At 70.0% G+C, this 112851-nt stretch carries 99 protein-coding genes and 10 pseudogenes; 64 read left to right on the top strand and 45 right to left on the bottom strand.

Annotated elements, in window-relative coordinates:
• Positions 1-158: 158 nt before the first annotated feature.
• Positions 159-333, top strand: a pseudogene (locus tag ABZ919_RS13485) (TetR/AcrR family transcriptional regulator); the annotation flags it as partial.
• 253 nt (positions 334-586) lie between these two features.
• Here the strand turns inward: ABZ919_RS13485 and ABZ919_RS13480 are convergent.
• The 3 genes from ABZ919_RS13480 to tsaA all read right to left on the bottom strand — a co-directional run bounded on the left by ABZ919_RS13480 (position 587) and on the right by tsaA (position 3443).
• Complete coding sequence (locus tag ABZ919_RS13480; protein ID WP_361246669.1) at positions 587-1102, bottom strand: MarR family winged helix-turn-helix transcriptional regulator; 516 nt, start codon at positions 1100-1102, stop codon at positions 587-589.
• A gap of 357 nt (positions 1103-1459) precedes the next feature.
• Positions 1460-2920, bottom strand: a complete 1461-nt coding sequence (locus ABZ919_RS13475) for an MFS transporter (protein WP_361246666.1) — start codon at positions 2918-2920, stop codon at positions 1460-1462.
• A 115-nt stretch (positions 2921-3035) separates the two neighbouring features.
• Complete coding sequence (gene tsaA, locus ABZ919_RS13470) at positions 3036-3443, bottom strand: tRNA (N6-threonylcarbamoyladenosine(37)-N6)-methyltransferase TrmO (RefSeq protein ID WP_361246664.1); 408 nt, start codon at positions 3441-3443, stop codon at positions 3036-3038.
• 656 nt (positions 3444-4099) lie between these two features.
• Here tsaA and ABZ919_RS13465 point away from each other — a divergent pair.
• Positions 4100-6217, top strand: coding sequence for a SpoIIE family protein phosphatase (locus ABZ919_RS13465; protein WP_361246661.1), 2118 nt, complete (start codon positions 4100-4102; stop codon positions 6215-6217).
• A gap of 147 nt (positions 6218-6364) precedes the next feature.
• Here the strand turns inward: ABZ919_RS13465 and ABZ919_RS13460 are convergent, their stop codons facing one another.
• Positions 6365-6517 carry a hypothetical protein gene (locus tag ABZ919_RS13460; protein WP_361246658.1) on the bottom strand — a complete coding sequence of 51 codons (153 nt, stop codon included), beginning with the start codon at positions 6515-6517 and terminating at the stop codon, positions 6365-6367.
• Positions 6518-6552: 35 nt separating this feature from the next.
• Between ABZ919_RS13460 and ABZ919_RS13455 the strand changes: the two are divergent.
• Positions 6553-6978 (top strand): annotated as a pseudogene (locus tag ABZ919_RS13455) (helix-turn-helix domain-containing protein); the annotation flags it as partial.
• A 65-nt stretch (positions 6979-7043) separates the two neighbouring features.
• Here ABZ919_RS13455 and ABZ919_RS13450 read toward each other — a convergent pair.
• Positions 7044-7508 carry an SRPBCC family protein gene (locus ABZ919_RS13450; RefSeq protein ID WP_361246656.1) on the bottom strand — a complete coding sequence of 155 codons (465 nt, stop codon included), beginning with the start codon at positions 7506-7508 and terminating at the stop codon, positions 7044-7046.
• A 46-nt stretch (positions 7509-7554) separates the two neighbouring features.
• On the opposite strand from ABZ919_RS13450, the gene ABZ919_RS13445 reads away from it, so the two are divergent.
• The gene (locus tag ABZ919_RS13445) at positions 7555-8163 is read left to right on the top strand and encodes a TetR/AcrR family transcriptional regulator (RefSeq protein ID WP_361246654.1); all 609 of its coding nucleotides are present in this window, start codon (positions 7555-7557) and stop codon (positions 8161-8163) included.
• 182 nt (positions 8164-8345) lie between these two features.
• Here ABZ919_RS13445 and ABZ919_RS13440 read toward each other — a convergent pair whose 3' ends face one another.
• A complete protein-coding gene (locus ABZ919_RS13440) occupies positions 8346-9179 on the bottom strand; it encodes an alpha/beta fold hydrolase (protein WP_361246651.1) in 834 nt (277 codons plus the stop codon).
• A gap of 64 nt (positions 9180-9243) precedes the next feature.
• Positions 9244-9948, bottom strand: a complete 705-nt coding sequence (locus tag ABZ919_RS13435) for a GNAT family N-acetyltransferase (RefSeq protein ID WP_361247104.1) — start codon at positions 9946-9948, stop codon at positions 9244-9246.
• A gap of 312 nt (positions 9949-10260) precedes the next feature.
• Here ABZ919_RS13435 and ABZ919_RS13430 point away from each other — a divergent pair, with 312 nt between their 5' ends.
• The 8 genes from ABZ919_RS13430 to ABZ919_RS13395 all read left to right on the top strand — a co-directional run bounded on the left by ABZ919_RS13430 (position 10261) and on the right by ABZ919_RS13395 (position 16555).
• Positions 10261-10671 carry a VOC family protein gene (locus tag ABZ919_RS13430; RefSeq protein ID WP_361246648.1) on the top strand — a complete coding sequence of 137 codons (411 nt, stop codon included), beginning with the start codon at positions 10261-10263 and terminating at the stop codon, positions 10669-10671.
• A gap of 244 nt (positions 10672-10915) precedes the next feature.
• Positions 10916-11482 (top strand): DUF2243 domain-containing protein, encoded by a 567-nt coding sequence (locus ABZ919_RS13425; protein ID WP_361246645.1) that lies wholly within the window; start codon positions 10916-10918, stop codon positions 11480-11482.
• Complete coding sequence (locus tag ABZ919_RS13420; RefSeq protein WP_361246641.1) at positions 11482-12297, top strand: cytochrome c oxidase assembly protein; 816 nt, start codon at positions 11482-11484, stop codon at positions 12295-12297. The genes ABZ919_RS13425 and ABZ919_RS13420 overlap by 1 nt, the downstream gene beginning before the upstream one ends.
• A 92-nt stretch (positions 12298-12389) precedes the next feature.
• Complete coding sequence (locus tag ABZ919_RS13415; RefSeq protein WP_361246639.1) at positions 12390-12902, top strand: hypothetical protein; 513 nt, start codon at positions 12390-12392, stop codon at positions 12900-12902.
• Positions 12899-13102 (top strand): hypothetical protein, encoded by a 204-nt coding sequence (locus ABZ919_RS13410; RefSeq protein WP_361246636.1) that lies wholly within the window; start codon positions 12899-12901, stop codon positions 13100-13102. The genes ABZ919_RS13415 and ABZ919_RS13410 overlap by 4 nt, the downstream gene beginning before the upstream one ends.
• Before the next feature lie 339 nt (positions 13103-13441).
• Entirely contained in the window at positions 13442-14173 is a 732-nt protein-coding gene (locus ABZ919_RS13405) for a hypothetical protein (RefSeq protein WP_361246633.1), read from the top strand.
• An 820-nt stretch (positions 14174-14993) separates the two neighbouring features.
• Positions 14994-15401: a YciI family protein gene (locus ABZ919_RS13400; RefSeq protein WP_361246630.1), complete on the top strand. Its 408-nt coding sequence runs from the start codon at positions 14994-14996 to the stop codon at positions 15399-15401.
• An 8-nt stretch (positions 15402-15409) separates the two neighbouring features.
• The gene (locus tag ABZ919_RS13395; RefSeq protein ID WP_361247101.1) at positions 15410-16555 is read left to right on the top strand and encodes a DUF6596 domain-containing protein; all 1146 of its coding nucleotides are present in this window, start codon (positions 15410-15412) and stop codon (positions 16553-16555) included.
• A 263-nt stretch (positions 16556-16818) separates the two neighbouring features.
• Here the strand turns inward: ABZ919_RS13395 and ABZ919_RS13390 are convergent, their stop codons facing one another.
• On the bottom strand, positions 16819-17766 hold the full coding sequence (locus ABZ919_RS13390; RefSeq protein WP_361246627.1) for a DUF2218 domain-containing protein: 948 nt from the start codon (positions 17764-17766) through the stop codon (positions 16819-16821).
• A gap of 129 nt (positions 17767-17895) precedes the next feature.
• On the opposite strand from ABZ919_RS13390, the gene ABZ919_RS13385 reads away from it, so the two are divergent.
• A complete protein-coding gene (locus ABZ919_RS13385) occupies positions 17896-18483 on the top strand; it encodes a winged helix-turn-helix domain-containing protein (protein ID WP_361246625.1) in 588 nt (195 codons plus the stop codon).
• 215 nt (positions 18484-18698) lie between these two features.
• On the opposite strand, the gene ABZ919_RS13380 is transcribed toward ABZ919_RS13385, so the two are convergent.
• A complete protein-coding gene (locus ABZ919_RS13380; RefSeq protein WP_361246622.1) occupies positions 18699-20345 on the bottom strand; it encodes an FAD-binding oxidoreductase in 1647 nt (548 codons plus the stop codon).
• Between the two features lie 58 nt (positions 20346-20403).
• Between ABZ919_RS13380 and ABZ919_RS13375 the strand changes: the two genes are divergently transcribed.
• Together ABZ919_RS13375 and ABZ919_RS13370 are read left to right on the top strand one after the other, a co-directional pair.
• Positions 20404-21180, top strand: coding sequence for a TetR/AcrR family transcriptional regulator (locus ABZ919_RS13375; protein ID WP_361246619.1), 777 nt, complete (start codon positions 20404-20406; stop codon positions 21178-21180).
• Entirely contained in the window at positions 21177-22049 is an 873-nt protein-coding gene (locus ABZ919_RS13370; RefSeq protein ID WP_361246616.1) for an alpha/beta hydrolase, read from the top strand. Before ABZ919_RS13375 ends, ABZ919_RS13370 begins: the two co-directional genes overlap by 4 nt.
• 193 nt (positions 22050-22242) lie before the next feature.
• Here the strand turns inward: ABZ919_RS13370 and ABZ919_RS13365 are convergent, their stop codons facing one another.
• Complete coding sequence (locus ABZ919_RS13365) at positions 22243-24012, bottom strand: MOSC and FAD-binding oxidoreductase domain-containing protein (RefSeq protein ID WP_361246613.1); 1770 nt, start codon at positions 24010-24012, stop codon at positions 22243-22245.
• Positions 24013-24429: 417 nt separating this feature from the next.
• Here ABZ919_RS13365 and ABZ919_RS13360 point away from each other — a divergent pair, with 417 nt between their 5' ends.
• The 3 genes from ABZ919_RS13360 to ABZ919_RS13350 all read left to right on the top strand — a co-directional run bounded on the left by ABZ919_RS13360 (position 24430) and on the right by ABZ919_RS13350 (position 27135).
• A complete protein-coding gene (locus tag ABZ919_RS13360) occupies positions 24430-25299 on the top strand; it encodes an alpha/beta hydrolase (RefSeq protein WP_361246610.1) in 870 nt (289 codons plus the stop codon).
• 281 nt (positions 25300-25580) lie between these two features.
• Positions 25581-26438, top strand: coding sequence for a DUF427 domain-containing protein (locus tag ABZ919_RS13355; RefSeq protein ID WP_361246607.1), 858 nt, complete (start codon positions 25581-25583; stop codon positions 26436-26438).
• Between the two features lie 490 nt (positions 26439-26928).
• Positions 26929-27135 (top strand): hypothetical protein, encoded by a 207-nt coding sequence (locus ABZ919_RS13350; protein ID WP_361246605.1) that lies wholly within the window; start codon positions 26929-26931, stop codon positions 27133-27135.
• A 22-nt stretch (positions 27136-27157) separates the two neighbouring features.
• On the opposite strand, the gene ABZ919_RS13345 is transcribed toward ABZ919_RS13350, so the two are convergent.
• The gene (locus ABZ919_RS13345; RefSeq protein ID WP_361247098.1) at positions 27158-28096 is read right to left on the bottom strand and encodes a L,D-transpeptidase; all 939 of its coding nucleotides are present in this window, start codon (positions 28094-28096) and stop codon (positions 27158-27160) included.
• A gap of 325 nt (positions 28097-28421) precedes the next feature.
• Between ABZ919_RS13345 and ABZ919_RS13340 the strand changes: the two genes are divergently transcribed.
• The 3 genes from ABZ919_RS13340 (at position 28422) to ABZ919_RS13330 (ending at position 31787) form a co-directional block, all read left to right on the top strand.
• On the top strand, positions 28422-28850 hold the full coding sequence (locus tag ABZ919_RS13340; protein WP_361246603.1) for a hypothetical protein: 429 nt from the start codon (positions 28422-28424) through the stop codon (positions 28848-28850).
• Positions 28851-29014: 164 nt separating this feature from the next.
• Complete coding sequence (locus tag ABZ919_RS13335; RefSeq protein WP_361246600.1) at positions 29015-31222, top strand: helix-turn-helix domain-containing protein; 2208 nt, start codon at positions 29015-29017, stop codon at positions 31220-31222.
• Between the two features lie 7 nt (positions 31223-31229).
• Positions 31230-31787 carry an XRE family transcriptional regulator gene (locus ABZ919_RS13330; protein WP_361246597.1) on the top strand — a complete coding sequence of 186 codons (558 nt, stop codon included), beginning with the start codon at positions 31230-31232 and terminating at the stop codon, positions 31785-31787.
• Between the two features lie 192 nt (positions 31788-31979).
• On the opposite strand, the gene ABZ919_RS13325 is transcribed toward ABZ919_RS13330, so the two are convergent.
• On the bottom strand, positions 31980-33470 hold the full coding sequence (locus ABZ919_RS13325) for an alpha/beta hydrolase (protein ID WP_361246594.1): 1491 nt from the start codon (positions 33468-33470) through the stop codon (positions 31980-31982).
• Positions 33471-33702: 232 nt separating this feature from the next.
• On the opposite strand from ABZ919_RS13325, the gene ABZ919_RS13320 reads away from it, so the two are divergent.
• From ABZ919_RS13320 to ABZ919_RS13305, 4 genes are all read left to right on the top strand, one after another.
• Positions 33703-37053 carry a CHAT domain-containing protein gene (locus tag ABZ919_RS13320; protein ID WP_361246591.1) on the top strand — a complete coding sequence of 1117 codons (3351 nt, stop codon included), beginning with the start codon at positions 33703-33705 and terminating at the stop codon, positions 37051-37053.
• A gap of 10 nt (positions 37054-37063) precedes the next feature.
• Positions 37064-37573 (top strand): hypothetical protein, encoded by a 510-nt coding sequence (locus tag ABZ919_RS13315; RefSeq protein WP_361246588.1) that lies wholly within the window; start codon positions 37064-37066, stop codon positions 37571-37573.
• Positions 37570-38457 carry a hypothetical protein gene (locus tag ABZ919_RS13310; RefSeq protein ID WP_361246586.1) on the top strand — a complete coding sequence of 296 codons (888 nt, stop codon included), beginning with the start codon at positions 37570-37572 and terminating at the stop codon, positions 38455-38457. The genes ABZ919_RS13315 and ABZ919_RS13310 overlap by 4 nt, the downstream gene beginning before the upstream one ends.
• A gap of 340 nt (positions 38458-38797) precedes the next feature.
• Positions 38798-39280: a hypothetical protein gene (locus ABZ919_RS13305; RefSeq protein ID WP_361246583.1), complete on the top strand. Its 483-nt coding sequence runs from the start codon at positions 38798-38800 to the stop codon at positions 39278-39280.
• Positions 39281-39580: 300 nt separating this feature from the next.
• Here the strand turns inward: ABZ919_RS13305 and ABZ919_RS13300 are convergent, their stop codons facing one another.
• Complete coding sequence (locus tag ABZ919_RS13300; RefSeq protein WP_361246580.1) at positions 39581-40042, bottom strand: hypothetical protein; 462 nt, start codon at positions 40040-40042, stop codon at positions 39581-39583.
• A gap of 418 nt (positions 40043-40460) precedes the next feature.
• On the opposite strand from ABZ919_RS13300, the gene ABZ919_RS13295 reads away from it, so the two are divergent.
• On the top strand, positions 40461-41111 hold the full coding sequence (locus tag ABZ919_RS13295) for a glyoxalase (protein ID WP_361246577.1): 651 nt from the start codon (positions 40461-40463) through the stop codon (positions 41109-41111).
• A gap of 700 nt (positions 41112-41811) precedes the next feature.
• Here the strand turns inward: ABZ919_RS13295 and ABZ919_RS13290 are convergent.
• The 3 genes and pseudogenes from ABZ919_RS13290 to ABZ919_RS13280 form a co-directional block, all read right to left on the bottom strand.
• Positions 41812-42033, bottom strand: a pseudogene (locus tag ABZ919_RS13290) (hypothetical protein); the annotation flags it as partial.
• A 188-nt stretch (positions 42034-42221) separates the two neighbouring features.
• On the bottom strand, positions 42222-43121 hold the full coding sequence (locus ABZ919_RS13285) for a VCBS repeat-containing protein (RefSeq protein WP_361246575.1): 900 nt from the start codon (positions 43119-43121) through the stop codon (positions 42222-42224).
• A gap of 444 nt (positions 43122-43565) precedes the next feature.
• Entirely contained in the window at positions 43566-44777 is a 1212-nt protein-coding gene (locus ABZ919_RS13280) for an MFS transporter (protein WP_361246573.1), read from the bottom strand.
• Between the two features lie 100 nt (positions 44778-44877).
• On the opposite strand from ABZ919_RS13280, the gene ABZ919_RS13275 reads away from it, so the two are divergent.
• Entirely contained in the window at positions 44878-45963 is a 1086-nt protein-coding gene (locus ABZ919_RS13275) for a helix-turn-helix domain-containing protein (protein ID WP_361246571.1), read from the top strand.
• Between the two features lie 219 nt (positions 45964-46182).
• Entirely contained in the window at positions 46183-46857 is a 675-nt protein-coding gene (locus tag ABZ919_RS13270; protein WP_361247095.1) for an Ig-like domain-containing protein, read from the top strand.
• A 462-nt stretch (positions 46858-47319) separates the two neighbouring features.
• On the opposite strand, the gene ABZ919_RS13265 is transcribed toward ABZ919_RS13270, so the two are convergent.
• Positions 47320-47760 carry an MscL family protein gene (locus tag ABZ919_RS13265; protein WP_361246568.1) on the bottom strand — a complete coding sequence of 147 codons (441 nt, stop codon included), beginning with the start codon at positions 47758-47760 and terminating at the stop codon, positions 47320-47322.
• A 1033-nt stretch (positions 47761-48793) separates the two neighbouring features.
• On the opposite strand from ABZ919_RS13265, the gene ABZ919_RS13260 reads away from it, so the two are divergent.
• On the top strand, positions 48794-49201 hold the full coding sequence (locus ABZ919_RS13260) for a DUF4304 domain-containing protein (protein ID WP_361247127.1): 408 nt from the start codon (positions 48794-48796) through the stop codon (positions 49199-49201).
• Between the two features lie 475 nt (positions 49202-49676).
• On the opposite strand, the gene ABZ919_RS13255 is transcribed toward ABZ919_RS13260, so the two are convergent.
• On the bottom strand, positions 49677-50180 hold the full coding sequence (locus tag ABZ919_RS13255) for a hypothetical protein (protein ID WP_361246565.1): 504 nt from the start codon (positions 50178-50180) through the stop codon (positions 49677-49679).
• Positions 50181-50509: 329 nt separating this feature from the next.
• Between ABZ919_RS13255 and ABZ919_RS13250 the strand changes: the two genes are divergently transcribed.
• On the top strand, positions 50510-51160 hold the full coding sequence (locus ABZ919_RS13250; protein ID WP_361246562.1) for an HAD-IA family hydrolase: 651 nt from the start codon (positions 50510-50512) through the stop codon (positions 51158-51160).
• Here ABZ919_RS13250 and ABZ919_RS13245 read toward each other — a convergent pair.
• From ABZ919_RS13245 to ABZ919_RS13235, 3 genes are all read right to left on the bottom strand, one after another.
• On the bottom strand, positions 51125-51598 hold the full coding sequence (locus ABZ919_RS13245; RefSeq protein ID WP_361246559.1) for a GNAT family N-acetyltransferase: 474 nt from the start codon (positions 51596-51598) through the stop codon (positions 51125-51127). The two genes, ABZ919_RS13250 and ABZ919_RS13245, sit on opposite strands and share 36 nt — an antisense overlap.
• Before the next feature lie 527 nt (positions 51599-52125).
• Positions 52126-53187 carry a 1-acyl-sn-glycerol-3-phosphate acyltransferase gene (locus ABZ919_RS13240; RefSeq protein ID WP_361246557.1) on the bottom strand — a complete coding sequence of 354 codons (1062 nt, stop codon included), beginning with the start codon at positions 53185-53187 and terminating at the stop codon, positions 52126-52128.
• Complete coding sequence (locus ABZ919_RS13235) at positions 53184-54059, bottom strand: patatin-like phospholipase family protein (protein ID WP_361246555.1); 876 nt, start codon at positions 54057-54059, stop codon at positions 53184-53186. The genes ABZ919_RS13240 and ABZ919_RS13235 overlap by 4 nt, the downstream gene beginning before the upstream one ends.
• A gap of 497 nt (positions 54060-54556) precedes the next feature.
• Here ABZ919_RS13235 and ABZ919_RS13230 point away from each other — a divergent pair, with 497 nt between their 5' ends.
• Positions 54557-54913 (top strand): STAS domain-containing protein, encoded by a 357-nt coding sequence (locus tag ABZ919_RS13230; protein ID WP_361246552.1) that lies wholly within the window; start codon positions 54557-54559, stop codon positions 54911-54913.
• A 773-nt stretch (positions 54914-55686) separates the two neighbouring features.
• On the opposite strand, the gene ABZ919_RS13225 is transcribed toward ABZ919_RS13230, so the two are convergent.
• Complete coding sequence (locus tag ABZ919_RS13225) at positions 55687-56442, bottom strand: NmrA family NAD(P)-binding protein (RefSeq protein WP_361247093.1); 756 nt, start codon at positions 56440-56442, stop codon at positions 55687-55689.
• Positions 56373-56585, bottom strand: coding sequence for an NmrA family NAD(P)-binding protein (locus tag ABZ919_RS13220; protein ID WP_361247090.1), 213 nt, complete (start codon positions 56583-56585; stop codon positions 56373-56375). Before ABZ919_RS13220 ends, ABZ919_RS13225 begins: the two co-directional genes overlap by 70 nt.
• 424 nt (positions 56586-57009) lie before the next feature.
• On the opposite strand from ABZ919_RS13220, the gene ABZ919_RS13215 reads away from it, so the two are divergent.
• The 4 genes from ABZ919_RS13215 (at position 57010) to ABZ919_RS13200 (ending at position 60363) form a co-directional block, all read left to right on the top strand.
• Positions 57010-57516 carry an SRPBCC family protein gene (locus ABZ919_RS13215; protein WP_361246549.1) on the top strand — a complete coding sequence of 169 codons (507 nt, stop codon included), beginning with the start codon at positions 57010-57012 and terminating at the stop codon, positions 57514-57516.
• Positions 57516-58574: an LLM class flavin-dependent oxidoreductase gene (locus tag ABZ919_RS13210; protein ID WP_361247087.1), complete on the top strand. Its 1059-nt coding sequence runs from the start codon at positions 57516-57518 to the stop codon at positions 58572-58574. Before ABZ919_RS13215 ends, ABZ919_RS13210 begins: the two co-directional genes overlap by 1 nt.
• Positions 58571-59077: a helix-turn-helix domain-containing protein gene (locus ABZ919_RS13205; RefSeq protein WP_361246546.1), complete on the top strand. Its 507-nt coding sequence runs from the start codon at positions 58571-58573 to the stop codon at positions 59075-59077. The genes ABZ919_RS13210 and ABZ919_RS13205 overlap by 4 nt, the downstream gene beginning before the upstream one ends.
• A gap of 416 nt (positions 59078-59493) precedes the next feature.
• A complete protein-coding gene (locus ABZ919_RS13200) occupies positions 59494-60363 on the top strand; it encodes a hypothetical protein (RefSeq protein WP_361246543.1) in 870 nt (289 codons plus the stop codon).
• A gap of 135 nt (positions 60364-60498) precedes the next feature.
• On the opposite strand, the gene ABZ919_RS13195 is transcribed toward ABZ919_RS13200, so the two are convergent.
• A complete protein-coding gene (locus ABZ919_RS13195; protein ID WP_361247085.1) occupies positions 60499-62667 on the bottom strand; it encodes an RICIN domain-containing protein in 2169 nt (722 codons plus the stop codon).
• A gap of 275 nt (positions 62668-62942) precedes the next feature.
• On the opposite strand from ABZ919_RS13195, the gene ABZ919_RS13190 reads away from it, so the two are divergent.
• Positions 62943-63080, top strand: coding sequence for a hypothetical protein (locus ABZ919_RS13190; protein WP_361246541.1), 138 nt, complete (start codon positions 62943-62945; stop codon positions 63078-63080).
• A gap of 285 nt (positions 63081-63365) precedes the next feature.
• Here ABZ919_RS13190 and ABZ919_RS13185 read toward each other — a convergent pair whose 3' ends face one another.
• Positions 63366-64328 (bottom strand): phosphotransferase, encoded by a 963-nt coding sequence (locus tag ABZ919_RS13185; RefSeq protein WP_361246538.1) that lies wholly within the window; start codon positions 64326-64328, stop codon positions 63366-63368.
• 438 nt (positions 64329-64766) lie between these two features.
• On the opposite strand from ABZ919_RS13185, the gene ABZ919_RS13180 reads away from it, so the two are divergent.
• The gene (locus ABZ919_RS13180; protein WP_361246535.1) at positions 64767-65330 is read left to right on the top strand and encodes a VOC family protein; all 564 of its coding nucleotides are present in this window, start codon (positions 64767-64769) and stop codon (positions 65328-65330) included.
• Positions 65331-65339: 9 nt separating this feature from the next.
• Complete coding sequence (locus ABZ919_RS13175; RefSeq protein ID WP_361246532.1) at positions 65340-66326, top strand: nitronate monooxygenase; 987 nt, start codon at positions 65340-65342, stop codon at positions 66324-66326.
• 161 nt (positions 66327-66487) lie between these two features.
• Here the strand turns inward: ABZ919_RS13175 and ABZ919_RS13170 are convergent, their stop codons facing one another.
• On the bottom strand, positions 66488-67105 hold the full coding sequence (locus ABZ919_RS13170) for a TetR/AcrR family transcriptional regulator (RefSeq protein ID WP_361246529.1): 618 nt from the start codon (positions 67103-67105) through the stop codon (positions 66488-66490).
• A 426-nt stretch (positions 67106-67531) separates the two neighbouring features.
• Here ABZ919_RS13170 and ABZ919_RS13165 point away from each other — a divergent pair, with 426 nt between their 5' ends.
• Positions 67532-68968: an aldehyde dehydrogenase gene (locus ABZ919_RS13165; RefSeq protein WP_361246527.1), complete on the top strand. Its 1437-nt coding sequence runs from the start codon at positions 67532-67534 to the stop codon at positions 68966-68968.
• Positions 68969-69041: 73 nt separating this feature from the next.
• Positions 69042-70643, top strand: coding sequence for a GMC family oxidoreductase N-terminal domain-containing protein (locus tag ABZ919_RS13160; protein WP_361246524.1), 1602 nt, complete (start codon positions 69042-69044; stop codon positions 70641-70643).
• Between the two features lie 170 nt (positions 70644-70813).
• On the opposite strand, the gene ABZ919_RS13155 is transcribed toward ABZ919_RS13160, so the two are convergent.
• Positions 70814-71755 carry an AraC family transcriptional regulator gene (locus tag ABZ919_RS13155; RefSeq protein WP_361246521.1) on the bottom strand — a complete coding sequence of 314 codons (942 nt, stop codon included), beginning with the start codon at positions 71753-71755 and terminating at the stop codon, positions 70814-70816.
• A 110-nt stretch (positions 71756-71865) separates the two neighbouring features.
• On the opposite strand from ABZ919_RS13155, the gene ABZ919_RS13150 reads away from it, so the two are divergent.
• Together ABZ919_RS13150 and ABZ919_RS13145 are read left to right on the top strand one after the other, a co-directional pair.
• Positions 71866-72711, top strand: a complete 846-nt coding sequence (locus ABZ919_RS13150; RefSeq protein ID WP_361246518.1) for an NmrA family NAD(P)-binding protein — start codon at positions 71866-71868, stop codon at positions 72709-72711.
• 51 nt (positions 72712-72762) lie between these two features.
• Complete coding sequence (locus ABZ919_RS13145) at positions 72763-73185, top strand: VOC family protein (protein ID WP_361246515.1); 423 nt, start codon at positions 72763-72765, stop codon at positions 73183-73185.
• 53 nt (positions 73186-73238) lie between these two features.
• Here the strand turns inward: ABZ919_RS13145 and ABZ919_RS13140 are convergent, their stop codons facing one another.
• Positions 73239-73628, bottom strand: a complete 390-nt coding sequence (locus tag ABZ919_RS13140) for a hypothetical protein (RefSeq protein ID WP_361247124.1) — start codon at positions 73626-73628, stop codon at positions 73239-73241.
• A 305-nt stretch (positions 73629-73933) separates the two neighbouring features.
• Positions 73934-74880, bottom strand: a pseudogene (locus ABZ919_RS13135) (LysR family transcriptional regulator).
• 81 nt (positions 74881-74961) lie between these two features.
• Here ABZ919_RS13135 and ABZ919_RS13130 point away from each other — a divergent pair.
• Positions 74962-75927 (top strand): DMT family transporter, encoded by a 966-nt coding sequence (locus ABZ919_RS13130; RefSeq protein ID WP_361246512.1) that lies wholly within the window; start codon positions 74962-74964, stop codon positions 75925-75927.
• A complete protein-coding gene (locus tag ABZ919_RS13125; protein WP_361246509.1) occupies positions 75854-76351 on the top strand; it encodes a YbaK/EbsC family protein in 498 nt (165 codons plus the stop codon). Before ABZ919_RS13130 ends, ABZ919_RS13125 begins: the two co-directional genes overlap by 74 nt.
• 2 nt (positions 76352-76353) lie before the next feature.
• On the opposite strand, the gene ABZ919_RS13120 is transcribed toward ABZ919_RS13125, so the two are convergent.
• Together ABZ919_RS13120 and ABZ919_RS13115 are read right to left on the bottom strand one after the other, a co-directional pair.
• Positions 76354-76845, bottom strand: coding sequence for a hypothetical protein (locus ABZ919_RS13120; protein WP_361246507.1), 492 nt, complete (start codon positions 76843-76845; stop codon positions 76354-76356).
• Between the two features lie 410 nt (positions 76846-77255).
• On the bottom strand, positions 77256-77660 hold the full coding sequence (locus ABZ919_RS13115) for a helix-turn-helix domain-containing protein (protein ID WP_361246504.1): 405 nt from the start codon (positions 77658-77660) through the stop codon (positions 77256-77258).
• 194 nt (positions 77661-77854) lie between these two features.
• On the opposite strand from ABZ919_RS13115, the gene ABZ919_RS13110 reads away from it, so the two are divergent.
• Complete coding sequence (locus tag ABZ919_RS13110) at positions 77855-78682, top strand: alpha/beta fold hydrolase (RefSeq protein ID WP_361247082.1); 828 nt, start codon at positions 77855-77857, stop codon at positions 78680-78682.
• A gap of 389 nt (positions 78683-79071) precedes the next feature.
• On the opposite strand, the gene ABZ919_RS13105 is transcribed toward ABZ919_RS13110, so the two are convergent.
• Positions 79072-79566: a cupin domain-containing protein gene (locus ABZ919_RS13105; RefSeq protein WP_361246501.1), complete on the bottom strand. Its 495-nt coding sequence runs from the start codon at positions 79564-79566 to the stop codon at positions 79072-79074.
• Positions 79567-79662: 96 nt separating this feature from the next.
• Here ABZ919_RS13105 and ABZ919_RS13100 point away from each other — a divergent pair, with 96 nt between their 5' ends.
• Together ABZ919_RS13100 and ABZ919_RS13095 are read left to right on the top strand one after the other, a co-directional pair.
• Positions 79663-80499 carry a LysR substrate-binding domain-containing protein gene (locus ABZ919_RS13100; RefSeq protein ID WP_361247080.1) on the top strand — a complete coding sequence of 279 codons (837 nt, stop codon included), beginning with the start codon at positions 79663-79665 and terminating at the stop codon, positions 80497-80499.
• 172 nt (positions 80500-80671) lie between these two features.
• Positions 80672-81010: a DUF6000 family protein gene (locus ABZ919_RS13095; protein WP_361246499.1), complete on the top strand. Its 339-nt coding sequence runs from the start codon at positions 80672-80674 to the stop codon at positions 81008-81010.
• 249 nt (positions 81011-81259) lie between these two features.
• Here ABZ919_RS13095 and ABZ919_RS13090 read toward each other — a convergent pair whose 3' ends face one another.
• Positions 81260-81829, bottom strand: coding sequence for a TetR/AcrR family transcriptional regulator (locus tag ABZ919_RS13090; protein WP_361246496.1), 570 nt, complete (start codon positions 81827-81829; stop codon positions 81260-81262).
• 280 nt (positions 81830-82109) lie between these two features.
• Between ABZ919_RS13090 and ABZ919_RS13085 the strand changes: the two genes are divergently transcribed.
• From ABZ919_RS13085 to ABZ919_RS13070, 4 genes are read left to right on the top strand one after another with little or no spacing between them, the layout of a single operon-like run.
• Complete coding sequence (locus ABZ919_RS13085) at positions 82110-82691, top strand: 2Fe-2S iron-sulfur cluster-binding protein (protein WP_361246493.1); 582 nt, start codon at positions 82110-82112, stop codon at positions 82689-82691.
• Complete coding sequence (locus ABZ919_RS13080; RefSeq protein WP_361246491.1) at positions 82688-83680, top strand: xanthine dehydrogenase family protein subunit M; 993 nt, start codon at positions 82688-82690, stop codon at positions 83678-83680. Before ABZ919_RS13085 ends, ABZ919_RS13080 begins: the two co-directional genes overlap by 4 nt.
• Complete coding sequence (locus ABZ919_RS13075) at positions 83677-85815, top strand: xanthine dehydrogenase family protein molybdopterin-binding subunit (RefSeq protein WP_361246488.1); 2139 nt, start codon at positions 83677-83679, stop codon at positions 85813-85815. The genes ABZ919_RS13080 and ABZ919_RS13075 overlap by 4 nt, the downstream gene beginning before the upstream one ends.
• Positions 85808-86947, top strand: a complete 1140-nt coding sequence (locus ABZ919_RS13070; protein WP_361246485.1) for an XdhC/CoxI family protein — start codon at positions 85808-85810, stop codon at positions 86945-86947. Before ABZ919_RS13075 ends, ABZ919_RS13070 begins: the two co-directional genes overlap by 8 nt.
• Before the next feature lie 781 nt (positions 86948-87728).
• Here the strand turns inward: ABZ919_RS13070 and ABZ919_RS13065 are convergent.
• Positions 87729-88418, bottom strand: a complete 690-nt coding sequence (locus tag ABZ919_RS13065; RefSeq protein ID WP_361246483.1) for an HAD family hydrolase — start codon at positions 88416-88418, stop codon at positions 87729-87731.
• Between the two features lie 349 nt (positions 88419-88767).
• On the opposite strand from ABZ919_RS13065, the gene ABZ919_RS13060 reads away from it, so the two are divergent.
• A complete protein-coding gene (locus ABZ919_RS13060) occupies positions 88768-89013 on the top strand; it encodes a hypothetical protein (protein ID WP_361246481.1) in 246 nt (81 codons plus the stop codon).
• Positions 89014-89320: 307 nt separating this feature from the next.
• Here the strand turns inward: ABZ919_RS13060 and ABZ919_RS13055 are convergent, their stop codons facing one another.
• The 4 genes from ABZ919_RS13055 to ABZ919_RS13040 form a co-directional block, all read right to left on the bottom strand.
• On the bottom strand, positions 89321-89737 hold the full coding sequence (locus ABZ919_RS13055; protein ID WP_361246478.1) for a hypothetical protein: 417 nt from the start codon (positions 89735-89737) through the stop codon (positions 89321-89323).
• A gap of 137 nt (positions 89738-89874) precedes the next feature.
• Entirely contained in the window at positions 89875-90036 is a 162-nt protein-coding gene (locus ABZ919_RS13050; RefSeq protein ID WP_361246476.1) for a peptidoglycan-binding domain-containing protein, read from the bottom strand.
• A gap of 352 nt (positions 90037-90388) precedes the next feature.
• Positions 90389-90769, bottom strand: a complete 381-nt coding sequence (locus ABZ919_RS13045; protein ID WP_361246474.1) for a hypothetical protein — start codon at positions 90767-90769, stop codon at positions 90389-90391.
• Between the two features lie 611 nt (positions 90770-91380).
• The gene (locus ABZ919_RS13040) at positions 91381-95163 is read right to left on the bottom strand and encodes a helix-turn-helix domain-containing protein (RefSeq protein ID WP_361246471.1); all 3783 of its coding nucleotides are present in this window, start codon (positions 95161-95163) and stop codon (positions 91381-91383) included.
• Positions 95164-95624: 461 nt separating this feature from the next.
• Between ABZ919_RS13040 and ABZ919_RS13035 the strand changes: the two genes are divergently transcribed.
• From ABZ919_RS13035 to ABZ919_RS13000, 8 genes and pseudogenes are all read left to right on the top strand, one after another.
• Entirely contained in the window at positions 95625-96767 is a 1143-nt protein-coding gene (locus ABZ919_RS13035; protein WP_361246468.1) for a GH25 family lysozyme, read from the top strand.
• 97 nt (positions 96768-96864) lie between these two features.
• Positions 96865-97371: a hypothetical protein gene (locus ABZ919_RS13030; RefSeq protein ID WP_361247077.1), complete on the top strand. Its 507-nt coding sequence runs from the start codon at positions 96865-96867 to the stop codon at positions 97369-97371.
• Positions 97372-97405: 34 nt separating this feature from the next.
• Positions 97406-97810: a DUF2690 domain-containing protein gene (locus tag ABZ919_RS13025; protein WP_361246466.1), complete on the top strand. Its 405-nt coding sequence runs from the start codon at positions 97406-97408 to the stop codon at positions 97808-97810.
• A gap of 431 nt (positions 97811-98241) precedes the next feature.
• Positions 98242-98361, top strand: a pseudogene (locus tag ABZ919_RS13020) (IS701 family transposase); the annotation flags it as partial.
• 552 nt (positions 98362-98913) lie between these two features.
• Positions 98914-99125, top strand: a pseudogene (locus ABZ919_RS13015) (hypothetical protein); the annotation flags it as partial.
• 150 nt (positions 99126-99275) lie between these two features.
• Positions 99276-99568 (top strand): annotated as a pseudogene (locus ABZ919_RS13010) (transposase); the annotation flags it as partial.
• A 235-nt stretch (positions 99569-99803) separates the two neighbouring features.
• Complete coding sequence (locus ABZ919_RS13005) at positions 99804-100238, top strand: hypothetical protein (protein WP_361246463.1); 435 nt, start codon at positions 99804-99806, stop codon at positions 100236-100238.
• A 9-nt stretch (positions 100239-100247) separates the two neighbouring features.
• Positions 100248-101108, top strand: coding sequence for an alpha/beta hydrolase (locus ABZ919_RS13000; protein ID WP_361246460.1), 861 nt, complete (start codon positions 100248-100250; stop codon positions 101106-101108).
• Positions 101109-101117: 9 nt separating this feature from the next.
• Here the strand turns inward: ABZ919_RS13000 and ABZ919_RS12995 are convergent.
• The 3 pseudogenes from ABZ919_RS12995 to ABZ919_RS12985 all read right to left on the bottom strand — a co-directional run.
• Positions 101118-101786: pseudogene (locus tag ABZ919_RS12995) on the bottom strand (transposase); the annotation flags it as partial.
• Between the two features lie 65 nt (positions 101787-101851).
• Positions 101852-102109 (bottom strand): annotated as a pseudogene (locus ABZ919_RS12990) (transposase); the annotation flags it as partial.
• Positions 102110-102200: 91 nt separating this feature from the next.
• A pseudogene (locus tag ABZ919_RS12985) lies at positions 102201-102566 on the bottom strand (IS5 family transposase); the annotation flags it as partial.
• A 449-nt stretch (positions 102567-103015) separates the two neighbouring features.
• On the opposite strand from ABZ919_RS12985, the gene ABZ919_RS12980 reads away from it, so the two are divergent.
• Complete coding sequence (locus ABZ919_RS12980; protein ID WP_361246458.1) at positions 103016-104167, top strand: hypothetical protein; 1152 nt, start codon at positions 103016-103018, stop codon at positions 104165-104167.
• 494 nt (positions 104168-104661) lie between these two features.
• On the opposite strand, the gene ABZ919_RS12975 is transcribed toward ABZ919_RS12980, so the two are convergent.
• On the bottom strand, positions 104662-105624 hold the full coding sequence (locus ABZ919_RS12975; protein ID WP_361246456.1) for a hypothetical protein: 963 nt from the start codon (positions 105622-105624) through the stop codon (positions 104662-104664).
• A 408-nt stretch (positions 105625-106032) separates the two neighbouring features.
• On the opposite strand from ABZ919_RS12975, the gene ABZ919_RS12970 reads away from it, so the two are divergent.
• Positions 106033-106524 carry a hypothetical protein gene (locus tag ABZ919_RS12970; RefSeq protein ID WP_361246453.1) on the top strand — a complete coding sequence of 164 codons (492 nt, stop codon included), beginning with the start codon at positions 106033-106035 and terminating at the stop codon, positions 106522-106524.
• Positions 106525-107122: 598 nt separating this feature from the next.
• Here ABZ919_RS12970 and ABZ919_RS12965 read toward each other — a convergent pair.
• Both ABZ919_RS12965 and ABZ919_RS12960 read right to left on the bottom strand, forming a co-directional pair.
• A complete protein-coding gene (locus tag ABZ919_RS12965) occupies positions 107123-107500 on the bottom strand; it encodes a toxin Doc (RefSeq protein ID WP_361246450.1) in 378 nt (125 codons plus the stop codon).
• Positions 107500-107739: a hypothetical protein gene (locus ABZ919_RS12960; RefSeq protein WP_361246447.1), complete on the bottom strand. Its 240-nt coding sequence runs from the start codon at positions 107737-107739 to the stop codon at positions 107500-107502. The genes ABZ919_RS12965 and ABZ919_RS12960 overlap by 1 nt, the downstream gene beginning before the upstream one ends.
• Positions 107740-108354: 615 nt before the next feature.
• Between ABZ919_RS12960 and ABZ919_RS12955 the strand changes: the two genes are divergently transcribed.
• The gene (locus tag ABZ919_RS12955) at positions 108355-108816 is read left to right on the top strand and encodes a hypothetical protein (protein ID WP_361246444.1); all 462 of its coding nucleotides are present in this window, start codon (positions 108355-108357) and stop codon (positions 108814-108816) included.
• A gap of 730 nt (positions 108817-109546) precedes the next feature.
• Positions 109547-110032 (top strand): hypothetical protein, encoded by a 486-nt coding sequence (locus ABZ919_RS12950; RefSeq protein ID WP_361246441.1) that lies wholly within the window; start codon positions 109547-109549, stop codon positions 110030-110032.
• A 1205-nt stretch (positions 110033-111237) separates the two neighbouring features.
• Here the strand turns inward: ABZ919_RS12950 and ABZ919_RS12945 are convergent.
• Positions 111238-112386, bottom strand: a complete 1149-nt coding sequence (locus ABZ919_RS12945; RefSeq protein WP_361246438.1) for an aromatic acid exporter family protein — start codon at positions 112384-112386, stop codon at positions 111238-111240.
• Between the last annotated feature and the right edge of the window lie 465 nt (positions 112387-112851).

Genomic DNA, 112851 nt, shown 5'->3' with positions numbered 1-112851 from the left:
TGGTCGACCGCATAAGGGGTGGTCGTACACCATGAGCCGGCAGGACGGCCCGTACCGCCCGGTCCCCGTCGTACGGCTCCGGGTCGCGCGGTGGGCGCTACGAGCGGGCGCGGGCACCTGGCCTGAGCGCGCGTACTCGGCCGGGACGGGCCGTCAACGCCGAGCCCGAGGGGCAGCTGGCGGCGGGTACCGATCCCGCCGCGGTGGGCCGACTTGCCGGCGCTCCTCGCGTACGGCGTGAACCTCCGCTCCCGGGCGGGCGCCGACGCCGGGGCACTGGGCAGGACGGTGGCCGCCGCCCTGCAGTCGATCGGGCGGCCTACGGCAGCCTGAGGACTACTTGGCGGGAGGGCCCGGACCGAGACGCCCGGATCGGTACGGCCGGGCCGGTAGGGGTGTGCTCTGGCGGGCCGTCTCCTCAAGTGCCGTACGGCCGTCCGCTCGACCGACGCAGGACCGCCTCCTCGACCGTCGTACGAGGAAAGCGACTTGCCGGGGTGCATCCGCTTCGAGCCCCGCGGCAGCGCTGCCCGCGCGCCGGTCCTGCAGGCGCCCGGGGTGTGCCGCTTCGATGCCCTGGCCCGGCTCAGTGCCCCTCGGCGTTGTCGTCGGCGGGTTCACCGAGATGTTCGGCCAGCTGGAACAGCGCGGGCAACGCGTTCGTGATGGCCGTTCGGGCACCCTCGTCCAGGGCGGCGAGCGCTGCGTCGATGCGGCGCTCGTGGGCCGTGGTCCAGGCCGCGAGTTTCTCACGGCCGGCGTCGGTCAGGGTGACGACACTGGCGCGCCGGTCGGCGGAGTCGACGTCGCGTGCGACCAGCCCGCTGTTGATCATCTGGCCGATCAGCCCGCTCACCGTGCTCGGGGCGAGACGCCGACGCGCGGCCAGATCGCTGACTCGCGCGGGCGAGTGCTCGCCCAGCACCTGAAGCAGCTCCACCTGCGCCATGGGCAGGGTCTCCCACGGATAGTCGGTGCGGATCGAGGAGCGCAGCGCGCGGCGCAGCCGGGTCACGGCTTCGGTGAGCAGCCTGGCGTCCGGCTCGTCGCCGACGAGACCGGAAGACGACGAGGAGGCCTCGGTGCTGGGCTGCGCAGACATGGAGCAAGGGTAGCCGGGCCACCCCGGATACGTGCCGGCCGTCCGGAGCTCGGACGCCTCGTCCACCCCGCCGGCGCTCCCGGCGCGTTCGGTCGCCGACATGGTGCCAGGTGGCCCTTCCCGGTGGGGTGTCCGCCGGGGCGCTCGTCCATCCGATCGCCGGCGGCCACCCCCGCAGCGGTGACGCTGCCGCGGATCCGCCGGGCGGCGACGAGAGGAACGCCTCGACGTCGATCACGGACGACGTGTCCGGCAGGGCGCGGGGGTGAGGGAACCCTCCTGACGCTGCGCAGAGCCGCCATCGGTCAGCGCCCTGCGGCACCGGCCCAGTCCGCCTCGCGACGCTCCACGGCCTGATCACGAGGCCGCGTGGGTCGTCCCCGGATCCGTGCGCGGGGTCAGCCATGCCGCCCCGACGGCGACCGCCGAGGCTGCCAGCAGGACGGCGGCGGCCCAGCGGCTGCCGGTCGGCAGCCCGGCGCTGCCCGCAAGGTGCAGGGCGAGGGTCACCAGAGCGACGCCGAGCGCGGTGCCCTGCCCTCGCGTCATGTTCACCAGACCACCTCCCGTACCGGAGGAGCGCGCGGGTATCGAGCCCATGATCATGGCGTTGTTGGCCGGGGTGAACATGCCCAACCCCAGCCCGGTCAGTGCCAGGACCGGCAGCAGCGCGCCGATCGTCAGCGGGGCGACCAGCAGCCCGGCCACGGCCAGGGTGAAGACGCCGGCCCCGGCCAGGCATCGCGTACGGTCCGGCAGGCCGCGGGGGAGCAGCCGGTCGCCGCCGGTGGCCGCCAGCGCGAATCCGGCCGGGAGAGCCGTGAGGACGAGACCCGCGGTCAGGTCCGAAGAGCCCCGTGCGGTGAGGACGACCGGCACCAGTACCAGCGGCCCGAACAGCACCAGATAGCCGCTCAGCGCTCCCACCAGGCCGAACGCCACAGCCCGGACCCGCAGCAAGGTCAGGTCGAGCAGGGGCGCAGTCGTACGGCGCTGTCGACGGACGAATCCCCAGCCCGCCGAGGCCGCCACCACGAACAGCACCGCCACGGCCCAGTCGGGCACCGGCAGCCCGGAGGCCGCGGAAACACCCAGCAGGGCGGTCGTGGTCGCCGAGGCCAGCAAGAAGAGGCCGGGCCAGTCGAAGCGTGCGACCCGTGTCCGTGCCCGGGTGCGGGGCAGCAGATAGTGGCCGCCGACCAGCGCGAGCACGCCGACGGGAACGTTCACCCAGAACACCCACCGCCAGCCCAGCGTGGAGACCAGGGCTCCGCCCACCGTGGGGCCCAGGGCCAGTCCGAGCGCCTGGGCCGCGGCCTGCACACCGAGCGCGCTGCGCATCCTCCGGCGAGGTGCACTGGTGGTCACCAGGGCCACACTGTTGGCCTGCATCATGGCCGCCCCGGCGGCCTGCAGCACACGGAACGCGACGAGCGCCGTCAGCGAGGGCGCGAAGCCGCAGGCGGCGGAGGCGAGGGTGAAGACGGCGAACCCGTACAGGTACAGCAGTTTGCGGCCGTGCGCATCGGCCAGCCGGCCGGCCGGCACCAGCAGGGCCACCAGGGTCAGCAGATAGGCCAGCGACACCCACTCCACCGCCGCCAGGGAGGCGTGGAATTCGGTGCGCAGGCTGCCGTACGTCAGCGTCACGATGCTGGCGTCGAGCTGCCCCATGAACGCGCCGAAGCACACCGCGCCCACGGCCAGCCACCAGCCGTTCGGCAGCGACCGGATCCCCTCGGGGCGGGGGCGTTCGGCGGTGAGTACGGCAGGCCAGCGCCTCGGGGGCGGGGATGAGGTGGTGGTGTCGGTGGCCATGCCCCCAGTTTATATCGGCCACCGAAATATTTTGCCATCGTCCTATCTCGGCTCCCCTCGCAGCGCCCGCCGCACCGCGGGGACACCTGACGGCGGACCGCCCGAGGGGGAGCCGTCAGCGGTCTGGAAGCAGTACAGGCTTGATGTCCAGGATCGGTGTTGCGTCGAGGGCCTCGAGGTTGCGGACGTGGACACGCGTTCCGGAGACGCTGAGGATGTGCACCGTGTGCAGGCCGATCGGGTTGGGGCGGTCGGGTGCGCGGGTGGCGAAGACGCCGGTGAGCGGTCGGTCGGTGTCCCCCCGCGGGTGGACCGCGAGTGTGTCCCGGTCGGCGCGGTCGAGCCAGGTGAGCAGCAGAGCGTCGGTGCCCGGCTCCAGGCCCTGCAGGGCGGGGGCGTACCGGTCGTCGAGGACGAGCCACGCGTCGGGGGCTCCCTCGTCGGGTTGCCGCGGTGCCGCCGCCTGATCCGTCAACGGCGATTCGACGCGCCCGATCGGGCGCAGTGTGTATGCGGTCGGCACTCCTCGGTCCTTCCTTGACAGAGGTTCCTGAGTCGGTGCGTCAGTACGTGGTGCGTCAGTACGTGGTGTGTGGGTACGGGGTGCGTGAGTACGTGGTGCGTGGGTACGTGGGTACGGGGTGGGTCAGTAAGCTACGACGCCGTGCTGATGCACGAGGGGCGGTTGTGCGACTCCGGTCCCGCACCGAGAAGCGCCGTGCGGTGGGGACCCGGCCGATCCCCACGGGCACCTCGGACGACGTGGATCCGGTGATCACGCGGTGCTGACCGGGTCCCGCCTGCTGGTGGCACCCACGAACGCCGGTACGCATGGCCGGCCGGCTCATCGCCGCCTGGCTCGCCGACCGGAAGACCGACCCCGTCAACCGCCCTGAAATCCCGCTGCAGTTGACTGGGTGGGCGGCTCGCTGTGTGCTGCGCGTCCGTGGCCCACGGCAGGGCACTCATCGATTCCTTCCTACCATTGCGTCGTGCAAAGAGGTCAAGAGGGAACCTGCACACGATGGGCGTCGGAGGGTGTGCCGACCGTCGCCCGGGGGCGTAGCGTCCCTGTAGGAGTGGATGGACTCGGGCCGTCTCGGACGTGCCGCGCGGCCCGGACGCAGCCCCTCCCCGTGACTTCCCGGGAGTCGCAGCTTGCCAGGCTGGAGGCGCCTCGTGACCAGTGCCGGTGCTGGGGCAGCGGACGCGGAGGCGCTGGATGCCGCGCTCGCGGACACCGTGCGTCGCACCGGCGCGTCCATCGGCGCGCTGTACCTGCTCACCCCCGATGAGCAGCAGCTCTTCCTGGACGTGCTGTACGGCGCGCCGGCCGACTTCGCGGCGCCGTGGGTGAGGGTTCCGGTGGCAGGCCCTGCGCCGGTGGCCGACGCGGTGCGTGAGGACCGCGTGGTCTGGGTGGCCCGCCAGGAGGAGATGGCCCGCCGCTATCCGCGTACGGCGATGGCGCTGCCCTACCCGCTCGCTCTCGCCGCGGCACCGGTCACCGGCGTTCGCCCATGGGGGGCCGTCCTCCTGATGTGGCCGGCCACCCGCCCGCCGTACATGACCCAGCGGGAGCGCGGGCACATCATGTCCAGTTGCGGGCGTCTGGCCAGGCTGATCGAGGAAGCCGTCGGACGCGGGCGGTCTCCCGCCCCGCACGACCTCCCGCGGACGCTCCCCGCGGGAGCGGGCCCCCGGGCCGCCGGTCCCGCACTGGCCGCGGCCGACTTCGTCGAGCGTCTGCCGGGCGGCGGCTGCGCGCTGGACCTCGAGGGACACTTCACCTACCTGAGCGCGGGTGCCTGCGAGTTGCTGGGCCGCGACGCCGACCAACTCCTCGGCACGCTGCCGTGGCAGTCCCTGCGCTGGCTCGACGACCCAATGTACGAGGACCGTTACCGCGCCGCGGTCATCAGCCGGGAGCCCGTCGTCTTCACGGCGTGCCGGCCACCGGACCGCTGGCTGGACTTCCACCTGTATCCGGACTCGAGCGGCATCAGCGTCCGCATCGTGCCCAGTGGGACGCGGCCCCCCACCTCCCCGGCGGTCCCGCGCACGGCACGCACCGTCGCACCGACCCGGGCCGGCCGGCTCTACCAGCTGATGCACCTCGCCGCCGCGCTGACCGAGGTGGTCGGTGTGCAGGACGTGATCAACCTCGTTGCCGACCAGATCGTGCCCGCCTTCAACGCCCAGGGACTGGTCCTGTCCGCCGCCGACGCCGGGCGGCTGCGGGTGACCGGGTACTGCGGCTACGACCCCCACACCATCGAACGCCTCGACGGGCTGCCGCTCGACACCGCCTTCACGCCGGCCGGGCAAGCCCTCAGCAGCGGCATCCCCGCGTTCTTCTCCCATCCCGAGGAGATGCGACGGATCTACCCGGAGGCTTCGCTGGTCAGCGGCAAACAGGCCTGGGCCTTCCTGCCGCTGATCGTCTCCAGCAGGCCCGTCGGCTGCTGCATCCTCTCCTACGACCAGCCCCACGAGTTCACGGCCGAGGACCGTGCCGTCCTCACCTCGCTCGCCGGCCTCATCGCCCAGGCCCTGGACCGCGCCCGCCTCTACGACACCAAGCACGATCTGGCCCACCACCTCCAGCAGGCGCTGCTCCCGCGGGCCCTTCCCACCGTCCCCGGCCTGCGGATCGCCGCCCGCTATCTGCCCGCCACCCGCGGCATGGACATCGGAGGAGACTTCTACGACCTCATCCCGCTCGGGGACACCGCCGTGGCGGCCGTCATCGGCGACGTCCAAGGTCATGACGCGGCCGCTGCCGCCCTCATGGGACAGGTCCGCACCGCCGTCCACGCCCACTCGACCCTCGGCACCCCGGACCGGGTGCTCTCCGCCACGAACCGGCTCCTCACCGATCTCGGCCACGACCTGTTCACCAGCTGCCTCTACGCCCGACTCGACTTCGCCGCCCGCAGGCTCACCCTGGCCAGCGCCGGCCACCCGCCACCGGTGGTCCGCCTGCCCGGACGCGACACGCGACCGCTGGCCGTGCCTCCGGGACCTCTGCTCGGAATCGACGCCGACGCCGTCTTCCCGGTGACCGAGGTGTCGCTCGTCCCCGGACTGACGCTCGCCTGCTACACCGACGGCCTCATCGAGACACCGGGAGTCGACCTCGACGAGTCCATCGCTGCCCTAGTCCGTCATCTCGCCGAGGCCGACGACCGGGACCTGAACGCCCTGATCGACACCCTCGTCGGGGCGATGGGCACCAACCGGCAGCGCACCGACGACATCGCCCTGCTCGTCCTGCAGCACCTGGGGCGGCCGTGATTCCGTGTCGGCCGGCAGGCGGCAGGGCACGACGGGAGTCCGGTGCGGTCACCGGAGCGGCACCGGCGCGGCCGCGCGGACGTTCACATGCGTCTGCCCGGCGTGGCCCACGACGGTCACCGTCGGCACCGCGGGAGCGGGCCGGCTTCAGGCGCTGGGTCCGGAGTCGCCGGTCAGGCCCCGCACCGCGGAATGAGCGAGCAGGGCCGCACGGTCGGCCACCTCGTGGCCGATCGTCTCCCCGGTGACCAGGAGCCGGTAATGGAGGGGGGCCGCGACCAGGCCGACCAGTTCCCGCACGTCGACGCCCCCGGGCGCCTCCCCACGCTCGACCCTTCGCGATCGCGGAGGCGGCCCTCGGCCGACGGCACCAGGCGGGCCGAGCGGTCGACCCGGAAGTCGCCTTCGCCTGGCGGCAGATGGTCGCCGGCCTCGGAGGAGTCCGGGTCGAGCGGCTGGCGGCCGAGGTCGGATGGAGCCGTCAGCGCCTGTGGTCGCGGTTCCGGTCGCAGGTCGGCCTCACCCCCAAGCGCGCGGCTCAACTGGTCCGTTTCGACCACGCGGCCCACCGTCTCGCCGCCGGGCACAGGGCCGCACACGTGGCGGCGGAGATGGGCTACGTCGACCAGTCCCACCTGCATCGGGATGTCAGGGCGTTCGCCGGTGTGACGCCCACGGCCGTCGCGATCGCACCATGGCTCGCCGTCGACGACGTGGCGTGGGCCGTCCCCGCCTACCTGCAGGGCCCGGCACGGCGTTGAACACCCGGCCGGGGACGGCCGGATGGTGCGTGCGCACACCGCGTAACCGGCGGCACGCTTCGCCGTCAGGAGCCGGCAGCATGCACGTGGCGGCCCAGTTCGGTGGCCAGGCGTCGCATGACCGTGAGATTGGCACGCCGCATCACGAGCCGTACGAGGGGGCCCAGCAGCCGGTCGGGGAGAGGCGCCCGAAGCCAGGCGTACGTGAACGAGACGCGGCTCCCGCCCGCCGCCAGTGGCTCGATGGTGTAGGTGCCGCGGGCGAGACGCCGGCCGGCGGCACTGACGTTGCGTTCGACGAGGCGTCGCGGCGCGTCGGCCTCCACGACCTCGATGGTGACGTCGGTCCTGGTGCCGGCCAGCACGGCGGTGACCGTCGCGCGCGATCCGACGCCGCGGCCGGGGCCGCTGTGGCGCCAGTCGGTCAGGTAGTGGTCGGTGAATCGCTCGTGGTGAGCCATGACATCGAGGAAGTCGTAGACCTGCTCGGGCGTCTGGGGTACGTCGGTCGACACGGTGACAGACTTCATGTACCGCACGGTACATGCCTCATGTACCAATCGGTACACTCGCGTCGTGGGAAAGACAGGCGATGCGCATTCCAAGGGCAGGGCCGGGCACGGCGCGGACGGCGACCGGCGTGCCCAGCTGGTGGACGCGGCCGTCGACCATGTCGCCGCGCACGGCATCGCGGATCTCAGCCTGCGCCGCCTCGGCGCGGCGATCGGTGTCAGTCACCGCATGCTGATCCACTACTTCGGCTCCAAGGAACAGCTGCTCGTCGAGATCGTCCGCACCTCGGAGCGGCGTCAGCGCGATCTGCTGGCCCGGCTCCGCCTGGAGCCCGGTCTCTCGCCCGCCGGTCTGGCCCGGCTGTTGTGGCAGCAGCTGACGGATCCTCGGCTGGCCGGTCAGGAGCGGCTCTTCTTCGAGGTCTGCGGGCAGGCGCTGCGGGGCCGTCCCGAGGCCGTCCCGGTGCTCGAAGGGCTCGTGACGGACTGGCTGGAACCACTCGTGGCCGCAGAGACGGCCGCGGGGGCGGACCCCGCGGCGGCCCGGAACCGCGCCAGACTGGGGCTGGCGACGGTCCGCGGTCTGCTGCTCGACCTGCTCGCCACCGGTGACCGCGCCGGCGTCGACGCGGCGATGGAGGAGTTCCTCCGGCTGTACTACGGCTCCGGGTGACGCGCCCGGTGGCGGGCAGGGTGGCGGGCCGCGGTCAGGCCTCGCACCCGGTACCACGTCCCGCCGGCGGACCGGCCCTGGCCGGGGCGTCGGGTCACCGGCCCGCGACGGTGGCCCGCCGGGCCGCTGCGACCGGCCGTGGCGACGGGAAGGCGGGCGCCGCAGCGGTCGGTGCCGCTGCGTCAGGCGTCGTTACGGCTCGTCCCTCGGCGGGTCACCTGGGTCGTGAGGAAGTCGAGCAGCGCGGCGTTGAAGCGCTCCGGCTGCTCGGCGCCGGGCAGATGCCCCGCCTTCTCGATCACCACCATGGTCGCCTGCGGGACGAGACGGCGGATCGCCTCGGCGTCCGGGACAGGCGTGTAGACGTCGTCCGCGCCGACGACGATCAGTACCGGTTCCCGGACGGCGCCCAACGTGTCCCGGTAGTCGGGGCGTTCGGCCCGTCCACGCAACGCCGCCGCGGCGCCACGAGGGTCGGTGGCGCGCATCATGCCCAGCACTCGTCCCGCGACATCCGGCATGGCGGCGACGTTGTACGCGGCGAGCATCTTGTCGATCACTTCCCCCGCGTAGCCGTCCATCCCCTCCGCGAGGAGTCTGTCGGCCAGGCGATTGCGGAACTCCTTGCCCTCTTCCGTCTCGGCAGGGACCGAGGTGTCGGACAGGACGAGGGCCCGCACCCGCTGCGGGTGACGGCGCCGGAACTCCATGGCGATCTGACCGCCCATGGAGACGCCGCCGGCCACCACGCGCTCGATGCCCAGGTGGTCGAGGAGCGAGGCCAGGTCGTCGGCGAAGTCGGAGAGGAGGACTTTCCCCGGGGTGACGCTGCTGTCGCCGTATCCGCGCAGATCGGGTGTGACGACCCGGTATCCCGCTTCGGCCAGTGCCGTGGCCTGGGGGGCCCACAGGGTGCGGTTGAAGGGGTGCCCGTGGATCAGGAGGACCGGCAGCCCGGCCGAGGGCCCGAGGTCGTCGTAGTGGATGGTGGCGCCGCGCAGCGCAACGGCGTTCATGCCGGTCACCCTAACCGCAGGGTTTCCGGTGCCGGTGCCGGTGCCGGTGCCGGTGCCGGTGCCGTCACGGAGTGCGGAACCCGCGAAAGGTCACACGCGTCCGGCTCTCGAAGCCGAGCCGGTGGTACAGCGCGATGGCACCGGTGTTGGCCTCGGCCGCATGCAGGAAGGGACGTTCGCCCCGGGAGAGGACGCGTGAGACGAGCGCGCCTATCAGACGGGCGGCGTGCCCTCGCCCGCGTGCCTCGGGTGCCGTGCAGACGGCGCTGATCTCGGTCCAGCCCGGAGGCCGGAGCCGTTCGCCCGCCATCGCCACCAGCCTGCCGTTGTCCCGGATGCCCAGGTAGGTGCCCAGTTCGTGGGTGCGCGGCAAGAACGGCCCCGGTCGGGTCCGCTCGACGAGCTCGAGCATCTCGGGCACATCGGCCGCACCCAGTTCGACCATGTCCGCGTCGACCGCGGTACGAGCCCGATCGGGTCGGCCGCTGCCGGTCCAGATCATCTGCCGGCCCTCGAGGACGAACACCGGCTCCCAGTCCGACGGCGGCGTCGCCCGGCAGCTGAACATGTCCGCGAACTCGCCCGGGCCGAGGAGCCGCGCGAGGTCGGCCCAGTCCGCCGAGTCCGCATCGGCGGACACCGCGCAGAAGGTCGCGACTCCCGGCAGGTAGGTGACAGCCCGGCCGGCGCGGCGGGCGAGATGCGCGTGGTGTCCTCGCAGTGACGCGCCCACCGGGTCGTCGAGCGCGACGGCATGCCCCTCCGCCATGCTGGGCCCTTTCAGATCGTGCGGGTGGCCGACCGGGCGACTGACCGCGATGCCGATGGCTGGCTCCCTGATCATCGCATCCCCACCGGGCGCCGTGACCGGGCGGCCCATGACCCGCCGACCGCCATCGGTCCGTACAGCGACGGGGCCGGGACGTCCTCGGACACCGTGGCGGGCAGGCGGTGGACCCGCGCCGGAACGGCGGAGGCGAGGTGGCCGATCACGCCGCAGCAGCGTCAGCCCGCTGCGCAGGAGGCGGGCGGCTACGGTAGCCGGAGCCGACCGTCCGACCCCGCCGGAGGAGTACGCGTCATGGAGATCTCGGCACAGCAGAAGATCACCACGTTCCTGATGTTCGAGGGCACCGCCGAGGAGGCGATGACCTTCTACGTCTCCCTCTTCGACGACGCCGAGGTCATCAGCGTCAGCCGATACGGTGCCGACGGTCCCGGCGCGGAGGGCAGCGTCCAGCACGCGTCCTTCTCGCTCGCCGGCCAGCGGTTCATGTGCATCGACAGCCCGGCGAAGCACGACTTCACCTTCACACCGGCGGTCTCCCTCTTTGTGCAGTGCGAGAGCGAGCCCGAGATCGACCGCCTCTACGCGGCCCTGGGCGAGCAGGGCACCCAGCTCATGCCGCTGGGCAACTACGGCTTCAGCCCCAAGTTCGCCTGGATCAACGACCGGTTCGGCGTCTCCTGGCAACTCAACCTGCCCGCGTGAGCCGGCGCGGCCTGCCGGCGCAGTGACGTGATCCGCCGGGACCCAGCACCCCACCGCCATCCGTCGGAACCCAGCACCCCACACCCATCCGTCGGAACCCAGCACCCACCGCCGCGAGGGGCCGACGAATGGCTTGTCCTGGCTGTCCGGTGGAAGCTGTCCGGAATTCGGTGATTGAGGCGAGCTGCGCGGGAAACGGTTCCGCAAGGTCAGGTACGCGCGGTCGACGGACGGGAGAACAGGGATGGCCAGCACGGCGGGTCCGGCCCGGGCGCTGACGGCGGCGCCCAGCAGCCTGCAGTTACCCGGGATCGTCCTCGGCGTGGGCCTGGGCGGATTCGTCGACGGCATCCTGCTGCACCAGCTCCTGCAGTGGCACCACATGCTGACCAGCACCAACCACGATCACATCGGGGTGAAGTACTACAACCCCCACACGGTCTCCGGACTCGAGATGAACACCCTCTGGGACGGCATCTTCCACGCCGTGTGCTGGATCGCCGTCCTGCTGGGCCTGGCCGTCCTGTATTCCCGCGTCACACACAACCGGCGGGCGGTGTGGACCTCGCGGGTCCTGTGGGGCTGGATCCTGGCCGGCTGGGGCCTGTTCAACCTGGTCGAGGGCCTCCTGGACCATCAGATCCTCGGCATCCACCACGTCCACGGCGGCCCCTACCAGGCCTGGTGGGACGCCGGCTTCCTCGTGCTGGGCGGCCTGTTCCTGATCGGCGGCTACCTGATCCAGCGCAGCGGGCGGCCCTACGACCCCGAGGCACCCCGCGGCGCCGAGCAGGCCCAGGACCGCGCCTGATGGGTGGCATGCACCACCACGGTGAAGGCGGTACGAGCCGGCCGGAGACGGCACTGACCCTGCTGGTTCTGCTCGCGGTGGCCGGTGGCTACCTCCTCGCCGCCCACCGGGCCCGGCGCCGCAACCCGGCCCAGGGCTGGAACCCCTGGCGTTCCGCATCGTTCCTCACCGGGCTGGCCCTGCTCGCCCTGGCGCTCGTGCCGCCGCTGGCACCCGCCGCCCACACGGACTTCCGCGGGCACATGGCCCAGCACATGCTCATCGGCATGTACGCGCCACTGGCCCTCGTCATGGCCGCGCCCGTGACCCTCCTGCTGCGCACCCTGCCGCCCGCCCGGGCCCGCCGGGTGACGGCAGTGCTGCACAGCCTGCCGGCCCGGGCACTGGCACATCCCGCGGTCGCGCTCACCCTGAGCACCGCGACCCTGGCGGCGCTGTACTTCACGCCGCTGTACAACACCGCCATGGCCCACCCCGCAGGCCACTGGCTCCTGCACGCCCACTTCCTGGCATCCGGGTGTCTGTTCGCCCATGTCATCGCGGGACCCGATCCCGCGCCCACCCGGCCCGGCGTGCGGACCCGCCTGTTCTGTCTGGGCATCGCGATCGCCGCGCACGCACTGATCGCCCAGGCCATGTACGGCGGCTTCTTCGTCGACATCCACGCGCCGATCGACCAGGTCCAGCAAGGCGCGGAGATCATGTACTACGGCGGGGACATCGCCGAACTCCTGCTGGCCGGCGCACTGGTGAGCACATGGCGACCCGAACGCCGCACTCCTCGGCCGGCCGGGCGAGCACCGGTGCCCTACTAGGGTTCGGGCGAGGTCGGCCCCCCCCGCTAGGGTCATCCCGAGCAGGGGCCTCTTCACCCTGAACGTGTGAAACAGGAGCCATTGTGGCCGACATGCCGATAGTCACCACGTTCGTCAGCACGCCGGCGATGGTGCTTCGCTCGTACCGGGCGTGTGCCCGCAGGGGGTACGTCCAGCGGGTGGTGATCACCGTCGGGCTGGTGGTCGTGGGCGGTGGTACGTGCGCCGCCGGGATTGCCGGGGTTCACGGCGCGCTGCTGACCGGCGTCCTGCTGATGCTCTGGGGAGCGGGATCCTTCCTGCTGCGCGAGCGTTCCGTCCGACACCAGCTCGCGCCCTACCTGGTGGGGGAGCGGCAGGTCACCGTCACGATGACGGACCTGGAGTACCGCGCTCAGGGCCCGGACCGGTCAACGTCCCGGACCTGGACCACGTTCCGGGACGTCTCGCGGGTCGGTGACTTCTGGGTGCTGCGTGTGTCACCGAAGATGGCCATGGGCCTGCCGGTCACGGCGCTGAACGAACAGCAGACGGCTGCCTTCCTCACGTTGCTGCGGCAGAAGGGGCTCGACCGCACCCTGTCGGCCCGGAAGGCGGCTCGATGAGGACTGGCCTGCGCATGCGCCCCGGCTCCGTCCCCTTCGTGACCGTCCTGCCGTGGACCGTGGCGCTGTTCGTGTTCCTCCGGCTGGTCATGGGCTACATCTGGCCGGTGAGTGCCGGCGTACCGCTCCTTTACACGGTCTACGCCTGGGTGACGACGGTGCGATCCGCCCGTAGACGGGCCGCCGCCGAGCGTCCCTGACGACGTCGTCGTAGCGGCGGACGTTCCTGGTGAATGCCGCCGGGCTGATTCTCGCCGCACGGCCGAGCAGGCCGGTCGGCCGTCGAGGAGCGGCGCGGCGCCAAGGAAATTCGCGCGACACGAGGCGATCGCTCCTGAACGCTGCGGGCTTGGCCCGGTGCCTGGACAGGAGGGACCACGGCCTACTGGGATCCGCGGCTGTGGCCGCCAGTGCGGCGAGCCCGTCCACGGTGACCCGGAGAGACTCGAAGTGGGCACCCAGGGCTGCCGGGTGGAAAAGGGAGTGCGGGCGTTCGAGCCGGTGAGATACGTTCCTGCCTGTTCGAAGGGGGAGCCGAAGTGGCGAAACTGAACCAGATCATCGCTGTCGAGAAGGGTGTCAAGAGCAAGTCGCTCCAGGACATCACCGGGGCGCACCACAAGGTGCAGAAGCCGGCGCTGCTGGCCGGCATCTCGCGCACGTACCAGCCGAAGGACGAGGAGGGCGAGCAGTTGCCGCCCGAGTCCACGCGCGTACAGGTGCAGGCCGAGGACGTGCTGCGGGAGATGTCCGCCTCGCTCACCCGGCTCTTCGACGTGACCGCCACCAAGGACTGGGCGAACTGCGCGGCCCGCGCGGACGTCACGGTCGACGGCCGGACCATCCTCACCGACGTCCCGGTCAGCTATCTGCTCTTCCTGGAGAAGCAGCTCACCGACCTGCACACGTTCGTCAGGAAGCTCCCCACCCTCGACGCCGCCGAGTCCTGGTCCCACGACCCTTCCACGGACTGGTGGAAGACGGACCCGGTCCGCACGATCCGCACGAAGAAGGTCCCGCGCAACCACGTCAAGGCGGAGGCGACCGACAAGCACCCGGCTCAGGTCGAGGTGTACTACGAGGACGTGCCCATCGGGTACTGGACGACCGTGAAGTTCTCCGGAGCGCTGCCGGCGCGACGGGTGAACGAGCTGGTGGACCGGGTCGAGAGGCTCCAGCAGGCGGTGAAGTTCGCCCGCGAGGAGGCCAACGGCACCGAGGTCACCGACCAGCGGGTCGGCGACGCGGTGTTCGGCTACCTGCTCGGCTGACACCGGCCACGGGTAGCATCCACGATCGCCCCCGCGTGCGAGCGCGGGGGTGCGCAACAGGCGCGGGCCGGACTGAGGACCGGTGCGCGCGATGAGCGCAAGCTGACACTGAAGTTCAGCCTGACGACACGGTGACAGTGAAGGTTCGAGTCCTTCCCCCGGCACAGAACCACCAACGGGCCGGGGTAGCCCAACATGGCAGAGGCAGCCGCGATCAATCTCAGACTCTCGCTCCAGTCTCAGCATCGCCGCCGATCGCCGGATCGACCGAGGCCGGACGAACGCCGTCGGATGCGAGTTCGACTCTCGCCTGCACCTCTTTCACGGTGCGGTAGTTCAAAGGAAGAACACGACGGCATGATGACTGATCCGTCCTCTTAAACGCCGCCGGCGTGCGCAATTGGGTGGCATCCCCAGGGGCCCGGGAGCTGGATACGACTCCCGGGCTCCGCCACGTTCCGGCGGAACCGGACGGGCCCTGACGAACCGGCCGTTCGCCTCTGGCGAGGGTGCGGGGCGCTCACGCACGATCCGGTCCCCCCCCAGGCTCCATACTTTGCGATCAAAGTGTGTGGATCTCATATGGCCGCTGTGGTGTCGTCCCCGGGCGAGCTGCCGACAGGTCCGCTGCTGCCTGCTGCCTGCTGCCTGCTGCCTGCTGCCTGCTGCCTGCTGCCTGCTGCCTTCGGCCGACCGCGCCGGACTCCTCCACGGAAGCGGGGAATTTTTCTCGGACGGGGATGTCGAGAACCCGTGATCGGCTCCGTCCCCGGGGTGAACGCGACCACAATGGGTCGCACCAGCCCCGAGGAGAACCCCGATGGCGAAGTACTTGCTGCTCAAGCACTACCGCGGCGCCCCGGCCGCGGTGAACGACGTGCCGATGGCCCAGTGGACGCCGGAGGAGATCTCGGCGCACGTGAAGTACATGCAGGACTTCGCGGCCCGGCTCGAGGGGACCGGCGAGTTCGTCGACGGCCAGGCGCTCGCCCCCGAGGGGGCGTGGGTCCGCTACGACGGTGAGGGGCGGCCGCCGGTCACCGACGGACCGTTCGCCGAGACCAAGGACCTGATCGCCGGCTGGATGGTGATCGACGTCGACACCTACGAGCGCGCCGTCGAACTGGCCGGGGAGCTGTCGGCCGCCCCTGGGGCGGGCGGGAAGCCGATCCACGAGTGGCTCGAGGTGCGCCCGTTCCTGGCCGCGCCGCCCACCATCACGGAGTGACCTCTTCGATGAACGAGGCCATGCTCAGGAGCCTCACACCGAGCGTGCTCGCCATCCTCGTCCGCCGCGGAGCCGACTTCGCGGCGGCCGAGGACGCCGTCCAGGACGCCCTGGTGGAGGCGGTCCGCGTGTGGCCGGCCGACCCACCGCGGGATGCGAAGGGCTGGCTGGTCACCGTGGCCTGGCGGCGATTCCTCGACGCCCGGCGGGCGGACGCCGCCCGCCGCCGGCGCGAGGACGTCCTCACCGAGGAGCCGGAGCCCGGGCCCGCCCCGGCCGCGGACGACACGCTCCAGCTCTACTTCCTGTGCGCCCACCCGTCGCTGACACCGTCGTCCGCAGTCGCGCTGACGCTGCGCGCCGTCGGCGGGCTGACCACCCGCCAGATCGCGCAGGCCTACCTGGTGCCCGAGGCGACCATGGCACAGCGCATCAGCCGGGCCAAGCGCACCGTGTCCGGCGTGCGGTTCGACCAGCCCGGTGACGTCGCCACCGTGCTGCGTGTCCTCTATCTCGTTTTTAATGAGGGCTATTCCGGCGACATCGACCTCGCCGCCGAGGCCATCCGGCTCACCAGACAGCTCGCCGCCACGATCGACCACCCCGAGGTGGCGGGACTGCTCGCCCTCATGCTGCTCCACCACGCACGGCGCGCCGCCCGGACCGCGCCCGACGGCAGTCTGGTGCCACTCGCCGAGCAGGACCGCACCCGGTGGGACACCGAGTCGATCGCCGAAGGCGTCGAGCTCCTGCAGGCGGCCCTCGCTCGCGACCGGCTGGGCGAGTTCCAGGCCCAGGCCGCCATCGCCGCCCTCCACGCCGACGCGCGCACCGCCGAGGAGACCGACTGGGTGCAGATCGTCGAGTGGTACGACGAGCTCACGCGCCTGACCGACAACCCGGTCGTCCGCCTCAACCGGGCGGTCGCCGTGGGCGAGGCCGACGGACCGCGCGCCGGCCTGGCGGCGCTCGCGCCGCTGGACGCCTCACTGCCCCGCCACGCGGCGGTGGCCGCGTATCTGCACGAGCGCGACGGCGACGTGGCGACCGCGGCACGGCTGTACGCCGAGGCGGCCCGAAGGGCACCGAACCTCGCCGAGCGCGACCACCTGACGCGCCAGGCCGCCCGGCTCAACGCCCGCCGGTGCCGCTGACGGGTCCGCCACGCGGCTTCGGACGTGGGGGCGTGCACAGGGGGTGTGCACATGGGGTGTGCAAAGACCCGCCCGCTGACGTGCCGGGTCCCGCAGCCACCGTGGGAAGAAGCCGCAACCCCCGCTCCGTGCAGAGACGTTCAGGGCCCGGTCGGACGGGCCGGCAGCAGCGCCACACTGAAGAACGCAGCGTCCGCCGGGAGAGCGCGCCGGGAGGGCGATCCCCGTGAGATCAGCCCCGCCAGGCTCGCCGGGCCGCCGCGTCAGCGGCGGCGGGCGATGGTGATTCCGTCGCGTACCGGCAGCATCACCGAGTCCACCCGCTCGTCGGTCGTGATCAGGTCGTTCAGGCGCCGCATCGCCAGGTGGTGGTCCTCCTGGTACGCGGGATCGAGGACGCGGCCGCCGAGGAAGACGTTGTCCAGCACCACCAGCCCACCAGGACGCAGTCGGCGTACGATCTCCTCGTAGTACGCCGGGTAGTTGTCCTTGTCGGCGTCGATGAACGCGATGTCGATGGCCGGCTCGGTGCCGAGCGTGCTCAGTGTCTCCAGCGCGGGGGCGAGGCGCAGGTCGATCCGGTCGGCGACGCCCGCGCGCTCCCAGTACGGCTTGCCGATCGCGGCCCAGTCCTCGCTGACGTCGCACGCGAGCAACCGGCCGCCGTCGGCCAGACCCCGGGCGATGCACAGGGCCGAGTAGCCGGTGAAAACGCCGATCTCGACCGCGAAGCGGGCGCCGACCAGCCGGGTCAGCATCGTGAGCAGGGCCCCCTCGTCGGCGGAGACCTGCATGTGCGCGGCGTCGGCCGCGGCGTCGCGGGTCGCGACGGCCAGCTCGCCGAGGACGTCGTCGGCCGGCGTGTGGTGGTCGAGCAGATACGCGGCGACGACGGGGTCGGTGGGTTCCAGCCGGCCGCCGTCGATCGGCGCGGACCACTCGACGGTGAGTTCCTCCTGGGTGGCGAAACGCAGCAGGTGACGGGTGATCACGTCCTGGACCCGGGCCAGCGACTCGGCGTCGGCCGCGGTGGCGGTCAGTTCCAGCCGGTCCGGCGAGGGCGTGAGGCTGCAGGTTCCGGCGGCAACCGTGATCGTGCCGCGGCCGTCGGGAGTGAGGGCCGCAGCCGCCTTGTGGCCCATGTGCGAGACGAGCTGCCTGAGGTAGCGGGCCGGGCGGGCGGTGGCGACACGGGCCGTGGTGATGGGCATACGACTCCTTGGCTTTTCGGTCGAATGGCGAGTCAAGTGGCGAGAATTCTCGCCACTTCCCCGAGGGGGATTCTGAGGTCGCCGCGATCGAGTTGTCAAAAGTGTTTAGGTTCATGGACACTTTCGGGCATGGCAGAAGAACGGCCGCCCGGGCCCTCGCGCGGCGGCGACCAGGACGAGCCACCGCGCGACGAGCAGGACCACCTCGTGCTGCGCTCGCCCGAGCAGTTCAAGGCCCTCGGGCACCCCGTGCGGCACCGCATGGTCAACGTGTTGCGCCAGCGCCCGGCCACGCTGCGCCAGCTCGCCCACGCGCTGGGCATGAGCAAGGGCACCATCGGCTACCACGTGCGCGTGCTGCGCGAGGCGGGCCTGGTCCGGTTGACCGAGACCCGCCAGGTACGAGGCGGCACCGAGCAGTACTTCGCGCTGGTCAGCCAGGGCTTCAAGGTGCACCGGGACGCGGAGGTCGGCCCGGAGTTCCTGATCAACGCCGCACTCGGCGAGATGCTGCCGACACGGCCCGGCCAGCCCTCGCACACCGTGCTGCGCCACCTCTGGCTCACCGACGCGCAGGCGCACGCGCTGGAGGCCCAGTTGCGTGCGATGGCCACCGAGGAACACCCGACGGACCCCGCGCACGGCGAGCCGTACGGGCTGCTGGTCAGCCTCTTCCGTGCCGATGTGCCCAGCCTGCCGCCGGACGACGCCCCTTGACCGCCTGGGCTTCGGCCGGCCACGCGGTCGTATCGCCGGTGAGCGTCGGGCGCGGCCTCGACGATCCGCCGCGTCGGACGACCGCCCCCCGCCCCCGCCGCCGCGCTAGGCGATCAGCCGCCTGACGGTGCCGTCGGACCTGCGCTCCGGTGTCGCAGCCTCAGGATCGATGGAGGTGCCGGGCGTCGACCGGCGGTTCTGGCGGGCCGGCCGCGTCAGCCGGTCATCGCCGGATCGGTCGACGCTCGCGGGGCCGGATCGATGAGCACGCCCGGGTTCAGGATCCCGGCCGGGTCGAGCGCCTGCTTCGCGGCGCGCAGCGCCAGCGCGAAGGGTTCCGGACGCTGGCGGTCGTAGCCGGGCCGGTGGTCGCGACCGACCGCGTGGTGATGGGTGACGGTCGCGCCGAGATCGTGCAGGAGGTCCATCGCCGCGGACTTGATCTCGTCCCACATGGCCACCTCCGCACCGCGGCGGCCCGGCGCGATGACGGTGTAGTAGGGAGCGGGCCCGTCCGGGTAGACGTGGGTGAAGCGGCAGTTGACCGTACCGGCCGCGCCCGTCACCTCTCGCACGACGTCGGCGAGCCGTCCGCGGACGGTCTCGTACAGCTCAGGCGCGCGGTCCCAGGTGCAGGCCGTCTCGAACGTCTCCGTCACGACGCTCATGCGGGCGAGTGCATCCCGGAGGTAGGGCATGCGCAGGAACGCCGAGCGCCATGTCCACGCGGCGCCGTCCCCGCCGCCGGAATCCGTGGGCGCGACCGTTCCGCCGTGGTCACGGGCCAGCGTGAGGAGCTCGGCCAGGCGTCCGTCTACCGGCACGTGCGCCGATTCCACGCCGAGGACGAGCACGCTCTCACCGCCCTGCGCGACCCCTGCCAGAGCGGCCTCCCCGGGGTCGAGGAGCCGGCAGTTGGCCGGGTGCAGCCCCGACTGGGCCAGAGCGCGCACGGCCTCCATCGCGGCATGGACGTCGTTGAAGAGCACCGTCGCGGACGCCTTGTACCGGGGGCGCTCCTGCAGTCGCATCCAGGCCTCGGTGATGACACCGAGAGTCCCCTCGGAGCCCAGGAAGAGCCGGTCGGGGGAGGGGCCCGCGCCCGAACCGGGCAGCCGCAGCGACTCGTTGACCCCGACCGGCGTCACCACGCGCAGCGACTGGACGAGATCGTCGATGTGGGTGAACAGCGTGGCGTAGTGGCCCCCGGCCCGGGTCGCGAGCCAGCCGCCCAGCGTGGAGAACTCGAAGCTCTGCGGGAAATGGCGCAGGGTCAGCCCGTGCGGGCGCAGTCCCGCTTCCAGACGGGGGCCCAGCGCACCGGCCTGGATGCGCGCGGCCCGGCTGACCCGGTCGATCTCCAGCACCCGGTCCAGGGCGGAGAGATCCAGGGACACCACGCCGCGGCGCGGGTGCGCGCGGTACTCGACCCCACCGACGACCGAACTGCCCGCACCGTACGGCACGACGGCCACGTCGGCCTCCGCCGCCCAGTCCAGGACGTCGACCACGTGCTGCTCGGTCCGGGGGCGGACGACCTGGTCCGGGGCTGCGGCGAAATCCCCCGCGAGAGCCCGGAGCACGTCCCGGTACGCCTTGCCGTAGGTGTGCGAAGCCCGGTCCTGCGGAGCGGCCGACATCAGTGGGGCGAGCGCGGAGGGCGGCCGCAGGCGGGAGGGGGGCAGTGCGAGCGCGGTGACGTCGGGGACGGGCAACGGGGTGTCCGCCGCTCCGGGGATCAGTTTGCCCAGTGCGGTGCATTCGGCGTCGGACAGTGCCTGGTCCGCGGCGCCCCAGCCCCACCAGGAACGGACCGGAGGGGCGCTGGAGGGGGACGGGTCTGAAATGGTGCTGTCGGTCACGGCATTGACCTTCCAGTAATTTACCATTTGGTAAGTTACTGGAAGGTATAGTCCGCCCATGACGACTGCAAGAGCCTCGGCCATGCCGGATGCGCCCGGCGATGGAACACGAGGAGGGCGCGGTGGGAGGCGCATCGCCGGCACCAAAGGCGTGCCGAGAGCCCGCCGGGAGCAACAGATCCTCGCCGCGGCCCTGGAGGAGTTCGGCACGCGCGGCCACGCGGCCGCCTCGATGGCCGACATAGCCCGGCGAGTGGGCGTCACCAAACCGATGCTGTACACCTACTTCGGCTCCAAGGACGGCCTGCACGCGGCCTGCGTCGACGACATCGGCTCCCGCCTGCTCGCGGCGATCGACCGGGCCATGGCGGCGCGCCCACCGGAGGGCGAGCTTGCGCACACGGTCCTCGCCGCCCTCTTCAGGACGCTGGAGGATCGGCGGCACGCCTGGTTCGTGCTGTACGACCGGACCCTGCAGCCCGGCTCCGGACCCTGGCACGCCGCCCACCGTCACCGTGAGGCGATCGACGGACTCGCGGCCTCGGGCACGGCCGCGCTGCTACGGGAACAGGGCAATCACGACGCCCTGGACGCGGACGCGCTCAAACATGTGTGGACGGGCACCGTCAGCGCACTGATCGGCTGGTGGATCTCCCATCCCCAGCTGTCCGCACAGGACATGACCGCCCGCTGCGCCCGCCTCCTGGATGCCATCAGTCTGATAGCGAGGCCGAAACCCTCCGTCGGGCACGCACCGGCCGACGCACCGGTGCGTGCCTCGGCGGCGACCGGGACCCCCACCCCCTTGCCCGCCCCCTGCCCGGAGACCCCATGACACGCCGTGTCCTGCCGCCCGTGTCCCGATGGACGGCCGGCGGAAGCCACCTCACCGTCCGCGGCCGCGCACTGTTCGTCCGCCAGGACGGTCCCCCCGACGGCCGTCCCGTCACGTTGATCCACGGGTTCCCCAGCTCGTCCCACGACTGGGCGGCCGTCGTGCCCGCTCTCGCCGCGGCAGGCAACCGCGTCACCACCCTGGACCTGCTCGGTTTCGGCGCGAGCGAGAAACCGCGCGACCACCGCTACTCCGTCCTGGAACAGGCGTCGCTGATCGAGGAGGTGTGGTCCGTTCTCGGCGTGGACCACACTGCCTTGGTGGCCCACGACTACGGCGTCAGCGTCGCCCAGGAGCTGCTGGCGCGCGACCCGTCCCGCATCACCCGCATGGCGTGGCTCAACGGCGGCCTCTACCCCGACCTGCACCGGCCGGTGCGCATCCAGCGACTCCTCCACGGGCCCTTCGGCCCGGTCCTCGCCCGGCTCACCACACAACGGCGATTCATGTCCTCGCTGCGCCGGGTGCTGGGCAGGAACGTCGCTGCGGAGGATCTCCGGGACCTCTGGTGGTCCCTCAAGGACCGGGACGGTCACCGCCTCGCCCCCCGCCTGCTGCGGTACATCGACGAGCGCCGCGAGCACGCCGAGCGCTGGGTCGGCGCCCTGGAGACCTACCGGGGACCTGCCCTCTTCCTCTGGGGGCCGGCGGACCCCATCAGCGGTGCCCACGTCCTCGAGCGGATCCGCAGACGCCTGCCCGGGGCCACGGTGGTGGCACTCGACGGCCCGCCACCGGTCGGCCATTACCCCCAGATCGAACACCCCACGGCCGTCGCCCAGGCTCTCACCGCCTTCCTGGATGGCTAGGGCGTAGCTGTTCCCCCCGGCTGACGCACCCACCCGTCGCCGGTGCGAGCCGCCAAGCCGCCCACAGCGCCGCCCGGATCGCCGCAGGCGAGGCCGGCGCGTCCTGTGCGGCGAACCACCGGCCCGCTGCGCCGACCTCCGACCGTCACCGCGACCGACCCGTTCCGAAGCTTCTCGGTCCTCGCTCAGAGCACTAGAGATCGAGGACGACCTCGGAGACGGGTTCGCTGCAGCAGACGAGGACGGTGCCCGCCTCCGTGGGGTCCAGGGGCGGGGTGGTGTAGGTGACGTCGCCTGCGACGAGGTGCGTGAGGCAGGTGTGGCAGACGCCGGTCCGGCAGGACCACCGGGTGGGGACGTCGCAGGCTTCGGCGAGGCCGAGGAGCGAGGCGTGGGCCGGCGACCACGGGGTGGTGATGCCGCTGCGGGCGAAGGTGACGAGCGGACCGGTGCCCGGCCGGCCGGGTGGTTGGTGCGGCCGGACCGCGACCGTGGTCGTGATGCCGGGGTTCACGGCGGGCAGAGCACTGAACTGTTCGGTGTGGATCCGCTCGGGACGCAGGCCGCGATCGCGCAGGAACGCGCTGAAGTCGTCCATGAAGGCAGGCGGACCGCAGAGATAGGCGTCGGCGTCGGCGGGGATGCCGATGGTGGCCAGTGACGCGGCGGTCGGGCGGCCGTAGGTGATGTGGCGCTGGTCGCGCCCGGCAGCGAGGTCGTCGGGCGCCGTGTAGTAGATGTGCTCGTGGGCGTGGGGGAGTTGAGCGAGGAGGGCGTGGGCCTCGTCGGCGAAGACGTGGTGGGCGCGGTCGTGGGCCGTGTGGATCCACCAGACGGGGCGTGGGTCCCCGGTGGCGGCGAGCTGGTGGAGCATGGAGAGCATGGGGGTGGCGCCGATCCCCGCCGAGGCCAGGACGACCGGGTCCGCGCCGTCCTCGAGTACGAAGGCCCCGCGGGGACTTGCGACGTCCACGAGGTCACCGGGACGGAGACGGGTGTGGAGGTAGTGGCTCACCCGGCCGCGGGGCTCGTGCTTGACGCTGATGCGGTAGGCGGCGGCTGTGGGTGCCGAGGACAGTGAGTAACTGCGCACCACGGGCGCGGATTCACCGACGTCCAGGCGGATGGACAGGTACTGGCCGGGGCGGGCCTGTGGCCGCGGCGTGCCGTCGGTGGTGTCGAGGTAGATCGAGGAGACGGTGGGGGTCTCGCGGACGATGCGGGCGATGCGCATGCTTTTGAAACCCGACCATCCAGGTTCCTGCCTGGGCTGCCGGGCGCCGGCGCGTTCGCCCGGCCACCCCGGTTCCTGTGCGGGCTGCCGGGCGCCGGCGAGTTCGCGGAAGGACTGCTGCCATCCGGGGCTCAGTGCGGGGATGTCGAGTGCTCTGCGCAGCTTCTCGGGGTCGCGGTCGGGGAGGTAGAGCAGGGCGTCGGTGTCGGCGACGCTGAGGTGCCCGGGGCCCTTGCGGGTCAGGGTGATCTGATCACCGGCCTGGACGCTTCCCTCGGTGATCACGCGCACATAGAAGCCGGGGCGGTGATGGGCGACCAGGAGCGAGGCCATGGTGGGTTCGCCCAGGCGCATGCCGACGCGGTAGCAGGTGACGCGGGGCTGGGTGACCTCGAATTCGGCGTCGCCGATGCGGAAACGGTCCCCGATGCACACTTCGCTGTCCGGCAGACCGTCGACGGTGAAGTTCTCCCCGAACATCCCGAAGGTCAGGTCGTCGCGACCGAGCTGCTTCTGCCAGTACTGGTAGGACTGCAGCTGGTAGACGAGAACGGCACGCATCTCACCACCGTGCCCGGCCAGGTCGCCTTGGCCGTCTCCGTCGATGTTCAGCCGCCGCACCATCCGGGGACCGGACACGGGGGACTTCCACGCTCCGGTCCGGACCGTCCTTCCCTTCCAGGGGACGTCCTTGGGCATCCCCACATTGACGGACAGCAGCGTCGCCATTGCGGTTCTCCTGGGGTGGCCGGGATCAGTCCCTCATGGCGCTGTGAAGGGCATGCTGAGCCCGATCCTATGCTCGGCGCGTGCCGCCCGCTATTCATCGATCATGGGCCTGTCGAGGCACCGGCCCGGACTTCCCGCATGCTCGAGCGTCCGAGTGCGGTTCGCGGCGGGCTGCGCTGGCCACCGGCCCGCCAAGGGCGGAGCTGGAGCCAGACCGCCGGCCCGCCAAGGGCGGAGCTGGAGCCAGACCGCCGGCCCGGTCTCGCGTTCGCACCCGGTGCAGGGCCGCCCGCGAATGCCCCGTCGGGCAGCGGCCGCCCCTCCCTTCATCTAACCGGTAAAAGTGACTTGACAGGTTAGAGGGGGCGTGTTCGACTGGTCTTGTAACCGAAAACTGTCCAAACAGGGGTTAGAGAGATGGTTCTCGCAGTCCACCACCGCACCGCGACCGTCAACGGCCTCGAGGTCTTCTACCGGGAGGCCGGAGACCCGAAGGCACCCGTCCTGCTCCTCCTGCACGGCTTTCCGACCAGCTCGCACATGTTCCGCCACCTGATCCCGGCCCTCGCCGACCGGTATCACGTCATCGCCCCCGACCACATCGGGTTCGGGCAGTCGGCGATGCCCACCCTGCAGGAGTTCCCGTACACCTTCGGCGCCCTCACCGAGGTCACCTCCGGCCTGCTCCAGCACCTGGGCGTCGGCCGGTTCGCGATGTACGTGCAGGACTACGGCGCCCCCATCGGCTGGCGGCTCGCGCTCCAGGCCCCGGACCGCATCACGGCGATCATCACCCAGAACGGCAACGCCTACGAGGAGGGCTTCGTCAGGCCCTTCTGGGACGGAGCGTTCGCCTACGCCGAGGCGCCGGGACCGGACACCGAAGCACCCATGCGCGCCGCCCTGACCCTGGAGACCACCCGCTGGCAGTACGTGAACGGGGTGGCCGACCCGAGTCTGGTCAGCCCCGACAACTGGGTCCACGACCAGGCGCTGCTGGACCGTCCCGGAAACGACGAGATCCAGCTCAAACTCTTCCGTGACTACCCCACCAACGTGGAGCTCTACCCGCAGGTCCACCAGTACTTCCGCGACTCCCAGGTCCCCCTCCTGGCGGTCTGGGGCGCCCACGACGAGATCTTCGGGCCCGCAGGCGCCGAGGCGTTCGGCAAGGACCTGCCCGACGCCGAGATCCACCTGCTGGAGTCCGGTCACTTCGCCCTGGAGAGCCACCTCCAGCCCATCGCCGAGCACATCCGCGACTTCCTCGCCCGGGTCCTCACCTGACGCACGCCCGGTGCGGAGGCGACTGGCCGGCAAGGGACCCGTCGTGCCGGATCTCGTCCAGCGGGCTCTCCGCATCACCCCCGGACGGTACGCACCGCCCGCGCCGTCGCGAAGCAGGCACACTCCCGGCACGCTTGCGGACGCAGCGACGACACCGAGCCCGCCGGTCGGCCTTCTCCCAGTCCTCCAGCCCGCTCTGCCCGATGCCGACCATCACCTGCCCCCGCCCGTCGCGGCGCGGATCCTTCCGTCCCGCGCTCCGAGCCCGGAAGGAAGACACCATGGGACTGTCCTGGCAGCAAGGCCCCCTCTCCGCAGGAGCGATCGGACGCTTCCTCACCCCGCAAGCCCTGCCCGAGCGCCTGCTGTTCGCCGAGCGGCCGCGCCGCCGCATGCGCGTGAAGTTCAACGGCACATGGATCGCCGACAGCGAGAACGTCGTCCTGCTGCACGAGCCGGGCCGCTACCCGGTCGCGTACTTCCCCCGCGAGGACGTCGACGCACACGCCCTCGTCGCCGGTGGCAGGACCACCCACCACAAGGACCTGGGAGACACCACCTGGTACACCGTCAAGAACGGCGAGCGCACCACCGAACGCGCCGCCTGGGAGTTCACCGCACTGCCCCGGCACGCCGCCGAACTCCAGGGCCGCATCGCCTTCGCATGGCGCGCCATGGACGCCTTCTACGAGGAGGACGAACGCATCCTGGGCCACGCTGCCGACCCGTACCACCGCATCGACATCCGCAACACCACCCGGACCCTGGAAGTCCGGCTCGGTGACGGCGTGATCGCCTGCTCCGAACGCCCCGTCGTGCTCTACGAATCCGGCTTCGCCCCGCGCTGGTACGTTCCGCGCACCGACATCGACGAGACCCGGCTGCACCCCGTCGAAGGACAGACCTTCTGCCCCTACAAGGGCCTGTGCGACTACTACGACATCGACGGCGCCCACCGCGCCGCCTGGTCCTACCGCAGCGCCTACGCCGAGGTCGGGCGGATCGACGGCATGGTGTCCTTCGAGCCCGACCAGGTCGAGGTCCTCCTCGACGGCAAGCGCCTCGAACTCGAACCCGGACAGAAAGTCATTGCCCACGGCGTGGACCGCGGCCTGGACGTTGACGAGGTGACGAAATGATCTCTGACGTGATGTGATCGCCGGCACTCGTCAAGCCAGGACACCGTACTTTCCGCGCCCCGGGAACCTGGAAAACATGTGACGCGCGGCTCCCGATCGTCGACGATCCACGCGTGGCCACCCTCAACGGCGACAGGACTGAACGCGGCCCGTCCCCTCGGTCCTCTCCGACGCCGGCCGGACGTCCTGTCGGCGCGATCCCGGCACCGTCACTGGTGGCTCGGCATCGTCAGCGTCCAGGTGGGTTCGGCACCGGCCACACACCTGTTCAGCACAGTGGCCAGCTTCGGGGCAGTCGCGCTGCGACTGTTCTTCGCGGCGGCGGTGCTGATGCTGGTGCGGCGGCGCCCCTGCGCATGAATCGTCGCACGTGGACAGTGGTCCGTCCTCGACCTCGCCGGTCTCCTGTGCGCCCTCGCCGCAGGAACGTGCTGGGGCCTGTACAGCCCGGCCGGCGCGGCGCTGGGCCGCCACACCACGGCAGGAACGCGTGTTCGGCATCCTCATGAGCCTCGAGCCGGCGATGGCGGCCCTCGTCGGCCTCATCGTCCTCCCGGAGTCGCTGCACTGGTCACAGTGGATCGCGGTGCTGTGCGTGGCCGCCGCATCGGCGGGCAGCATACGCGGCACCCGCCCGGACGCCCGACCGCAAGCCGAGAACCACGGTGGCGGCGCGGTCGACACCATCGCGTGCTGACCGGCGCCGCCACCGCCGCGCATCACAGCGTGGCCGTCGTCCCCTGCCCGGACGCGCTGCCCGCGAGCCACTCGTCCCATCCCAGGTTGAAGTCGGCGTACCCGTTGTCCGCCGAGGCCTTGGCACGGGGCGAGCCGGTGATGGTGACGGGGTCGCCCTGCTTGACCTGGCCGTAGAACCACTTGGCGTCCGACAGGGACAGGTGCACGCAACCGTGCGAGCCGCGGGCGCTGCCGCTGCCCGGGTTGGGGTCACCGGTCGAGTAGTGCACGTAGGTGCCGGACTGGGTCAGGTGGATGTCCCAAGGCAGCGTCAGATCGTAGTAGTTGGGGCTGCCCTTGTCGCAGCTGATGCCGACGCTGCAGGAGGTCATGTGGACCTTCTCCTCCTTGTCGATGACGGCCATCGTGCCGTTCCACGTCGGGTACTGAGCGCTGCCCGCATTGATCGACAGTGTGCGCACCAGCGTGCCGTTCCGGGTCACCTTCATGGTGTGGCCGGTCACCGAGACATCCGCGCGCACGTCGTCGCCGATCGTGAAGGTGTGCGTGTAGTTGCGCACGCCGTAGCGCCCGTTGCCGTTGCTGACGCCCTCCATGTCGGCGTCGATCTTCACCTTCGTACCGGAGGGCCAGTACGTCTTCGGCCGCCAGTCGGCGCGCTTGTCGCCGAACCAGTGCCAGGCGCCGACCACCGGCTGCGAAGCGCTCACCTTCATGTGCTTCTCCACCGTGGCCCGTGCCTTTGCCGCCACGGGGTTGGTGAAGACCACCGAGATCGGCATGGCCACGCCGACCGTGGCTCCCGCCTGCGGGGTGATCGTGTCCAGCAGCATCGGCGGGCCCGCGGGCTTCGTCGGTGACGGAGAGGCGCTCGCACCCGGCTTGCCCGGCGCCTTTGCGTCGTCCCCGCTCGCCTTGTCACTGCTGCCCCCGCCGCAGGCGCTCACGCCCACCAGCATGGCACCCGTGACCAGTGCGATTCCTATGCCGCCCTTGCGCCGTCCCACGACCTGCCCCGCTCTCTCGCTCTCCGGCCCTGACGGGCCCGACTTCCTGTCAGACAGCCGGGAAGGGGGCCACAGTTGCACGCGTCGTGTAAAGCGTGTCCCAAAAGTTCTTGCCCGCTGGCGGGCCGGGGCCCCCGACCGTCACCGGCTCCTTCCATGGAAGATCACGTATGATCCAGGATGAAAATCGATCAACTGTTGCAGTCACCCGCCTAGTTGGATATTCCTCCACGCCTGAGACCAAGGGTGATCGCGCAGGGGGGAAGGAAGAGAATCGATGAAGTCGACCACTGTCCGACGACGCCTTGTCGGGAGCGCAGCCACGGCCCTGATGGTCGGTGCGGGTGTCCTCGCAACTGCCCCGTCGGCCGCTGCGAAGGCCAACGTCCTGACCATCGACAAGGTGTCGTTCCACGAGCCGACCGTACAGGTGGACGTCACCTACTCCTGTGACCCGGGGATGGACCACGAGCTCGTGGCCAACGCCGGCACGCTCGACACCGGCTCGCACCGCGAAGGGATCGCCGCCGGCACGATCAAGAAGGACAAGCTCGTCTGTGACTACGACAACCACACCGCCCAGGTGAACATGCGCACCGCCCCGGGCTCGCACTTCGTCAAGGGAGACAAGGTCAAGGTCACCGTCTTCTACTTCGACAACGACGGGTTCAGCTACGCCCGCGAATCGACCGTCACGGTCCTGTGAGCGGGCCGGCGCCCGGATAGTGCGGCGTCTGCCTCCACGGCACCGGCACCCCGGACGGGGTCCCGGTGCCGTGGAGGGCACCCTCGTCTCCGTACGCGATATGTACGGTGAATGCACGGGGTCGGTGCGCTCTCTGGAGTAGGCTGCAGCTCAGGAGGTGTGCCATGTCCGAGCTGTTCGACGCGGTCGACGCCCTGGTCGCGTCCCGCGCCGCACTGCCGTCGCCGCAGGAGCGCAAGCGGCTGCGGAAGGCCCACGGCCTGACGGTCGATGAGGTGGCCGCCGCGCTGAAGGTCCGCCGTGCCACGGTCAGCGGGTGGGAGGCCGGCAAGACCGAACCCCGCCCTCCGGAGCGCGACGCGTACGCGCGGCTGCTGAACAGACTCGCCGATCTCTACCCGGCCGCGCCCGTCGAGACACCGACGGCCCCGGAACCCTGTACCGGCACGCCTTCCCCGGCTCCGGAGACCGAGGCCCTCTCCACACGCACGGTCCTGGCGGACGACACTCCGCAGAGCCCCCCCGCCGTGACCACCGCGCCGACAGTCACAGCACGCCCGGCGCGCGCCGTCGGGACGTCGTCGACGCCGGGGCGCCCGGCCGTGGAGCGGGCGGTGCCGGCCGTCACCCCGGGCGGGAGCAAGGAACCACGCTTCGAGAACGGGCCGCTCGCGGTGGTCGACGTCGAGGACGGCCAGGTGCTGGCGTACTGCACCGGCGGTCTGGTCCTGGACGTGCCGGCCAAGAGCCTCCCGGCCCTGGTCGACTGGACGCTGGGCGAGGCGGAGCTCGGCCAGCCGAGGCTGTCCGGACCGGGCAAGGACGCCGACCCGTTGCTCGTGCTGACCGAGGCCGCGCTCGAGCGCTACGGCCTGCCCGTCACGCTCACGGACGAGGAGAGGCTCGCCGGCCGGATTCCGGAAGGCCACAAGGTCGTCAAGCAGCTGCTCCGCGCGGACTGGCAGCTCACGAAGCGCGGGTTCGGACCCTGGGCGCGCATCTACCGACCGGCGCAGGGCTCCGAGCGCACCTGCGTGCAGTTGTGCATCCCGTCCTGGAACGCGCTCGACACTCGTCACTGGGGCGAGGCCGGGCAGCTCCCGCCGGCGGAGCTCGCCCGGATCCTCGGTGTCTACGCGGCCCGGGTGATGACGCCGCGCGGCTCGACGGCAGTGACCGGCCTGGAGCTGATGACCGCGCTGCACCCGCCGACCCGCGCCTCCGAACCCGACGCCGACGGACGCCGGCACTCCGAGCACAACCCCGGGAGCCTGGGCAGGGATCCGGTCGACTGTGCGCCGTGCGAAGCACCGGACGGGCATCCGCTGGTGGCGGACCTGCCCCGCTTCCACGTCCGCGGCCCGGGCGAGAAGCTGTTCGAGGAGGCGTACGACTGGGCGCGGCCGCTCACCGACGACGAGTGTCTGCGCCGCAACCTGGTCGGTATCGACGTCAATATGGCTTTCGCCGCCGGAGCGAACGGGCTGAACGTCGGTCTCGGCAAGCCCACACACCTCAAGCAGCCGGTGTTCGACCCGAAACTGCCCGGCTCATGGCTGGTCGACCTCTCCCATGTCGACCTGTCCCGTGTGAAGGTCGGCAAGGAGTGGGTGGGCCTGGACGGCGGCCTGCTGCCCAGCCCGTTCACGCCCAAGGGGGAACGCCCGCAGGGACCGGCCTGGTACGCGACGCCGACCGTCGCCTACGCGGTCGAGCTCGGCTACGACGTCCGTCCGATCGAGGCGTACGTCCGGTACGAGAACGGCCGCTATCTGGACGCCTGGTACAACCGGCTCCGTGACGCCTACCTGGCCACGATGGCTGATCTCGGTGTGTCTGCGGACCTGCCGCCGGCCGACTTCCTCAAGGCGATGGACGGCTACCGGCAGCGTGACCCCCAGCTGGCCATCGTGGTGTCCGCGATCAAGGCGACGGTCAAGGGCGGCCTGGGCAAGCTGCGCGAGCGGCCCCGCGGTGAGGGCTGGCGGCCCGGCCGGCCGTGGCGGGCCCTGGCCCGGCCCACTTGGCGGCCGGACATCCGCGCCGCCGTCATTTCCCGCACACGGATCAACCTCCACCGGAAGATCGTCAAGCATGCTGCTTTCACCGGGCAGTACCCCGTGGCGATCCTCTCCGACTGTGTCGTCTACGCGGTCGACGGCGGCACACCGCTCGACTTCCTGCCCTACCGGGACGGAAAGCCGCTGCCGGGCGGATTCAAACTCGGCGTCAACCCGGGCCTGGTGAAATGGGAAGGCACCCAGAGCGTCCTGTGGGGCGAGGGCGTCCGCGAGCAGTTCGACGCCCCGGAACTGAATCTCGCCCGGTACATCAGGGACGGCACCGTCACCGATGCCGACAGCGGGGAGTAGGCAGGCTATGAGCGCGTTCGGGGACGGCTTGGACCAGGCGGTGCAGAAGGCTTTCACCCGCCCGGCCCCGAGGTCGGCCGGTGCGCAGATGCGGTACCTGGTCAAGCAGCTCAAGGGAACGAGGGCGGTCGCCGAACTGCTGGGGATGTCCCAGCGTCAGGTGGAGCGTTACGTGGCCGGCAAGGCCAAGCGGCCTCGTGCGGAACTCGCCGCCCGCCTGGAGCGGGAGGTGAAGGCCCGCTGGCAGCCGCAGGTCCGGGCCAGGGCCCGCCACAAGGCGGCGACGACGGGAGGCATCGTCATCGACACCAGGGCCCGGATCGGCTACACCGCGCCGGCCGGTTCGACCGATGACGCACGGATCCGGCACCTGACCGTCGCGCTGCCGCCGCAGTACGCCGCCCGGCTCTTCGACGCCCGGCAGGCCGGCGCCGCTGACCAGCAGCTGCAGCAGATCGCTGCCGAGGCGCTCAGGGACGTGTACTTCCAGGACAGCGGCCGCCGCGCCGGCTCCCTCGAGGAAGTGCGCTTCACGGACATCGAGCACGTCGAGTTCGACCTGTGAACGCCCTTCGGCAGTCCCCGCACCGCCGGCGGTGGTCATCGCAGAGACGGTGACGGATGGCCGAGGGCGTACAGCGAGGGGATCAGAAGCCCGTCGCCCAGACCTGCGCGCGACGCTGGGGCCGCGCGCCGGGCCGAGTGAACAGCCCGGCGCCGCGGAGCAGTCGTGGTGGCGCCGCTCACGGTGCCGGTGTCACGGTGCCGGTGTCGCGGGGCAGGTGGCGTCGTCGGCGGGGAGTCGTCCGGTGAGCAGGTAGTGGCTGCCGTGCTGGTCCATGCAGGTGTTGCCGTCGAACAGGTACTGGCCGTGGTTGCCGCCGCCCGCGACGACGAGGCGGGAACCGGCGAGTACCTGGCGCATGCGCCGTGCGCCCTCGACCGGGGTCGCCGGGTCGTCCTTGGCCTGGAGCAGCAGGATCGGCGGGACCTTCGCCGAGCCGATCTTCACGGGCCGAGCGGTCGGCGCTTTCCAGAACGCGCAGGGCGCGCTGTACCAGGTGTTCAGCCAGGCGAACAGCGGGGCTTCGGGGGCTGCCGCGGCGGTGTCCCGGTGCCACGTCGTCCAGGTGCGGGGCCAGGCGTCGTCCACGCAGTTGTAGGCGAGCTGGGCCGGTTCGACGCCGCCGAGGGCGAGCTGGTCGGTCGCGCCGAGCAGTGTGCTCGCGTCCCCGCGCCGGTAGTCGGAGACGGCCCGGGCCAGGTTGCCCCAGTCCAGGTCGGTGTACAGGGCGGAGGCGAGCAGATCGTCGATCTCGGCGCTGCCCGCCTTGCCCCCGGCGGGGTGGACCTCCAGCTTCGCACGGACGGCGTTCCACGCGGCCGACACCTTGGCCGCACTGGTGCCCAGGTGGTAGGTCCCGTTCTTCTTGGCTGCCCAGGCGAAGAACTGGCCGGCCCGGTGCTGGAGCGCCGGATCCTGCTCGTACTGCGCGGCGTAGCTGGTCACGTTCGGATCGACGACGCTGTCGAGGATCATGCGGCCGGTGTGCGAAGGGAACAGTGTCGCGTAGGTGGCGCCGAGTCTCGTGCCGTACGAATAGCCGAGGTAGTCCAGCTTGTCGCGGCGGAAAGCGGTGCGGATCCGGTCCATGTCGCGGGCCGCGTTCTCGGTGGTGATGTAAGGCAGCAGGTCCTTGGAGTGCGCGCTGCACTGATCGGCTACCTTGCCGGCCACGGTCAGCCGCGCCCGCTCCTGTGCAGCCGTCGCCGGTGTGTACGGCACGGCCGGATGCTTGAGCAGCTTGGTGGTGTCCCCGCAGGAGACCGGGGTGCTGGCGCCGACGCCGCGCGGGTCGAAGCTGACGACGTTGTACTGTGCGGCGACATCCTGGGGCAGCGAGCTCCACACCAACTTGGCCGTGCCGATGCCCGGTTCACCCGGACCGCCCGGATTGACCACGAGGGTGCGGGGGGCGTTCAGGTCGCCGGCCATCGACAGGGTGAGCTTGATCTTCCGTCCGTTCGCCCTTGCGTAGTCGAGGGGCACCTGGAGAGTGGAGCAGTAGGTACCGCGAGGCGCGTCGGAGTGCGCCGGGCAGGTGGACCAGTGGAGGGCCGCGGGCCCGGTGGCCGTGACGGCGGCCGGCGCCGCGTCGGCCGCCTGAGGCCCGGCGACGGCGACAAGAGCACAAGCGGCGGCCAAGGCCGCACCGCGCCGGACGAGGGGTGAGGTCGCGTGGGACAAGTGCTCCTGCTTTCAGGTCGGTTGCAGTGCTGCCGGAAAGCAAGATGAGCAGAAGGGCCCGAAGGTTGGCTTCGAGGCGGCAGCGTCTGCCGCTGTGGCCCCGCTCGCTCCCGCGGACTTCGCCCGCCTACGGGTGGAGGGGACGTCCGGCCTCCTACCGCACCGGTCGTGCCACCGCTGGGAAACCATGATTTTTCCAGATTCAGGGTAGGAGCCGTTCCACACTGGGCGGGTGGTCAGCACAGGCCTGCTCAAGGCAACCGTGAAACAGCGGATCGAACGCTTCTTGGCGGGTGGGAACCCCGATGACCTGCTCACGCAGCGGGCAGCCAAAGAAGCCCGTGTGCTCAGGCGCTCGGCCATGGGGTTCCGGCGGGGGCGTGCCGTAGTACTGGATGCCGGGGCGGCCGATCTGGCGGCATTGCTGTACTGGCTGCGAGGCAACGTGCCGTCCAACCCCTCGGCCCAGGCCGACAGGGCCGTGGCCGAGAAACTGCTCCGGCTCATGAATCCTGGCATGAGGCACCCGCTGCCCGCGCCCATGACCGCCGCGGGCATGCACGACCGGTTGCTCAGACCCGCGGTTCTGGCGTTGGAGCTGCAACTGCGCTACACGAGGCAGGGCGACCCCCACGACCTGGAGCGGTCGATCGCGCTGAGTCGTGAAGGACTCGCGCGCGAGGGAGGCGCGGGTTTCGTCGACAACGGGACCGCCCTGTGCGGTGCCCTGCTGCTGCGGTACGAGGCCGCCGGCGACGAGAAGGATCTTGCGGAGGCCGTCGGACTGGGCCGGACCCTCCTCGACCACGTGCGACCGGACGCTAGGAATCGGGCCACGATCGAGTCGTTCCTCTCGCGCCTGCTGCTGGCACGGCGCCGGCGCACGGGGACCGAACAGGACCTGGAGGAGGCCCTGATCCTCGCTCGTGCGGCTGCCCGGGACGCCCCGGACGGCACTGCCTTTCGCGCTCTCATGCTGGGCAACCTCGCCGGTGTGCTCCGGGACCGGTTCGGCATGACCGGCGCCCGAGCGGACCTCGACGAGGCCGCCGACATCATGACCACGGTGATCAAAGAACTCCCCGAGGGGAGCCCGCAGTTCGCGGAGCAGTCGGGCAACTTCGGGGTCCTGCACCGAGTGCGCTACGAACACGGCGGGGACCCCGCTGATCTGGACACCGCGCTGCAAAGCGGCCGTACCGCCGTAGGGCTGGTCTCCGAGGACAACCCCTCCGGCCCTCTCCTGCGCAGCAATCTGTGTCTCGCCCTGGCCCACAAGTACGACTCTTCGGGGCAGCGCGTCCACTTGGACGAGGCCACCCACATCGCCGCGGAGGCCGTCGCCACGGCGTCCGCGCACGATCCCGAGCGCGGGTTGCACCTTCACGTCCTGGGCCGTCTGATGCGCAACCAGTATGAACACTCGGGTGATCCCGCCGACCTGGAACAGGCGATCTTCATGGGGCGCCGCGCCGTGGAGTCGGTGCCCGCGGCCCACCCCTCCCGCAGCTTGTATCTGACGAGCTTGAGCCTGTCCCTAGGCGCTCGGTACGACTGCGAGAAGGAGCCCCGGGACCTCCATGAGGCCGCGGAACTGGCATTGGCGGCCGTGCGGAGCACGCCCGAAGAACATTCGGACCGGCCGGGTCTGTGCTTCCGGGCCGCCCTGAACCTGAGTTCGCGGGGCAAGGAGACCGGGTCCGCGGAAGACCTCGACCTGGCTGTCGGCCTTGCCGAATCCGCCGTGAGCGCCTGCCCGCCGGACCACCGCGTCTTCCTCACCTGCCTCACCCTTGTGGGCCACACCCTGCTCGACCGCTACGAAACCACCGGCGCTCCGGCCGACTTGGAGGAGGCGACCGGGATCGCGCGCCGGGCCGTGGCGCAAACCCCGCCCGAGGAGCCGGCCGCGCGGACGAAACGGCTCTTCCTGCTCGGCTGTGCGCTGGCCATCCGCCACAACTCGGGGGAGGGCGATCCGAAGGCCGCTCAGGAAGCCATGGGGGTGTTCGACGCCGCGCGGACACCCGCCGCCGACCCGGCCCTGCGGGTCGACGCGGCCCTGGCCGCCGGGCGGATCGCCCTGTCGCTCGGCCGGCTGGACCGCGCCGCACGGGACTACGCCGATGCCGTCTCCCTGATGCCCGCCGAGGTCGGACGCCACCTCAGCCGCCGGGTGCAGGAGCGCCGCCTCATTACGTGGTCGAACATCCCCACGGGGGCAGCAGCCCTGGCCGCGCGGACGGGAAACGCGGACGAGGCCGTGGAACTTCTCGAGGCCGGTCGGGGCTTCCTGCTGGGACGAGACATGGAGCTGCGGACCGGGCTGGACACGGTACGAGGGCGGGCACCGCATCTGGCGGCACGGCTGGAAGCAGCGGCGGCGACGCTCCGTGCGGCCGACGACGAGCCACTGCTCAAAGGCGGTGGCCAGGTGCGCCGCAGACATCCCCGCGAGCAGGCCGCACAGGAGTGGGAGACCGCACTCGCCGAGGTCAGAGCCGTGCCGGGGCTTGCCGACTTCCTCAACCCCCGGCGCATCGACCGGCTGCGCACGGTGGCTGCATCAGGGCCCGTGGTGATGGTGAACGTCAGTCTCCACGGGTGTCACGCCCTCATCGTGCGAGAAGAAGGCGTGCGGACCGTCCCGCTTGCGCTGACCGCGCAGGAGGTGGGCGAGCGCGCCACCGACCTGGTCAGGAGAATGCTGGTGACACCCCGAGAGCTGGATGCGCCGGTCGGTGAGACGCTGCGCTGGCTGTGGCAGACCGTGGCGCGTCCGGTCCTGGCGGAGCTGGGACTGCTCGTCCCCCCGTCCACACCCCTGCCCAGGCTGTGGTGGTGCCCCACAGGATCCCTTGCCTTCCTGCCGTTGCACGCGGCCGAGGACCCGATGGAGGGCAGCCTGCTGGATCGTGTGGTCCCGTCCTACACGCCGACCCTCGGCGCGTTGGCGCGCGCCACCGAGGCCGTCGGCGAACCCGCGGCCCCCGGGCCTCCCCCGCTACGGGCCCTGATCGTGGCACCTGCCGAGGACAACCTGCCCCATGCCGTTTCCGAGGTCGACGCCGTCAGGTCGACCTTTCCTGAAGCCACCGTCCTCACCGGCGCCAGTGCCACACGGCAAGCGGCCCTCGATGCGCTGTCGCAGGCGGCTGTCGTGCACTTCGCCTGTCACGGGGTCTTCGACCCGCTCGCCCCCTCCACCTCGGGACTGCGCCTGAGGGACGAGACCATGACCGTCCTCGACCTGAGCCGGCTGCATCTGCGGAGGGCCGAGCTGGCGTATCTCTCGGCATGCTCCACCGCCATCGGCGGTGTCAAGCTCATGGACGAGTCGATCCATCTGACCTCGGCTCTCCAGCTGGCGGGCTTCAGGCAGGTCATCGGCACCCTCTGGGCCGTCCCCGACATCATGGCGGATCAGGTCGCCGCGGACGTCTACGCCCATTTCACGCCCGCCGACAAAACCACGAGCCGGGTCGACGGCGCCGTAGCACTGCACCATGCGGTGCGTGCGGTCCGGGAGAGCCATCCGGACCAGCCGTCGCTGTGGGCGCCGTACGTACACATCGGACCGTGAGGGGAAGGAAATGACAGGCACGATCGACGAGCTGGTGCGGGGAGCCGTCCGCACGGTGCGGCGCGACGCCGGCCGGACGGAGGCCGCGTCCGGGCCGAATCCCGGGCCCGAGCCGACCGTCGAAGTGGACGCCAGGGGTGAACCGTACCGGGTCAGTACGCCGGACGGCGTCTTCCCCGCCGTGGTGATTCCACCCGGCACCAGCCTGCGGGCCCTGGCCGCCACCGGCCCACTCGTCCGCATGGTGACGCGCACGGTGCCCGGAGTCGTGGTCGCCGGGGCGGGCCGTCCGATCGGATTCGTGCCGCGCAGGGCACTGGTCCACGCCCTCCTCGATCACAGCACGCTGCGCGGGGAAGCGGGACCCGATCCGCTCCTGCACGGAATAGCCCAAGCGGTCAGCGGCGCCGTCCGCATCCGGTGCCTGACCTGCGGCAGCGTCAACGCGTACGACTACTGCCTGCCGGGCGAGCAGAAGGCCTGCGTGAACGGTCACCCCCTCGACCCGGATCTGGAATGAGCGTGACAGGACTGCTGCAGACAGCGGGCGGACTCCTCGAGCGCCGGCTGCTGACCACCGCTTGGCTTCCGGTCGTCGTCTTCGGCGCGTTGACCGGCGCGCTCACCGCCTGCGGTGTCGGCTGGTCCCGCAGCCGGCACGCGTGGCAGGACCTGCCCGGGGACCTGCGGATACTGACGGCGCTGACGGCCGTCGCGGTCACCGCCTTGCTCGCCCAACTCCTCGCGGCCGTCAGACCTGGACTCATCCGCCTGTACGAGGGCTACTGGGGCTGCCTGCCGTACGGGAACCGCATCGCCGACCGCCTACGGCGCAGACACGAGGATCCGGTGGCGCGGGCCGAACGGCCATGGTCCCTCCCCACCCCGGACCGGCTGATGCCCACACGGTTCGGCAACGTCATCCGCGCCGCCGAACAACAGGCCCAGCGCTACGGCATGGACGCACCCACGGCGTGGCCGCGCCTCTACGTTGCGCTGCCCGAGACGTTCACCCACCACTTCGCCGCGGCCTGCGCCACGCTCGACCTGATGGTCACCATCAGCGTCCTGGGTGCCGTGTTCGCCGTGTGCGGCGGGGTCCTGGCCGGCGCGATGCTCTCCTGGCAGGCCGCCCTGCTGTGCGCCGCGGGTGGGGCGCTCACGTGCTGGCTCGGCTTCCGCGCCGCCCTGCGGGCCGCGTTCGCCTACGGAGAGTTGGTCCGGGCGGCCTTCGACGTGCACCGCTGGCTGCTCCTGGACGCCATGGGCCTGCGCCGGCCCACCAGTTACGCCGCCGAACTTCAGCAGTGGCACCAACTGCACCAGCTCTGGCAGCGTGGCCGCCCCGACGCCGGCTGCGCGCACCGCCTCGGCTATCCCACGACGCCACCGGACGCCTCATGAGCTGTCCGCGACGATCTCGCTGACTTCGTCCCGCGGGCACGCACGACGTCTCGGGCATTGTCAGTGCCGGTTGCCATGATGGGTGCAGCGCTCCCGGCCTCAGCCGGCACCGTGGCCCGGCGCGCGCCGGGCCGGCCGGTGCCGGCGGACGTCGGATGCGGGGGAAAGGTCGGCGGCATGGGAATGTCCAGCTGGTGGGCGGTGGGAGCGTTGAGCGACGGGGAGGTTGCGGAGGTCGCCTCGGTTGCCCTGCCTGTGATCAAGGAAATGGGGGAGCGCCCCGTCGGCACGGGACGCCTGGTCGCGCTGGGAGAGGGACGCCGCCCGTGGTGGCGGTGCGGTGCCGGTCTGGCGGCCTGACGGCTACAACACCGATGAGGCATTGCATGTGTACGACATGGTCAACGCATCGCCCTTCGACGCCTTCGACGATGCGTGCGCGTTGCACGTCATGGAGGTGTGGGAGCGATTCGACGAGGCCGTCGACCCGTACATCACCGCCGTACGCAAGGACAATCCGGTGGCGGCCCTGTTCCATGGCCTGGGCCCACAGCGAGCCCGTGTGCTGCCGGGTTGGGCGGGCGACGCGGTGCTGACCGCGGCCGAGGTGCGCGATCGCCTTGAGGCCGTCGAGTCCGTACTCGCCTTGTCCGGCGCGGAGCGGGAGCAGGTGCTGAGCGCATCGTCGACTGGCCGGGGGACAAGGATTCCGCCGATGTCCTCGACCACCCGCTGCGGGTCTGGAGACAGGCCGCTGGAGCAGGCCTGGAGCTGCTGTCCTCGCGCATCTGGTTCTGACCGGGGTCTCCTGTCGGCCCTTTGACTGCTGATGCCCCTGCCTTCCCTTGGACCCCCGAGGGGCCCAGCGGCCCGGCGTCCGTGGGAGTCGGCGCGGCAAGCTGTGCCGGCGCGGGCGCGCTGCCCGGCCGCCACCGTTCCGGCCGCGGTCGGGGGCGCCGGCGCCGACGGCCACGAGATGGTCATGCACCGCCCCGCCGCCGCCGACCCGGGCGCCCGCGCGGCCATGTGAGGCGCCGCGATGCGCTGCTCTTGGCCCTCCAGCAGAGTTTGGCCATGAGCTGAGGGCAGCGCTCACCGCCTGACGTCGTGGCTCGCCGCCGCCTCACGACGTGGTGCCGGGGCGTGCTGTGTGGTCGGGGTGTCCGCTGGTTCTACGGGCTTCTTTCAGCTCTGCTTCGTACAGGTGTTCCTTGCCGTCGGCGAGCTCCTGCCGAGCCTGTTTTTCGGTGGCTTTGAACGGTTCGTAGTAGGTCTCGTTGTAGGACTCGATGAGCTGGAAGGTCCAGTGTCCGGGGATGACGTTGCGGCCCAGGATCTCGCGTTGGACTCGGTCGGCCCACTGCGGGTGGCCGGCCTCGCGCAGGAGTCCGACAGCGCGGTCCAGCTCGAAATCGGCACCGCCGGTCAGCTGGTGAAAGGCGTACAGGTGTCCCCGGGCGCGCTCGGTCGTCTCCAGCGCTTTGGACAGCGCGCCGAGGGCCTGGACGGTGGTGTCGGACACGCCGTGTGGACGGCGGTGAGCTTGATCGGGGCCGTCGTGGGTTCCGTCGTGGTGATCTCTCATGCAGGAATGAGTGTCCCGCGAGCCACTGCTCGCACCGCCCTCATTCGAGCGATGTCGGCCCATGTGCATGTGTCTTCGGCCGCGGACGCCGTCCGAGTCATTCCGCTGTTCCGGTCATCGTTCCAAGGAGATTCCTCATGCCGAACGTGTTCGCCCGCTACCGCCCTGCTCACGGAGAGTGGAAGACCGGGCGGTCCAGGGACTCGCCTGCACGAAGCCGGCCAAGTCCGTGCACGACGCCGGCTGGTCCACGTTCGTCGCGACGCTGGGATGATAGGCCGCCGAGCATGGCCGCAGTCGTCCCGGCTCACCTGCGCCGGCCTAGCCGTAAGCGCTCCCGGGGGGCGTCCCGGCATCGTCCGGAACCGGTCAGTTTTCGAGAAGCGCCGGCCAACCGGTCCCCCCTACCGTCGAAGGCATGAACTCCATCGATGCCGTCATCCTGGAGGTGGCCGACCTCGCGGCTGCCACCCGCTTCTACTCCACCGTCCTCGGGCCCGACTCGCCGCACCTGCGCCTGCGTGCATCCGGGGAACCTACGACCGGCTTCCGCGGATTCACACTGTCGCTGGTGGTGTCCCAGCCGGGTAATGCCGATGCCCTCATCGACGCGGCCGTCGAAGCCGGTGCCACCTGCCTCAAGGCCGCCTCGAAGTCGCTGTGGGGCTACGGCGGCGTCGTCCAGGCCCCGGACGGCACGATGGTGAAAGTCGCGACGTCGGCGAAGAAGGACACCGGCCCGGTCACCCGGGGCTTCGACGAGTTCGTGCTCCTGCTGGGCGTCGAGGACGTAAAGGCCAGCAAGCAGTTCTACGCCGATCGGGGCCTGAGCGTGGGCAAGAGCTTCGGCGGCAAGTACGTCGAGTTCGCCACGGACCCGGGCCACGTCAAGCTCGCCCTTTACAAGCGCCGCGCTCTTGCCAAGGACGTGGGCGTATCGGCCGAGGGGACCGGATCGCACCGGCTCGTGCTCTGCGGCGGTGCCGGCCCGTGCAGCGATCTGGACGGGTTCGTCTGGGAAGCCAGTGCCAGTGCCAGTGCCAGTGCCCCGCTGACCGGTACGGCCTGAGCGGGGCCACCACTCCTGTCCGGGCTACAGTGCCGGGACGAGCGTCGCCGACGCCCAACTCGGTACACGACTCAGTGGTCGTCGGGGAGCCCACACTGCCGGCACACTGGCTGCGGCGTTCTGCTGCTCTGCCCGCTGCGGGGCCAGACGCACGTTCTGGAGGCTGGTGTTCGGGCCGGGTGCCACGTGGCCGGTCGTCCAGGGCGGCTGTGGTGGCGGTGCCGGGTGCGGGCAAGCCGGATCGGGGCCTGATAGCGCGGCGAAGGCGACGGCCGCATGTGGGGCGCACGGAAACCGGCGGGTCAGGACTGCCGTCCTTCCCGGGTCGGCGCGATACCGTCATTGATCGCTGAGCCTGCGGCGCCCGTGTCCGGCATGGGCATGAACGATGCCCCTAGGGTGCGGGAACTGCCGTGCCGCTGAGCCCGGTGGTGCCGGTTTCACGACGACCCCGCCGACCGGGCCGGCTGCTGTGCCGCCCGCGCCGCCCGGTCAGGAAGGTCACGCCGTGCGGAGCGCGAGAGTCATCTCGGGCAGCGGGTCGGCCCTGCGGGCCACTTCGAGCAGGGCGCGCAGGGTGCGCTCGGCCGGACCCAGCACCGCGGCCGTCACCGGGCGACGATGCTGACCGGTCGGATCCCTCGGCCGGCCGCAACTCGATCAGCTCCCCCTCCCGCAGCTCCCGGGTCACCGCCGGCTCCGGCAACAGCGAACGTCGTACCCGTGCCCGGTCGGCCGCAGCAGCGCCGACAAGCAGCCCTGGATCACCGCCAGTTGGGCCCCGGCCAGCAGATCCCGGCCGAAGCGGTCCACCAGCATCTCCGAGGTACACCCGGGCTCCCGCCACCAGGAAGTCGTGCCGCAGCATCTCCTCGGGTGTCACGACCTCCTTGTGGGCCAGCGGATGACTCGGCGCCGCCACCAGCACGGTCCGATCGTGCCCGACGACCGCGTGGCAGACCGAGCGCCCGGAGGACGTTGTCGTACCGGAAGACAGCGTCCAACTCGCCTGTGCTGAACGCTTGTTCCAGCGTCCGACCGGCACACCCCCCGGGGCCACAGAAACGCTCGCGGATCCCCGGGGGGCCGGCGTCGGGCCCTGTGGGCGCGTCAGAAGAGGTCGCGGTACTGGTTGAAGCCGGTGCCGATCTCGACTCGGGACTTGAAGGGCGTGGCCGCCTTGCCCGTCCCCTTGTACAGCCACAGCTTGCCCTTGCGGTCGCGGGCCAGCAGGTCGCTGTGGCCGTCGCCATCTACGTCACCCGTGGCCACAAGCTTGCTGAACTGGTTCCAGCCAGGAGCCACCTTCACGCGGGACGCGAACGGCTTCCGCCCGTCGCCCGTGCCCTTGTACAGCCAGAGAATGCCCTGCTCGTCGCGGGCGAGGATGTCCGGCTTGCCGTCGCCGGTCAGGTCGCCCTGGCCGGTGATCTGGGTGAACCGGTTCCAGCCGGGGCCGATTTCGACGCGCGGTGCCAGCGTTCCGTCCGCCCTGGTCTGGAAACGCCAGAGGACGCCTTGCCTGTCGCGGGCCAGCAGGTCGGGGTGCTTGGCGCCGCCGAGAGTGCCGGGGGACAAGGCGACGTTGTACTGACCCCAGCCGGTGGCCACCTTCTTGAGGCGCCCGTTGCGCCAGAGATTCACCGTGCCGTCGTCCATGACGTGGTAAGCACCGTCCTGGTAGCCGGTCAGATCGGGGTCGATCGACACCCCGTACCTGAAGTGCGGCCAGACGTAGGCGCCCGACCGGTCGTCGAAGCCACCCTTCCCATCGGGCAGGTAGGCGTACATCTGGCCCGACGGCAGGATCCCGGAGAGGAAGAAGAGGGGCGCGGCGGGGGTGGGCTTGTGCTGCCCGGCAGCGGCGCTCCGGGCGACGTTCTTCGCCGGACCGGTCGCCGCAGGGGCGTCGGCCAGAGCGGTGCCGGTGGTGGTGCCGACCAGGGCGACGGCGATCGCCGGGGTGACGAGATGCGACAAGGCGCGTGCCCGCCGGGAAGACTGCGTCATGTATGACTCCATGAGATGTGCGGAATGAGGCGGTGCCCTCGGCATGGGTGGGGGAGCGCCCGCATCATTGTCCGGATCTTTGCATGTCTGTCCCAGTGGTTTTGTGGTGGGGTGCGGAATGCGCAATTCCGCCCAGATGGCATCGCGGAAGGGCCGTCGTCACCTCTTATGTGGCGGCTCTTTTCCTGTGACAGAAAGGGCATCAGTAGTGGTTCCGTCTTCAGCGAGTGCAATATTCTTGAGGATTCTTGAGGCGTCTCCAGCAGATCAGGGCGCAGGCCAGGGCGACGAGGCATCGTGCAGGTCGAGGCGTCTTGCCCCACCGAACCCACCGAACCTCAGCTCACGCGGCAGCAGTGGCCGGATGATGTCGTTGCAGAGCACATACAAGACGCCCTGCAGACGCAGCCGCTCATCCCTTACGACGCCGCAGTACCCGAGGAATCAGCTGTCGCCCGCGTCTTCCTTCTCGGCGACAACGGCGCCGGCGGAGAGGAGCGTCGTAGCGGTGAGACTGCCCCAGAGGGCTGCCGAGCCGTGGGGTGCGAGAGCGGTGATGGCCGCGGGGGAGACGGCGAGGCCGAAGCCCGTGGAGAGCTGGAAACGGGCGAGGGCCCGTCCCAGGGCATGGGCCGGCGTGAGGACGGTGACGAGCGCCGTGGCGCTGCCGGCATAGATGATCTCGCCGATCGTGCAGACCACGGACACGATGGCGACGGCCGGGGCACCCGGGCCGGGTCCCAGTGAGGTGGCCGCGAGGAAGCCGAGGTAGGACGCGGTGAGTACCACGCCGGCGAGAGCCAGCGCGGTCCGCCGGGAGAAGCGGGACATCAGGACGGTGACCGGGATCTGCAGGGTGACCACCAGCACTGTGTTGGCCACGAAGATGGCTGCCGGCCACACCGGTGAGGCGTGCAACTGTGTGACGAGGACCAGGGGCAGCGCGATTTCGGGAACGTTGAGGCAGAAGACGTAGACCACGTTGGCGGCCAGCAGCGCGCGCATCCGGGGTGCGGGGCCGTCCTCCTTGTCCTTGTCCTTGGCCGGTGCAGTGGCCGGACGCGCGCGGAGGTGGACCGACCATGCCAGGGCCGCTGCAGTGAGGTAGGCGAGCCCCGTGACGGCTGCCAGCGCCTGCAGTGCGGGGGTGCCGCCCGCAAGGCACGCGGTGGCGAGGAGCGCGCCGGCGCCCAGGCCGGCATTGCGCAGGGCGCGGCCTCCCGCGAGAGCGGCGTCGCGTTCCCGGCCGTGGGCGACCGTGGCCACGAGAGCCGCGTGGGCGGCCGGCCAGGCCTGGTTGCCGAGGCCGAGGAAGAGCGCTGCCGTCGCGAACGGCCAGACGTGCCCCGCAGGGGTGGCCAGCAGCAGCGCCACGCCCAGCACACGTACGAGCATCGACGCTGCCACGACCGTGCTGCGGGCGCCCCGGTCCAGCCACCAGCCCACCGCCGGCATGCACACCAGACCCGCGACGACGCCGACCGTCATGGCGGTGCCGGTGGCCGGCGCGGACAGCCTCAGCACGGTCACCCCGTAGAGCAGGAGAAAGGGCCGCAGCAGGCCGGTGCCGAGCGCGTCCACGGCCAGGGCGACGGCATAGCGGGGGCCTCCGGAGGCACGGACGAGGGCACGGGACTGGATCTTGGTGGTGGTCATGGCGTCAAACGGTGCGTTCGACGGGCTGGCGGGGCACGTCGGTTGACGGTTTCCGTCAACCGACGTCGTCGCCGGCCGTCCAGGCCGTGATGATGAGGGGATGACGCTGAGAATCGACATCAGCGGCCTGCCGTCCGAGCGAGTGCGGTTCGCTGCCTCCCCGCTTGCCGAGCTGACCGCGATGCTGCACGTGCTGGCCGAACCCGGGCATCATCCGCAGCTCGCCGCCTGGGCCGGGGACGTCTGGGCCGGGCTGCGGCCGGAGCTGGCGGAGCGGCTCAGGGAGGCGGAGTTCCTCTGGCGTTCCTCACAGGCCGACTTCCTGATCCCCGCCCGGCCTCGGCCCACCCTCGCCGAGGAGTTGGACGACGTCGACCGGATCGACGACGAAACCTATGTGACCGCCGCGCTGGTCACCACGTGCGGCAGCAACCGGGTTCACTTCGCCGCGCGGTCGCCGCTCACCGATGCGACCGCGCGTGAGCGGGCCCTGGACGTGGCCCAGGCCCGTGGCGCGCTGCAAGAGGCCTTCGCGGAACGGCTGCTCGCGGACCCGGCCGCTGTGCGGGCGCGGGTGCGCGAGACCCTCGAACAGTGCGCCGACGCCTTCTTCGACGCCGCCTGGGCGGGCGTCGCCGTGCAACTCGCCACCGACCTGCGTCTGAAGAACGACCTGCTGAAACGCCAGGGCATCGCGTCGGCACTCGCCTCGGTCTCCGACGCGGTCACGCTGGCACCCGACGGCGACTGCATCATCGTGGACAAGCTGCAGGACAAGGCGACCACGGCACGTGACACCGGAGTCACCTTCATCCCCAGCGTCTTCGGGCGCCCCCATCTGGTGGCGGTGCACACACTTGGTTGGCAGCCGGTGGTGCAGTACCCCGTGGCCGAACCGACCCCATCGGAGCCGGTATCACTCGAAACGGTCACCCTACGGCTGGAGGCACTCTCGCACCCGTTACGGCTGCGGCTGCTGCGCACCCTGGCTCGCGGCCCCCACACCACCGGTGAGCTGGCCCGCTTCTGGGAACTCTCGCCTCCGGAGGTTTCCCGTCACCTCGCTGTCCTGCGCCGTGCGGGTTTGCTCACGGCCCGGCGGCAGGGTCGTTACGTCCGGCACACCCTCAACCTGTCGGAGATGACAGCGCTGGGCACCGACCTGCTGGCGGCCGTACTGCGCTGAGCAGGTACGGTCCACCGCCTTCGCCCGTGCGAGCCGTCAGATCTCCTGTTGCCGGCCGAACCGACCCACCGTCACCAGGTCCTGACCCGCCATTGGGTACCCGAGACTGCGGTGATCCGGTCTTCCCCACTCCTCCCGGAAAAGTCTTCGATCCGATGCAACCCGGCGTCGAGGCCGTGCGTATACGAGGCGACACCGCACCTCACACGGGGGAATCTCATGCATTTGGACCGTTCGGCCGGTCTGACCGCCGGCCGTCTCGGCGCCGCTGTCACGGCTTGTATCGCTCTGCTCTCGGCCGCCGGCTGCTCGACCGATGGCGGTACCCGCCTTCGTACGGCCGCGGACGCACCGGATGCCCGGGCCTCCGCGGCGGCGCTGGGGAAGGCCACGGGCGGCAACGATGACGCCGCGGGTAAGGCGTCCCGTGCGCGTCCGGCTCCGTCCATGCCGGAGCCCGCCGTGCTCGCCCAGGCGACGGGGCACATATCCGACGGGCAGACGGTCGGTGGGGGCATGCCGATATCGGTGACCTTTCCCCGGCCGGTTCCCGTCGCCGAGCGCAGGGCCGTGGAGAGCTGGCTGCGCGTACAGACCTCGTCCGGCACGGCCGGTGCCTGGAGCTGGGTGAAGGACCGCGACCTCCTGGACGGGCAACGCGTCGATTTCCGCCCGAGCACCACCTATTGGCAGCCAGGCACCAAGATCACTCTCCGTCTCGGCTCGCACGGCGTGCGGCACTTCACCCTTGCGCGCGGGACATCGTTGATCTGGTGTGGGTCGATCTGGTGTGTCGTTGTGCGATGCCCGAGGGGTCACGGTTGCGCCGCTGCTGCTGCCCGATCGGACACCGAAGCGGGGCGGCCGGCGGCGGGATCAGCCTCGGGTGAGTGAGGTGATCGAGGTGATCAAAATGATCGAGGTGATCGAGCTGATCGCGTGGATGTACCGCACCGGCTCACCGTGGAGCGACGTGACCGAGCAGTACGGGGCACGGAAGGGCGTCCACACCCGGCTGCCGAACGGGGCCATCGACGGTCCCGGGCCGGAGGTGTTCTCTGCCCGGTTGGCCCGGGCCGACGCCGACGCTGACGGCGATTCGGGCCTGGGTGGTGTCGGGGGACTGCAGCGTCGTCCGCGCCCGCCAGCGCGCCACCGGGGGCAGCGCAGGGAGGGCCGGCGCTCCAAGCCCGTAGGAGGGCCAGCGGCACCGCGTGGTGCCAGTGGTTGGGCCGCTTGGGGGTATTGGCCTCGTCGCAGGTGCCGGCTGGCCGGGGGGCCGTTTCTGGCAGCGGACCGCGGTCTTCGATGCCCGCAGGGTGAGGGCTTGACGGGCGCCGCACCGGGCCGTGCGTCCTATGGGTGTGCCGTGCCGGCCGCAGGCTGCTCCGTCCCGCAGTACCGGCACTTGCGGGCGGCGGCGGGAATGTCTTCGGAGAGGCAGGCGGGGCACGTCTTCACGGCACCCGCCTCCTTGAAGGCGGCCACACCGCGCCGGGCCTGGAACTTCTTGTACGGCACGACGATCAGGAAGTAGACGACGGCCATGAAGATGACGAAGTAGATGACCGCCGAGATGAACGACCCGATGTCGAGGAAGGTCGCCTTGTTCCCGGGCCGCCCGAGCTGCCACCCGAGCCCGTAGGTCCGGCCCCCTTGCGCCCGCGCGATGATCGGGTTGATCACATTGTCCGTGAACGCCTTGATGAGGGTGCTGAACGCCAGCGCGACGATCAGCCCGACCGCTACGACGACGATGTCGCCCCGCATCAGGAAGTTCTTGAATCCCCTGAACATCTTGTCCCTCCGCGTTGGCGCCGGCTCCACTGATTGATCGACAGAACGCTAACGACCAGGCGTAGTGGGGCGAGGATGCGACGCGCGGGAGTCGCGGCATCGAAGCCCGCACAGTCGGCGAGACGACCCGTGAGGTCCTCGGCGTGGTTGCCTGAGCGCCGGCCGCGTGGCGTCGGCGAGGAGGTGGCCGCCACCGTCGTCGGTGTGCACCTGCCGGACGTGCACCCGGCATGCACTGGCATGCCCAGCCTTCGCCGCCGTCCACCGCAGGCGGCTGCACAGGGGGCCCCGCCCGGTCAGCCGCCGTCGGGCGGTTCCTGGCTCCGCCGGGACCGTACGACCGGCCGAAGCTCGCCGCCGTGGACCGTGCCGAGTTCCTCACCACGGCATGAAGGAGGTCGGGCCGTGCGGGATGGAGTCCGGGGCGGGACAAGCATCCGGCCCTCGATGTCGATGAGGACCTGGGGCCCGGGGGAATCGACCAGAGTGTGTCGTGTCCGAGTAGCCTCGCCAGATCATCGACGGTGCCGCAACGCCCGCTCGGCGTGCGGCTACCCTCCTCATCGACATCCTCCCGGCAGGGGAGCCGGAGCAGCCGGACAAGGCGCGGGAGGACGGCGTCCAGGCCCAAGTCGTCGTGGCAGTGGACCGACAGGAATTCCTCCGCTTGGTCGCAGGCCAAAGGCCGGGCACTGTCTCCATCAGCTGAGGATGACGAGTGCGTTGCCGCCCATGTACCGCTGTCCTGGGAAGAATGAGGCCGTGTCCTTGACCAGCCGCCGGGCAGTGGCTTTCTCCGCCGGGGTCGCGGGCACCCGGGCGGCGGCCCATTCGTCGACTGTGGGCCGGGCGCTGTCGCTGCGGGGTCGGCGGGGGAGGGAGCGATCGCACGCTGCGGGGTCGGCGGCGCGAGCGGCATGGCGGAGGAAGATGGGAAAGTTACGCGCCTCGGGGCTGTCGGTGCGTGGCGCTACCCTGCGGCAGCAACGGGGAGCTGCTCTGCTGCCGGTGCACAGAGGCGGAAGAGAGGCCCGTGGGACTTCTGGACTTGCTGGTCAGGGAGCATGTGGCCCCGGTGATGAGAGGGGCTGGCTTCAAGCGGTCTGGCCGCACCTTCCGCTTGATCGCGGACAGTGGTGACCAAGCTGTTCTCGGGTTCGCACGTCAATACGTCGACCCGGGCGCCGCTGTGTTCGAGGTGGGGTACCGCATCGTGCCAGCTCCGTACTGGGAGTGGATCAACCGGCAGCACTGGAGCAGCGGCCAGGTGGGGTCTCCCTCCGCCTTCGCGCTGGCAGCTGTGGCCGGCGACGTTGTTCCGCCACCACGGGCTGCACATCTGCCCGCCGGCGAGGGGCGGCTCCGTGCACGCTGGGCTGTACGCGAGGACAACCGACAGGTCTGCGGTGAGGCGCTGGCAGATGCGCTGCACACCAAATAGATCCCGCAGATGGTTCATCTCCTCGATCGAACCAATCTCCTGCAAGAGTTTCGCCGGCCGGCCATGCCGGTGGTGCGACTCCTGCCGCTGACCAGGCTGGAGATCTTGCTGCGCGTCGATGACGCACCAAGTCACGAGATCGAAGCGATGCTGGCAGACGTGCAGCCAGCCGGGTCCGGGGACGATTTCGCTGCGTGGGTGCGTCGCAGAATGGCGAAACGCGACTTGGCCACGTAAGGCTTTCAGGCTCGCCAACGTGGGCGCTCTGAAGACGCCAGCGTCCTTCTACTGCCGCCGCAGCCGTGCGGGATACGGGCCGTATCTGCCGATCGGCAGATACGGCCCGACGAACGTCCACTCCCCGTCCGTCAGTTGCGTCCGTGGCACGCAAGGCGATTTACCGGAGCAGAACACTCCAGAGCGGCGGAACCCGCGGATTCATCACAACTCAAAACCGCGCCCTGGCCGTTTACGGCTACCACACCGACGCGACCGGTGACTCCACATCGCCGTAATAAGCGTAGTGGCCGTTGATGGTGGCCCAGAAGCCCACCCGCACGACATATGCGCCGCTCCCGGGGTTGTAGTTCTGGCCGTTGTCGCTGATCCAGATGGCGTCGTTGGTGCCCGGCCCGTACCAGCCCATGCAGCCGTAGTCGTGCGCATAGGACCAGCCACCGAAGCCGTTTGACTTCCACAACTGCGCGCAGGGGAAGACGGCCGGGTGGTCGGGACCGCTGCCTGGATCGAGCGTGACGGCGATGCGGGCGTAGAAGCCACTGCCGTTGTTGCCCCACTGGTCTTCGATGCAGGAGTCCAGATGGATACCGTGGCCCGCGTCGGCGAAACTGCCGGTTCTGTCGGAGCGACAGCCCCAGTTGCTGGTCGCCGCTGAAGCGTGGGTCGTGCCTGCCACGACGCCGCCCAGCGCCAGCGCCCCCACTGCGGCGGCGCGTGCTATCCGGCTGATCTTGTTCACAGAATCCCCCATTTCACAGGAACAGCTGCCTTGTGTCGGTCAGTGGCAATCTTCTGTAGTCGTCATCTTCGTTGCAAAGATGTCTTCCGGCCCCGCTCCCGAAGATCTGAGGAGGGGTGTCGCTATTGGCTGGCCGGAGGCCCTTGACGGCTGGGCGTCTCGGGGCGGCATCACTGCGAGTTCGGCGGTTCCGGTGCCGGAACACCAAGTGGCGGCGCAAGACCTTCGGTGGAGCCGACACCTGGCCTGACCCGCACGTGTCCGTCAGCCGGAGCACGGTCTTGCGCCTGGTCGACGCGCTTGGGCTGGGCCGATGGCATGATCAAGCGGTGAGCAGTGAACTTGTTCAGTCCAGTTCGGGAAAGTACGTCCTGTTTGACGTCGACGGCACGTTGATCGACGCGGTGGACAACCAGCGTCAGGTCTGGAAGACGTGGGCGGGTCGATACCGACTGGATCCTGACGCGATTTACGAACTGGCGCTGCGGACACGGCCGATGGAGACCTTCGCGCAAATCGCGCCGGACCGTGACCCACAAGAGTGCCTTGCCGTGTTGCATGAACTTGAGGACGAGGACGTTCGGTCGGGTGTCTACGACGCTTTCGATGGTGCGTCCCAGCTGTTGTCAGCCCTGCCTTCGGGGTGCTGGGGGCTGGTGACGTCCAACTACGAGCATCGCGTGCGTGGACGGTTCGCCCGGACCGGCCTGCCGGTTCCCAGCGTCCTCGTGGATGCCGCCGCCGTCGACGAAGGCAAGCCGTCGCCGGTCCCCTACTTGCTGGCCGCCGAGCGACTTGGTGCCAAGCCGGAGGAGTGCCTGGTCATCGAGGACGCGCCGTCGGGCATCGAGTCCGGACGGCGGGCCGGGATGACGGTGTGGGGAGTCAACACTCCGGTGGCGGTGGGCGGCGTGCACCGCCACTTCGAGAGCCTGCGAGAGGCGCTACCCGACATCCTCGCCTTCGTGGCCAGAATCTAGGCGCAGGTCGATCCAGGGCACGGTGTCGCCCTCGCGCAGCAGATAACGCTCGAACTCGACGAAGCCGTGCTGCTCGGCGAAGCGCAGCCCCTCCGGGTTGGAGGCCAGTACTACGGTCTCGACCACCTGGGCGTCCAGTGCTCGGGCCTGGCCCAGGGCGCGCTCGTAGAGTCGGGTGCCGAGGCCGCGGCGGCGGAATTCGGGCAGGACGCGGGCGATGACCGTGGCGGTGGCGCCGTTGTCCCCGGTGGGCGGCCGCACGGTGGTGCAGCCGATCAGGACGTCGCCGAGGTAGGCGACCTCCATGCGGTTACGGCCGGTGCGGGCACGGACGTCGTCGAGCGACAGCACATCGCCGGGAATGATCAGGTTGTGGACGTACTGCCAGTCGTGGATCGAGGCGTCGTCGTCCACCGCTTGAATGCGAAGGTCGGTCACCGGCCCAGGAAATAGGTGCCCGCCATGTCCTGTCAAACGCATTTGCTGTGAAAGGAAGTGCAGGTCAGGGCCCGGGTGGACAGGGCCGGGTCGGTCCCGGGGGCCTGCCGGGTGGCTTGTGGCGCCAGTCCTCCTCGGCCAGGTCGGCGGCCTTCCCACGGCCCATCCAGGACGCTTGTGGGCGGAGCCGGCCTTGTACCTGGTGGCTCCGGCCAGGGAGTCCCTGAGGGCGTTTCTCGTCCGCTGGACTTAAGCGGTGACCAGACTTCTCACGGCGGACGGCTTGACTGCCGAGACCTCCTACGCCCCCTTCTGGCACGAGCTGCAGAGCGGCCAGTACGCCGCGTGACCCCGGGCCCGAGGCCGGTTGGTCCGGTGGCCGGTGTGCTGCTCGTCCGTTGAGTTCGTGGGCGCGGGTGCCGGTGCGGGTGCGGTCCTGTAGCTGGTGGCGATCGTCCGGAAGGCGCAGGGGATTTCGTCGCGGTGGCCGGCCCGGCAGGCGACGTCGGCGTGGACGCCGCCGGGTCTCATGCGTGGGTTGCGTCCGGGGTGGCGTGGTCGGCGATCCAGTGGTCGACGCGGGTCCACTGGGCGAGCAGCCACTCGCTGCGGGCTTCGTCGCCCGCCGGGACGCGGCTCGCGGGTATGCGCCACCAGTGCGCCCGCACGCGGTCGCGTAGCGGTAGCCGACTCCAAAGGGTGGGCACTGAGTGGACGACATCGAGGCCGGTGTGGGCGACGAAGACTACGTCGGCCGCGGGCGCGGCGGTGAGGGCGGCGAGGGCACCGGCGTCCCGTGGCGGCAGGACATGGTGCATTCGTTCCGCGCGGGACGCGCGGCGGCGCAGCCCCCGGCGGCGCAGCGAGGTGATCGCTCGCCGGCGGCGGCGCGGGGTGAAGTTGCCGCCTTCCGGAAAGATCACGAGGGCATCGCCCGGGCCCAGCCCGGCAGCCAGGTGACCGATCGCGTCCTCGGCGCGGCCGCCGAAGGGTGGAAGGAAACAATGAGGGAGGCGCCCGATGAGTACGTCGAGAGCGGGATCGGCGCGTAGCGCGCGCTTCAGGACCGTGTGGGGGCGCAGACCGGTCTGACTGAGCAAGATCTGTAGCAGCAGGAAGGAGTCGCCGACCCCGGCGTGTCGCACGAAGATCAGGACCGGCGCCGGCGCGCGTCCCGTTTCGCCTGGTGGCGGGGGCGTCACCTCCACCCGGAGCCGGAAGATCTGCTCGCCCGCGCGGCGCAGCAGTCGGAGCAGCCTCTCCAGCACCGCGAATGCATCGGTGGTGCGCCGGTTCTCGCGGTCCCCTCTGTCGGGCAGCCGCCGTGCCCACAGACTGGTGGCGGCCACCAGCCCTGCCAGATCCACCAGGAGGTACAGCAGGGCGAAGCCGGTGATCCGGACCGGCCTCCACGGGCCACGCGTGGCGAGCGAGACCGGTGCGCAGAGCACGCCTGCGGCGACGAGGAGCGCGGCGACCGTAGGGACGAGGACGAGCAGCAGCGCGGTGGTGGTCGTGCGGCGCACCCCGGTGACCACCGCGCCGCCCAGCCGCACCGGGCGTCTTCGGGGCGCACCCGCTTCGGTCATGGCGCGCCGTCTGGTGTGCTGAGAGCGGTCTCGAGGTACCGGGAGGAGGCCGCGTAGGCACGCTCGATGCGCTCTGCGGTCCGCCCGAAGCTGCGGTACCGCAGCTGCCGAAGGGTGGCTGTGCCCTCCGTGGGGCCCGCGCCCGTCGGCAGCACGTGGACCGTGATGCCGGGCGGCAGGTCCGCCATGTCGCGGGCGAACCGGTGCCTGCGAGCGATCTCGAACGCCACCAGTGCCACCTGCCAGGGTGCCCGCGGCGGGGGGAGGGCTTGCTCGACGCGGCCGACCTGCAGCACGTAGACGTCGGTCGCGCCGAGGGCCACGGCGCGGCCGACGGGGATGCTGTTGACCAGGCCGCCGTCGACGTAGTGCTGGTCATCGATCCGTACGGGCGGCAGCAGCCCGGGCACCGCGCATGAGGCGAGCACGGCATCCACCAGCGGCCCGGCGGCGAACCAGTGCTCGGCGGCCCGTTCGATGTTCGCCGCGACGCACTGGAAGGACAGAGCCAGATCCTCGATACAGGTCACCGGAAGGTGGAAGGAGAGCAGTTCCCGCAGTGGCGTGGGGTGGTACAGGTGGGTGCCGCTGCGCACGGCGGTGCTCAGCCGCCCGAACAGCGATCCGGAGAACACGCCGGCACGTCCGAGGCCGGTCCACAGGTCGGCGAGTCGGGCCACCGACGCCCCCGACGGGTCGGCCGCGACGGCGGCGCCGTTGATCGCGCCGACGGAGGTGCCGACGAGGAGGTCCGGGTGCACACCCGCGGCGAACAGGGCCTTGAGCATGCCGACCTCGTAGGCGCCGAGCGCACCGCCGCCGCCCAGCACGAAGGCGCGGGTCGCCGGGCGGGTGGGCCGCCTGTTCTCCATGGCCGAAGGGTGCCCCGGCACGGCGCCACCAACCACGGAGGGATCACCCACCGCCGGCACCGGGCCCGGTGGTCACGATGGCGGCCGTCGTGTGGTGGGTCGCGCTCAGGGGCGGCCTGCCGCCGGGCACGGTGGCGGCAGACGAGGCTGTTGGGGCTGGAGAAGTCCAGGAAGCGCGTGGGATTCGCTGCACGTGGGTGGCGCCCTATCTGCACCGGACCGTCGCACCACGTGCTCTGCTACGGCGACCGCAGACTGTCAGGACACCTCCGGCGGCCTGTTGCCGGTCGCGCCGGTGTGGGACGCTGAGGGGGACCAGCCTGGTCTGGTGGGAGACCCCGCGCCGCCATCGGGTGACGGTCGAAAAGGTGGCCGGTGAATGGTGCGGGTGGTCTTGCTCGGCTGTGAGCGGCCCCGTGTGCCGCGCGCTTGACGGCCTACTTCCGGCAGTGGGAGCCGACCGTGATGGGCTTTGATCCCGAACGGTGGTTTCACCCATGCCGTCTCTCAACGTGCGCGTCAGTGAGCATCTCGACCGGGTCGTGGTCATCGTGGCGGGCGAACTGGATCTTGACACCTGCCCGCAGGTCAGGCAGGTCACCGACGCGGTGAGCATCCGCAATCGCACCCTGCGCCTGGACCTCACAGGTGTGTCGTTCATGGACGCCAGCGGCCTGGGCCTGCTGCACAAGCTTCACCGGTGCGCCTACGAGCAAGGCGGACTCCTGGAACTGTCCGGGCTGCGAGCCCAACCGCGGCGCGTCCTGGAACTTACCGGCACCCACACCCTTTTCCATGTGACCGCGGGACCGGGCCCAGCGGGCTGGCCGCGCGGTCACCAGGCTGTGCCCTGACCACGCCGGGTGGCTGCCCGCCGGGATGCGGCTGCCGCGATCACCGCCGCGGGCACTGGTTCACCGCCGCCAGCCCCACGGTGACGGCCTGTGCTACCGGCAGCAGGCACCACTGGCCCAGCGCTTGCCCGCACGCTCCAGCTCCCGCTGCGCTCAAACGGGGGCGAGTTCGTCATGGGCGACGCGTGAAGTGGGGGATCGGGCAGGCTGCGAGGGGGGAGAGAGATCGGGCAGGCTGGGAAGCGGGGGGATCGGCCAGGCTGGGACGGCTGCGGGCGCGCGGCTGTGGGTGAGAGCCATCGTGTAGGTGCGGGGCAGTCCGCAAGCCGCAGGTGATCTGCCGGGCGGACCTGGGCAGCTGGAGCTGCGACGGTGCTGGGTTCCGTCTTCGTCGTCGTACGTAGGGCGGCGTGGCTGGGCAGTGGGCGTGGTCGGGCAGGGGCGGCCGGTCCGGCTGCGGTGGGCTGGTGCTGCCCTGGGGACGTGGTGGCACGTCCGGGGCGGTGTGGTCCGCAATCGTCCCGGTGATCCTGCCCGCCGGTTCCGGGTGATCGGTGTCGTCGGCTTCGGAAGTGCGGCGAGATTTTTCTCCGATGTCTCTCACGCATGGGCGAGTTGGCCCGTCAGTGCAGTGAAGTCATCGATCACGCCGTAGCGAAGGAGTCAGTGACGACGATGCGGCCGTGCCGCGCGCCTGTGCACGACACGGGGGCGTCATGTGCGACCGCTGCGTGCACGGCTCATGCCGGAGCCGCAGCGGCGGACGGAGGTTGTCACTGATGCGTGGGCGTGTCGGACAGGAGTGCGGTCCAGTTCTGAGCGATGGCCCAGTCGGTGAAGCTGTGCCAGCCGACTTCGGGGTACTCGCGTCGCAGCGCGGTGACATCGACGCCGAGGCCGACGGTGGTGAAGTACTCGAACATGGCCGCCAGATCGGCCGATCGCCTCCGGACGTAGGACAGGGGTACTTCCTGGTGGGCGACCGGGCAGCCGATGGCGGCCGCGAGTATCTCCGCCATCTGGCCAGGGGTGCGCTCGTCCGAGGCGATGTCGATGCGGCGGCCGGCGAACTCCTCACGCCGCTGGAGGGCCAGGGCGGCGAACGCGCCGATGTCCGAGGCGGGGATGAGAGTGAGGGGACGGTCGGCAGGCATGGGCCAGGCGAAGATGCCGTCGCGTAGCCCGTCGAGGGTCCAGCCGTCGGCGTAGTTGTCCATGAACGCCGCCGGGGCGATCACCGTCCAGGGCACCCCGACAGCGCGCAGGTGCTGCTCGACCAGGTGCTTGCTCTCATAATGCGGGATGCCGGTGTCCCGGTCGGCGTGAGCGGCGGAGGTGAACACGATGTGCCCCAGCCGGACCTCTGCCGCGGTGCTGACGAGGGCCTTGCCCTGTCGGGCTTCGGTGGCAGTGTCGGTGCCGAACGGGCTGGTGACCGCGAAGAGGGAGTCTGCTCCGGTCAGGGCCGCCTCGAGTGAGGGGTGGTCGTCGAAGTCGGCGTAGCGCACCTCGGCGCCGAGGCGGCGCAGGGCGTCGGCGGCGGGTGAGTCGGGGTGGCGGGTGAGTCGGGGTGGCGGGTGAGCGCGCGCACCTGATGACCGGCGTCCAGCAGGGCTCGGGCGGTCGCCCCACCCTGGGCTCCGGTGGCTCCAGTGACGGCGACGGTGAGCATGGATCCTCCAACAGTTGTTGCTGCGTGGCGCATTAACTGCGTCACGCAGAAGCTTAAGGGATATCGCTGCGCCGCGCAGTGATTTGGTATGTGATCCAGCTGACGGAGTCACGTTGGGACGGGCTGTGGGACGGGACCGGATGTGCGGTGCGGCTCGTCGACGGTGGTCAGGTCGACTGTCGGATCACCCGGCTCGGTACTGCACAACAGGCCGCATCATTCCACCGGCACGACGAGCTGACGCGTAGCCGCCAGGGGTGACGCCGAATCGGCCGCGCGGCCGCCGTTCAAGGCGTGGCGATCCTGAACCTGCGGCCACCGTGCAGCGGCGGGTCCGGCAACTTCCCCCGCACCCTTGACCAAGTCAGTATTCTTACGCAACTCTGGTGGTCAGACCCCTTAATGGCGAGGAGGCTGGCTCACTGTGGAGTGGACGGGCGCGCGGTACGCGGACAAACCGACGGTGGAAGTGCGGACTTGGATCGGCGCCGCGCCGGAGCGGGTGTGGAAGCTGGTCTCCGACGTGGAGCTCATGCCGAGCCTCAGTGACGAGCTGCAGTCGGTCGAGTGGCTGGACGGGGCTGAACGGCCCGCCGTTGGGGTCAGGTTCGTGGGGCGCAGCAGACACGAAGCGCTCGGTGAGTGGGCGACCACCTCCACCGTGATCGAATGCGCCCCCGAACGACAGTTCGCATGGGTGGTGGGGGACCCGGACCATCCCACGGCCATGTGGCGGTTCCGGCTGGAACCCCGGGCCGACGGCACCGAGCTGACGGAGTGGATGCAGATGGGCCCGGCTCGCTCGGGCTTGTCGGTCGCCATCGACCGCATGCCGGGAAAGGAGCGGAAGATCGTGTTCGTACGGATGCGGGAGTTCGAGCGCAACATGACGGTCACACTGGAGCGGATCAAGAAGCTGGCGGAGTCATGATGCGGACCGCCACGACGATCGAGGCGTCCGGCTTCGACTCCTGGTCCCAGCAGGCCGACTTCGTCACCGAGGCCGAGAAGCTGGGGCTCGACATCTGCTGGGTGGCCGAGGCGTGGGGTTCCGATGCCCCCTCCGCGCTGGGCTTCTACGCGGCGCGAACCGAGCGGATGCTGCTGGGGTCCGCCGTCATGCAGGTAGGCACCCGTACGCCGGTCGCGCTCGCCCAGACGGCCATCACCCTGTCCAACCTCTCCGGAGGGCGGTTCGTCCTCGGTCTGGGTGCTTCCGGTCCGCAGGTGATCGAGGGCCTGCACGGAGCGCCCTTCGCCCGCCCGCTGGCGCGTGTTCGCGAGACGGTGGAGATCGTGCGGCAGGCGATCGCGGGCGGCAAGATCTCCTACTCCGGCAGTGAGTTCCGGATTCCCCTGCCCGGCGGTGAAGCGGTGCCGATGCGCCTGTCCATGCGCGCCGAGCACCGTGTCCCGATCTACCTGGCTGCCCTGTCGCCGGCCATGCTCCGGCTGACCGGACAGGTCGCGGACGGCTGGCTCGGCACCAGCTTCGTCCCGGAAGGGTCCGCCGATGCCTACTTCGCCCACCTGGATCAGGGCCTGGCGCGAGCCGGGCGTACCCGCGCGGAACTGGACGTCTGCCAGGGCGCTGAGGTCTCGTTCGCACCGGACGAGGACAGGTTGAGCGCCATGGTCGCCGACCGCAAGAAGGAACTGGCCTTCGGCCTGGGTGGGATGGGGTCTGCGTCCACCAACTTCTACCATCAGGCGTACAGCCGTCAGGGCTGGGCGGAGGTGGCCGCGGAGGTGCGGGAGCGCTGGCAGGCCGGCGACCGGGACGGCGCGGCCGGCCTCGTCACTCACGAGATGGTGCTGGCCACCACGCTCATCGGCACGGAGGACATGGTGCGGCAACGGCTGCGGGTGTGGCGCGACGCGGGTGTGAACACCGTCCGTCTCTATCCGGCAGGGGACACGATGGAGGCCAGACTCGCCACGCTGGGAAGGGCGATCGAGCTGGTCCGCGAAGTGGGTGGCGCATCATGAGTCCCGCGCGTCCCTCGTTCGCGGACTGGCCGTGCTCGATCGCGCGCGCCACGGACGTGCTCGGCGACGCATGGAGCATCCTGCTCCTGCGGGAGGCGTTCTATGGGTGCCGTCGATTCGACGAGTTCCAGCAGGAGTTGCGCATTGCACGCAACACGCTCGCCGACCGGCTGCGCCGGTTGGTGGAGGAGGGCCTCATGGAGAGGCGGCTCTACGAGAGCGAGCCGCCGCGTCACGAGTACCTGCTGACGGAGAAGGGCCGCGACTTCGTCCCCGTGCTCGCCGCGATGGCCCGCTGGGGCGACCGGTGGCTCGCCGGGGAGGAGGGCGCCCCGATCACCCTTCACCACGACGCCTGCGACCACGATGCCCACGCGGAGGTGGTCTGCTCCGCCTGCGGTGAGCCGATGCGGTCGGAGGACATCTCCGCGCGGATGGGCCCGGGATATCCGGAGCGGCTCAGGAAGCGACCAGATATCCAGCGCCGCTTTGCGCGCTTCTGACCGGTGCCGATCGGTGCCGGCAGCTGACAGGCATGCAGCTGACAGGTATGCCGAACGGCCACGGCGACGGCCGTGCTCACGGCATGCGGCGACTGACCGTCGTAGGAAAAGACGACACTCGTCCACCGGTCGAGGGCGAGGGGCGTATCCGACGAGGCGACTGACCACCGGAGCATGAAGCCCCACAACGGTCTCGTACGACGACGGTGCCGACACCTGTGCGGGCGCCACCGGTACCGCCACTGAGGCGGCACTCGTCGCGGACAACCGTGCCCCAGTACGCGAACTCGCTCGAGGCTCGCCTGAGGCATCAGCACCGCCTGTACCCACGCCACGAGGAATCGGCAGTGCCCGTCGTGAATCAGGGCTTTGTTCCGGTGCCCGCGGGCGCATGGAAGAGTCGAAGGAGTCATCTCATGCAGATGAAGGAAGAGCTCGCCAGCGCCTACGCACGGGCCACCTGGAACATGGTGGAGCCCATACACGGAGCCGTGTACTTCGCTCCCGAGGCCCGGGCCCGATACGCGGAGCTCGGCGTCGACGGCACGGCCGGCTATTTTGGCTCGCGCGCCGCGGCCCTGGGCCCGGCCTCCGCCGAACTGGTGATCGCCACCTTCTACAACTTCAACCCGGAGCGGGTACGCAGTGTGGTGCCTGCGGTATGGAGGACGGCGTCGCCGGAGAAACTGCTGGCGGCCCGGCTGGCGGCCGCCGATGCCACGCTGCGCCGCATCCTGGGCTCCGCCGTCCAGTCCCCCAGGATGGAGCGCGCCGCGGAACTGGCGCGTGAAGCGGCCGGAGCGACGCTGCCTCACCCGCAGGGCCGTCCCCTCTTCGCCGCTCACGCTGCCCTGCCCTGGCCACGCGAACCACACCTGGCGCTTTGGCATGCACAGACGCTGCTGCGTGAGTTCCGTGGCGACGGCCACATCACGACGCTGCTCGGCGCCGGGCTGGACGGAATCGAAGCGCTGGTCACCCATGCCGCCGCGGGCCCGGTGACCGCCGAGGCCCTGCGCAGGACACGGGCCTGGTCCGAGGAACAGTGGGCACGGGCAGTGCAGAGGCTCCACGAGCGCGGCTGGCTGACGGAGGGCCCCGCCCTTGCCTTCACCCCGGAAGGGCGGGAGCGGCGCGAGAGGGTGGAGCACACCACCGACGAGCTGTCCGCGTTGCCGTATGTCGCGATAGGCCCTGAGAAGTGCGCCGAATTGCGCCGCCTGGTGAGGCCCTACAGCCTGGCCCTGGCCGAGGAGTTGTTGCCCTGGCGTGTCGGCAGCCTGTGAGAGAGACGACGAGGTCGGACCACGCCTTGCAGAAGGTCTGGTACGGCCTTTTGAGAGGGCCCGGTCGGCTCCACCGTCCGGGCCTTCCCGATCCACGCTGGTCCCTCTCCTGTGTGCGATGAGGTCGGTGCGGACTTACGGGTAGCCGACCAGGTAGGCCACGTTGCTGCTGGGGGTGGCCTGGTTGCCGGTGTTGTCGATGATGTGGTTGATGGTGCCGTCTCCGCCCAGAACCGTGGTGACCATGCTGTGGAACGTGACCGTGGACGTGGTGGGCACTTCGATGGCATGGCCGAGGACGACGGAGGGGTTGTCGCGGAAGTAGGCGTAGACGCCCACCCCCCACGCCTCATGGGAAGTCACCGAGTTGGCGACCTTGTAGGAGGCGTAGCCGAGGTCGCCTCCGCTGGTGGTCCAGCTGGACTGGTCGGGCACGTCGTACGGCGTCTCGCTCTGGTAGAAGTACGTGCGGCCACCGTTGCCGTTCCACGTGGTCTGGTACTTCTGGTAGTGCTCGACCGCCAGGCCGTACATGGTGACGTTGTTGCCGTTGACGATCAGGCCGTTGACGGCCGGGTTGGTCGTCCAGCCCACGCCGTTGGTGTGGTCCGCCCGCCACAGCCACAGGTCGTCGCCGATGACGTCGTTGCTGTTGACCACCAGTGTCTGGGTGGCCTTGCCGGCGATGTCGCCGCCGATGCGGAAGAACACGTCGTGCAGCACGATGGGGTCGGTGGTGTGGCTGGCGGTCGAGCCGGCCGGGCCGACCTGCATCAGTGTGGTGGAGTTGGTGGTGTTCGCGCTGATCAGCAGCCCGGCGATGTCGATGCCGTCGACGTCGGCGGTGGTGATCGCGGTGACGCCGTTGTCCGGGACGAGGGTGGCCAGGCCCAGGCCGAGGACGACGGTGTCGGGGCGGGTGATGTTGAGCGGTGCGGACAGGTGGTAGACGCCCGGGGTGACGATCAGGTTCTTGCCCGCGGCGAGCGCGTTGTTGATGGTCGTGGCGGTGTCACCGGGCTTGACGATGTAGAACTGGCTGATCGGCAGCGAGGTGCCCAGGGCGCTGCCGTTCGTCCAGTCGGGGCCCTGCACATTGGTGCGCACCGATGGGACGAACACCTGCCAGTTGCCTGAGCCGTCGACGTAAATGAACGGCTTCTCACGCATCACGGGGCTCTGGGCGACGGTGGTGTATTGCGGACTGGGGAAGCTGGTCGCCGGGGCGCCGGTGTCGCCGACGAAGACCATGTTCCAGTTGTGCCCGGTCCAGCCGCCGTCCATGGCGGTGTCCTGCGTGAGGAACTGCTGCTGTGTCCCGGAGTTGATCTGACCGGAGACTCGGGAATCGCCGATGTAGCCGCCGCTGGACCAGTTGGTGGAGGTGCCGTGGGTGTCGTCCCACAGCTTCATGCTGCCGTGTACGTCCATGCGCCGGAAGGGGTCGGCCTGCGAGACGGCCCACATGGTGCTTCCCGAACTGGGGTTCACCGACATGTTCTCGACGTCGCGCCAGAAGTTCTGGGTGGCGTTGCCGTCGCTGGTGTGCCCTTCGACGTGTACGCCGCCGCCTGTGATCGACACCTGGTCCGGTGACAGGCCCAGCCCGGAGACCTGGGTGTAGTAGCCGACGGGTATGTCGACGTCGTAGGTGCCGGGGGTGAACAGCAGGGCGTTGCGCTGGGTGCCGAACTCGTTGGTCTGCTGGGTGCCGTAGACGGAGTTGATCTTCGACTGGATGGTGGACATCGGCATCGACGGGTCGAACACCGTGACGTTGGGGCCGAAATCCGGGGTGTTGGGCGGCGGGGTCAGGCCGCCGGTGAGCGTGAAGGACTGGGCGGCGGTGCCGTTGCAGGCGTACTGCTGCAGCTGGACGCTGTCGGCGGTGGAGGCGGACGGCACATCGAGGCACTTGCCGCTGTTGCGGTTGACGAAGTGGTACGTCCCGGAGGCCTCCGCGACCGGCAGCCACTGCTGGTTGGCGCCGCCGCCGTAAAGCCACAGCTGGGTCAGCGCGCCGTCGGCGGTGGAGACGCCGGTCTCGTCCCAGACCTGATTCGGCGCGGACGCCACGCCGATCCGGTAGTAGCCGCTGTCGGTCGCGGTGAACTGCCAGGACTGGGCGCCGGTGCCGTTGCAGGTGTACTGCTGCACAGCGGTGCCGTTACCGGTGGCCGCGGCACGCGCGTCGACGCACTTTCCGCTGCCGGCGTTGACGACGGTGGTAGGGGCGGTGGGGATGGTAGCGGCACTGGCGCTCGGGGCCGATACCAGCGCGATGCCGGCGGCGCCCGGCAGCAGGAGCGCCGTCGTGAGGGCGGTGGCGCGTCTGCGATGACGGTGGGCTCGGACGAGCACAGCGAGAGCGTTTGTCACGCGTGTCTCCTAGGTCGCCTGCTGGGCGAGAGGTTGATCGGACGTTAGGCGCCACCCGACGAGCCGTCAATATAAGTTGAAAGAAAAGTCATGAACTATGTGCTGTGCAAACAACGGCAACTGCAAACAACACCCACGCGACGTGCTGAACGGCCCGCCAGGCATACGAACGCGGCTACAAGGTCGTCTTCGGGTCCGACGTGACCGCCACGGACGACGAGTCCCGGCAGGAACCCGAACTTGCCGTCCTGCGCAAGGGCTTCGCGCTCGTGCTGTCCGCCGAGGAGATCGCCAGTCGGCTTGACGCAGGCACCGGTTCGTCGGAGGTCCGGGAGTAGGGGAGTGCCACGTGATGTGGCACCAGGTCTGCTGAGACAGAAACCCGAACGGCCCCGAATGACCCGTCCCACCCATTCGAGTCCTACTCCGAACGAACCCAGCCCTTTTTGGGACTGTTGCGGCGAGTGACATTGCCGTTGGGTTCGGAGGCGTTGCAGTGCTGACCGTCGGGAGCCGGCCCGTACTCGGGGTGCCGCGGTGCGGGTGTGCGATCGGCTCCGGTGCCGGACGTGGCAGCCGGGATCGGGCCGGGTCGCCGGTCCCGCGCCCCGGGCCGCTCCGGTTCAGCCCGGCGTGTCCATCAGGGCGGTGACATAGGCATCCAGCCGCTCCTCCACACCTCGCGTCGTCAGCTCCGTCCTCCCCGCCTCCCGCCATGCCTGCGCCACCGACTGCACTTCTTCCGAGCACGCCAGCCCGTCCCGCACCCGCCAGTACAGCCGTTGGCTCGCGGCCGTGGCCAGCACTCCGCCGGCCTCCTCGTACTCCTCAGGGAACCGCAGGCCCCACGCCGGGCCGTGCAGCAGCGCGAGATTGGTGGAGCAGTGCGCCACATCGAGATCTGCCGGCCCCCACGAGGTCGCTGCCCAGTCGACGACCCCGGTGATCCGGGCATCTGCCGGCCTGGAGGGCGGCACGTCGAACAGCACGTTGCCTGGTTGGAAGTCCCGGTGCAGGAGTCGCCCTTCATAGGGCGGCGCGGGCTTGCGGATCACATCGATCGCCGCGGCCCACGCCGCCGCGTCGGCGCCCTTCGGGACCACGACGGTGTCGGCGGTCGTCAAGGCCACATATTCCCGCGGCCGCTCGGCGGGTCGCAATGCGTGGATCGCCACGAGTTGCCGGGCCAGCAGAGGAACGCGCGTCTCCGATCCCTCGTCGTCGAGGACCGTCCGGCCCGCCAGGTGTGTCATCAGGAGCGACGGATACTCGCAATGCGCGGCGGTCGGATCGGCAGCGACCAGTCCAGGAGCCGGCACGCCGGTTCCCGCGAGCACGGTCAGGGCGCCGGCCTCCCTGCTCAGCCAGTCCTCGGCGCGCGCCACGTAATAGGGGTCGACGTAGGTCCGCAGCACCAGGTCACGGGTGCTTCCGTCCCGAGTGCCGATGGTCAGCCTCCGCATTTCGGCGGTGATGCCGCCATGCAGCGCGTCGGCTCTGAGGATCCGTTCGCCGACCTCCAGGTGCCGGCTCACCCAAGCCAGTGTCAACGGTCGGACAGCCGCCGGCTCATCGTGGTTGGTCACCGTGGCACCCCAACATCAGGACGGGGCGGGCGCAAAGGCTTTTCCTGGAGGCGGTGGCGACACCGCGCTGCTCATCTCGCAGTGCCACAGACATTGTTCAGGCATTCGCACCGGGCCGTGGCCACAGCCTGGAAGGTGTCCATAGAGCGGATTCTGGCATTGGGGAGGAGACACCTGCGGTGCCGCGGCACGCAGGGTGGCGTTGTAGGCGCGGACCATCTGACATGTGATGGAGTCGTTCTCGGCGAGGACTTCGCGGTGCAGGAGGGTGACGCTCGTGCGGCCTGCGTTGACGCGGCGCTCAAGGGAGGGCTCGTAGGGTCCAGTCGGCTGGTCCGGGGCCGGTTCTCCCGGAGGGTGTCCTGCCGGTGGCGGCATGTGGGTGGCGTAGCACGGTGTTGAGTCCCCAGCCCGACGCCGGGGGATCACACGACGCGTGTGCCCCTGGGCGACTTACAAGCTGCACACGGCGAGCCGTCGAACGTGATCACGAATATTCCGACCCCTCCGCCGAAAAATCCATCAAGCCCTTTTGCGTCCTTCAGCGGTCACCATGTGGGTATCCGCGTTCCCGACTACGACGCGGCGAAGGCTTGGTACACGGAGAAGCTTGACTTCCGAGTGCTCCTGGAGTGGCCCTATGGTGAGCTGAAGCTCGCGTACCTCTGCCCGCCCAACGATGACAACTTCCATGTGGAACTGCTGGCCGGACCGGTTCCCTTCCCGAACGAGGTCCTCGATGACCTCGGAGTCAGCCTGCAGCACGGCGGCTACCAGCACATGTGCGTCCATGTCGACTATGTCGACGAAGCCCGTGCGGAGCTCGCCAGCCGTGGTGTGGACCTTATCGGTGAGCCTTTCGAGATCGAGGACATCAGCCGGCGACTGGCGGAATCATCACATCGTCACGCCCGGCCAGAGTACTTCAACAAGATCGTACGAGTGGATGCGCGCGGGCGAGACGGCGCGCTTCTGGTGGGCCGGGATCGCTGTGTTCGTTAGCGTCGACCCATGTTGCATACGAGATTCACCGACATGTTCGGTATCACCTACCCGGTGATGGCGGCCCCGATGGCCTTGCACAGCGGCGGAACACTCGCGGCCGCGGTCTCCGCGGCCGGCGGGCTCGGCTCCTTCGGCGGTACACATCCCTGGAAGGGGCCTGAGTGGATCCGTGCGGAGATCGCGACCATCCGTGCCACGACTCACCTCCCGTTCGGAGTCGGCTTCATCACGCCGTTCCTCCCCTTCACCGAACCGCATTTCGATGCCGCACTGGAAGAGCGACCAGAGGTCATCGCGCTGTCGTTCGCCGACCCGCAGCCGTGGCTTGCTCGAGCCAAGGCCGCAGGAGCCCGGGTGATGTGCCAGGTACAGAACTACGATGACGCACGGACGGCCGTCGCCGCGGGTGCCGATGTCCTCGTGGTGCAGGGCAGCGAGGCCGGTGGCCACACCGGAACGATGGGCCTCCTGCCGTTCCTGGCCGGGATCGTGAAGCGCTACCCCGATGTTCCGGTGCTGGCCGCAGGAGGCATCGGCGATGGCCGGACACTCGCGGCCGTCCTCACCGCCGGGGCGGACGGCGCCTGGCTGGGCACGGCGTTTCTCGCCACCCCCGAAGCGATCGAGGTACACGATGTCCACAAGCGCCTGATCGTTGAGAGTGATGGCGGCGACACCGTATGGACGCGGGCCTACGACATCGTGTCGGGGCTGCCGTGGCCGGCGACCATCGGTGAACGAGTCCGCCGCAATCGGTTCACCGATGAGTGGTCAGAGCGCGAGGTGACGCTGCGGGACCGTAGAGAGGAGTTCGCGCCCCCGAGGGACGTCAGCCCCGTTGAGGGCCCGCCCGATCCTGACACGAGCGCGATTCTCTATGGCCAGTCGGCGATCTTCGTCGATGCCGTCCGTCCCGCCGCAGAAGTCGTCCGCACGATCAGTGACGAGGCCGAGGCAATCCTGGCCTCACGGCCTCGATCGCTGCTGAGCTGACGAGCAACCCCCGCTCGTGTGGGGACGACGAAACTCGACGCCCCGGTCGTGAACGCCTGAGTCGCCACCGGCGGGGTGGCCCCGGTGGATGCGGTCCGCTCAGTTCGGGGAACGCATGGTTGCGGATGGCCTCCGGGAGCGGCTGACGAGTGGCTGCTCTGTCATTCTCGTGATGATGCCGAGGCATACCCGATGATGGCCTCGAAGAGGAGGAGGCCCTGATCCACCAGTTCCTCCCTTGAGACGCCCAGGACTCCGTTGAACCAGCTCAGCAGCATCTCGCTGACCGCGCCCACGACGGCCACGGACAAGGAGGTGGGGTCCATCCGGGGATCACGGAGCCCTTCCCTCAGGAGGGATTCCACGAGGCCGTTCATGCGCTGCAGGCCCAGACGCCGTTCTCGTGCCGTGAGGGGACCGGCCCCCAGGGATTCTGTGAGTTTGACGCGCCCTTTTCTCGGGTCTTCCAGCGGAAGCCCGGTGATGACGTCGATCACGTTTCGAGCCCGGTCGCGCAGCGGCTGGTCTGTGGCGATCGCCTCGGTGCACCGGGTGATCTGTTCCTCGTAGATGTCTCTCATGAGCGCTGCCATGAGATCGTCGAGGGACGTGAAGCTCTCCGCGAAGTACCTGTCCTTCAGTCCGGCGTGGCGGAGTACCGCACGGATGGACGTGTGGGCGTATCCCTGGCTGGAGAAGAGTTCGAGACCGCTCTCCATGAGGCGCCGACGGCGGAGCGAGGCGCGCTCTTCCGCCGTGGCTCCGCCATATGTCCTCACGATGTGCCACCTCTCCTTGAGGCGTCCTTTTCATGGTGCGAGGTTCCGCACCGGCCCCGTCTGCCGACCGCGATGCTCAGTGGCCTCGTAGGGGAATGTGAGCCGTCAGTCTGCCCCTCGTCCGCGGCGGCCGTGGCATTTCCACCGCATTTCGCCCATCTGGTGACAGATTACCCCAGATGGGTGTAATGTCGACTGTACTCAGTCGTGAACCATGAATAGTCCCCCCAGGGCCGGTACCAGCCGCAGGGGCGTCGCAGATGTGGCCCATCCGCAGGTTCGACGCGCCGGGCCACCGCGCAGGAAAGTCATGACCGGCAGCGGCCTGCGTGCCGCGCTGAGCACCGCCGTGCTCGCTGGTCATCCACGTATCGAACACCACGGAGTGTCGTGGCCCCACAGGCCATGCCGTGGGGAGAGTTCACCATGGATCCCCTCCACCTGTTCATCGGCGGACGCTGGGTGCACGCGTCCGGTGACCGTGCCATCAACGTCGTATCCGCGAGTACCGGCGATCATCTCGGTGCTGTGCCGGACGGTTCCCAAGGCGACATCGACCGGGCGGTCGGAGCCGCTCGTGCCGCATTCGACGCACCGGCCGGCTGGGCCTTCTGGGACCCTGAACACCGCGCGGCCGCCATGATCCGTCTCGCGGATGCGCTCGATGCCAGGAAGGGGGCGACCTCCGTCGCCGTCAGCGCGCAGAACGGCATGCCGATCACTGTCGCCCGGTCCTTCGAAGGTGTGGTGCCGTCAGCCCTGCTGCGCTACTACGCGGCTCTGGCCGACAGCATGACGTCCGAGGAACTGCGTGCCGGACTGCCCCGTGGCACCACCCTGGTCCGGCGGGAACCCGCAGGCGTCGTAGCCGCCATCATGACCTGGAACTTCCCTCAGACCATCGCCTTCTTCAAGGTGGCCCCGGCCCTGGCAGCCGGTTGCGCGCTCGTCCTCAAGCCGGCTCCGGAGACGGTCCTCGACTCGGTGCTGCTGGCGGAGGCCGTCGAGGAAGCGGGCATCCCCGACGGCGTGATCAACATCGTTCCGGGCGGCCGCGACACCGGCGCCCATCTGGTCTCCCATCCTGACATCGACAAGGTGTCGTTCACCGGATCCACCAGAGCAGGACGCCAAGTGGCTGCCGCCTGCGCCGAGTTGCTGCGGCCGGTGACGCTTGAACTGGGAGGCAAGTCCGCCGCCGTCGTCCTCGACGACGCCGACCTCGCCGCGAACGCAGAGCAGTTCTTCATGGCCAGTCTGCTGAACAACGGTCAGACCTGTTACGCGAGTACCAGGATCCTGGCCCCCCGCAGCAGGCATCGGGAAGTCGTCGAGTTCTGTACGGCGACGGCCCGTGACGCCGTCGTCGGTGACGCGCTCGACCCCGGCACCCAGATCGGCCCGCTCGTCAGCCGACGCCAACGCGAACGGGTCCTGGGCTACATCAAGACCGGCCTCAACGAAGGGGCTCGGCTCACCACCGGAGGAGGCCGGCCACCCCACCTCGATCGAGGCTGGTTCGTCGAACCCACCGTATTCGCCGACGTCGACAACGCCTCGACCATCGCACAGGAAGAAATCTTCGGCCCGGTCCTCACGATCACGCCCTACGACAGCGAGGACGAGGCAGTGCGCCTGGCGAACGAGTCGGCCTACGGCCTCGCCGGCACCGTCTGGACCACGGACTTGGACCATGGTGCCCACGTGGCCCGCCGTTTGAGGACCGGCACCGTCGGGCTCAACGGTTACCTTCCCGACCTCACCTCCCCCTATGGGGGCAGGAAGGCCAGCGGACTCGGCAGCGAACTGGGGCCCGAGGGTCTCCAGGCGTACCAGCAGCTCCAATCGATCTACCACCCCTGATGCGACAGCCGGCATCCGCCGCCCGGCCCGGGCGATTCCGGGCGACGGTCGCTCGCCGGGCGAGGTAACCAGCATGACTTCCACCGGAACCGAAGGATTCGACTACGTCATCGTGGGCGCAGGCAGCGCCGGTTGCGTACTCGCGGACCGCCTGAGCCACGACGACCGCGTTCGGGTACTGCTCCTCGAAGCGGGCGGCCCCGACACCGACGAACTCATCCACATCCCAGCCGCGCTCGGAATGCTCTTCGGATCGCATACCGACTGGAGCTACCGCACGGTCGAGCAGCCCCAGCCGGGGCGCACCTTCTCCTGGCCCCGGGGCAAGACACTGGGCGGCTCATCATCCACCAACGTCATGATCTACACCCGGGGCAACCGGCACGACTACGACAGCTGGCGTGATGAGCACGGTGCGAAAGGCTGGGGCTACGACGACGTCCTACCCTATTTCATGAAGTCCGAGTCGAACCGCCGCCTCGGCGAGCCCTACCACGGTTCGGACGGACCCCTGTACGTCGAGGACCGCGTCTACACCCACGAACTCTCACGATCCTGGCTGGACGCCGCCGTGGAATGGGGACTGGACCGCAACGACGACTTCGCGGGTGCGTCCCCCGCCGGCGCCGGCCTGTACCAGGTGACATGCCATCACGGGCGACGGTGGTCCACGGCCGACGCCTATCTGCGCCCGGCCCTTGGCCGACCCAATCTCGTGGTACGCACCGACGCCCTGGCAACAAGGATCACACTCGACGGATCACGCGCGGCCGGTGTCACCTATCTGTGGGACGGACAGAAACGGACGGTTCACGCCGACAGGGAGATTCTCGTCTGCGGCGGATCCATCAACTCGCCCCAGCTGCTGCTCCTGTCGGGCATAGGCGATCCCGATGAGCTGCACGATGTGGGGATCGAGGTCCGAGTCCCGCTGCCCGGGGTCGGGCGCAACCTGCAGGACCATCTGATGGCTCCCGTCGTGTGGGAGACCCGGAACTCCACTGACATCGTCCGGGACCTGCTCACCCCGGACAACCTCGAACGCTGGCGCGCACACGGCGACGGGCCCTTCGCCTCCAACTACGGCGAGGTCGGCGCGTTCCTCGACGTCGCGGACGACCAAGGCCGTCCTGACGTCCAGCTGGTGGGAGGGGCCACGGCACTCATCCTCAGCGGTGAGGAAGAACCTGACCGGCCGGTGTTCACGATGAACTGCGTCCCCCTGCACCCGCAGACCCGCGGCACCGTCCGTCTGGCATCGCCTGATCCGCAGGCCCCACCGCTGATCGATCCCCGGTACTACGACGTGCCCGCCGATGCGTCGGTCATGGTCGCCGCACTCAGAGCGGTCATAGGCATCGCCCGCTGCGCACCGTTCGCCGAATACCTGGGGCGGTCGTACCTGCCGGCCAGTGACCCGGACTGTCTGGACGACGCGGCTCTCGAAGAGCACGTCCGCAGATGGAGTGCCACGGCGTATCACCCAGTGGGAACCTGTGCCATGGGAACCGGACACGACTCCGTCGTCAACTCGGACCTGGAGGTCCACGGAGTCGAGCGTCTCCGTGTCGTCGACGCCTCGGTCATGCCGACTGTCATCAGTGGGAACACCAACGCACCCACGATCATGATCGCCGAAAAGGCTGCGGAGCGGATCGGGGAGCGGCCTCACTGAACTCGACGTTGCTGAAGCCCTTGGCAGCTCAGTTCGCCGGGCTCGCGTCGGGGGCCTGGTCCGCTCGGTGATCAGGTGAACCTTCGAGCCGTACTTGCCTCGGTCGACAGGATTCGGACGGACCTGTCAGGTCCCCCCGTCGGTAAATGACGGCACCGACAGGGCAACGCTCACGGGCCGGGGTGGGTGTTGGTGAGCAGTCGAGTTTCTGCGGTCGCTCGTTCCCTCTGTCGCCAGGTTCCGGGTGGTTGTCCGTGATGGCGGCGGAAGGCGGCGGCGAAGGCGAAGGGCGAGCCGTAGCCGACGGCGTCGGCGATCTGGGGCAGGGTGAGATCGTCGGCGCGCAGGTGGTCCCGGGCGACGGTCATGCGCCATTCGGTCAGGTACTGCATGGGGGCCTGACCGAGCGCCTCCCGGAACACCCGTGCGAAGGCGGCCCGGGACAGACCGCTGATTGCGGCGAGTTCGGGGACCGTCCACGGGTGAGCCGCATTCTCGTGCATGGCCTGGAGTGCGGCGGCAAGGCGCGGGTCCGCAGCTGCCCGGTACCAGCGGGGTGCGGTCGCGCTGCGGCGGAAGTCGCAGCGGATGGCCAGGACGAGAAGCAGGTCAAGGAGACGATCCAGGACGATCTGCTGGGCGAGTTCGTTCCGGACCAGTTCCCGGGAGAGCAAAGTGATCACGTCCCGCAGGGGATCGTCGTCGGCCGCCGAGAGGGTCAGGACCTGGGGCAGTGCGTCAAGGAGTCCGCTGCCGACCTCGCCGGAGAACTGGTAGGCGCCGCACAGGAACACCGTGGCCTGCGGGTTGTCCTCGGGGCTCGTCCGGGTGTGGCGGGCCCGGAACTCCTCCGGCTCCAGGCATGCGGCACCCGGCTCATGCCCGATGTAGTGGTGCGGCCCGCCGCGCACCAGCGTGACGCTCCCCGGTATGAGTTCCACGGCGCTGCCGGGGGTGTCCAGCCAGAGGTAGCCGCGGCCACGGACGACGGTGTGCACCGACAGCTGAGTCGAACCGCCGAGATGCAGTCCCCACGGTGGTTCGGCGACCGTCCGGGCGAACACCGCGCCTGTGGCGCGCGCACGGACCAGGTGATCAGACAGCAGGTCCATGGGATCAGCTTGCTCAGTACGAGTATCAGGGTCAAGGCATGAGAGCATCGCGTAAAGAGTTGAGCGCTGGGCACATGGAATGTCGTGCTCCAGGCGGTGAGCATGGAGTCATGAACAGCGAGACACCTCCCACCGCACTCATCCTGGGCGGCACCGGCCGGACTGGTTCGCTGCTGGCCGACGGGCTCGGCCAGCGAGGGGTCGTCCCCCGGGCCGCGGCGCGCAGCGGAGCGGACGTCCGGTTCGACTGGGACGATCCGGCCACCCACCCCGGTGCCCTGTCCGGCGTCGACCGCCTCTACCTGGTGACCCCCACCCTGCGCCTGAGCTACGCCGCCCAGGTCGGCGCCTTCCTGGACCTCGCCGAGGCGGCCGGGGTGCGCCACGTCACCTACCTGAGCGTCTACAACGCCGACCAGGCGCCGGCGGGCGTCGACATCGCGGCGATCGAGGCCGACCTGGCCTCCCGGCCCGGCATCACCCACGCGGTGCTGCGCCCCGCGTGGGTGATGCAGAACTTCGCCGACGACCACCTCCCGGTCATCGACGGAGTGCTGACGGCGCCGAGCGCCGGTGGTCGCGAGGCCTTCGTCGATGCGGCCGACATCGCGGCGGTAGCGGCCGAGACGCTGCTGGCCCCCGAGGCCCATGCGGGCGCCACCTATGCACTCACCGGCCCGCGGGCCCTCACGTTCCGCGAGGTCGCAGACACCATCGCCGCCGTGAGTGGCAGCCCCGTCTCCTACCACGACATCGACCAGGAGGCGTGGATCAGCGCCCTCCTCGCCGCGGGCATCCCTGCCGACTTCGCGGTGATGATGCGCTGGCTCACCGGCGCCATCATCGACGGCAACGGAGCCACGCCCTCCGACGACATCGAGAAGGTCACCGGCCGGCCGGCCACCGCCTTCGGCGAGTTCGCCAGGCGCAACGCACACGTCTGGGCCGCCTCGTGACCGGCTCGGTGGGATCCACAACTATCGAACAGAACCGTAGGAGACACTGCAATGATCGACCACGTCTACATCACGGTGAGTGACCTCGGCCGCGCGAGCGCCTTCTACCTCGCGGCGCTCAAGCCGCTCGGATGGAAAGAGATCGGCTCCTACGAATCGGACACTCCGGGTATCCCCAGCCTCTTCGGACTCGGCGACCGGGTCTACGGATCGGGTAAGGCCATCGGCGCCAGCATCTGGCTGCGTGAGCGGCAGCCAGGCGAGACCGGCCTCTACCTCGGCCTGGCCGCCGACAGCCCGGACGAAGTCGACGCGACCTACTCCGCCGCCCTAGCTGCCGGCGGCCACGATGATGGCGGAGCCGGTCCGCGTCCGCACTTCGGCCCCGGATACTACGCAGCGAATGTCACTGACCTCGACGGCAACCGTCTCGAGATCGTCAACAAGGCCATCAATCCAAAGCGCCCAGCCTGACTGGTAGTTGCCCCGCCGTCTCTCCTGAGAGGGAGGCGTACGGCGGATGTTGCTCAGCCGTGGCCGCCACCGTCGTCCCCCTCCAGGTCGGGCGCGTCCGGGTCACGCAGCGGGCGCAGGGCGCCGGCGGCCGGGTCGGAGGCGTTGAAGCTGCAGCGGCCGAGCAGGTTCAGGTTGCGGTGCCGGAGCGGGGACAGGCGGGCGATGTCCGCCAGGACGTCCTCGAACCCGCCGTCCCACTCGGCGCCCGCCAGCAGGCGGGCCCGCGGGTTGGACCAGCGGTGCGACGGGGCGGCGAACACGTCGCGGTTGTTCAGGGCCCGGTGCAGCTGCTCCAGCACGCACGCCACGTACGCGTCCCGGTCGACCGCGCCCTGCGGCAGGTCGGGGTTGGCGTAGACCGTCCGTGCGGCGCCGGACGTGTTCCTCGGCTCGCTCGGCAATCGGAACACGGTCCGCAACTACGGGATCGGGGTGGCAAGACCGCTGAACGGCTCGGCGAGGCCCGGCCGCTGGTGTCGGTCGCGCGGACGACGAGAACGGCGAGGCCCTCGAACTGCTCTGGGGCACCGCAGCGGTCGACACCTGGAACTTCCGCCGGGCGGCGGTGCGGTCCCGGCTCGGCTGGTGCCGGGAGCGCGGCTACGAGGGCCGATGGTCCCGGAGGTGGCAGAGATGACCGCCGAGATCCTGGCGGTGGTCGGGGAAGTCCACCAGGACGCGGGGGCCCAGATGGCACCTCGCCGCTTCAGACTCCGTCAGGGACTGTCTCTTTCGCAAGGGAACCGGCGTTGACGTCTCGGTTCTGGATCGTCGCGGCTGCATGGTGGAGTTCGGTGAGCACCCTTCGTACGGCTCGCCGTGCGGCACGTTCGGGGCGGTGGAGCACGTCGATGTGGCGTCGGGTGTGCACGCCGCTGAGCGGTCTGAGGATCAGTGCGGGGTGCGGACGCGTGGTCCAGCGGGGCATCAGGGCCAGGCCGCCTCCGGCGGCTACGGCTTCGGCGACCACCGTGAATTCGTTGATGCGATGGACGATGTTGAGCCGCCGGTTCGCGGCGGTCGCGATGGCGTCGATGGTGGCCATCAGCGGGAAGCCGTCGTGAACGGTGATCCAGGGTTGATCGGCGACGTCTCGCGGGGTGAGGCGTCGTTTGGCGGCCAAGGGGTGGTCGGCAGGGAGGGCGATGTCCAGCGGTTCGCCAGCAGCGTGTTGGTGGTGACCGTGGCCGGCCACGGTGGCGCCTGGTCGAGACGGTGGGCGAGTACGAGGTCGTAGGCCCGGGTCAGCCGCGGGAAGTGGTCCTGCGCGACGTCCTCGTCGGCGAGCGAGAGCTGCGGGTGCCCGGGGCCGGTCTGGGCAAGCAGCAGCAGGGGGAAGAATGCCGCGGCCGCGCTGTGGAAAGCCGCCACCGACACACTCGCGTCCGGCCGGCCGACGAACTCCTCGATGGTGTGCCGTGCCCTGGCCAGCGCGGTCTCCACCTCGATGGCCGCGCCGGCCAGGGCTTGCCCGGCATCAGTGAGCACCAACCGCCGTCCGTCACGCTCCGTGAGCGGGACGGGGATCGAGCGTTGCAGCAGTCGTAGCTGCTGGGAGACCGCCGAGGGGGTCATCAACAACGCCTCGGCGGTCGCGGTGACGCTTCCCAGTTCGCCGAGCTCTCGCAAGATCTGCAACTGTCGTTCGTTCACCACTCTCAGTGTAGTGATGCTTCAAGATTGTTTAAGAACCTCGTCTTTGGCTTCAGGGTGGAAGCAGTGCAGCGTAGGGGGGTGTTCCACGCCCGCCGCACTGACGCAGTGCTTCTCCTTGTCGCCATCGTCTGGGGCTCCAGCTACCTGGCCGCGAAGACGGCCACCTACGCCCTGCCCGTCCTGGTAGTGCTGTTCGCGCGGTATGCGATCTCGGCGATCGCCTGCTTCGCCCTCGCCACCGTTCGCCAAGAGGGGCGCTACACGCGAGACGAGGTGCGTGTCGGGTCCCTCTTGGGGGTCACCCAGGCTGCTGTCCTGGTTCTCGAGACGTACGGCGTCGCGCACACCAGCGCGGCCAATGCCGGCCTGATCATCAGCCTCACCATCGTGCTCACCCCGCTGCTGGACCGCACGGCAGGCAACGGCCGACTGCCCCCGCGCTTCTTCGCCGCAACAGGCGTGTGCCTGCTGGCCGTCACACTGCTCATGTCCGGCAGCGGCTTCCGGACTCCCCGGATCGGCGACCTGCTGATGCTCGCCGCCGCGGTGGTGCGCGCCGTGCACGTTGCGCTCGTGGGGCGACTGACGAAGGGCCGCGTTCTCCGGCCCTTGCGCCTCACGGCCGTCCAGACGGCCGTCGGCTCGGCGCTGTTCGCCGTGCCGGCCTCAAGTGGCCTGCCGAGGCTGACTCAGATCGATGCCGCGGTCTGGAGCCGGCTCGTCTATCTCGCCCTGTTCTGCAGCGTGTTCGCCTTCCTCGCCCAGACCTGGGCGGTACAGAACAGCTCCGCAAGCCGGGCCAGCCTGCTGCTGGGCACCGAACCGGTCTGGGCCGTCGCGGTCGGCATCGGCCTCGGCGGCGAAAAGTTCTCCGTCCTTGCCGCCCTCGGGGCGGCGCTCATGGTCACCGGAACGTACTGGGGACAGAGCATCGAACGCATCCACCGCACCACCGACAAAGAGGGGCCCCATGCCGGACAACGACACCTACCAGCGTCTGATCAACCTGCTCGACAGCACCGCAACCGTGTACAAACTCATTGACCACGAACCGGAAGGCACAACCGAAGCGGTCAGTGCACTGCGCGGACACCCGGTGTCGCAAGCCGCGAAATGCCTCATCCTGATCGTCAAGATCGACCGACGGGTCACTCGCTACGTGCTCGCGGTCGTCCCCGGCGACCGGCGTGTGGACCTCAACGCCATCCGTACCCTGTTCGCAGCCCGCTACGTCGGTTTCTGCGACGCAGCCACGGCCGAGCGACTGGCCCACGCCGTTCCCGGCACCGTCCTGCCCTTCAGCTTCGACCCCGAACTTGAACTCGTCGCAGACCCGGACGTCATTGCCCAGCCCTGCCTCTACTTCAACGCCGCCCGCCTTGACCGCTCGCTGGCCATCTCCGGCGCGGACTACACCAGGCTCGCCGAGCCGCGCATCGAACGCATCACCAGTCCCGTATCGAACTGACATCAGACGTGGCGATCGTAAGCAGTGATTCCGGATGCCTGGGCCAGTACTCCGGCGGTCCGTGCCCCCGTTTCGACGGCAGGGTCGGCGGTGCTGGGCAGGCAGCGGTCATGCTCGGGAACGAACTCGGTCGTGATGACGCCGGCGTGATCCGTCGCGACCTCGTCGAGCGACACCTGCCAGCCCCGTTCCTTGAGAGCTGTGTCACCCACCGCAGCTTTGCCACCCAGTGACCAGCCGGCGAGCGCGATCTGCTCGGGATCCCCGCCGAAGTCAGACACGCTCTGCCGCGCGAAGAGGGCTGACTCCCCCAGATGTGTTCGCCCACCATCCAGGGCGTCGCGGCGCCAGTCCGGCACCAGGACAATGACGCCCAGCGCCGCTGCAGCGCGTGCAACTGGCGCGAGGACGTCCCTTTCATCGGGGCCCCGGCCGTGCCATAGCAGCAGCGCGGGAACAGGCCCCGACGTGTCTGCTGGCTGGTAGACGTCCATGAGCTGGCCGCTGGGCCCGTCCTGTGTCGCCCCCGGAGTGGCGTTCCCCGCAGCTGTGAACGGCGGGTTGCTCCACAGACGCAGATGAAGGGCATCGGCTGCGGCTGCCATGTGTGCAGGACCGAACGACTCGGTTCGCGGGTCCAGCACGGTGGGTGGGTGGTCACTGCGCCGCGGGCGCGAATGATCACGTCGTAGGCGCCGATCAGGAACACTGGTCGAAGGCCCGGTGAGCATGCTGAAGCGCGGCGCTGATCGCGTAAGTGGGGTTAGGGACCGTCAGTGACCGCAGCTGGCCGGGTGGGGGAGCGAGCCGTAGCCGCGTCCATCTGATGACCCCCTTCGGCGTTGAGGCCGTCGCCCACTCCGGGTGGCCCGGGTCGCCGAAGAGGCCCATGTACGCAGCGGATTCAGTTCTCGCCGGTTCCGTCCGGCTCGGTACGGCGATGGGCGTCGATCTCGGCCATGTGCTCCTCCGCCCAGGAGCGGAGCGCGGCGAGTGCCACCTCCAGAGACAACCCCAGTCCGGTGATCCGGTAGTGCACGCGCGGAGGGACGGTCGCCTCGACACGGCGGGAGACCAGGCCGTCGTGAGTGAGGCTCCGCAGAGTGGTCGACAGCATCTTCTGCGACACGCCCGGCATCCTGCGCTGCAACTCGGCGAACCGCACCTCCTGCGGAGCAGCCTCGGACAACACCTTGATCGCCATGGACGTCCACTTCGTACCGATCCTGTCGAGCAGCCGACGCGTCGGGCAGTCCGGATCGAAGAGGTCCCCGCGCGCGGCATCGGGAACCGTGGGAGGGGTGGTCACCCGGAGCTCACCACCTTTCGGGAAAGTGCCGTTTTGGTGCGCCCATCCTAGTCACCTATCTTCAGCTTGTAACCATTCGTTACTACAAGGGAGCTGATGTGATGCCCCACCCGCCCATGCCGTCGCCCGCCCGCCGTACCGCGGGTTCGGACCTCGATCCGGACGTGGAGATCCGGACCGTCGCCGCAGGCGGCATGGCCGTTGAGGTGGCCCTCGCCGGCGAAGGCCCCGCCCTCCTGCTGCTGCACGGCTTTCCGCACACCTGGCAGGTGTGGCGGGCGGTCATCGGCCCGCTGGCCCGGCACCACCGGGTGATCGCACCGGACATGCGGTGGCTGCGCAGCGACAAGGCTGCGTCCGCCACGGAGCCCACGGCAAAGGGCTACGACGCCGCGACGCTCGCGCGGGACGCCGAATGCCTGCTGGAGGCGCTCGGCGCGACGGACGCAGCGGTGGCCGGTATCGACGCCGGAGCTCCTCCCGCCTTCCTGCTCGCCCTGCGGCGTCCCGGCCTCGTCCGGCGCCTGGTGCTGATGGAGTCGCTTCTCGGCGGCTTGCCGAGCGGCGGGCAGAGCACGGCGGGCGGACCCCGGTGGTGGTTCGGTTTCCATTCCGAGCCCGGTCTCGCGGAATCCGTGCTGCCCGGCCACGAGGACCGGTACATCGGCTGGTTCCTCGAGAACGGCACGCTCGGTCGCGGCATACCCGGCGCGCTCCGTGAGGCGTTCATCGCCGCCTACACCGGCCAGGACGCCTTGCGCCGCGCCTTCTCCTACTACCGAGCTCTGCCGCGCAGCGCCCGGCAGCTCAGGGACGCCACCATGACCGCCCGGCTCACGATGCCCACCATGGCCATCGGGGCACACCCCGTCGGTGCCGCGCTCGAACAGCAGTTGCGCCCGATCACCGACGACCTGGCCGGCCATGTCATCGAGGACTGCGGCCACATCATCCCGCTGGACCGCCCTGAGGCCCTGCTCGCACTGCTCCAGCCGTTCCTGGCCGCTGACATCGCCGCCTGAACGCGGCACCGCACACCCCGGCGGCGCGGGCGGCGACGCCGGAGGTGACCTGGAGCGCCGGCGGATCGTCGGGCGAGACGCGGTCGTCTTCCCCGAGGTGGTGGCCGTCGCCGACGCGCGGCTGGACCCGGCCGTGGCCGAGCCGGCGTGGGTGGACAGCGGTGCGGGGCGGCCGCGAGCACTGCCCGCCAACGGATGTTCTGCCGTCGGCTCGGGGAGCGCGTCCGGCGCATGTGGCTGGGGCCATTGGCAGCGATGGATCACGGCGTCGGATTCCCAGAAGAGCCCTGGTGAGGGCCCGGCCGGGGGACCCGGTCTCTGGAAGGCGGCAGCGCCACCGCCCTGCCGGTCGAAGAGGAGGGTGGCGGGGCCGTGTTGTGTCGTCGGCTTCAGGCGGGGTCGGTGGCGGGCTCGGTCGCGTAGCGGCTCATCGCGTCGATGTTGGCCTGTGGCGTCAGCGGCCGGCCGCTGGCGAGTACTTCCTGGAGGTCCCGGAAGTACTGCACGTACAGGTCGGGGGTGAATGTGCTGAGCATGACGGCGGGTTGGTCGGTCAGGTTGGCGAAGGTGTGCGGGGTACCGGGTGGCACCATCACGAGCGTGCCCGTGGCGGCGTCGTAGTCCTCGTCCCCGACGGTGAACCGCACGGTGCCGGACAGGATGTAGAAGCCCTCGTCGTGTCGGGCGTGGCGGTGCTGCGGCGGTCCCTGGGTGTGCGGGGCGAGGACGGACTCGGCGATCGCGAGGCGGTGCCCGGTGTGGCTGCCGTCCTCCAGAACCCGCATGCGCGTGGTACCCAGAACGATCATCTCGCCATCGCCGGGACCCATCACGGATACAGGGGGGTGGGTCTGCGGCTCGCTGGTCTTCGCTTCTTCGGTCATGCTCACGAGTTCACCGCCGGGGCTCCAGGGCTGTCCAAGACCCGTCCCGCCGAGCCGATACCTCGTGGGTATCGTTGCAGCGTGGAGCTACGGACCCTGCGCTACTTCGTGGCGGTCGCCGAGGAACTCCACTTCGGCCGGGCCGCCACCCGGCTGCACATGAGTCAGCCCCCGCTGAGCCGGGCGATCAAGCAGTTGGAGGCCGATGTCGGGGCCCTGCTCTTCGCCCGCTCGCCTGCCGGCGTCACGCTCACTCCGGTGGGCACGGTGCTCCTCGACGAGGCGCGGGCCCTGCTCGACCATGCCGACCGCGTCCGGGTACGCCTGAGCGCGGCGGCCGGCGTAGCGACCATCACCATCGGCATCCTGGGCGACGGCACCGACCCGGGGGTGGCCAGGCTGGCCGCCGCCTACCGCCGACACCACCCCGGCGTCGACATCCGCATCCGCGACACCGATCTGACCGACCCGACCTGCGGACTGCGCGCCGGACTGGTTGACGTCGCGCTGACGCGGGCGCCGTTCGACGAGACTGCCCTGACGGTGCGTGCGCTGCGAGCCGATCCGGTCGGCGTGGTCCTGCGCGCCGACGATCCGCTGGCCCGCCGCGACGGGCTGCGGCTGGCCGAGCTGAGCGACCGCCGCTGGTTCCAGTTCCCGCAGGGCACCGACCCTGTCTGGCAGTCGTACTGGAACGGTGGCAGGCCGCGCGAGGGCCCAGTGGTGCGCGCCGTCCAGGAATGCCTGCAGGCCGTGCTGTGGAACGGCACGGTCGGCCTGGCCCCGCTGGGACACGACCTGCCCGCGGAGCTGGCCGTGGTACCGCTGATCGACCTGCCGCCGAGCCGAGTGGTGGCGGTGTGGAACGAGGGCGACGCCAACCCGTTGATCCGATCCTTCATCGAGATCGCGACGACCGCGTACCGTCACTGAGCACCGGCGATCGGTGCCGCCGCGACTCGTGAACAAGCCGAACGGCCGCAGCCCCAGAGACCGCCTCCCGAAATGGTGAACGTCTGCTGTTCCTTCTCGGGCTCTGGCTCAACTTCTGTGGAGCAGTAACGCTGCGTGCTGTCGAAACCCTGCTCATCCGACCCGGTTCCAGGTGGCGTCCCACAGTGAGGTCTGCTGCGCGGGCGGGGCCTGCTGTGTGGCACTGGCGAGTTTCGGCACCGCAGGGGACGCCGACTTGCTTGCCGCTTACCTGGATCGCTACCTGCGTCGGCCCGACCTCGCCTACGACCAGCCGACGGCCATGGGTGCCCTGGCCTACACCGACTCCGTCCTGCATGGCGACCGGGCCAGCCACTTCCTCCAAGAGGGCGGCCTGTGGCGGCAGTGGTTCCAGAACGCGCCCCACATGCACGGCGATGACGGCATCTCCACCTACCTGGGCGACATCCGCCTCGCCTGCGCCGTCATAGACGAATGCGCCGACACCTGACCCCAGTGGCTTTGGTGGGGGAGGCACTCCAGCGCTCACACGGCAGCGGTGATCGTCTCGCCCGATCCGGTCGCGGACACAATCGTGCCCCGCATCCTCTGGATGACACTCGGGGCTCGGCGACAGCCGCGTCGGGAGCCTCTCGCCGCTCCGGTTGCCCAAGGGTGTGGTGCCGCTTGGGCTGCAGGCGGTCGTGCAGGCGGTCACGGTCTTGGCGATCGCGCCCGCCGGTGGTCGGCGGCGCGGTGCTCACTGGCCGGGCGCTCCCGTGCGCAGGCCGTCCATGACGAGGTCGAGGAGCCTGGTGGCGCGGGGCCGCCAGTCGTCGCGGGGGTCGAGCTGCCACAGGCCGGCGATAGCGAGGAGGAAATCGTCCCCGGTGACGCCGGAACGGACGGTGCCGGCTTGCTCGTTGGCGCGGAGCAGCAAGTTCGCCGCCTCGATCACCGGCGTGGGGGCCGGCTTCGCCGGACTGCCTGGCGCGCTGGTGACCTGCCGGATCGCGTCGGCCAGGCCGGCCTTGGTCATCGCGAACTCCGAAAGCCGGTCCATCCACCCGCGCAGGGCCTGCGCGGGTGGCCGGGTCCGGAGCAGGTGGGCGGCACTGTCGGCGACCTGCTGCATCTCGTGCCGGTAGATCTCCAGGACGAGTGCCTCGCGGTTGGGGAAGTTGCGGTAGAAGGTGCCCTGGCCGACGCCGGCCTTCTTGGCGATCGCGCTCAGTGGCGTGTCCGCGCAACGGGACAACTCTGCGAGTGCCACCTCCAGGATGCGCTCGCGGTTGCGCTGGGCGTCCGAGCGCCGGGGTGCGTCGTTCATCTGCGGCACTCGTCCTTCCTGAGGGTTCGTGGCCGAACCTCGCCCTTGCTAAGCGGACAGTTGTCCGTTACGTTTTCCAGTTAGCGGACAGCTGTCCGGTTGTTGTACACGATAGCTGCGGACGCGTCCCTGTGGCAGTCCGCGGTCCCCTTCGGTTCCAGCACCACGCATCGCCGCCCCACTCTGCGGCACAGTCCCGCACCACACACCCTGCGCACCCACCCGGTATCCCGGTTGCTGAAACGCCCCATCTGCCCTGGAAATGCGAAAGAAGCTGCTCATGGCCTCATCGACGTCCAGTGTCATCACCCTGAACATCAACGGCGAGAAGTACACACTGCCCGTCGACCACCGCACCACCCTGCTCGACGCACTGCGCGAGCGCCTCGCGCTGACCGGCTCGAAAAAGGGCTGTGACCAGGGACAGTGCGGCGCCTGTACGGTCCTGCTGGACGGCCGCCGGGCCGTGTCCTGCCTGCAACTGGCCGTGGCGGCCGAGGGCCGGGAGATCACCACCATCGAAGGCGTCGCCGAGGGCGATCAGCTGCATCCCGTGCAGCAGGCGTTCCTCGACCTGGACGGTTTCCAGTGCGGCTACTGCACTCCGGGACAGATCTGCTCGGCGATCGGGGTGATCCAGGAGCACGCGGCGGGCTGGCCCAGCGCCGTCACCGACGACATCCGGCCCGAGGCCGGACCACCGCCGCTGACCGCCGAAGAGATCCGTGAGCGCATGAGCGGCAATCTGTGCCGCTGCGGCGCCTACGTCTCGATCGTCGAGGCCGTGGCCCAGGCGGCCGAGGCGCAGCCGGACGCGGGGCGCGCGGGCCTCGGGACGGAGCCGAAGGAGACCGTGGCATGAGGGAGTTCGACTATCGGCGGGCGTCCGACGTCGCCGGCGCCGTGGCGCTGCTCGGTGCCGATCCGGACACCCGCTTCCTCGGCGGCGGCACCAACCTCGTCGACCTCATGAAGTCCGGCGTCGAACGCCCTGCCCGGCTCGTCGACATCCGTGAACTTCCGCTGGATCAGATCGAGCCGACGCCGGAGGGCGGCCTGCGCATCGGCGCCACCGTCACCAACGGCGACCTGGCCGCGCACCCCGAGGTCCGTCGCCGCTACCCGGCGCTGGCCCAGGCGGTGCTGGCCGGTGCCTCCGGGCAGCTGCGCAACATGGCCACGGTCGGCGGGAACCTGCTCCAGCGCACCCGCTGCGGCTACTTCACCGACGTCACCAAGCCCTGCAACAAGCGTGTCCCGGGCAGCGGTTGCCCCGCCGTCGAGGGCGAGCACCGCAACCACGCGATCCTGGGCGCGTCGGAGAACTGCGTCGCCGTACACCCCTCCGACATGGCCGTGGCGCTCGCCGCCTTCGACGCGGTCGTCCATTTCGAGACCGCCGACGGGCCGGGCGAGGCGCCACTGGCGGACTTCTACCTGCCCGTCGGCGACACCCCGCACCGCGAGACCGCCCTGCCGCCGGGCGCCCTGATCACCGGCGTCGTCCTGCCGCCCGTCCCGGTCGCCACCAACTCCCGCTACCGCAAGGTGCGCGAGCGCGCCTCGTACGCGTTCGCCATCGGCTCGCTCGCGGCCGCGCTCGACGTGAGGGACGGCGTCGTACGCGACGCGCGTCTGGCGTTCGGGGCCGTCGCCTCCCGGCCCTGGCGAGCCCTGGCCGCCGAACGCGTCCTGATCGGCGCTCCGGCCGACGCCGGGACCTACACCGCCGCGGCGGACGCCGAACTGGCGGCGGCGCGGCCACTGCCCCAGAACGGATACAAGGTGACCCTCATGCGCAACCTCGTCGTGGCCGAGCTCACCCGACTCGCACAGGAGGCCGCCCGATGACCACCGTCACCACCGCGACACACACGCAGGCGCCTTCCGTCGGCACCGCCCACACCCGCGTGGAGGGCAGGGACAAGGTCACCGGCGCGGCCCGCTACGCCGGAGAGATCCCCTTCGCCGACCTCGCGCACGGCTGGCTGGTGCTCTCCACGGTCGCGCGTGGCCGTATCCGTTCCATCGACAGCGGTCCCGTCCTCGCCATGCCGGGCGTCCTCGCGGTCCTCGACCACCGCAACGCCCTGCGCGTGAACACCGACTACACCGGCCTGATGGGCATGAAGCCGGACCCGACCTGCGCCGTCTTCCAGCACGACCGGGTGCCGCATCTGGGCTGGCCGGTGGCCCTGATCGTGGCCGAGACGTCCGAGCAGGCCAGAGAGGCCGCCGAGGCGCTCGTGGTGACGTACGAACAGGAGCCCCACGACATCGACTTCGGCGCGGGCCACCCGGGCGCCTACCCGGTGGACGGGCACATGCCGGCCGTGACGGAGAAGGGGGATCTGGACGCCGAACTGGCCGCGTCGGCCGTCGTCGTGGACGCCGAGTACCGCACCCCCGAAGAACACCACAATCCGATGGAGCCGCACGCGGCGACCGCCCACTGGGACGGCGGCCGGCTCGAGGTGGTCGACTCCAACCAGGGCGCCACCTGGGTCATCGGCGAACTCGCGAACCTCTTCTCGCTCGACCCGGCGTCGGTTCGGGTGCGCTCCGAGCATGTCGGCGGCGGCTTCGGCAGCAAGGGCGTACGGGCCCACCAGGTGGCCGCCGTGATGGCCGCGACCGTCCTGCAGCGCCCGGTGCGAGTCGTCCTGACCCGCCGTCAGATGTTCTCGTTGGCCGGCTACCGCAGTCCCACCATCCAGCGGGTCAGGCTCGGCGCCGACGCCGAGGGGCGGCTGCGCGCGCTGGAGCACAGCTCCCTCAGCCTCACCTCCACCGTGCACGAGTTCGTCGAGCCGAGCGCCGGGGTGGCACGGGTGATGTACGACGCCGACGCCCACCACACCGCCAACCGCGTGGTCCGGCTCGACGTGCCCACCCCGACGTTCATGCGGGCCCCGGGTGAGGCGCCGGGCTCCTTCGCGCTGGAGGCGGCCCTCGACGAACTCGCCGAGAAGGGCGGCATCGACCCGGTCGAGCTGCGGCTGCGCAACGAACCCGAGCGGGGACCGGTTTCCGGCCTGCCTTTCGCCGGCCGCAACGTGGCCGCCTGCTTCCGGGAGGGCGCCCGCAGGTTCGGCTGGGCGGACCGGGACCCGCGCCCGGGCCTGCGCCGGGACGGCCGCTGGCTGCTCGGCACCGGCACCGCGGCAGCGTCCTTCCCCGCGGGCGCGGCGCCCTCCACGGCCACCGTGACCGCGCACCCGGACGGCGGTTTCACCGTGCGGATCGCCGCAGCCGACATCGGCACCGGCGCCCGTACCGCACTCACTCTGGTCGCCGCCGATGCGCTGGGCGTGCCCCTGGAGCGGGTCCGCGTCCGCATCGGTGACAGCGACTTCGGACCGGCGATGATCGCCGGCGGTTCCATGGGCACCCGCTCCTGGTCCTGGGCGGTCGCGGCCGCGGCCGAGGAACTGCGCGACAGGCTGGGCCTGGGCGCCGACATCCCCCCGGATGGCATCACGGTGCGGTCGGACACCACCGAGGCCATCGGCTCGCTCGCGCCCGCCGAGCGCCACTCCTTCGGAGCCCAGTTCGCCGAGGTGGCCGTGGACGTCACCACCGGCGAGGTGCGCGTGCGGCGCATGCTCGGGATCTTCGCGGCGGGCCGGATCGTCAACCCGCTCACCGCGCGCAGCCAGCTCGTGGGCGGCATGATCTGGGGCATCTCCATGGCGCTGCACGAGGAGGCCGTACGGGACCGCGCCTCGGGCGGCCACGTCGGCGCAGATCTCGCGGGCTACCACGTGGCCAGCCACGCCGACGTCCCGCACGTCGAGGCCGACTGGATCGACGACACCGACCCGAACGACCCGGTCGGAATCAAGGGCATCGGCGAGATCGGCATCGTTGGCGCCGCGGCCGCAGTCGCCAACGCGGTCTGGCACGCGACCGGCGTGCGCCACCGCGCCCTGCCCATCCGGCCGGACCGGGTCCTGACCGTGGCAGCGGGAGCACTTGATGCTTGACCTGGCCGAGGAGCTGGACCGGTGGATCGAGGAGGGCCGGGAGTTCGCCGTCGCCACCGTAGTGGCCGTCGGCGGCAGCGCACCACGCGGTCCCGGCGCCGCCCTCGCCGTGGACGGTGCGGGAACCGTCATCGGCTCGGTCTCCGGTGGCTGCGTCGAGGGCGCGGTGTACGACCTGTGCCTGGAGGCCCTGCGGACCGGGGAGAGCGTGCTCGAACGATTCGGCTACAGCGACGAGGACGCCTTCGCCGTCGGCCTTACCTGCGGCGGCACGATCGAGGTGCTGGTCACGCCGGTTTCCGGCCAGGCGCCTGCCCGGCCGGTCCTCGCGGCTGCCGTGGCGGCCGCCGCCCAGGGCCGGCCGGCGGCTCTCGCCCGGGTCGCCCGCGGCCCGGCCGAACTCCTGGGCCGCGCCCTGCTGGTGCGGCACGACGGCACGCACGAGGGCGCTCTCGGCGGCCGCCCGGACCTGGACCGCACGGCGGCGGCCGAGGCCCGCGCCCTGCTGGAGGCGGGCCGCACCGGCACGGTGGAGATCTCCGCGGACGGCTCGCACTGCCCCGGCGGCCTCACCCTGCTGGTCGAGTCACACGTGCCGCCACCGCGCATGATCGTCTTCGGCGCCGTGGACTTCGCCTCGGCGCTGGCGAGGGCCGGCAAGTTCCTCGGCTACCACGTGACCGTGTGCGACGCCCGAGCAGTCTTCGCCACCCGGGCCCGCTTCCCCGACGCCGACGAGGTCGTCGTCGACTGGCCGCACCGCTACCTGCGGCGCACCGGAACCGACGCCCGCACGGTCCTGTGCGTCCTCACCCACGACGCGAAGTTCGACGTACCCCTGCTCAAGCTGGCCCTCGGCATGCCGGTGGCGTTCGTCGGCGCGATGGGCTCGCGCCGCACCCACGAGGACCGCAACCGGCGTCTGCGGTCCGAAGGCGTGAGCGACCGGGACCTGGCCAAACTGCGCTCTCCGATCGGCCTCGACCTCGGCGCCCGTACGCCCGAGGAGACCGCCCTGTCGATCGCGGCGGAGATCGTCGCCGCCAGGCGGGGCGGCACCGGCGTGCCGCTGACCGGCTCCCGGACACCGATCCACCGCGACCTTCAGACCGCCGCAGCGACCGGAGGATAAGCTCCACCGACCTATGAATCACCAAGAGCTCGTAACACGATCTCGTGGACGTGTGCTGGTCGGCCGTGACCAGGACGACGATTCCGCCGCTCGTGAGACGTGAGGAACCGGCCGTGGATCCTGGACGACGACTTGTGGGCGCTGCTCGAGCCTCCTTCTGCCGCCCTGGCCGGAGAAGGCGCCCGGCCCGAAGCCGTTGGGCGACCGGCTGTGCCTGCAGGGCATCTTGTACGTCCTCTACAAGGACGTGAGCTGACAACTACTGCCGCTCGAGCCGGGGTTCGGCTCGGGTCAGACCTGCTGGCGCCGGCTGGGCCGGTGGGATGAGGCCCGCGTCTTCGCCCAGTTGCACCGTCTCCTGCTCGCCGACCTGCACGCGGCGGACGAGCTGGACTGGTCCCGGGCCTGCGTGGATGCCTCCCACATCCGCGTGAAAAAAGGGGGGCGAGGCCACGGGCCCGTCGCCGGTCGGCCGCGGGAAGGCGGGCAGTAAGCACCACCTAAGGGTGAGGTACGGGGCTGGTGAAGCCTGAGGCACCACCGGGCCCGGAGCCCTTTGACCAGACGGGCTCACCGGCCCCGTGTCGTTGACGGCGGCGCGTATGCGTCCGGGTTGAGGATGTGAGTGGTCTGAGCCCCTCACGAGGGGCACCTCCCAGCTCACCGGGAGTCCGCGAGAGCTCCTGAAAAGACTGAGGACCTCGTGGGTAGCCGGGGTCACGAACGGCTGATCGGATGCTGGGCCGTCAGGGCCCATCCATTGGGTAGTCGCGAGCAATTGTCAGATCTTGTGGCTGGGCAGTGTCTGGTGGAGAGGTAGCTGCCGCTCGGCGATGAGAGGCGGCAGCTCGCGCATGTCGTAGAAGACGACGGTGTCGCGGCCTTCGAGGCGTACGGCCGGGGTGAGCCCTCCTGCGTAGCCGAAGGCTCGCATGCCGGCGGCGCGGGCAGCGCGGACGCCGGGCTGGCTGTCCTCGACGACCACGCACGCTTCGGGATCGACGCCCATCTGCTGGGCGGCGTGCAGGAACAGGTCGGGCGCGGGCTTGCCGCGGGAGACTTCGGTGGAACTGTAGATGCGGCCTGCGAAGCGTTCGTAGAGCCCGGTGCGGCCCAGGGTGTGCCGCATCTTGTCGTGGGAGCCGCTGGAGGCGACGCATGTCGGCAGAGTGAGCGCGTCGAGTGCTTCCGGCAAGCCGTCCACCGGGGCAAGCCCTGCGTCCACGGCCTCCCGGTGGAGGTGCTCGAACCTCTCCGACCAGATCGCGGCCGTGTCCGGGCCGAGTTGTGCGGCGACCTGGTCGTGGATGGCGGCGTGCGAGCGCCCGATGAACCGGTCCACGACCTCGTCCTCGGTCAGCGGCCAACCCAGCTCGGCTCCGAGGGCGACCTGGACACGAGCGGCGATGCGCTCGCTGTCGACCAGCACGCCGTCGCAGTCGAATATGACGAGTTCAATGGGCTTGATCATCCCCGCAGCATAGGCCCTGCTGTTCACGCTGCGGCGGCCTCCTTGCGCTCGACCAGGACGCCGTTCTTGAACTTGGCGCCGGAGCGAACCAGGGCGACGAGGGAGGCTCCGGTGATGGCCCGTCAGCGTTCCTGGGCGGACTCGACCAGCTTGAACACCATCGCCAACGCGGCGGCCGGGCCGCCTGTCCCGCGGAGAGCGATGTGTGAAGGCTGCGGTAGCCGGCTGGCATCGACGGTGGCCCCCGGCCTTCGAGGGGAAGACCAGAGGCCACCTTCCATGACAGGGGGTCACCAACCAGCGGGTCCCGAGCGGCTGCCTCGTGGACCACAGGATCAAGTCGAGGGCGATGCCGGTCGACTTTCCGCCCTGGGCCCGCATCTACGCATTCTTCCGCCGCTGGCGCGACAACGCCCTGCTCAAGGAATTCCACAACCGGTTGCGCGGAAGGGTCCGCGACGAGCTGGGGCGGGACGCGCAGCCCATGGCCGGTGTGATCGACTCGCAGTCCGTCAGGGCGCACGCCGTCGTCGGCGCGGACAGCCGCGGCTTCGCCGGCGGCAGGCTCGTGGCTCGAAACTCCACGGCAGGGTGAATCCGGCGGTGACGGCGTCGAGGTCCTGGCGGAGGAAACCGGCGAAGCCCTTCATCGGCTCCGGCGAGTCCCGCTGCACGCTCACACACCTGGCCGGCTGATCGCCCGCAACCATCCGAACTCCTCGGGCGGGCCACGGCCTACGGGATGCCGGCCTGTGGTGCGCAGACCTCGCTCGCCTCCACCTCGACGGCTGCGCTGGGGGCAAATGCCATGAGCCTACGCCGTACCGGCCATCGGCGTGCGTGCTGGGTCGGCTCGTCCGAGGTGCCGCGGCGAGGTCGGCCACGATGTGGTCCGCGGGCCCTCAGTAGGCGAGGTAGGCCCCGATGCTGTCCGGCTCGTTTGCTTGGAGGTAGAACTTCGTGCCGTCCAGAACCCGGGAGGCGACGACAGTCCACCGTCCCGCCGGGGCGTAGTGCCACCCATTGCACCTCCCAGTAGCTTTGAAACAGACGGTGAAGGAGTAGCTTCGATCGGGCCTGACGTTGATGTCTGCACAGGCCGGCGTCGTGGTGGCGTAGGTCCCCTGCTCAGGCCAGAAGGCGTTGCGGCCGACGCCGACACCCCAGAACATCTCGTAGTGGGCACCTTCGTAGCAGCTCTGGGCGGTGGCGCCGGACCGCTGGTCCGAGGCATTGGCCGACCCAGTCGCGCCCGCTATGACTCCGCCGGCGAGCAAAGCCGCAGCCACAGATAACCGGGCAACCTTCTGCTTTCCCATGTTCCCTCCCTGCGATGTGGATGGCATTTTCCTGGTCTCGGCGCTACGAGAGCAGCGGTGGGACGAGGTACTCGCGGGGTCCTCGGCCGCCGGCCCCGGACCTGAGGCGGTTTTCCATGCTGCCGTCCCTCTACGGCCTACTCGCGGCACCAGTTCAGGAGGGCGTCCCACGTCTTGGGCCCGACGATCCCGTCTGCCTGCAGCCCGCAGTGCTCTTGGGTGGCCACGACCGCGCGGTACGTCTCGCGGCCGAAGAGTCCGTCGATTGTGACGGCGAGCTTGCCCTGCAGGTACTCCACGCAGCTTCCGGTGCTGCCCCATCGCAAGATCTCCGTGGGCAGGCCGTGAGCCGTGTGGCATGTTGCCGCCACGGACAAGGACGGTGGGTTCGCATGAGCGGTGCTGGGGTCCCCCAGCAGTGCAGCGCAGACGAGGGCCGCGGCCGGCAAGACCTGTTGCCCGAGTGAGCGCTTCGATACGGAACGTTCCATGGCGGACAGACCTCGACGCGGTTGGAGTCAGGGACAGGGGAGGTGCTCGGCCGCATGCCGTCCGGGGCCCTGGTGTGGCGGATCGCCGCGGCCTCCCCGGGCGCAGGGCCCGGTGAGGCCGCCGTGGACCAGGTCGCCCGGCGCGCTACGGCCGGTGCTGCTAGCACTTGGAGAGACCGGCCGGCGGGTCGTGCGGGGTGTTCACGTTGCCACCCCAGGAGTAGACGCCGTAGTAGACGTGCTCCGGGTTGTCGTGCTTGTCGAAGACGGTGCCGTAGTACCAGAAGTCCGTGCGGTACTTGCCGTCGTTGTAGTAGTCGCCTCGCTCGTAGCACTGCACGGCGAATTCGCTCTTCCCCTTGGTGGTGCCGACCACGTGGCTGTTCAGGTGAGGGCCGCGGCGCAGGTTGCTGCCGCCGTCCACGGTCGTGTCGATGCCGCTTGCGACCGTGGCCGGGGTGGCGGCCGCTTCGGCGGATGCCGTGGTGGTGATCAGCCCCGTGGCGATCGTGAGGGCAGCCAGCGACAAGGGCAGAGTCATGCCAAGACGCATCGTGTACTTCCGTCCGGTGGATGTTGAGGGGTGAACGCCCGTGAACCGAGTACCTACCCCCGTGAGGTGCGCAGACAGCGGGTCAGTGGTCCCGGGCCGGGTAGCCTGGCCCCAGACCGGATGGCTGGAGCGGGAGTACTCGGGCCGCTTGACCTGGTTGGAGCGGTTACCTTCGACCGTGCAGACGTAGGTGTCGTCGCAGGACGTCACGAGCCCGATGTGGTCCTTCCGCTGAACACCAGGTTCTGGGTCGGCAGGTTGTTGCGCAGGCCCTGTCTCAACGTGAAACAAACATCGGCAGGCAGGCCGGCGGCAAGGCTCGCTCATCCCTGCTGGTGAGCTGGGCTTGTCGACTGTGGGGCTGGGGAAAGGGGTGTCCCGCTCGGGTGATCCGGCTCCGGACGGACTGCCGGATCCGTCCTTGACCCGGGAAGCGGGACGTTGGGATCGATCTGCCACGCAGGTGGGGAGCGTCCGTCGGAACACGGATCGGCGAGAGTGGCGCGTGCGCGTCAGGCGCGTACGTCGTGTGAGCCAACCGGTCGGCACCCGGCGCGGGAGCGCGGGGCCGGGGTGCCGACAGTGCGAGGTGGGGCTCGTCAGGCACGGCATGGTCGAGCGTAGGGGAGTTCCCGTACGTAGTCCCGCCATTGCGTCGGAGTGAGTTGACCGGCGGTGGTGGCGCAGATGCGGCGGATCGCCCGGCCGAGGCCGAAGGGCGTGAACTCGATCGTGCCGTCCGGTCCGGCTGTGGCCAGGAGTTGCCCGTCCGGGCGGTACGCGGCCGTCGCTATCGCTTCGGTGTGCCCTGCGGTGAGCGCCCTGCCCCAGGGGACCGGCCGGGTGAGGTCGGTCAGGTCCCACAGCAGGACGCTGCGGTCCTCGCCGGCGGAGGCCAGCGTGCGGCCGTCGGCGCTGAAGTCCACCCAGGCCACCCGGCCGGTGTGCCCGGTCAGTGAGCTACCGATGGCCGAGGCGTGCGCGGGGGAACTGACGTTCCACAGGCGTACGTCGTGGCCGACGCCGGCGGTGGCCAGCAGCCGTCCGTCAGCGCTGAAGGCGCCCCACAGGGTGCCGCCTGTGTCACCTGTGCGGAGGTCCGGCAGGGGCTCAGGGCGGGCCGGGTCGCGGATGTCCCACAGGCGGACCTTGTCGTCCTCGCTGGTGCTGGCCAGCGTGTGTCCGTCCGGGCTGACGCCCGCCCAGTGGACGAGGCTGATGTGGCCGGTCAGTGAGGTGCCGAGGGCGGCGGGGCGTGCGGGGTCGGTGACGTTCCACAGCCGGAGGCTGTACTTGGGGCCACCCGTGACCAGCACGTGCCCGTCGGGAGTGAAGGCCAGCACGCCGTCGGCCTGGTCGGCGCCGCCGGTGTGGATCAGGCCTGCCCGCCGGGGGCGGCCCGGGGTGGACACATCCCACAGCCACACGGTGCCGTCACTGTCGGCGCCGGCGAGCAACCGGCCCCGCGGTTGGAACGCCACCCGGATGGCGAGGTGCTGGTCCGGCAGCTCGCTCAGCTGCCTGCCGCCCGCCGGATCGCGGACGTCCCACAGCCGTACCCGTCCGGCGCTCGCGCCAGCCAGGACACGGCCGTTCGGGCCGTACGCGATACCGGTGATGCTGCCGAGATGACCGGCCAGGACGGCGCGCGGCAGATGCCACAGCCGTACGGTGTGATCGTCGCTCACGCTGGCCAGCGACCGCCCGTCGGGGCTGAACGCCAGCCAGTTGACGAATCCGGTGTGCCCGATCAGCGACTGCCCGAACGGGGCTGGATGCCGGGGGTCGGTGACGTCCCACAGCCGGATGGTGTGGTCCGCGCCGGCGGTGGCGAGGGTCCGGCCGTCCGGTGAGAACGCCACCGCGAGCAGGGTGTCGGTGTGACCGATCAGCGGTCGGCCCAGTGGCTTGGCGTGCGCGGGGTCGGACAGGTCCCAGAGCCGTACCTTGTCGTCGTTGCCCACGCTGGCCATGAGCTTGCTGTCTCGGCGGATGGCGACCGCGTAGACGACATCCGGGTTGCTCAGCGGCGTCCGCCACAGCTTCGGCCGGGTCGGGTCGGTGACGTTCCAGAGGCGGATCAGGTGATCGTGACCCGGGGCCGCCACCGTCCGGCCGTCCGGGCTGAAGGCGGCGGAGGCGACGGCTTCGCTCGCCCCGGTGAGCGGGTGTCCCAGGGCCTTGGCGTGCGCCGGGTCGGAGACGTCCCACAGCCGTACGGTGTGATCCTGGCCGGCGGTGGCCAGGATGCGTCCGTCGCGGCTGAACGACACGGAGAAGACCATGCCGCGGTGACCGAGCAGCGGCCTGCCCGAAGCCTTCGGATGCGCCGGATCGCGGACGTCCCACAGCCGGGCGGTACGATCCCGGCCGGCGCTGGCCAGGGTGTGGCCGTCCGGCGAGAACTGCAGCCAGTACACCCAGTCGGTGTGGCCGGTCAGCGGCCTGCCGAGCGGGACGGGGTACGCAGGGTCGGCGAGGCTCCACAGCCGGATGGTGTCGTCGGCGGCCCCGGTGGCGAGGGTGCGCCCGTCCGGTGAGAACGCCACCGCGTACACCGCCCCGGAGTGTCCGGACAGTACGGAGGACAGCGCGATGTTCTGCGTGTCCAGCAGGCCCGCGGCGGCTTCGCGATCCGACCGCAGCCGGTGCGCCGCCACGTACATGCGCGCTGCCAGAGACGGATCGGTCGCATTGACCTGGCCCGCCTCGGCCACCACTTGCTCGGCCACCGCGCGGTCCCGGCCGGCGCGGGCCAGCGAGCGTTGCTGGAAGGCGATGACAGCGACCGTCGACACCAGGAGCAGAAGAACGGACACAGCAGCCAACAGCGCACGGATGCGCCGGGCGGTGCGAGCCGCCGCCCGCCGCTCCTGCTCGCGGGCGGCGATGCTGGCGTCGAGGAACGCGGCCTCAGACGGCGTGAGGTCCGCGCGACAACCGGTCAGGCACTCCTCGGCTGTGACGAGGCGGGTGCCGCGGTACAGGGCCCCGGTGTCCTGGTCGAGCGCGTCCCAGGCCCGGGCGGCCTCGGTGAGCTGGCGGTGGACCCGAAGCCGTTCGCGGGCACCGTCGATCCAGGACTGCAGGCGCGGCCAAGCGGTGATCAACGCTTCGTGCGCCAGGTGCACCATGTCGCCGTCGAGTGTGACGAGCCGCGCGCGGGCCAGTTCTTCCAGTACCGAGGCGGTGTCGGTGAGCCGGCCGGTGGCGCCCAGCGCCTGCAGTTCGGCGTGCTCGGCAGGACGACTGGTGTCCTGAGCCCCTTCGCCAGGCGTGATCAGTCGCAGCAGGATACGCCGGGCGACCTCGGCCTCCTCCGGTGAGAAGCGGGTGTACAGCTCTTCGGCGGTGTGGGTGAGAGCGCCGTGGACCCCGCCCGCCAGATCGTAGGCGGCCAGAGTGAGGGTGCGGCCCTTGCGGCGACGCCAGGTCTCCAGCAACGCGTGGGACATCAGCGGCAGTCCGCCAGGCTCGTCTGCGACGTCCTCGAGGATCCTCGCCGTCAACGTGCGCTCCACGATCAGCCCCGCGGTTGCGGCGGGTTTGACGATCGCCTCGCGCAGTTCGGCCGGCCCCATGGGGCCCAACAGGAAGGTGGCGTCGGTGAGGGCAGCGGCGAGCGGGCGATGCTCGGCGCAGCGACTGAAGAAGTCCGCCCGTACCGCGATCACCACCCGCAGTCTGCTCTCCGGTTCCACCGCTTTGACCAGCAGGTCGAGAAATGCCGCGCGCTCCGCTGGGTCCGAGCACAGGGTGAAGAGCTCCTCGAACTGGTCGACCACGACCAGCGTGTCGCCAGCATTCTGACTCGCCGTCAGCGCGTGAGCGTGGGTGAACGCCGGGCGGGGCCCTGGGGTGAGGATCCGTATGGCTGCCAGTCGACACTCAGGTGGCTGCTGCTCCTGAAGGGACGGGAGGAGTCCTGCGCGCAGCAGGGAGGACTTGCCGCTGCCGGATGCGCCCACCACCACGATCATGCGGCAGACCCTCACCCGCTCGGTGAGTCGGGCCACGAGTTGGTCGCGCCCGAAGAAGAGATTGCGATCGCTGGGTTCGAAGCGGGTCAGTCCTCGGTACGGGGCGTCCGTGTCATCGGCAAGCTCCGGCTCGGCGGCCATTTCCCGTGCCACCGCCTGCCAGCGAGGCTCCCATTCCTCGGGATCCGCCCCGCATGCCCGTACGTAGGCCAATGCCACCTGCAAGGATGGCAGTTGACTACCTGCGGCCGCCCTGGACAAGGTGGCGACCGAATAGCCGGTGCGCTGCGCCATGGCCCGGTAGGTGAGGCCTCCGGTCTCCTGGCGCAGCTTGCGTAAGTCGAACGCGAAGCGCTGGACCGGCCCGGCCGACGGGTCCAGCGGTCCTTCACTACGCCCCATCCCGTCTCCCATGGTCGATGCCACCCGTGAGGGACGACCATGGCACCTTCTTCATCACCGTCGCACCTCTGACCAGCTTGTTTCAGCCGATCGGCGCCTGCGGTCGACCTGCTGCGACGTTTGTTGCACTCGGCGATGCAGGCGTGCGCAACAACGGTTCGGACCCGAGCATGAGGCAGGACGGCAGCCGGGCAGGCTCGACGACGGACGCTTCCGGACATGGCCGTGGCCGCGTCCGCCGCCTGCAGCGGCCTGTTGCCTTCGGCACGCGGCTCCGGGGGCGGGCGAACGACGCCGTCACAGAGGGGCCATAGAGCAGGGTGCCAGCGGTGAGAGGTACAGGACGCGAAACGAGTGAAGGGATTCCATGAATGACGCTTCTTCTCAGAACTTCTCGCCCTTTACGGCGGGTTGTGCCAAGAAGCGGTGTGCGGGCAGGGCTTCTCAGTGGGGTGATCGCGGTGACTGTCACCACCGCACTGCTCGTCACTTCGGTCGCGGCATCGGCAACGACCCCGGAGACGCGGGCGCGGCAGGCCGCGGCCGCTGTTGTGCGAGGGCTCGACGTCAGCGCCCACCAGGAGACCGTGGACTGGTCCGCGGTCGCCGCCGACGGAGCCTCCTTCGCCTACGTCAAGGCGACCGAGGGCACGTCCTACATCAGTTCCCGCTTCTCCCAGCAGTACGACGGTGCGGGGGCGGTCGGCCTGATCCGCGGCGCCTATCACTTCGCCAGGCCGGACAAGTCCTCCGGCAGCGCCCAAGCGGACTACTTCGTCGATCACGGAGGCGCCTGGCAACCCGATGGCAAGACCCTCCCCGGCGTCCTGGACATCGAGGCCACGCCGGGCCTCTCCACCTGCTACGGCGTCAGCCGCAGTGCCGCGGTCGGCTGGATCGCCTCGTTCGACACCGAATACCGGCGCCGCACCGGCCGCCACCCGGTGATCAACACCACCACCTCATGGTGGTCGCAGTGCACCGGAAACTCCTCCGCCTTCGCCGCCACCAACCTGATCTGGATCGGCAGTTGGACCGGAACCCCGCACCCGCTGCCCAACGGCTGGTCCACGTACGCCTTCTGGCAGACTTCCGACTCCGGCACCTTTCCCGGTGACCAGGACGTGTTCAACGGCACCGAGCAGGACCTGCACGACCTCGCCGCCAACGGAACCTACTCGCCGCCCCCGCCGCTGCCACCGGCCGGCGCCTGGCCGGTCGTCCAGCAGGGCTACAGCGGCCGCCAGGTGACCACCATCCAGTACCTCCTCAACGCCCATGGCGCGACACTGTCTGTAGACGGCTTCTTCGCGGCGGCCACGCATGACGCCGTGGCGGCCTTCCAGACCCGCAACCAGCTCACCCCCGACGGCATCGTGGGCCCCAAAACCTGGCAAGCCCTCATCACCACTGTCAGAGAAGGCGATCACGGCCCGACCGTCAGCGCGGTCCAGGCGGAACTGAAAGCCCGTGGCGCGGGGTTGTCGGTCGACGGCTCCTTCGGGGCGGCGACGCATGACGCTGTAGTGGCCTTACAGACCCGCAGCTACCTGACCCCGGACGGCATCGTCGGCCCCGACACCTGGCTGGCGCTGGTCAACTGACCCCGCCGCAGCACAAAGACCCTGCCGGTCCGCGAACCGCAGCTCTCGCACCGGCACCACCGACAAGGGAGAATTCGCCGTGCCCAACATCCGCAGCATGCGCCGTCTCGGCCTCGTCGCCGGGGCCCTCGGTGCCGCCACCGTGCTTGCCCTGCCCGGCAACGCGTTCGCCGTCACCAAGCTCTCGCAGTCGGCCGCCGCCTCCCAGCTGCGCGCTGCCGGGGTCAGCTGGTCCTCCAGTGGCAACTGCACCACCCGCTCCAACTCCACCTGCACGTCGTTCGAGCAGATCAACCAAGCCACCGTCGACGGTCTCGTGACCCTCAAGAGGACCAGTGGCTGCTCGATCAACGTCACGGGCGGCACGGAGGTGGGGCATGCCTCGGGCACGTACAGCCACTACAACGGCTACAAGGCCGACATCACCCCGTACTCGTGCGTAAGCAACTACATCACCGGCAGCTTCACCCACATCTCCAACCGGGGTGACGGCGCGGTGCGCTACCGCTCTGCGGCGGGCAACGTCTACGCCCGCGAAAGCAACCACTGGGACATCACCTACTGCGGCGGCAGCTCCGCCTGCACCTCCGCCGCCAGCTCCTGACCCTCCGACCCCGACCGAACCGGAAAGGCATCCCGTGAAGCACCTCGCAGCCGTCCTGCTGGGCACCGGAGCGCTGCTGGCCAGCGGCCTGGTCACCGCGCCCTCCGCCTCCGCCACCACCAGTTGCTACGGCTCCTCCTGCAACGGCCTGAACCCCGCCGGCACGACCTGTGCCAACGACGCCCGCACGGTGGCCGAGGGCAGCGGCCCGATCACGGCCATGGAGCTGCGATACAGCCCCTCGTGCCGCGCCGCCTGGGGCCGCTTCGTGATCAGCGCACCGTCCGGCTCCAAGATCCAGATCAAGAACGACCAGGGCAAGCAATACACCACGTACGGCAGCGGCCACTTCTTCAGTGTCATGGTCAATGACAAGGACGTGAAGGCGTGGGCGTGCGGTGCGTGGAGCGGGAACGTCGACTGCACCCACAGCTACTGATGGTCGCCCCGGCCCCGGGTTCGTCCACCCGGGGCCGTTGGCAGTGCCGCCGCCGGCGCCGACTCCCGACGGACACCGCCGCGGCGGTTGCAGGGAAGACGCGCGCGGGATGGCGCAGGGCGCACGGGCCAGTGCCACCCGGGGAAGGCGCCGGCCCTTGTGGCGGAGTGGGCGCGCCCAGCTCAGGCGGAGACGGGAAGCGCGGTCGTGCGGTGCACAGCAACTACTACGGCCGGATCCGCGAACGCGTGGCTTCGTTGGTCACCCGAGCCACCGAAGTATCCGAGGGCCGGCAGTTCCGCCCTGCTGCGGCTGCGAGAGTACTGCAACGGTGCTTGCCGTTACTGATGGCCAGGTCGGTCATTGGTGTGGTCGTGGGTGGGGACCTTGCTGATGTCAGGCTGTGGGCGCGTGAAGTGGACGTGGTGCAGTCCTGGACCGACGACCGCGACAGATGCCGCCGCGCCGGCATCGACGACGAAGCCGGCTTCGAGACCAAGGTGGCCATGGCGAGGGCGATGGTGCGCCGCGCCATCAGCGAACGCATCCCGCCGACGCAAGCGACGCCGTGAACCCCGCCGTGGTGGAACCGGCAGTGCCGCGAACCGGTTCGGCGGCAGTCACTGCCTGGCCGCGCCGGGTTCCCCGTTCATGGATTTCGCGACATTTGGTCGCCGATGACCTTTGGCAGGACCGCCCAACGCCATCACCATCACCGCGGCGCGGTCAGCGGGTCTCGCCGAAGAGCGCCTCCCGCTCGTTCTGGAAGTGCCGGGAAATGGCGCTCCTGACCAGTTCGGCGCCCTGCGTGATGTCAAGGTCGTGGAGTTCTCAGTGACTCAGGAGGTGTCCCTCTGAACCAAGCCTCCGGAGACTGGTGCGGTGCCTAGGCCGCTGTCGCCATCCTGGTGACGCAGCACCCAGTCGTCGAGGTCGAGGGCTGTTTCCAGCGGTTCCCTCACGATGTGGGCGCGCAACTGGTCCCCTCGCCGACGAGGCCCGAGTGAGTTCTCTCCGGGCACAGCGCTTCTTCCCGGAAGGCGGCTTCGGGCATTGCAAAGCGCACCCGAGCGGTGTGGGCAGACACGTCCAGGATGTCGCCGATGGCCTGCCGGTCGGCGCCGGCCACGCGCTCGGACACGGCAGCGGCTTCGACGACTCGCCCGCCGCGGCGTCGGCGGTATCCGGGTCGGCTGCCGGCGGATGACCGTGCGGCTCTGCGCGGGATCGTCTAGGTGCTGCGCTGACGTGTTGGCGGCGTCTGCGGTACTGGACCGAGGCCGGCGTCTGGCCCCGCCTGCACGAGACCCTCCTCACGCGGCCCTCCGGACCCGACCTGAGGACGGCTAGGACAGGCAACCTCAGCGAACGCGGCCCCTGACGGGGGCTGGGTCGGGACAAGGAGAGGCGAGGCCAGATCATCTCCTCCCGGCGGTGGCTGCGGCCGATGGAGAGTCGTACAGGTCGACTGCGTCTCGCCCGCCCCTCGCAGCCGACTGCCGCCGTCCCTGGGAGCAACCCAGTGCCCCGGACAGGCTCACTCCCGCGCGTGTCCGCCGCGACTTCCGGCACATCCGCCCACAGACCGCCTGCCCGGCCAGAGCACCGAAACCCACCCTCCCCGGCCCCGGACGACCAGCGGACCGAAAAAACACCCGCCCTGCACCCCGCCACGACGTGCACACACGCAAGAAGACACAGCCAGCACAGGGACAAAAGAAGAGGTCAACCACCCCGAAGCCCCGCCGCACAGGTTGAAGATCAAGCTAGCGCTGCGTCCCGGTACCAGAGGTCTTCGACCACGAGCAGGAAGAGGACCTCTGCGAAGGGTTCCGTCTGCCCGGGGGCCCGCACCCGGATTGCAGGCGGCCGACAGGATGCCCAGGCTGGAAGGAGCGAGGCCGGGAAGTGGTCGCCGGCCGGCGATCGGCTGGTCACCGTGCCGGTGCGACGTCCCGGCGTACGGCAGCGACGACACGTCTCGAGGTGGCACATGACATCAGCGACGACGACCGACGCGGCGGAGGAATTCCGTCGGCTGAGCGACGACGATCCGGAACTGCAGGCCCACGGCACGTACTACTCGTGCAGCTTCCTGCTGGACATGGACCCCCACCGGTTCCTCGTGCGGATGCACAAGGGAAAGGTGGACGAACTGATCACCGACCCCGAGCCGTTGGCGGCCTACGACTTCGCGATCCGCGCGGACGCGGAGACATGGCAGGGTTTCTGCCGGGAGACGCCTACGCCGATGTGCCACGGCATCTGGGCGGCCACGTTCCGGCGGGGCATGCGCCTGGAGGGCGACTTGCTCGTGCTCATGCAGAACCTGCGCTGCGTGACCCGGCAGCTGGAGCTGCTGCGCGTCACGGGCCCCCTCGGACCGGCAGACGAGGCCGGGCCCGCCCCATCCCCTCGTGAGACATAGGAGCTCCCCATGGTCAGCGGCAGGATCTCTCCGGTCACCGGCCACTACGTCACCATCGACGTGGAGGACGCGCAGTACAGGGTCTTCTACCTGGAGAACGGGCAGGGCACGCCTCTGGTGTGCCAGCACACAGCGGGCTGCCACAACCACCAGTGGCGGGACCTCCTCGAGGACGAGGAGATCACCGGCCGCTACCGGGTGATCGCCTACGACCTCGCCCGGCACGGCAAGTCGGACCCGCCGTGGAACCAGGAGTGGTGGAAGGAGGAGTACCGGCTCACCGCGGACCACTTCACGTCCTTCATCGTCGCCTTCTGCGACGCCCTCGAACTGCAGGACCCGATCTTCATGGGGTCGTCGTTCGGGGGGAACGTGGCCCTGCAACTCGCCCTGCGGCACCCGGACCGGTTCAAAGCGGTGATCCCCGTCGAGGGCGCGGACTACTCACCCGGCTTCTACCTCGACTGGTGGCAGCATCCCCACGCCAATGCCGCCCAGGTGTGCGCCAGCGGCGTGTGGGACCTCATGGCACCGCAGTCCCCGGAGCAGGACCGCTGGGCAACCTGGTTCTACTACACCCAGGGGTCGGAGGCGTTCAAGGGCGACCTGTACTTCTACTCGGTCGACCACGATCTGAGGGACCGGTTGGACGACATCGACGGCGACCGGTGTCCCGTGATCATGCTGACCGGCGAGTACGACTACCTCACCACCCCCGAGGACGGGCGCCGGACCGCAGAGGCCATCCGCGGAGCAGAGTTCATCGAGATGAAGGAGATCGGCCACTTCCCGATGAGCGAGAATTACCCGCGCTTCGCCCAATACCTGAGGCAGGCCCTGGAGCGGATCGAGAAGCGGACCGGCTCCTAAGCTTGATCTTTAACCTGTGCGGCGGGGCTTCGGGGTGGTTGACCTCTTCTTTTGTCCCTGTGCTGGCTGTGTCTTCTTGCGCGTGTGCACGTTGTGGCGGGGTGCAGGACGGGTGTTTTTCGGCCCGCTGGTCGTACAGGGCCGGGGAGGGTGGGTTTCGGTGCTCTGGCCGGGCAGGCGGTCTGTGGGCGGATGTGCCGGAAGTCGCGGCGGACACGCGCGGGAGTGAGCCTGTCCGGGGCACTGGGTTGCTCCCAGGGACGGCGGCAGTCGGCTGCGAGGGGGCGGGCGAGACGCAGTTGGGTGTAGGCGGCGAGGATCAACCAGCGGTCGGCGGCCTCGGGTATGCGGATCTTCGGGGCGGTCCAGCCGATGGTCTGCTTGATGAGGCGGAAGGTGTGCTCGATGTCGAAGCGCCGCAGCTAGGCCTGTTAGAGACGGTCGGCGTCCGCCGCAGTGGCGTCGGTACCTGACCACCACAGCCAGACCGGCTTTCGGTGTTGCGCCGCTGGGCAGGTGGCCGATGTCCAGGCGGATCACCGTCCCCTCGACGACCGGGAGAGTGCCGTCGGCGGTGGCCCAGGAGGAGCGGTGGGTGCGTCTGGGGTGCAGCCGGTCCCAGGAGCGGGCCCTGGCGGTGCCGTATGGACGCGTGTCGGTGACGGTTTCGGTGTCTGGGACGCCCCGCGGAGGCCTTTGAGCTGGTTGAAGCAGCGCTCGATCCTGTTGCGTCGACGGTAGATCTGCCGGTCGAATCCTGGTGGTCTGCCGCCGTGGCGGCCGCGGTTGCGGCGATGCCGTTGTTGGTCTGCCTTCTCGGGGATGGTGTGTGCGATGCCGCGTTTGCACAGGTAGCAGCGGAGGCTGCCGGAGCTGTAGGCCTTGTCTGCGATGACCTGGTCGGGTCTGCAACGTGGTCGGCCCGGGCCGGTGCGGGGAACGCGGATGCGTTCGAGTATTGGGCGTGCGCAGATGCTGTCGTGGCGTTGGCCGGGCGTCAGCAGGATCGCGAGCGGGCGTCCTGTGCCGTCGCGGGCGAGGTTGATTTTGGTGGTCGGCCCGCCTCGGGATCGGCCGAGGGTGTGATCGTCCGGTTCGTCCGGGTGGTACTCCCCCTTTTCGGCCGGTGGCGGCGGCGTGCTGGTGAGCGCGGACGATGGTGGAGTCGATCTGGACCAGCCAGTCGATGTCGCTGGCCGCGTCCGTCCGGGCCTGGATCTGCTGCAGAGCCCGGGTGAAGACGCCGGCGAGGGCGTAGCGGCGAAAGCGCGTGTAGACCGTTTTCCACGGCCCGTAGCGTTCCGGCAGGTCACGCCAGGGGACACCGGTCCGGATCTTGTAGACCGTGCCGTTGACGACCTGCCGGTCCGCGACGCGTGGCCGCCCCGTGACGGCTCGCGGTATCAGCGGAGCGAGTAACTCCCACTCCTGATCGCTGAGTTCATGGCGACGTATCACCCGACCACGATCCACCACCTGATGATCTTTGAAGACGGGCCCTAGCAGGCGGCTCCAGCCTCGCGCAAGAGCCCAGGTTCGGCATTGAGCCTGCTTTCTCCGGTCGCCTGTGAGGACAAGGCCTTCAGCGTGGTCCGCTCCGGCGGGACCGGCGGTGCGACGGCTGGCTGGGGGAGCAGCCGGCCCCCACTGACCGTGGACGACTCCATTCCACAGCCGGTGCTGGCCGAGATCGCCGAGGAGATCGGCGCCAGCTCGGCCCTCGCGGTCAACCTGGTGGACTGGCCGCCCGGTTCGCCGTATCCGTCGTGGCGCCTCACTGAGGCGGCGGGCCACGGACTGTGCGCCTGCTGTGGCCGGCGGACAACCAACTGTCCCGTCTCTCCGTCTGCATGTGCGACGGGCCCCCGGCGGGGAGCCGGAGCCGTCACGACGAGTAGGGGAGCGCGATGGGATGGTCCAGGCGGGTGGCCGCGCTGGTGTCGGGGATCCTGCTGGGTGGCTGTGTCTCTACGGGGACCGCGATCGCCGCTTCCGGTCCGAAGCTCGACGTGGAGATGTTCGGCAGCGACTGGGCCCGCCCCGGGCAACTCGTGGACCTGTCCCTGGAGGGGGTGCCGCGGGGATCGAAGGCCGTGACCGCCATCTCGTCGGCGTTCTCCGGCCCGGTCGCCTTGAAGTGGTCCGACGATGCCGGTCGCTTCGACGCGGTGGCCACGCTGGCCATGTCCGACAAGGCGGAGGTGTATCCGCTCGTCGCGAAGATCGGTGACCGTGCCGTGGCCCGGAACAAGATACGGGTCCTGCCTTCCCAGCGTCCGTCGTTCGAGGTGCAGGCTCTCTACGGCACAGCCGCCCGGCCGGGGGAGCAGATCGACACGGAGTTCGACGACCTGTACCCGGGGGAGACCGGTACCGACTTCACCGTGCGTTCCACCGCACTGGCCGATCCGGTCCGGCTCGTCCACGACAACCAGTACGACCACTACACCCCCCGCCTGTTCACCGGTCGGCCGTACCTCCGCCCGGAGGTGAAGGACGGTACGTACGCCTTCGACCTGTACGGACCGGACGGCCGCCGGGTCGCCGAGAAGTCCCTCACGGTACGGGCGGCACGGCCGGGTGACAGCGACTACCTGGGCAAGGCCCGCGGTCCGCTCTTCTCCCCGACGTTCGACCTCGACACCGCCCGCGAGCACGGCTACCGGGTCCGCGCCGGAGGAAGGGTCTACGTGTTGTGGAAGGACACGTACCCGGACCCCGGTGAGGAGAACCGGCTCTCCGCCACCTCCCCAGCGTTCACCCAACCGGTCAACCTCAGGCGCGACGACACCAAGGCCGCGGACGGCGACGACCCGCGCTACTACGCCATGGCCACTGTCCGCACGGGTCTCACGCCCGGCACGTACCCGGTCACCGTGGTCGCGCACCACGGCCGGGTGAAGAGGACCGGCCAGCTGATCGTCACCGGCCGTCCGGTCGCCAAGCGCAGCGTCACCGCGGGCCCCGGCACCGGCTGGCTCGGCGCGTCCGGTGGCCTGCTGGTCCTCACCGCGCTCGGTGTGTACGTGGTCCGCAGGCGCCGCCACCCCACGGCGTAGTGGCCACCGCCCGACGTCCGCCGACCGCCGCACCGGACCGTGACCGGCAGCCCCTGGCCGACCGGGCGCGTCGGCCGCGCCCCGGCCTTCAGACCTGGAGCCGGGGGAGTGGGGGATACCCCGTCTCCCGTTGCAGTACGCGCGGGCCGACGCTCCTGGAAGCGATCGGCAACCCGCGCCCGCGAAGCCCACGACGTGCGCCAGCAGGCCGAGTACGAAGCCCGGATGCGGGAGTGCAAGGAGCAGCTGCGCCGCGCGGCCGAGCAGCGGAAGGCCGGAGAGGCCCGACGTCCCGTGTGTGCGATGTGTTGGTTTGTTGTCAGTGAGGGCGTGTCAGTCACGGTTGAGCGGGGAGGCGGTGCCCTTGCTGGTCGTCGGCTCGTGGCTGGAGCTCGCCACTGACACGGCGGTGGTACTTCGTGGCTCGCGGCTGTCATGAACAAGTGCATCCCCAGCTGGCTCACTGCCATGAAAACGGCTCATCGCAACCAAGATCACCATCGCCTGAGCGAGGCATCGAGAGCTCTGTCAGCCCTGTCCCACAGTTCAAGCAGTGCGAAGACTGTCTTTTGGTGACGCTCGCTGAGCCGAAGTACCGCCTCGCGGGAGGGAAAGCTGCATCCTTTGAGTACCTGCTCCCACATGCCTGCTGAGTATCCGGTTGCGTAGCTGAAGGCGTCCAGCGACAGGTTTCCTTCGTCCTTGATGCGGTGCAGCTCCTGGACTTCGCGGGGAGCGGAAAGTGATCGCAGGTCGAAAGTGGCACCATTCGGGTGCCGCTGAGCTCGTGCAGGGCGACGAGGACCGGTCTGCTCGTCTCGGATTTCATCACCTGCGGTCTTGCTCTCGACTGTCCCGCCGGCGTTCTCGGGGTTGTCCGGTTCCGCCTCTTCCAGCTGGCGTTCCAGGTCACGGCAGCGCTGCTCGTGGAACAGGCTGTGCTCCTTGGCACGCGCCAGTTCTTCTTTGAGGTCCGCTATCTCTGCCTTCAGCTGGTCGCGCTGCGTGCGAAGTGACTCTGCATCGTCCTGGTACCGGGCGATGGCTCCAGCCGCCTCGGCCAGGTCGCGCCCGTGACCGGCCTCCAGCTCGCGCATCTGGAGTTCCAGGTCCTCGATACGGTGTTGCCGGTCCTGCAACGCCTGCAGCAGCGTCTCCCGGTAGGCGTCCCACTGGCGCGTTCGCCGATCATTGTCGGCCAGCTCGTCCTGCAGAAGCTGGATGGTGTGCTGCGGGGAGCCGCCGGCCCGCAGCGCCGTCCGGTGAAGCTCGCGGATGTGCTCGAGCGCTTCCTCGGTCGGGCCTCCATGCCCCTGCGCGGCATCACTCATCAGGTCGACGACGAAATCCCACGGGGGGACTCGCTTGCCGTTGAGGTATCGCGAGATCGTTCCCGCGTCCCGGTGACGCCGCGCGGCCGGGCCGCCGCCGCGGCCGAGGAGTGAGCCGTGCCTCATGCGGTTCGTGCCACAACGGTCCCACCTTCGCGATGAGTTCGCCGATCGCCTCCCGGGACAGCCCGGTGACCCCGTCCTCCGACGCGATCAACTCACGCGCCCCAGCCCCCCCATCATGCACAGTTCAACGAGACATTCGGATGCCCGAGCCATGGCCAACCGTGCACGAGGTCGTTGGTCGGGTCCGCCGCGATGGCGTCAACTGCGCTTCTGCGTAGGGAGATTGCCGTTGGACGGGGTCCGATGCGCGGTAAGGGTTTGCCTCGGGGACGCGCGGGCAACGTCACTGCTGCCGGTAATCAGTACGGTTGCAGGCGCGCAGGGCCGTCACCTGGGATCTGCTCCCTGATGGCCGACTGCGGTAGGCGATGGAGGCAGGGGATCTTCATGGCGAAACGGTTACGACGGATGCTGACGGTGGCCGGTGCTGCCGCCGCAGCACTCGTGGCACAGGCGGTGCCAGCACACGCGGACTTCACACAGGGGATGTACCAGAACTTGCGCGTCGTCGCGGCTGGAGCGCCCTGCTTCGCGCCGGAGTCGAACTCCTGGGGGGCGGTCGTCCGGGCGGTCCCATGTGGGAATGGCAACTGGGACCTCGTCCGTATTGGCAGCTACGACTGGCGCGGCGGGGCCTGGTACGTCCTGGAGTGGGAGCCCAACTGGGGGTGCATGGTTCCCAACTGGACCACCGTCGGGTCTCCGGTTGTTGTGTCGGGTCCGTGCGGCCAGGTGACCGGCGGTGACTACACCTGGTATGCGTGGCCAGAAGGCAATGGCAAGTACGAACTCGTCAACGGCGGCAACACCAACCTGGTCCTGGACATGAATGCCTCGAACGGCCGTCTGCAAGTGTGGACCGCCAACTACGGCGACAATCAGAAGTGGTTCGCTACGTAGAGGACACCCACGCCCCCCGATGGCCAGCAGCAACACGTAGAGCCCCACCCGGCCGTGAAGGCTGGCCTCGATCTTTTCGGTCCGTCGGTTCATCCGGCGGGCCGTCTCGGTTTGCCCGGAGGTGGCGCGCAGGCCGGTGACCCGGCAGTCGCGGCGGGTGGGTACCGGGTTCCACGTGTCCGGGCGTGAAACTCGCGCGTCGGGATGGAACGTTGTCACTGGGCAGCCGGGCGGCGCCGGGCCCGGAGGCGCTGGTGATCAGGCCGCTCCAGGGCCACTGGCAAGCGGGTCTGGATAGTTCGAGGGTTCGCTATGCGTGTGGCCACCATGCCGGCTTGCGGAAGAACGGTTCGGGGACCCAAAGGTGCTCGAAACGAGTGCCGTCCGGAACGCGAAGTGCCGAGGCGCTCGCGCGGCGAAGCGAGGGCGATGTGGTGTCGGATGCCGTGTGCAGGTGTCTGCGGGGCCCGTGGTGGGAATGGACGGACCGCAACTCGCCGGTGCTCCGGGCGGGGAGCGACGCACGGGCGGCTACGAGGCCTCGGGGTGACGTCGGCACGCCAGATGGTGCCGGTGGTGGTGACCTGGTCGCCCGGCCTCAGAGCTTCCAGGAACGCAGTGCCTCGGCGACGGCATAGACGCTCAGGCGAGCATCCCGGACCTTCCGAACAAGATCAGACAGGGCGCCGTAGGGCGGATCGATACCCTCACCGGACTGGTCCATGTACTGAGCGGCGACAAAAGCGGCGAAGAGGCTGTTCCGGTGTGGAAGCGGTTCAAGCCGCACGATCGTGTGCAAAAGCGCGGCTGCGCGCCAGGAGGCATCCGGATCGGCCGTCTCGAGCGTCGGCATCTTGGTCTTGTGTCGTGCGACCGCAGCGACCAGCGCCGAGTAGTCCGTTACCGTGACGTCCTCGTGCCCCAGGGCCGCCTCCTGGACGTCGAGCAGCCACGAGACGTCGATGTGCAGATTCATCAGGCTGCCGCAGCTCCGTCGCCACGCTGTGAGGGAGGAACCTCGTCGGGGAACGCGTCGTCGAACTCACCGCGCAGTCTGTCGGCCCAAGCGACGGCGCCGGCGACGAAACGCTTGCGGTGCATCTCGCGCACGCCAAGGTCGTGCAGGTACTGCTTCAGACTCTTGCCCTCTGCAGCAGCGGCGGCACGGACGCCTTCCATTTCCTCATCGGAGAAGGACACGTTCAGCGATGGCATTCCCCGATGGTACCTAGTTGGTGCCAAGCCCGCCAGCCCCCTCCATGATCTGCAACAGGAAGCTGGCGAGACGCGGTGGCCAGCCCCATGAGCACGATGTCTGCGGCGCGGACGTTGCTCGCGACCCTGCTGGAAGCGCATCGCTGTCGGTGCGCCCGCCCACTCGTCCGGTGCGGGACGAGGGCACCGGGAACTGGTTGTCCGCCCCGAGCCCCGGCTCGCTCGGCACGGAGTCGATGGACCCGCACCCCGCAATGGGCGTCGTACCGACGTCCCGTGCAGCGTGGCGTTTCCAGCCTGCGTGCCCGGGCCCTTCTTCGGTTTGCATCCGTATTTCGTTGGCCCTCTGTGAAATCCGGCTGTAGGCCCTTCGCATGGGGATATGGACTGATGCTTTCACTGCGCCCGCCGAGCCGACCCTGCTGTCCCGGGAGGACTTCGGGCAGCTCGTGGTCGGCCTGGCGCGCGAGTGGGTGGCCTGGCGCGCCCTGGGCGCTGCTGGCGGGCGAGCTGTGTGTCAACGCGAGTCTGAACTGGGGGAGCGTCAGCGGGCAGGCTCGCTGGGACAATCCCGAGATCGGCACCGTCCTGCGTTCCGAGGAGTATCCCGAGGGCTTGCGGGACGACGATCCGCCGCCGTGGGGCGACTCCCATGAGCGGGCCAGCCTGCTGGCCCGCGGTGACGCCATTCTGCACGTGCTGCCGGCCCTGCAGCGGGACTCGTACGGGGAGGAGGACGTGGCGGTCGTCCTGCACCACCTGGACTTCACCAACCGGGCGATCGCCGACTACTTCGGGTACGAGGACGAACGCACGATGCTCGTCGCCTTCTCCCTGGCCCGCCCGCAGAACCGGCCTCTGTCCACGAACGACGGCTGGAAGCCCCATGGACCGGTGCACTCCGTGGGCACCTGTCTGGTGCACACCTTCAAGCTCTCGGTGGAGGACGGCCCGCTTCCGCCCCTCGCGTCCATCGCCACCCGGTATTTCGGCCCCAGCCTCGTCACCGGCGAGACCTGGGGCTGCGGGCCGGGCCCGTCTCCTGCGATCCCCGGAGCCTGCTCACCATGGGCGTGACCGACAACGGGGAATGCCTCTTCTGGATCACGGAACCCGGGCACGATCCGGACGCCTGGCACATCGCCGTCAACGAAGCACGCGGCCCACAGTGGTTCACCTTCGACGGAACACTGACCGACTTCCTCATCTCCGTCCTGAGCGGAGAGACTGACGTACCACAGTTCCCCCCAACGGCCTCCGACGCCAGTGACGTTTCGGCAAGCAACGCAACTGTCCACACACACCTCATCGGCCTGCCTGCCCGGGCAGGCCGATGGGCCGGGTCGCTCACAAAGCGGGGTACACAGCTGCCGCAGGGGCTCGCGGTAGCTCCGTTCATGACGATTGGCAGATGGTCGAACCCGGGAACACGCAGCCGGTGGCATCGAGGAGGAGAGCGCGTAGCTCGGCCGCACCGGCCTCGACGTCTCCATCGTCGCGTGGAGCGCGGGTCACCCGACTCGGCTGAAGAGCCGCGCCATCGGAGCCGGTGTACTCCGCACACGGCGGATGCTAGGTATCAAGGCTCTCGCCGCTGTAGTGAATCGAGGGCTCGGTGGTGTCCGTCGGCATCCGAAGGCCTCACTCAAAATATTCCCCAAACCGGACATTTTGGTGATGGCATACCTCACATCTTGCATAGTTCATCGTTCAACTAAATGGGGAGTAGTGTCACGAGTGCCTGATCCAAGGCGGCCACTGCGACTCGCTTCGGCGGACTGCATGGTGTTCAAGGAGGAAAGAATTCATGGGTTACAGGATTGTGCGCCGCGCAGCTGTCGCGGCCGCCTCTGTGGCGGTCGCGGCGACCGGACTCCTCGCGGCAGGGGGACCCGCCTCGGCGGCGACCGTCGCGAGCAGCGGCCCGGCGGCTGCCCTCATGTCTCACTCCGCGCAGCACACCAACACCTTTGAAAGCAAGGGCGGACACCGCAACGACGGCCAGGGCCAGCACTTCGACCATGGCCGCGACTCCTGGGTCCACCGGGTCGATGGGAGCCCGGGCCGCCGCTATGACGGTGACGGCGGGCGTGCCGACCGGGAGATCCTCCGTTGGTACTACGACCAGATCTCGTGGTTGCGTGACGACGACGGAAACCGCTACCAGGTCCGGCGGCATGCGGGGTATTCCTCCCATTGGGACGGCCGCCGTTGGCTCCTGTGGACCACCGGGGACACAGGCTTCCGTGACGTCCGCAAGCACCGCAACGAAGGCTTCGCCCACCACGGGTAGGCAGCCGACGGGCACAGGCCCGCGTCGGCGCCGACGGCCACCGCAGTCCGTCACTCCCTGGGCCCTGGCACCTCTCGGATTACCTGACCCATGCGGGCAGCCGAAAGAAGGACCGTCACAAGAGCCGCCCTAACCACTGCGGATCCATGACTCCTGTGTCGGATCAGGGGAACCGGCACAGGAACCACCGGTTTTGGAGGAACCGGTGGCACTCAGGGTACGCCAACGACGCCGTACTCTGCGGTGGGGGCGCCTCGCCAGTCGCCGTGAGCGGCGGCGGCTGACACAGCGACAGCGCCCCCACAGAGCCCAGCGCGTGGTGCGTAACAACGCACCGTACGCTGGTCACGGATCGGCAACCGACTGTTTGTCGCCGACGCGGTCTTGAGTAACTGGCCGATCTCCGCCGGGACCGGCCGTCGGAGATCGGCGGCCTCCTGGCGCCTGTGCAGCAGCCTCTATGAACGCCGTCGTCGGCGGCGAGCCGGCGTCGGAAAACGAGAGGCTCACACCTCATGAGCGGGCGGCACTCGCGCTCGCGGAAGCGGTCAACAGCTCAGGGGGCGTCTTCGCACAAGCCTGTTCTCGCGCACTCGCCGCAGGCGCTGAGCAAGGGCGAGGTCTTGGCGGCGAGCTAGGTGGCCGGCACGGTCACCTAGGTCGATCAGGTATCCGCCTGCAGCAGACATCCAGTGCGCAGTCCCCCGAGGCGAGGCCGATCGATCGGTGGCGCATCCAGGTCGCGCGACGCCGACGATCCTGAATGTTTTCGGTGGCTGCTGCTTACGCTCGCTGGCCTGCGGTCACGAATCTCGGCATCTGGAGCGTGGAAGAAGCAGCCATCCGCATGACCCTCGCGACCAGCCGTAACATACCGAGACGCTTTCCGTCAGCTGCCCGCTTGTCTGCTGTCAGGGCCGACCTCGAAGGACCGCAGCCAGGGCAGCTGACCAACGCGTTCCCCTGTGGCGATGTGGCCTCGGCATGCACCCCCATGTCGATCTGATTACTCTTTGTGAGTATGTGACTCTGCTGTGCATCCGCCGTTGGGCGGCCCTATTCGAGCCGGCGTGGGCGGACGGAAAAGAGTTCCTGGCAGCCGCCTCGAATCGGAGACCCCACCTCTCGGGCGGCCGCCACAGCGCCATCGTCAAGTTTCCTGGTGCTCACGTCGCCGAGACCCACGACAACACTTCCGGCTGACCTCAGTTCAGCGCCACGTAGTCCAGGTCGGACAACAGCCGTTCCACATCCGTCATGAGCGAGCCGTAGACGTGCCATGCGCCCGGTCTGGCGAGAGTTCCCTGGCCGATCAGATCGGTCATCGTCTCATGCCAGGCCAGGGCGCCCTCGATCGCCTTCCGTAGCCGTTCGCGAGGGTACGGGGAACCGGCCTCCGTGCGCGGGCCGAGCAGTTCCTTTACCGCCGCACCCGCCAGTTGCAGGGTCTCGGCATACCGGTCCAGGAACTGAAGCCCCAGATGGTGGTCGGGACGGTGGTCGTGGGCGCTGTCGGCGAGGGTCCGCGCGATTCCACGCACCTGGAGTGACACCCCGCGCAGGGCGGCGAACAGTTCCCCGTACGTCACGTCATCGCGTCGCCCACGCGTGATGCAGCGTGCGTTCCAGCGCAGACTCTCGTCGGCCTGTCGCACCTGCTCCTGAGCGTACGCCAGGTTCTTTTCGAGTTGGCGCCCCCGGTGCAGCCAGATGTGGGCCCTGGAGGGCAGTTCCCCCTGGGCCAGACCTGCGCCCATGTCGTGAAGCAACTCCCCGATGGCGTGGGCGAGGTCCCTTACGGCCGAGGCCGACTCGTCCACGTGCAGCGGGGGCAGCACCAGCGCGTTGACCGCGATGCCGACGCCCGCGCCGACCAGCGTCTGGAGCACAGGTGAGACCAGGCCACCCATGGGATTTCCCGCCATCGCAGCCAGCGCGATGACCGCGGTGGAAGCGACCTGGAGCCGTCCCTCGGCGGTGCGGCGAGGACCCACCAGGACCGCGAGCAGAGCGATGACAGCGATGGCACCCGCGGTCGGCCCCAGCAGCCGGACGGTCGTCAGGGCGAGGGCCAGAGCAACGACCTTGGCTGTGACGCTGCGCAGGGCGTTGGCGACGGAGCGGTACACCGTGTACGCGTTGACCATGAGCAGGGCTGTGGCGACAGCCACGTAGGGGCGCCCGTCGGGGGCCAGCGGGCCCGACACGGTCCAGGCGAGCAATGCCGCTGTCAGCGCCTTGACCCCATAGACCAACTGGCCGGGTCGCCGGCGACGGAGCCTGCCCGTGAGGTGGTGCACTCGTCCGATCGCCCGTATCGGCAGACGGCCGAGCCAGATAGTTGAATCTTGCACAAGAAGATGATTGCACGCTATGTTCCGTTTGCGTCGAATGATGGTCGGGTGACATCCCCCACCCCAGGCGATGACACGGCCCCCGGTCCAACGTCTGCGACTCCGCCACGCCGCCTCTCCCGGCCCATGGGACATGGGGCCTCAAGGCCGGAAGAAGCTCTCCTGATCATCAGACCCCACCCGGTGCTCTACCCGGAGCCTGTCCCTGGACGAGCAGGATGACGGCGGAAAGGGCCTCCGTCACCGGCGGACAGGAACAGCCACCGCTGCTGCTCGTCTTCAACGCCTGACCGGCGCGGTCCCCCGGGTGACCGCTGTAGTGACCGCACTGTGAGTCAGAGCCGTCCCCTCCGATATGTCTTCTGTACCCGTTTTCAGCTGGGAGTTCCCGATGTCCACTGCGATCACATTCTCCGAGTACGGCGCGCCCGAGGTGCTACGGCCCAGCGAGGTCGCCCCGCCCGA

The organism is Streptomyces sp. NPDC046759, assembly GCF_040645475.1.
Classification (GTDB): Bacteria; Actinomycetota; Actinomycetes; order Streptomycetales; family Streptomycetaceae; genus Streptomyces.
Note: the sequence above shows the minus strand (reverse complement) of the source record. Positions and strands in the feature narration are given on the sequence as shown.

What these genes read in the sequence shown, in the direction of transcription:
- ABZ919_RS12960 (WP_361246447.1), bottom strand. Translation starts at nt 107,739, where the DNA reads ATGCCATCGCTGAACGTGTCCTTCTCCGATGAGGAAATGGAAGGCGTC.
- ABZ919_RS13080 (WP_361246491.1), top strand. Translation starts at nt 82,688, where the DNA reads ATGAGGGAGTTCGACTATCGGCGGGCGTCCGACGTCGCCGGCGCCGTG.
- ABZ919_RS13275 (WP_361246571.1), top strand. Translation starts at nt 44,878, where the DNA reads ATGACGCTGAGAATCGACATCAGCGGCCTGCCGTCCGAGCGAGTGCGG.
- ABZ919_RS12975 (WP_361246456.1), bottom strand. Translation starts at nt 105,624, where the DNA reads ATGAGGCACGGCTCACTCCTCGGCCGCGGCGGCGGCCCGGCCGCGCGG.
- ABZ919_RS13375 (WP_361246619.1), top strand. Translation starts at nt 20,404, where the DNA reads ATGACGACTGCAAGAGCCTCGGCCATGCCGGATGCGCCCGGCGATGGA.
- ABZ919_RS13110 (WP_361247082.1), top strand. Translation starts at nt 77,855, where the DNA reads ATGGCCGTTGAGGTGGCCCTCGCCGGCGAAGGCCCCGCCCTCCTGCTG.
- ABZ919_RS13345 (WP_361247098.1), bottom strand. Translation starts at nt 28,096, where the DNA reads ATGCTGGTGGGCGTGAGCGCCTGCGGCGGGGGCAGCAGTGACAAGGCG.
- ABZ919_RS13395 (WP_361247101.1), top strand. Translation starts at nt 15,410, where the DNA reads ATGAACGAGGCCATGCTCAGGAGCCTCACACCGAGCGTGCTCGCCATC.
- ABZ919_RS13425 (WP_361246645.1), top strand. Translation starts at nt 10,916, where the DNA reads ATGGCCAGCACGGCGGGTCCGGCCCGGGCGCTGACGGCGGCGCCCAGC.
- ABZ919_RS13220 (WP_361247090.1), bottom strand. Translation starts at nt 56,585, where the DNA reads ATGCTCACCGTCGCCGTCACTGGAGCCACCGGAGCCCAGGGTGGGGCG.
- ABZ919_RS13310 (WP_361246586.1), top strand. Translation starts at nt 37,570, where the DNA reads ATGAGCGTGACAGGACTGCTGCAGACAGCGGGCGGACTCCTCGAGCGC.
- ABZ919_RS13300 (WP_361246580.1), bottom strand. Translation starts at nt 40,042, where the DNA reads ATGAGAGATCACCACGACGGAACCCACGACGGCCCCGATCAAGCTCAC.
- ABZ919_RS13280 (WP_361246573.1), bottom strand. Translation starts at nt 44,777, where the DNA reads ATGACCACCACCAAGATCCAGTCCCGTGCCCTCGTCCGTGCCTCCGGA.
- ABZ919_RS13060 (WP_361246481.1), top strand. Translation starts at nt 88,768, where the DNA reads ATGCCGGTCGACTTTCCGCCCTGGGCCCGCATCTACGCATTCTTCCGC.
- ABZ919_RS13360 (WP_361246610.1), top strand. Translation starts at nt 24,430, where the DNA reads ATGGTTCTCGCAGTCCACCACCGCACCGCGACCGTCAACGGCCTCGAG.
- ABZ919_RS13270 (WP_361247095.1), top strand. Translation starts at nt 46,183, where the DNA reads ATGCATTTGGACCGTTCGGCCGGTCTGACCGCCGGCCGTCTCGGCGCC.
- ABZ919_RS13150 (WP_361246518.1), top strand. Translation starts at nt 71,866, where the DNA reads ATGAACAGCGAGACACCTCCCACCGCACTCATCCTGGGCGGCACCGGC.
- ABZ919_RS12980 (WP_361246458.1), top strand. Translation starts at nt 103,016, where the DNA reads ATGGGATGGTCCAGGCGGGTGGCCGCGCTGGTGTCGGGGATCCTGCTG.
- ABZ919_RS13030 (WP_361247077.1), top strand. Translation starts at nt 96,865, where the DNA reads ATGCGCCGTCTCGGCCTCGTCGCCGGGGCCCTCGGTGCCGCCACCGTG.
- ABZ919_RS13450 (WP_361246656.1), bottom strand. Translation starts at nt 7,508, where the DNA reads ATGAAGTCTGTCACCGTGTCGACCGACGTACCCCAGACGCCCGAGCAG.
- ABZ919_RS13165 (WP_361246527.1), top strand. Translation starts at nt 67,532, where the DNA reads ATGGATCCCCTCCACCTGTTCATCGGCGGACGCTGGGTGCACGCGTCC.
- ABZ919_RS13120 (WP_361246507.1), bottom strand. Translation starts at nt 76,845, where the DNA reads ATGGACGTCTACCAGCCAGCAGACACGTCGGGGCCTGTTCCCGCGCTG.
- ABZ919_RS13040 (WP_361246471.1), bottom strand. Translation starts at nt 95,163, where the DNA reads ATGGGGCGTAGTGAAGGACCGCTGGACCCGTCGGCCGGGCCGGTCCAG.
- ABZ919_RS13235 (WP_361246555.1), bottom strand. Translation starts at nt 54,059, where the DNA reads ATGGAGAACAGGCGGCCCACCCGCCCGGCGACCCGCGCCTTCGTGCTG.
- ABZ919_RS13160 (WP_361246524.1), top strand. Translation starts at nt 69,042, where the DNA reads ATGACTTCCACCGGAACCGAAGGATTCGACTACGTCATCGTGGGCGCA.
- ABZ919_RS13440 (WP_361246651.1), bottom strand. Translation starts at nt 9,179, where the DNA reads ATGAACGCCGTTGCGCTGCGCGGCGCCACCATCCACTACGACGACCTC.
- ABZ919_RS13400 (WP_361246630.1), top strand. Translation starts at nt 14,994, where the DNA reads ATGGCGAAGTACTTGCTGCTCAAGCACTACCGCGGCGCCCCGGCCGCG.
- ABZ919_RS12965 (WP_361246450.1), bottom strand. Translation starts at nt 107,500, where the DNA reads ATGAATCTGCACATCGACGTCTCGTGGCTGCTCGACGTCCAGGAGGCG.
- ABZ919_RS13475 (WP_361246666.1), bottom strand. Translation starts at nt 2,920, where the DNA reads ATGGCCACCGACACCACCACCTCATCCCCGCCCCCGAGGCGCTGGCCT.
- ABZ919_RS13155 (WP_361246521.1), bottom strand. Translation starts at nt 71,755, where the DNA reads ATGGACCTGCTGTCTGATCACCTGGTCCGTGCGCGCGCCACAGGCGCG.
- ABZ919_RS13240 (WP_361246557.1), bottom strand. Translation starts at nt 53,187, where the DNA reads ATGACCGAAGCGGGTGCGCCCCGAAGACGCCCGGTGCGGCTGGGCGGC.
- ABZ919_RS13205 (WP_361246546.1), top strand. Translation starts at nt 58,571, where the DNA reads ATGAGTCCCGCGCGTCCCTCGTTCGCGGACTGGCCGTGCTCGATCGCG.
- ABZ919_RS13005 (WP_361246463.1), top strand. Translation starts at nt 99,804, where the DNA reads ATGACATCAGCGACGACGACCGACGCGGCGGAGGAATTCCGTCGGCTG.
- ABZ919_RS13065 (WP_361246483.1), bottom strand. Translation starts at nt 88,418, where the DNA reads ATGATCAAGCCCATTGAACTCGTCATATTCGACTGCGACGGCGTGCTG.
- ABZ919_RS13355 (WP_361246607.1), top strand. Translation starts at nt 25,581, where the DNA reads ATGGGACTGTCCTGGCAGCAAGGCCCCCTCTCCGCAGGAGCGATCGGA.
- ABZ919_RS13210 (WP_361247087.1), top strand. Translation starts at nt 57,516, where the DNA reads ATGCGGACCGCCACGACGATCGAGGCGTCCGGCTTCGACTCCTGGTCC.
- ABZ919_RS13340 (WP_361246603.1), top strand. Translation starts at nt 28,422, where the DNA reads ATGAAGTCGACCACTGTCCGACGACGCCTTGTCGGGAGCGCAGCCACG.
- ABZ919_RS13420 (WP_361246641.1), top strand. Translation starts at nt 11,482, where the DNA reads ATGGGTGGCATGCACCACCACGGTGAAGGCGGTACGAGCCGGCCGGAG.
- ABZ919_RS13410 (WP_361246636.1), top strand. Translation starts at nt 12,899, where the DNA reads ATGAGGACTGGCCTGCGCATGCGCCCCGGCTCCGTCCCCTTCGTGACC.
- ABZ919_RS13435 (WP_361247104.1), bottom strand. Translation starts at nt 9,948, where the DNA reads ATGGCGGAGGGGCATGCCGTCGCGCTCGACGACCCGGTGGGCGCGTCA.
- ABZ919_RS13200 (WP_361246543.1), top strand. Translation starts at nt 59,494, where the DNA reads ATGCAGATGAAGGAAGAGCTCGCCAGCGCCTACGCACGGGCCACCTGG.
- ABZ919_RS13415 (WP_361246639.1), top strand. Translation starts at nt 12,390, where the DNA reads ATGCCGATAGTCACCACGTTCGTCAGCACGCCGGCGATGGTGCTTCGC.
- ABZ919_RS13285 (WP_361246575.1), bottom strand. Translation starts at nt 43,121, where the DNA reads ATGACGCAGTCTTCCCGGCGGGCACGCGCCTTGTCGCATCTCGTCACC.
- ABZ919_RS13390 (WP_361246627.1), bottom strand. Translation starts at nt 17,766, where the DNA reads ATGCCCATCACCACGGCCCGTGTCGCCACCGCCCGCCCGGCCCGCTAC.
- ABZ919_RS13295 (WP_361246577.1), top strand. Translation starts at nt 40,461, where the DNA reads ATGAACTCCATCGATGCCGTCATCCTGGAGGTGGCCGACCTCGCGGCT.
- ABZ919_RS12970 (WP_361246453.1), top strand. Translation starts at nt 106,033, where the DNA reads ATGCTGACGGTGGCCGGTGCTGCCGCCGCAGCACTCGTGGCACAGGCG.
- ABZ919_RS13085 (WP_361246493.1), top strand. Translation starts at nt 82,110, where the DNA reads ATGGCCTCATCGACGTCCAGTGTCATCACCCTGAACATCAACGGCGAG.
- ABZ919_RS13480 (WP_361246669.1), bottom strand. Translation starts at nt 1,102, where the DNA reads ATGTCTGCGCAGCCCAGCACCGAGGCCTCCTCGTCGTCTTCCGGTCTC.
- ABZ919_RS13365 (WP_361246613.1), bottom strand. Translation starts at nt 24,012, where the DNA reads ATGGCGACGCTGCTGTCCGTCAATGTGGGGATGCCCAAGGACGTCCCC.
- ABZ919_RS12950 (WP_361246441.1), top strand. Translation starts at nt 109,547, where the DNA reads ATGGGTTACAGGATTGTGCGCCGCGCAGCTGTCGCGGCCGCCTCTGTG.
- ABZ919_RS13045 (WP_361246474.1), bottom strand. Translation starts at nt 90,769, where the DNA reads ATGACTCTGCCCTTGTCGCTGGCTGCCCTCACGATCGCCACGGGGCTG.
- ABZ919_RS13315 (WP_361246588.1), top strand. Translation starts at nt 37,064, where the DNA reads ATGACAGGCACGATCGACGAGCTGGTGCGGGGAGCCGTCCGCACGGTG.
- ABZ919_RS13000 (WP_361246460.1), top strand. Translation starts at nt 100,248, where the DNA reads ATGGTCAGCGGCAGGATCTCTCCGGTCACCGGCCACTACGTCACCATC.
- ABZ919_RS13335 (WP_361246600.1), top strand. Translation starts at nt 29,015, where the DNA reads ATGTCCGAGCTGTTCGACGCGGTCGACGCCCTGGTCGCGTCCCGCGCC.
- ABZ919_RS13090 (WP_361246496.1), bottom strand. Translation starts at nt 81,829, where the DNA reads ATGAACGACGCACCCCGGCGCTCGGACGCCCAGCGCAACCGCGAGCGC.
- ABZ919_RS13430 (WP_361246648.1), top strand. Translation starts at nt 10,261, where the DNA reads ATGGAGATCTCGGCACAGCAGAAGATCACCACGTTCCTGATGTTCGAG.
- ABZ919_RS13230 (WP_361246552.1), top strand. Translation starts at nt 54,557, where the DNA reads ATGCCGTCTCTCAACGTGCGCGTCAGTGAGCATCTCGACCGGGTCGTG.
- ABZ919_RS13330 (WP_361246597.1), top strand. Translation starts at nt 31,230, where the DNA reads ATGAGCGCGTTCGGGGACGGCTTGGACCAGGCGGTGCAGAAGGCTTTC.
- ABZ919_RS13370 (WP_361246616.1), top strand. Translation starts at nt 21,177, where the DNA reads ATGACACGCCGTGTCCTGCCGCCCGTGTCCCGATGGACGGCCGGCGGA.
- ABZ919_RS13105 (WP_361246501.1), bottom strand. Translation starts at nt 79,566, where the DNA reads ATGACCGAAGAAGCGAAGACCAGCGAGCCGCAGACCCACCCCCCTGTA.
- ABZ919_RS13265 (WP_361246568.1), bottom strand. Translation starts at nt 47,760, where the DNA reads ATGTTCAGGGGATTCAAGAACTTCCTGATGCGGGGCGACATCGTCGTC.
- ABZ919_RS13145 (WP_361246515.1), top strand. Translation starts at nt 72,763, where the DNA reads ATGATCGACCACGTCTACATCACGGTGAGTGACCTCGGCCGCGCGAGC.
- ABZ919_RS13075 (WP_361246488.1), top strand. Translation starts at nt 83,677, where the DNA reads ATGACCACCGTCACCACCGCGACACACACGCAGGCGCCTTCCGTCGGC.
- ABZ919_RS13055 (WP_361246478.1), bottom strand. Translation starts at nt 89,737, where the DNA reads ATGGGAAAGCAGAAGGTTGCCCGGTTATCTGTGGCTGCGGCTTTGCTC.
- ABZ919_RS13175 (WP_361246532.1), top strand. Translation starts at nt 65,340, where the DNA reads ATGTTGCATACGAGATTCACCGACATGTTCGGTATCACCTACCCGGTG.
- ABZ919_RS13385 (WP_361246625.1), top strand. Translation starts at nt 17,896, where the DNA reads ATGGCAGAAGAACGGCCGCCCGGGCCCTCGCGCGGCGGCGACCAGGAC.
- ABZ919_RS13070 (WP_361246485.1), top strand. Translation starts at nt 85,808, where the DNA reads ATGCTTGACCTGGCCGAGGAGCTGGACCGGTGGATCGAGGAGGGCCGG.
- ABZ919_RS13125 (WP_361246509.1), top strand. Translation starts at nt 75,854, where the DNA reads ATGCCGGACAACGACACCTACCAGCGTCTGATCAACCTGCTCGACAGC.